Raw genomic sequence first — 108,374 nt, 5'->3', positions numbered from 1 at the left:
TCGAAACCATCGAGGCTACAGAATGCAACAACTACTTTGCTAACGCCGGATACGCTTCCGTCAAAACGTGAAAGATTCTAGTCGACGTCTCAACCAAGCTCCAAGGTCGTTATCGCAAAGACGCCGGACTGCGCGAGCAGCGGCGCTTTTCCCTTGTACATTCGAGCCGTTTCGAAGCCCGGTTGAAGGCCGGCGAACGACAGCAAAGCTGCAAAACTTCCACTGGTCTCGGGAACGTCGAGATGGACATTTCCGGGTCCGGAGGCATTGGCGAGCGCGGCGAAGAGACGGCTTGCCACGTCAAGGCTGTTGGAAAAAAGCGGGCCGATCTTATTGCCGTCCCGGCATTGGCGCGCGACGCCGTACCCCGCAATGGCGCCCTCCTCGAGGATCGCAAGTGCCATGTGCGGCGGGCGCAGCCAGTGGTCCAGGAAGGATCGCCTCGAAGCCGGAAAGAATCGGCTGTCATAGTCCAGGACATCCGCGATGAGTTCCGGGCCTATGACGCAAATGCCGCTGTCGGTGGCTGCCGGGACATTCGGCGCTCCAACGAACCGGATCGTCCGGTGGACCGGCGCAAAACCCATGCTGCGATAGTTGGCCTGCTGTTCGACGACGCCATCGAGGCCGATCGTGCGGTTGCCGAGCCGCGCCATGCCGGCGTCCCAGACCGCCTTGCCATGGCCCTCGCCGCGCCTGTCCGGCCGACAGATGTAGAGGCCGATGAAGCCGAAACCGCCGCCATAGGCTACAGCCGAAATGCCGGCGACCATCTCGCCATCGACGAAAGCGCCGATGAAGCCCTCGGGATCCGCTGCCTGGAACGCCACGGCATCGCCCAGGCCGGGATTCCAGCCCTCCGCTGCCGCCCAGTCGACAAGGATTTCCACTTCTTCAAGTGCGAGCGTTCTGATCGTTCGGCGCATTGCGATCACTCGGCGGCAACAGAACCGGGGGCGAAGGATTTCAATGCGCCACGATAGGGCTTTGCGAGCGGCTTTGCATAGGCGCCGCGCTTGGACGTCGACAGGCCAAGCGCGGCGAGTGCCTCGGCTTGCTTGACCGCCGCGCCGACGCCGTCGATGACCGGAACGCCGAACTCCCGCTGCAGCTCGGCGGCCAGGTCGGCCATGCCGGCACAGCCGAGCACGATGGCCTCGGCGCGATCCTCCTCGAGCGCGCGCGCGATCTCGCCGCGCAGTTTCAGGATCGCGTCCGATGCCGGGTCTTCGAGGGCAAGAACCGGAACGTCGGCGGCGCGCACGCGCGCCCGCCCGGCCATGCCGTAGCGCTGCACCAGCCCTTCGACCGGCACCCGCGAGCGCTCGGTCGTGGTGACGACGGTGAAGCGCTGGGCGATGAACGAGGCCGTGCTGAGCGCTGCCTCGCAAATGCCGATGACCGGCATGTTGGCCATGGCGCGCGCGGCATCGAGGCCGGTGTCGTCGAAACAGGCGATGATCGCGGCCTGCGCGCCCGACCGTTCGCCCGCGGCGATCTCGACCAGCAGGCCCGGCACCGCGAGCGCCTCGTCGTAGTAGCCTTCGATCGAAACTGGCCCCATCGACGAGGTCACGGCGACGATTTCCGTCTCGGCGCCGGCGACCAACCGCGCCGCCGCTGCAATGGTTTCGGTCATGCTGGCGGTGGTGTTCGGATTGACAACGAGGATTTGCACTGCGGTTCTCAAATACGCGCCCGGCGACGGCCGACATAGATGATTGCGCCGAGCGTCAGCAGGATCACCAGGAAGGAAAACACGCTCGTCACGGTGCCCAGCGCATAGAGCACCGGCGTCGTGACATTCGTCGTCATGCCGTAGATTTCGAGCGGCAGCGTGTTGAACGTGCCCGAGGTCATCAGCGTGCGGGCGAACTCGTCATAGGACAGGGTGAAACCGAACAGGCCGACGCCGATCAGGCTAGGCGCGATCATCGGCAGGACGACATGCGCGAAGGTCTGCCAGGACGACGCTCCGAGATCACGCGCGGCTTCCTCATAGGCCGGTGAGAACCGGTTGAAGACGGCGAACATGATCAGCACGCCGAAGGGCAAGGTCCATGTCAGATGCGAACCGAAGGCGGATGTATACCAAGCGGGGCGGAAGCCGATCTGCTGGAAGACGACGCCGATGCCGAGCGAGATGATGATCGACGGCACGACGAGACTGGCGACCGCCAGATAGAACAATGCGGTGGCGCCGCGAAATTTTTGGCGGAAGGCAAGACCGGCAAGCAGCGACACGCCGACGGTCACGATCATCACCATCAGGCCAAGGATGAAGGAGCGTTTGAAACTGCCGCCGAAATCGCCGACCGCCTGGCGCTCGAACAGGTTGGCGAACCAGTGCAGCGAAACGCCGTTAAGCGGAAACGTCAACCCGCCATTCTCGCCCTGGAAGGACAGGATCAGGATCGCTGAAAGCGGACCGTAGAGAAACAGCACGAAAAGGGCGAAGAAGGCCGCCAGCACGTAGAATTCAAAGGTGCGTTTCTCCCGGCTCATCGCCTCACAGCTCCTTGCGAATATCGACGATGCGCAGGATGCCGGCGACCATCAACAGCACCAGCACCAGGAGCACGACCGCGTTGGCGGCCGCTGCCGGATATTGCAGCAGCGACATCTGGTTCTTCATCATCAGTGCGACGGATGCGCTCTGCCCGCCGGACATCACCTGCACTGTCGAAAAGTCGGCCATCACCAGCGTCACGACAAAGATGGTGCCGATCGCCATGCCGGGCTTGGCGAGCGGAATGATGACGTTCCACAGGACCTGCCAGCCGGAAGCGCCGGCGTCACGCGCGGCCTCGATCAGCGACTTGTCGATGCGCATCAGTGTGTTGAAGATCGGCGTCACCATGAACAGCGCGTAGAGATGCACCATGGCCAGCACCACGGCGAATTCTGAATAGAGCAGCCATTCGATCGGCTTCGGGATCAGCCCCATCTGAACCAGGGTTGAGTTGACGAGGCCGTTGCGGCCAAGCACCGGAATCCACGAGATCATGCGAATGATGTTGGAGGTCAGGAACGGCACGGTGCAGACAAGGAACAGCACCATCTGCATGGCGGTGGTCCTGATATGGAAGGCGAGGAAATAGGCGACCCAGAAGCCGACGAACAGCGTCAGCGCCCAGACAATGGCGGCGTATTTCAGCGTATTCAGATAGGTTTTCCAGGTGACCCAGGAGCCGAGCGTGTCGGAATAGTTGGTGGTCAGGAAATCCGGGTACATCGCCGCGAAGTCGTAGTCCCAGAAGGAGACCACGGCGATCATCAGGATCGGCAGCAAAAGGAACACGCCGAGGATCAGCGCCAGCGGTGTCGCCTGGAGATAGGGGGCGACGGCGCCGATCGAGACGCGGCGGCGTCTGGCGGATTTGGCGGCGGCCAGAGGCTGGTCGAGAGCCACAGTCATCTGGAACAGCCCTTGGGTGTCGCGGAGGGCCGATAATCTGGCAAGCTGTGATCTTTCGCGCCCCCCTCTGTCCTGCCGGACATCTCCCCCTCAAGGGGGGAGATCGACAGCTCCACCGATAGGTCTCCCCTAACAGCGTTGGCAATTGGCGAACGCTGGGATGACGGCGTGATCTCCCCCCTTGAGGGGGAGATGTCCGGCAGGACAGAGGGGGGCGCGAAGGAATGCAACATCTCAGTTATTGCCTGCCTTGCATCAAGCCGCGATGAATTCGTTCCAGCGCCTCACCATGTAGCGGTCCTCGTCCATGACCGAGTTCCAGCAGGCGACCTTGCCCATGCGCTCGACGAAGGAGCCGCCGTCGCGCACGGCGCCCGCCTTCTCCATGACCTTGCCGTCCGGCGCCATGATGTCGCCCTTGGCCGGCTTGCCGTCGACCCAGTAGCCCCATTCGTCCTCGGACATGAACTGCTTGGCCGAGTCCATGGCGGCCGAGTAGTAGCCCTGGCGGTTGAGATAGGCGCCGACCCAGCCGGACAGGTACCAGTTGATATATTCGTAGGCGGCGTCGAGCTCGGCGCCCTTGAGATGCGCTGCAAGGCCAAGGCCGCCGCCCCATGAGCGGTAGCCTTCCTTGAGCGGCTGGTATTTGCAGGCGATGCCCTTGGAGCGGACCGCCGCGACGGCCGGTGACCACATCGACTGGATGACCACTTCGCCTGAAGCCATCAGGTTGACGCTCTCGTCGAACGATTTCCAGAACGCCCGGAATTGGCCGTCCTGCTTGGCCTTGATCAGGAAGTCGATCGTCTTGTCGATCTCCTCCTTGGTCATGTTGCCCTTGTCGGCATATTTGATGTTGCCCATGGCTTCCATGATCATCGCCGCATCCATGATGCCGATCGACGAGATGTTGAGAATGGCGGCCTTGCCCTTGAAGGCCGGATCCATGATGTCGGCCCAGGTGGTGATGTCGCGGCCGACAAGGTCGGGGCGGATGCCGAGCGTATCGGCATTGTAGATGGTCGGAACCATCGTCATCCACTGGGTCGGCTGCTTGGCGAAGGTCTTGGCGTCCTGTGCCTCGACGAAGCCGACCGTATGCGGCGCGGTGCCCTGGGCGATGACGCTGTCGGGCGTCAGCTTGCCGGTGATGAAGAGCGGTACGATCTTGTCGTAATATTTCAGCTTCTTGACATCCATCGGCTGCATCACGCCGGACGGATAGACCTTCTTGGCGATCCAGTACTCGATATCGGCGATGTCGTAGCTGTCCGGCTGGGTCACCGCGCGCTGAGCGGCGGCATCGGAATCGGTCGCCGTCATCTCCAGCGTGACGCCGAGGTCCGCCTTGCACTTGTCGGCGATTGCGTTGAGGTTGGACACGCCGGTGCCGAACTGGCGCAGCGTGATCGGGTTCTGCGCCCAGATCGTCGGGAACCCGGTGATGGCACCCGAGCCGGCGGCCAAACCAACGGCGGCGGCACCTGTCTTGAGCAGCGAGCGGCGGGAAATTCCTGTCTTCTTGTCGGTGGTGTTGGTCATGTCAGTTCCCCTGTTTTGATTGGTTGTTCTGGTTCAGGAATCGAGACGGCCAAGGACGATCGCGTCCTCGGTGTCCCAGGCGATCGGCACGGCGTCGCCGACGGCAACCGGCTTGGCGAAGAAGCTGGTGTCGTCGACGATCACGGTAAAATCCTCGATGCCGGGACCATTGACCGAGAGCTTCACGGTCGAGCCGCGGTATTCGATATTGGAGACGATGCCGGCGAAACCCAGCCCCATGGCCGGCGGGTCGCCGATCCGCACGTGGTCGGTTCGAATGGCGATATCGATCGGCTCGCCGATCGCCCTGCCCTGCCCGCTGGCCGCTAGCGAGGCGCCCCCCGGCACATCGAAGACAACCATGCCGTCGCGGCTGCCGCTGACGCGGCCGGAGACGACGTTATGATCGCCCATGAAACGGGCGACGAACGCAGTGGCCGGTCGCTCGAAGACGACGCGCGGATGCGCCGCCTGCTCGATGCGGCCGTCATTCATAACCACGATGAGGTCGGCGAGCGCCATGGCCTCCTCCTGGCTGTGGGTAACATGGACGAAGGTGATGCCGAGCGACGTCTGCAGCTTCTTCAGTTCGGCCCGCATGCGGATCTTCAGGAACGGATCGAGTGCCGAGAGCGGTTCGTCGAGCAGCAGTGCCTCGGGGTCGGTGATCAGCGCGCGGGCCAGGGCGACGCGCTGCTGCTGGCCGCCCGAAAGCTGCGCCGGGCGGCGGCCGGCATAGGCTTCCATCTGCATCAGCTTCAGCATGACGAGCGCCTTGGCGCGGCGCTCCTCTTTGCCGACACCTTTCATCTTGAGGCTGAACGCAACATTGTCGACCAGGTCGAGATGCGGAAACAGCGCGTAGGACTGGAACATCATGGCGGTACCGCGCCTGGCCGGCGGCAGGTCGGTGACTACTGTGTTGCCGAGACGCACGTCGCCGCTCGATATGCTCTCGTGCCCGGCAATCATGCGTAGCGTCGACGTCTTGCCGCAGCCGGACGGGCCGAGCAGGCAACAATAAGTTCCCGCGGGGATTTTCAGGCTGATGTCTTCGACGGCAGTCGTGGCGCCATAGATCTTCGAAACGGACAGATGTCGATTTCGGCGGCTTTGGACATCCGGCTTCCTCTCTGCTCAACTAAGCAAAGCATCATGCATGCCAGTTGCCTGCATCGGCCTCAAACGTTTGATTCTTTGGGTAAATCGGGACTGCATGCGACCGCCCGTCGAAACGGCACTCTTGTGCTATGCACAAAATATAGGCGATAGCTGGCGATTCTCGCAAAAATCGTATGCAATCTTTCCTGACATCGTATTCACTTTAGCCCTCTGCAACCGACCCGATTCAGGGTAGAAAGGTACAGGGACTATCATCATGAATATAGCCGACCAGACTTTCCCTGCTGTCGACAGTGCCAACGAGGATCGCGCCCAGGCGATCCGCGACCAGTTGCGCGACGCGATCGTCGATCGCCGGCTGGCGCCCGGAACCAAGCTGTCGGAAGGCGAGGTCGGCACTCTGTTCGATGTCAGCCGCACCGTGGCGCGCGCAGCACTGCAGATGCTCTCCTTCGAAGGCTTGGTTCGGACCGAGCGCAATCGTGGCGCCTTCGTCGCCAACCCGTCGCCGGAGGAAGCGCGTCAGGTCTTCGCTTCGCGCCGGCTGATCGAGCCCGGCATAGCTATCGCCGCCGCCGGGCGGATGACGCCGGCGCATGTCGTTGCCTTCAAGGCGCAGCTCGATGAAGAGGGCCGCTTCATTGCCGAACGCGGACCAAATGCAAGACGCTCGGAAATCAAAGCTTCGGGCGATTTTCACCTGCTGCTGGCTTCGGTTGCAGGAAACGCGATCCTCCAGCGCTTCATGGAAGAACTGGTGGCGCGGTCATCGCTGGTGATCGCGCTCTACGGCCGCTCGGGCGTGTCGAGCTGCGGTCATAGCGAACACATGAACATCCTCGAGGCGCTGGAAAATGGCAATTCCGAACGCGCCAGCGCGCTGATGCTGCATCACATTGACCATATTGAGGCCGACCTCGATCTGCGCGTCAGGAGCGGTCCGGCGCTCAGGCAGGCGCTCGAGTTCTGACGCTCATTTCGACCGGAGGGACGCGAAAACCGCGCCCCTCAAAGCCGCTCGGCCCGGATTTTCAGGATCTGGTACAGCAAATCGCGGATGCGCCGCAGCCTCATCGACAGTTTCTGGCTCATCTGCATTCCAGTTCTGTTTGCCGACTGCCTGCGTTGATCGCCTCACTCAGAAGGTCTGGGCCGCCATGGCCATTCCAACCAGCGAGGTGGCGAGCCCTGCGGTGCGGACCTTCATCAGCCAACGGGCGAGCTTGAAGACGGACAACACCCCGATCGCAGGCAGCATCGATGTGCCGAGCACGAAACCGGCGGCGTAGGCGATGCCGCCGGCGCTCTCGGGAATCTCGAGGCCGTGGGCGTTGCCGTGAAAGAGGCCGAACAGGGTGGTCAGCGCCGCGGCGGCGGCCAGCGGCAGCGGCTTGGCAAGGCCGACCATGGCGCCGAAGACCACCAGCGACAGCGCGATGCCCGTTTCAAGCGAAGGCAGGCCGATGCCGGCCATGCTGAGCAAGGCTCCGGCGACCATGGCCGAGACAAAGACCAGCGGCACAAGGACAACACTGCGCCCACCGGACCGGGCGCCAATCATGCCGACCGCGACCATGGCCAGCAGATGGTCCATGCCGAGGAGCGGATGTTCAAGCCCGGCGAAAAAGCCGTGGACGTGAGCGCCGCCGCTATGGGCAAACGCCAGCGACGGCGTCAGGGCGGCGAGAGCTGAAAAGATGCCAAGTCTTGAAAATGCTTTCATGGTTGTACCTGTTCGATTGGAGTGACGGGTTCTGGTTTCAGTGCCCCGGAACGGCGAACTGCGAAGCGGCGGAACGGTCTGTAAGGGTGCGCGCCGCCGCGAACCCGAGCGGCTATCGTGATAGATGAAAACGACGCGGCGGCGGTGCGATGTCAGGCGGGCCGGCAACGGGTGATAGGCGACGCCGGTGCCGCCGACGAGCGGCATGACCGCGCGGACATCGACCAGATCCTCGGTTTCGACGCGGAGAAGATGAAGCCGGCTTTGCCGTAAGCGATCCATATGTGCCTGCCTCCCATCCTACGTCTCGTGGGAGGCGGCAGATGCAGAAGGGTGCGGGACCGAAAAAGCCAGGTGGCGTCACATGACAGCCGACGTCCTGTTGTCGCCGGCAGCGGAATCCGGCTTCGTGTTCGGCCTCGGGCTTATCTTTTCCCTCCGCCCCCAGAACCTCATGTTGATCCAGGCGGGGCTGACCCGCAGCCACCCCTTTACGGTCGGTGACCCGCAACAGACATTAGGAACGTCAGACACCCGCCATTACCAGACATTGTACGGCTCGGCGGCGCATGCTTGGGCGCGGACATCGTTCGAGCAAAGTTAAGTCTCGTAGTAGTGAAGCTCGAGCAGCAGGCACCCGGTAAGCGACCGGAACGGACCGTGATAGACGCCAGGCGGCCGGCAAGCGTAGGTGTTCGGGGCAAAACTCAGCGCCGGCTCGTTGGCTGATGATCCGCCGACGATGAGATCTCCCGATACGAGATAGATCTCTTCCCAGTATTCATGCACGAACGGCACCGTCGTATAGGCGCCCGGCGCAAACCTCAACAGCCGCGTGCAGCGCCCGGTCTTGCCCGCGTCGTCAAGCCGGCCGGCAAGGATCTTCTGCTCGATGTCGGGCGGGTAACCAGGCGGCGAATGCCAGCCCTCCCCGGTCATGTCGATCGTGTGAAATTCCTTGTGTTCCTTTCGGATCGGCATGGCAAATTTCAAGCGGCAACCGGAGCGGCACGGTCGACCTCGTCGTCCAGCGAATAGCTGTCAAGCATGTGGTCGACGAGCTGCGTGCAGCGGTCCCAGTCGAAGGTGCGGAAGCTGTGCCCCTTGGTAACGAAGGTGGCGCCGGCATAGAACATCTCGTATTGCGTGTGGCGCGAGGCGAACTCTGAGCCGATCGCATCCCAGGCCAGCTTGAAGAATTTTACCCGGCCCTTCGACGAACTGACCGGCGATTGCTGTGTCTTTTCAATCAGACTGCACAGCTCCGGATCGGCGAAATCCTGGACTGAAGACGGCAGCATGATCAGCCCGCCGCCCGCCAGGTCACGCAAGGCGAGGATTACCCCGGCATAGAGTTGCTGCGTCAGCACCTGAGCCGAATAGAGCGTATGCGCGTCGGGCACGAAATACGCGCCAAGCATGCGGCCCTTCACCTCCATGGCGTGTACCAACGCGTCGACCATGGTGTTCTGCGCTGCAAGCACTCCCAGCATCTCGCGCACCTGCGGAAAGTTAATGACGCCGTTGGTCTCGGCGATGCGCCGGGCGATGCCGACAAGGAAGCGCATCTTCACCATCAGGCGGATCTGCGCCTGGTAGTTCTGGAAGACATGCGCCGGCGTGGCATGGAACTGCCGTTGGCACATGGCGATGTCCCCGTTGATGAAGACGCGCTCCCAGGGAACTTTCACGTTCTCGAAGTAGAGCACGGCATCGTTCTCGTCGAAGCGGCTGGCCAGTGGATTATCGAAGACACTGGCGGCGCTCTCCTCGTAGGATTTGCGCGACAGGATCTTTAGCCCGCCGGCATTCATCGGCACGGCGAAGGACACAGCATAGGGCTCGTCGCCCTCACGCAGCGGCTGGATGCAGGTGACGAACACCTCGTTTGCCATGATGCCGCCGGTCGCCAGCATCTTGGCGCCGCGGATTGTCAGGCCTGCTGCGTCCTGGTCGACGACGCCGGCGGTGAGGAAGCGGTCTTGCTGCTCACCCGCGGACTTCGAGCGGTCGGCCTGTGGATTGATGATGACATAGGTGAGATAGAGTTCGTTGTCTCGGGCGTAGCGGTAATAATCGGCGAATGCCCCGGCTCGCGTCTTGTCATAGGCCTCGAAGACGTCGATCCCCATGAACATGCCGGAAATGCAGGAGGCGACATGGTCTGGGGCGCGGCCAAGAAAGCCATAATGAAGCTCCGTCCAGGCTTCCAGCGCCGTGCGGCGTTCGACGAGCTCGGCATGGCTGCGCGGCAACTGCCAGATGCGATTGGCCCGCTGCCCGCCGCTTTCGGGAACTTCAAAGGTCATCAGCGCCCGGTTATCCGGCCGCGCCTGGAAGTCGTAGAGCATGCCGACCGACCGGATCGTCTGACGGAAGGCTGGATGCGCGGTGACGTCGCCGGCCGTCTGCCCGTTGATATAGACCTGCCTGCCGTCTCTCAGCATCTCGATATGCTGCGCTCCAGTCTTGATCATCTTACCCTCCGCGCTCAGTAGTGGATGTCGAGCGGCCAAAGCGGCGCCGCAAACTCCGTTGGCTGCAGTGATGCGTAGCGTCCCTTGCCGAAAACCAGCGGTTGCCGGTCGGCGAAGGACCGAAAATGCTTAACCCTGGCGATGAACAGCACGTGGTCGCCGGCTTCGTGCCTAGCCCACGGCTCGCAGTCGAACAGCGCCGCCGCGCCGGGCAGCACCGGGGCGCCAGAGCGGCCTTGCTCGAACCGCATCCCCTCCCACTTGTTGGAAAGCGGCTTGGCGAAGCGGTTGGAAATGTCCTTCTGGTTTTCCGAGAGGACGTTGACCGTGTAACTTGCGGCATTCTGCCAGAGCGGTAGGCCGGCTGAACGACGGTCGATGCTGAACAGTACGAGAGGTGGATCGAGAGACAGCGAGTTGAACGAGCTGATCGTCATGCCGAGCTGCTCGCCATCGGCCACACAGGTGACGACGCAGACGCCGGTCGGAAACTGTCCCAGCGCCTGGCGGAACGCGCGCACGTCGAAAGCCGTTTCCCTGTGGATGATCATGCCCGGCCCTTTCGGCACCGATCTGTTAAATCACGATAATCAATTCACCAATTCCGTTGACCAACTGCCATGCGAACGCCGCGGCCTTCCCTTACTGCGCCGCCACCGCCGGACTGCGCTCGGTTGCAACCGAACCCCAGCCTGCCGCGATCGGCAGCCGCAACGCGACGAGCGTCCGCGCCAGATGCTGGGCGACGGCTGCGGCCGCCTGTTCGGGCTGTCCGTGGCGTATGCCCTCGACGATCGCTGCGTGCTCGGCAAGCACGCTGTCGCCGCGTCCGCCGGAGATTGTGATAGCGCGCACGCCCATCCGCAACTGGCGGTCCCGTAGGCTCTCATAGAAATCGGCGAGCACCGGATTGCCGGCGGCGCGCACGATCGTACGATGAAAGTCCCGGTCACATTCGATGAACGCAACGGTGTCGTGCTGCACCTCCACCTGCCGGGCGATCAGCCTGTCGAGTTCCGTCGCAAGCATGTCGCCGAGGCCGGACGCCTGCCGCGCGCACCACTCTTCCACCAAGCCGCGCGCCTGCATCACCGCTTCGATCTCCGTCTCGGTGATCGGCGGAACATAGGCGCCCTTTTTCGGCACGATCTGCAGGAGGCCGTCTGCTTCGAGCCTCAACAGCGCCTCGCGCACCGGCGTCCGCGACGTTCCCGTCTCGCGGCAGACCTCAGCCTCGGTAAGGAACGTGCCCTCGCGGCTAGGCAAGTTCAGCACATGCTGCTTCAGCCAGCGGTAGACGACGTCCTGCGCAGCATCGGCGCGTTGACCTATGGCAGGGCGTTGTGATTGATAAGGGTTGGACATAGACAGATTGTATACATGTTGTCGACCATAAGATCAAGCTAATTTTCGACCCGGCTGCGCCAATCGTAAAAGTCAAGAATGGCGCTGCCTTCACACTCCGATGTCAGCTCAGACCGCAAAATTTCCATCCGGGCCTGTTGCATCTCGGTAACCAAATGTCGGCTTTTCACCACTAGTTTCCGGCAGCTTTCGACGTCGACAGTCTCGATTGCGGTTTCGTGCCCGGCACGGGCTGGCCTGAGCCGGGCGGCTTCCTGCCGCGCGAGGCGCTCAAGCTGCTTGGGCTGGTGACTGCGCCCGGCATCTGCGGGCTGGAAGTGGTCGAGGTTTCGCCGCCCTACGACACCTCAGACATCACGGCGCTGTTCGGTGTGCGTGTCGTCGTCGAAGCGCTCGGCTCGATGGTCGCCCACGGTAATCTCGGCAAGCACAAATCCATCATCGACAAACCGGTGAGTTTTTGACCATGCATGACGATCACCACCACAGTGGCGATCATGGCGATGGCCATCATCATCACGGGCCGAACGGCCATCATGACCATCCGCACGCCCTCGGCCACAACGGGCCGGCGGGCAAGCCGCTGCAATGGCAGACGCCGCATCTGCCGCCCGACCAGGCTCACAAGCCGCCGGTTGATCCAGCGACGGTCGACCTTGATCTTGTTGAAACCGCTTTCCTCGAAAGCTTTGCACGGGCGCCGGACCCGTCCAGCTTTCTGCGTCTGGCCGGCATACCGTTTGTCGGCGACATGGCGGATGGCGTCCGGCAGTCCCGCTCCCAGGTTCACGGTTCGAGGACCGGACCTGGATTGACAGCTAGACTGCGGCACACGGATCGATTGTTCAAACAGCTCGTGCTGCACGCACCCAATCGAGTCTTGCGGCGGGAACAAGGCCGTAATTGTAAAAATTGATACCGTCTACGTCCGGCGCCAGCGCCGGTTTCACCTTGGCGGCGAGGATTTCAGGCCCCGCCATTTCCGGATAGAAGAGCCGATAGCCGGCGCCGAGGAATTTCTCGGCTCCGAGCGCGGTACGGCCGGCCGCCATCAGGCCTGCGACATCGCCGGCCTGCATGTCGTAGGCACACAGGATCGCCCCCTCACAGACCTTGCCGAGCGCTGCCAGATCGCAGCCGCCGAGCCAGCCGTCTTTGAGGTCGATGATGAGGACACGTGTCTCCGGGTCGGCTACCTCGCGCAGCTCGACGACAAGACTGGTCACCGGCTCGAACCGCCACAACAGATAGGCATGGAGTTGCGGCCAGGGCAGAAAGGTGTCGAGGCCACTTGCGGGAAATTCTGGAAAGCACCGTTCAGGAACCGCGCGCTCGCACGCCTCGGCAATCCACTGCTTGACGAGCTCACGCGCCGCCTCGCCTTCGATGCCGGCACCGGCCGCACGCGAGAGGCAGGACGGACAGAAGCACAGCGACAGAAGGAAATCGTCTTCCGGCGTCAGCCCGACACCGTCCTTCTCGTGATGGTATTCATGGGCAAAGCCCATGAAGGACGGGCTTTCAAGTTCGATTCTGTCCGGCTTGTAAGTATGCGTGATATCCGCGACCAGCGCGCGGACGTAGGCGCGAGCATCCGGATGCGATGGGCAGAGATTGTAATAATTGGGGTCGCCAAAGGCGTTGCGGGTGACGGCCTGCGGATAAAGCATGCCGAGGCGGGTATTGTGCAGGCAGACCGTCCAGCACGACACCTGGAGGCCGCCTGCCTCGCGCCGTTGGACAAGTTCGGCCAGAACGTCGCCACCTTCCGTGATCACGTCCGCCACCTTGGGCTGGATCACGAGATCGGCCCATCGCGCGGTGGTTGGTTTGAAGTAGATCGTGCCGTCCTCCGGGAAATAGGCTTTGCGGCGCGGGCTGCGCGGCTGCAGGAACCGGCCGGCATGATAGGAGGTCGCCAAGCTGATCATGTTGAGCCCGGCACGCTCGAACAGATCGCGTTCGACCATCTCCAAGCCCAAATCCTGGACATCCCAGGGATAGGTCCACATCGAAAGCTGCATGAAATATCCTCAGTTTTCTGCAATGGCGCCGTGAAGACGCCGATTGGGCTCCCGTCAGCCTTCCACCGGTTCGGCGACTTGCAAGAGGCAGTCTCCCGCCTCGCACATCGTGTGCAGCCGGCGCGAAAGTACGATACCGCTTTCGGCGAAATGCAGGGCTTCCTCGGCAAGATCGAGCCGTTCGAGGTCGTGATACCAGCCGGCCAATTGTCCGGCGGCCACGCCGTCGCCGAGCCTGACGGCGGGTTCGAACCAGCCGCGGCGGGTGGCGTACAGGCCCTGACTGTGCCGGGAAAGCGAGAGCAGTCGCGTCGGCGCCGAAGGCTTTGACTCAGGCGCAAGGACCGGCGCTTCGACCACGCCGAGGGTAATCATCAGACTGTCGATCGCGCGAGCGGCAATCGCCATCGTGTCGACTGTGGCGGTGCCGCCGCCGCCGAACTCGCCGCTGACGCCAATGGCACCGGCCCGGCGGGCTGCGCCCATGGAGGTCGGCGAGGCCCGGCCATTGTCGGCCACGAACCCATACGGCATGCCGAGCGCCCGCATCAGCTCAACCCCGCGCCCCTGCCGGTCGGGATCGGTATTGCGCTCGACAAGCGCCGTGGGAAGATGCTCCATCGAGGTGCCGCCCGAATGAATATCGAAGATGACGTCGTGGCGGGGAAACAGTTCCGTCTCCAGGAAATTGGCAAGCCGGCTTGTCGGGGTGCCCAACGGGTCGCCGGGAAAGGCGCGGTTGAGATTGCCGCCGTCAAGCGGCGAACAGCGTTTGGCGGCCATGACCGCCGGTGCGTTCGCCATCGGCAGAATGGTAACGCGGCCCTTGATCTGCTTGGGATCGAGCCGGCGGATCAGCTTTGCCAGCGACAGCTCGCCCTCATATTCGTCGCCGTGATTGCCGGCCATCAGAAGCAGCGATGGGCCTTCACCGTTGCGTATGAGGCAGATCGGGACCTTGACCTGGAAATAGGGCGAACGGTCTATCGAGAACGGAATGCCGAAATAACCTGATGTCTTGCCGTTCCGGTCGAGGTCGAGCGTATGGGTGAGGCCGGTATGCATGGGGGCAACTCAGATGGCGGCGATCGCGGTGACCTCGATGCGGAGGTCGGGATCGGCGAGACGCGCCTCGACGCAGGCCCGCGCCGGCAGGCGTTGAGGATCCACCCAGGCATCGTAGATGCCGTTCATGGCGTCGAAGTCGCCGATCTGCGGCAGGAAGATGTTGACCGCCACAAGCTTCGACTTGCTGCTGCCGGCCTCGACCAAAAGCGCCTCGATCTTTGAGAGCACATCGCTGGTCTGGCCTTCGATGCCGGCCTTGCGATTGTCGGCCACTTGGCCTGCGATGTGGACGAGGCCACCATAGACGACCGCCTGCGACATGCGGGAGCCGGACTGGAAATACTTGATCATATTGGATCCTTTCGAGGTTCTCTTGGGGCCGCCGCAAGATCCGGTCAGCCGAAATAGGTGGGAAAGGCGTGGCGGACATGGCCGGCCGCGTCGACGCCGAAGATCACGCGATAGCGATCGAGGCAGGTGCAGGGATGGGAGATGCCGAATTCAATGATGTCGCCAACGGCAATGTCGTCGCTGGGTGCAATCGACAGGAAGGCGTGCTGGTCGTTGAGCTTGAAGACCTCGGCGTCCGGTACCGGCAGCGGCTTGCCGGTCCGGAAGACCGCGAGCACCATCGGAAACCCCTGATCGAACGACACGTCGCGCATGCCCATGCCGCATATCGCGAGGCCGGGCTCCGGCCGCGACAGCACTTCGGCCCATAGGCGCAACGCCGGACGAAAAGAGTTTCGTGCGGAAACACCAACGCCGCCGACTGCAAAGCCCTTGCGAGCATCGAGTGCGCTAAGCGAGCGATCATAGATGCCATGGTCGTGGAAGAAGATGGCGCCGCTGCGCAACACCAGCGTCGCATTGCCGTCCCTGGAAACGGCGGGCGAAAGCGCGGCGACCACTTTGTCGAAGAACACCGAGCCGCCGGCCGTGACGACCAGCGGCGCAGCGCCGCCGACGCGGGCGCGAAGCCGCAGCAACATGTCGGCGGTCATCGCCAACAAGTCGGAGATCACCTCCTCGGTGCGGCCGGAGTCGGGTTGCGCCGCGGCACCTTCGTAGGTTGCGACACCGGCAATCAGCAGCCGTCCGCCGTCTGCATCAACTGCATCGGCGATCGCCTCAGCTTCGCCAGTAGTCCGCGCGCCTGCCCTCCCCGCACCGAGTTCGACGAGCACGCGCAACGGCGGCAGCATCGCATTGGCCCGCCAGGCGTCGGCGAGCGCATTCACGGCGACGGCAGAGTCGGCGAAGACGAAGAGCTCGACGCTTGGCCAGGCGCCAACCAGCGCGGCGAGCCGGTTCGCACCGCCTGATCCACCAACCTCGTTGGCGATGATCAGCCGTGTGAGGCCGGCCCTGAGCATCACCGCGGCTTGTCTGATATCCGCGACGGTCGTGCCCCATGCTCCGGCCTCCACCAACGATCGAGCAAGGTCCGGCGCCATCGGGGTCTTGGCATGCGGCGCGATCATGGCACCATGTTCACCTGCATAGCGCAGAAACAGGTCACGATTGGCGATGAAGGCCTCCTCGTCGAGGGTCAGCACCGGCCGCGACATGCGCCCATCAGCCGGATGCCAGCGCTCAGATGCGACAAGGCTGCTGTCCAGCCCGAAGGTGCCGGGCGGCACGCCGCGGATGCAATCATCGAGCAGGAACTTTTCACGGGTCGCGAGCGACAGTACGGGTGAGTTTTCGGTCATCCGATGCTAGTCCTTTCGCCTTCGCAGGATGAAGTCCGGATCGATTTCCGATGCCGGCCACAGCATGAGAGAGATGCGTGCCAAAGCTTTACTCCGGACCGATCATCGATGCCCACCATCATCTTTGGGATCTCGGCCTCGGCCGGCACCCCTGGCTCGCTACAACGGCTGGCGAACGCGGCGGCCTGGGCGAGGTTGGCCCCTTGCGGCGAAACTATCTTCCAGAGGATTATTTGCGCGACGCCAGCCGGCACAATGTCGTCGCCACCATCCATGTCGAAGCCGGTTGGGCCGGGGATGACTGCGTCGGCGAAACGCGGTGGCTTGAAACGCTCGACAAGTCGCGTGGCGTGGCCGCCCGCTACGTCGTTCACGTCCCGCTGGCGAACCGCCATGCGCCGGCACTGGTCGAGGCGCAGGCGGCATTCGACCGTGTCGTCGGCGTGCGCGACATACTGAGCTGGGATCCTGACCCTGCCCGCCGTTTCGCTGCCCGTGACGGCATCATGGACGATCCGGGCTGGCGGGCCGGCCTGTCCCTGCTTGCCGGCCATCGGCTGGTTTTCGATCTGATGGTGTTTCCGCGCCAGCTCGCCGGTTCGGCGCGCCTTGCAGCGGCCTATCCGGACCAGTTCTTTGTCCTCAACCACTGCGGCAGCCCGATCGATCGCGATTCCGACGGAATGCGGGCGTGGCGCGAAGGAGTTCGGCGTTTGTCCCAGTGTGACAACGTCGCCATCAAGATATCGGATCTCGTCGCCTACGATCATGACTGGACGCTCGATAGCCTGAAGCCGGTTGTCATGCATTGCATAGACTGTTTCGGCACGCGGCGCGCGATGTTCGGCAGTGACTTCCCGGTGGCCGGTCTGCACGCGTCGTTCGATGCGGTATATGACAGCTTCAAGGCCATTGCCTGCGAGCTTTCCGCAGACGAGCAGACGGCGCTGTTCTTCGGCAATGCAAGGCGCATCTACCGGCTGGACGGTATGTCATCGGCGGGCCTGCTCCCTGCCTGAGAGAAGCAGCAGCCCAAGGATCAGCGAACCGAACAGAATGCTGCGCCAGCCGGGCGATGCGTTGACGACGGTGATCAGAGCCGTGATTGTGACCAGCAGGATGGCGCCGGGGATGGTGCCGGCATAGGTGCCGAGCCCGCCGAGGATCGAGGTGCCGCCGAGAACCACGGCGGCAATCGAGGCGAGGAGATAGGGATCGCCGATCCCGACATAGCCCTGTCCGTTCATGCCGAGCACCAGCACGCCCGCAAGCCCTGAAGTGAAGCCGCTGATGCCATAGACCGCCAGGGTGGTCGAGGCGACGGGAACGCCGGAGAGTGCCGCGGCGAGTGGGTTGGCGCCCATGGCGAAGAGCCGTGCTCCAAAGGATGTGGCATGCATTGCGGTCAGAACGATCACGGAGACGGCCAACCACAAGAGCACACCTGCGGGAATACCGGCCGGCCGCGCATTGCCGAGCCATCGAACCAGCGGGTTTTCGGCGGTCACGGCGCTGCCGCCGGCGATGATGATCAGCAGACCCTGCAGGAATGTCGCCATTGCCAGGGTCATGATCATCGGATGAACGCGCAACAGCGCCACGCCTAGCCCGTTCACCAGACCGATTGTCGTCGTCAACGCAAGGACGGCAAGGACGGCGGTGAGCCCGGTCGGATCCGCCTGCCACGACAGCAGCGGCAGGCTGACGGCGCTCACTGTGACGATCGCCGCGACGGAAAGGTCGATGCCGCCGGCGATAACTACAAAGGTCTGGCCCGCCGCAACCAGGCCGATGACCGCGGCCAGTTCGACCAGATAGCGCAAATGGCCATAGGCGCCGAAGCCACGCGAAGCGAAGCTCGCCGCGATCCACACCCCTGCTACGATGGCGACCGTGAGGAAGGGCCGGCTGCGCAGGATTGTCAGGGCGCGTCTGCCGCCAACGGTCTCTTTCCATGCTGTCATTGCTGCACCTTGCGGAATTGCGGGATGGCGACCGCCCCGATGATGATGAGGCCCTGGGCGACATACTGGGCGACCGGCGTGAAGCCGAGGAAGAACATGACACTGATCATCAGGCTGAGCAGCAGGCTGCCGGCAAGAGCGCCGCGCATCGTGCCTTGCCCGCCGAGGAAACCGATGCCGCCGAGCACGGCGGCGGCGATGGAATTCAGCGTGAACGCAGTGCCGATGACCGGATCGCCCGAACCCGTTTGCGCGGCGACGAACAGGCCGGCGCCTGTGCAAAGCAGACCGCTGATCGCGTATGCGGCGATCCGGGCACCGTCGACCGGCACGCCGGAGCGGTAGGCGCCGACCGGATTCTCGCCGGCGGCATAGAGGCTCAAACCAAGCGGCGTGGCGAGATAGAGCTTCCACAGAAGGACGATGAGCACCAGCAGCACGAAGGCCGCGGGCGTGTTGCCGGCAAGCAGGTCCGACAGCCACTCCGGAATGGCGCCGCCGGGTCTCGGCAGGATGAGCAGCGCAGCACCGCCGATGATGAAGGAGCCGGCGAGCGTCACCACGATCGCCGGCAACCGAAGTTTTACGACGATCAACCCGGTCGCGGCACCGATGCCGAGACCGGTCAGCGCCACCGCAGCGGCACCGCCGGCTACGCCCAGCGGCCCAGTCATTATCGTCGCGGCGATCACCGCGCCCAGGCTGACCATTGCGCCGATGGCTAGGCTGATGCCGCCGGTAAGCATGAGGATCGCCTGGGCCATGGCGACCAGCGCCAGCGGAAACCAGCTCTGGGTGAATTTGGCGAAGCCGGAACCGGTCAAGAGGCCGGGAAAGAGGACGCCATAGGCGACGACGAACGCCATGACCACGGCGAACAGGCCCCGCACGCCGACATTGCGGCGCAGCTGAACCGGCCAGTAGAGAGCGCCGGTTTGCCTTGAGGAGCCCACCGTACTCATGACGCCACCCTGCGCTGTTCGGCGCCCATCGCGACGGAAACGATCGCTTCCTCGCTCAGTGCGCCGCACTCGAGCATGGCCACGACGTGGCCCTCCCGGACCACCGCGACGCGGTCGCAAAGGTGCACCAGTTCGGGTGTGTCGGAACTGAGCAGCACGACCGCCTTGCCGGCGGCGGCGAAGTTGCGAAGCATCATATAGATTTCGCGCTTGGTCTCGACATCGACGCCGCGTGTCGGGTCATTGAGGAGAAGCACAAGCGGGTCGTGCGGCATCCATTTCGCCAGCGCGACCTTCTGCTGGTTGCCGCCCGACAGGGCCTGTGCCGGCCGGCCGAGGTCGCCCTTGATGGCAAGCTGGACGGCGAGACCTCTTGCCGTCTCACGCTCGGCACGGCGGCTGCGCAGCTTCAGCGCCGGCAGTCTTGCGAAAGCGGGCAGCATCAAGTTGGTGATGATGGAATGGATCAGGTGCAGGCCTTCGCGCTTGCGGTCGGCCGGGACATAGGCGAGGCCAAGCGCGTTGGCCTTCGGCACACCGGCGGGCAGACCCGAAGCACCGTTGACGGTCGCGGATGCCGTCCTCGCCGGAATGGCACCGTAGAGGCCGAGCAGCAAATCTTCTTGCCCTTGCCCAACCAGGCCTCCGATGCCGAGCACCTCGCCCGTCCTGATGTCGAGATCGACATCGCGCATCAGGCCGGCCGAAAAATTGCGAACCGAGATGGCGCTGGCAGCCGATGCCGAAGGCTGCCAATGCGGAAAGAGGTCGCCGGGGTCGCGGCCGACCATCAGCCGTACCAGTCCGCTGGCGTCGGTTCCTTCCAGCGTGCGGTCCGCCGTGCAGGTGCCATCCTTCAGGACAGTGACATGCTGGCACAGCGCCATGACTTCGTTCAGCCGGTGCGAAATGTAGAGAATAGCGATGCCCTCGCCGCGCAGCCTCTCCAGCAACTTCGTCAGGACTTTCGTTTCGGTTGCCGAAAGCGACGAAGTGGGTTCGTCGAGAATGAGCACGCGCGGCCGGCGGTAAAGCGCCTTGGCTATCTCCACCATCTGCCGGCGGCCAAGCGACAAATGTCCGACCGGTATCGAGAGCGGTTCGTGAAGCCCGACAAGATCGCATGCTGCCCTGGCCCGCACGGCGAGTTCGGGATAGTCGAGCAAACCGAACCGGCGCGGATAGGCGCCAAGGCCGATGTTCTCGGCAATGGAGAGGCTGGCCGTCAGGCTGAGTTCCTGCTGGACAACCGCGATCCCCGCCTGTTGCGCATAGGCGGGAGTCATGCGCGACACCGGGCGCCCACCGACCTCGATCGCCCCCCCGTCCGGGCGCAAGGCACCGGACAAGAGGTTGATCAGCGTCGACTTTCCGGCGCCGTTCTCGCCGAGCAGCGCATGCACGCGGCCCGGCTGGAGAGCGATGGACACGTCGCGCAGGACGGGGTTGCCGAAGAAGGACTTCGACACCCCCCGCGCGGCAAGAAGCGGAGCTGTGGCCACCAATTTCTGCGACCTTTCAGGCTTATTGTTCGGCCAGCAGCTTCTTGAACAGCTCCTCGTCGTAGGGCGAATAGATGTAGCCGTCGGCCGGAAAATCGGCCGCCCGGCCGAGGTACTGATCGATGTTGGAATTGTCGATCACCGGCAGCGGGATCTTGACGAAAGCCGGCACATCCTTGCCCTCCAGCGCCTGGACGGCGGTGTAGGCGGCGAAGGCGCCGAGCCAGTTCGGCTGCATGGTCGCCCAGCTCTTGAGGTCCTTTTCCTTCCAGAGTTCGAGGAACTGACGGGCATTCTCGCCGGTGATCGGCACCTGTTCGCGGCCCTGCTTGTCGAGGGCGAGTACCGCACCCGCCGACAAGGCGCCGCCGAGCGACAGAATTCCGTCGATCTCGGAATTGGCGAACAGCAGGCTGGTGACGGCTTCCTGTGCAGGCGCGACGTTGTAGGGCGTGTTGGTCTCGGCAAGGACCGTCACGTCAGGATGAGCCTTAAGCGCCGCGTCAGCGCCTTTGCGCCGATCGTCGCTAACCGAAACGCCGGCCGGGCCGTTGAGGATCAGAATCTTGCCCTTGCCGCCGATCGCGTCGATCAGGAACTTGGCCGCCTGATCGCCCCACTGGGCGGAATCGGTGTTGACCTTGGCGGTCACCTGGTCGGTGTCGACGAGGCTATCGAAGTTGATGATGGCGATGCCCTTGGCGCAAGCGTCCGCCAGCACACGCGCCGGCGCGGTCGACGAGCCGGCAATCAGGATGATGGCGTCGACGTCGGAATCGATCATCGACTGGATCTGCTGGATCTGAACGTTGGCGTCGCCCTGGGCGTCGGTCACGACAAGCTTGTCGACCAGTCCTTGCTTCTTCAACGCCTCGACTTCGGCTTCGATAGTGCCCTGTGTCTGCTTCATCCAGGTCGGCACTGAATAAATGTTGGCCCAGCCGATCGTGTACGGCGCCTTGCGGTCGCCCTTGATGCATTTGGCGGCCGCATTGGCCTGCGAGCCGGCGCCGAGGTTCAGGAGGAGACCGATGCAAAGGGCGCTGGCGGATGCGAAAAACGATAATTTCGTCATGATTGTTCCCTTCTGAGGTTAGGCCTGGACGGGCGGGGTCCGGACAAAAAAGCTCGCCGGTTGCCGCATCCGGAAACCGCCTGTTTTTTCATCAGAATTTTCTGCGCCTGGCTCGTTATTGTCTGATATTTCAGACAGCATGTCTGTATATCGGACAAATGGGATGCTAGACTGAGCCTTGACATCTTTCAAGCGTCTTGAGACGAGGGCCGAATTGATTTTTAGGCGGATGCGGCCGACATGAGCGATAGCGCCACTGGTCTGATCGAAACGGAAGCCGGCGCCGAGCCGCGTAATGGCGAACGGCGCCGCGGCATCGACCGCGTCATCATGCTGCTGGAAGCGCTTTTACGACACCGCGCGCCGATGCGCGTCGGCGACATCGCCAAGATGATCGGCGCACCGCGTTCGACCACATACGAAATCGTCAACAGCCTGCTCGAAGCCGAAATGCTCGAAAACGTCGGGACGGAAGGCTACGTCTATTTCGGGCGGGCTATGCATCTGTTCGGCTGGGCCTACTCGCATCACAACGCCCACTACCGGCGCATCATCGAGACGCTGGACAAGATGGCCGCTGAGACAGGCGAGACCGTGCAGCTGTGCGGCCTGCGCGGGAACAAATACATCGTTCTCGATTGTCGTGACTCTTCCGGCCCTTTCCGGATTTCAAGCGATGTCGGGGTCGAGGTGCCGATCCCGTGGACGGCATCCGGGCGGCTCTTGCTTGGCCATATGAGTGAGGAAGAGGTGAAGGACTTCATCCCGCCTGGCGACTACAAGCTGCCCGACGGCCGCGTCATTGCGCCAGCCGAATTTTTCAGCGATGTCGCCCTGGCCCGCCAGCAAGGTTTCAGCGAGACCGCTGCTCTGGCCGACCGCTTCACGTGGTGCATGGCCGCGCCTATCCGCGACGGCCACGGCGCCATCAACAAGACACTTTGCTTCGTATTGCCAGTCGACACAGCGGAAACGCGGCGCAGCGAGTTGCTTGCCCTGCTGTGCGAACGCGCCCGTGGATTGTCGTTGGCGGGAAGCTAATCTTTGAAGAATCGGCCCTGACGCATTCGCCAAGAGAGCGCGGAAAAAAAGGCCGGGCTCGAATCGGCCCGGCCAAAATGAAGGTTACAACCTTCAGAGGGGGAACGCCGTTCAGCGGAATGGGAGGAAACCGTCGAACGGTCTTACCTGTTTGAGCTTGTTTGGGCGTGTTGGCGACGAACAAAATTCCAAAAGCCGGCGGGATGACGAAAATTCCTGTTCTATTTGCTCTGACGTTTTCAGACAGATGACGCCCTCGTCTCAAGGAGATCGGCATAATACCGGCGCGCCACGTCGGGGTGCGAGCGCAGGCGACTTTTCAGCACGTTGGTTCCGGCGTCGCGAAACAGCGGGTTGTCCGGATCGCTCGCCGGTCCGCGCGCCTCGGCAGCCAGTTCTTCAGGCAGTGTGAGCAGCGGGATCGTCGCATCGAGCCGGGCGCTGAAGAAGAAAGGAAGGGATATTCGCTCGACACCGGCCGGCGGTGTGACGACACGATGGACGGTCGCCCTGAGATAACCGTTCGATGCCAGTTCGAGGAGCTCGCCGATGTTGACCACCAGCGTTCCGGGAATGGGATCCACATTCACCCAGCTTTCGTCATATTCGACCTGCAGCCCCCTGTTGTCGTCCTGGAGCAGGAGCGTCAGGAAGCCCCCGTCCTTGTGCGCGCCGACGCCCTGGTCACCACCGGTTGCGTCGCGTCCGGGATAGCGCACGATCTTCATGCGGTGGTTGGGCTCACCGCAATAGATCGGATCGAAAGCGTCCTCGGCCTGGTTGAGCGACAGCGCGAAAGCCTTCAGCAGGCGGATCGCCACCGCCGTCGCCTTGGCCTGCCATGCCAGCAGCGCCGGCTCGAGTTCCGGCAGGGCCGAAGGCCATTGGTTCGGCCCTTGCAGCCGCGTCCAGGCAGGAATGCCCGGCCCCTGTGGTATGGGTCGACGCTCGACGCCGATGTCGAGTTGTTCGCGCCAATCGGCCTTGCCCTTGGTCAGTTCGCCACCGCTGCGCGTGTAGCCGCGGAATTGCGGGGATTTGACCATTTCGATGGCCAGCTTGTCGGCTTCCGGCAAGGCAAAGAACCGACGCGAGGCGTCGAGCACCTCGTCGATCTCAACAGCCGAAATTCCATGCCCGCTGAGATAGAAGAAGCCGACATCGCGGGCCGCCGTGCGCAGGTCGAACAGAAAGGTCCGACGCTCCGACGCGCCCTGTTCGAGACGGCTGAGATCGAGCACGGGTACAATCCTGGCCATGGTCAACCTCCTCCTGCCTCAAGGCTTGGATCGGGCCTTACGGTGACACGCAAGTCGTTGCGATCAAAGCAATGGTCGATCCAATCTCGATGCAAATGGAAGAAAGTCAGCGCTGCGTTTGGCGGCCGGCAGGCAAATAACGTCCGAACGGGTGTTCCATGGCAAGAAGGCATCATGGCAATCATATACGCGAATTGCAGTGCGGCCGACGCTCAGAAATTCTCGATCCATGGCCTGAGTTCGAGCTCCCAAGTCCAGGCGCTGCGATGCTGCCGGTGGATTGCGAGATAGGTTTCGGCGATCGCATCCGGAGATAGCCGGCGGTCCTGCCGGTCGGGTTCGCTGGCCTGTCCGGGCCTATTCTGGCCGGGCTCGTTCGGCGCGATCACGCCGTCGACGATGAAATGCGCGACATGGATGTTTTTCGGGGCAAGTTCGCGGGCCATGGATTGGGCCAGTCCGCGCAGGCCGAACTTTGGCATGGCAAAGCCGGCCGAACCCGAAAACCCCTTGACGCTGGCGGTGGCGCCGGTGAACAGGATCGAGCCGGAGCCGCGGGAAAGCAACCGGCGCGCAGCCTGCTGGCCGACCAGGAACCCGCCATAGGCGCCGACTAGCAACGCCTGCTTGACCGATTCGGGATCGAGGTCGGCGATCGGTCCTCGGGCGCGGCCGCTGGCGTTGAAAACCACAAGCGACAGAGGACCGGCTTTGTCGGCGACGTCGAACAGGTTTTCGACCGACGCGACATCGGCAACGTCCGTTTCGACCGCCAGCGCCCCGGTCTCGTCGACCAGCGTGCTCAGCTTGCCGAGGTTTCGGGCAGCCAGGACCACGCGAAAGCCCTCCTTGGTGAGAAGACGTGCAAGCGAGGCGCTCAGCCCCAGCCCTGCTCCTGCGATAACTGCCACGTCTGATGTCATGGAGCTTCTCCCTTACGGATTCTGGTGTGGTACGGATTCTAGTGCGGCGGATTGGCGATTCAGGCCTACCCATTAGTGTTCTGAGGCAGACCCGTCAGATCGTAAAAGTCGGATTGGCCCGCATGCCATGGGACGCATCAGTCATGGAGTTCCCTCGAGATCGCCGGGCCGACCGAAAAATCGCTGAATGTGACTTCGAAACCTTCACGTTGCGGCGAACAGCACATCATGCCGATATCGACTGTTTTCGAGGGCGGGAAATAGGCGAGCCGCACCGGCTTCCAGTGATGGTCGGAGGCATCAAGATACTGAACACGGATTGTCTCGGCATGGCGGGTCAGCCGGATCCTGACGCCGTCCGGACCAGCCGGGATGCTGACCAACGACCAGTCGGAAGCATCATTGGTGACGACGACAGAAAAATACGCCAGCCCGTCGGTGAACTCGATGCCGGCCTTGACCCAGTGCGTCTCGCTCAGCCGGACCATCAAACCGGCCTGATCATAGAGCACCTTGTAGTCCCCCTTGACGGTGACCTCGGCGCTGAAGTCGCCCTCGACCTGCTGGTACAGGAGGTGGCCATTGTCGCGCCAGAAGCCGTAGAACGTCTCCCGCCAGAAATCGGTTTCCTTGCCGGTGCGCACATGCACGGTGCTGTCGGCAAAAGCATGATGCGGTGGCGGGTTGAGCCAGGTCAGTTCTGCATCCTGAGATGTCATCGTTGCTCGCCTCTCCGGTTCGTGTTGCGTTATCCGTCGAGGCTACGCCCTCATCTGGACCATTGTACGCGGGTTCAACCGTTTCATTTCGGCATTTGGTAAAGCTCGGACGCGGCCTCTCTCAGCGCGCGCCGGCTCTCTGGCCTGAAATACATCATGTGGCCGCCTTCCAGCAGGTCAATGCGGATCGGCTTTGCGCCAGGAAGCGAAGGAATCTGGCCGACAAGGTAGCGGGATGCCAAATAGGGTGTCACCAGGTCGGTGTAGCCGTTAACGATCAAAACGCCGAGGCCGGGGTTCAGCGCTCGCGCCTGCTGAAGGTCATCCATCACGCCGGCATAGCCCTGGCGCGTCGGGCTCGTCCCGTAATCCCAATTGCCGCTGACTTCACGGTTGAGAAGCCGGTAGCTTATATCGGTGCGGAATTTCAATTCCTCACGCACATAGCTGACAAAGGCGGAAGTGAGCACCGGCACGCTTCGGTCGAGGACCGGGTCAGGACCGCGAGGCCTTGGACTTTCCGGGGCGATGTCCGCCGTTTCGATCGTGCCGTCATAGGCGCTGAGAACATTGCCCCTTGCCCGCGCAAACTCCTTGGCGAAGAGTTCGGTGGGAATGCGTGCAAAGTTTCGTTTGACGAGTTCGAGCGGCAGGCCGGTGATTTCGGCCACGCGCGGGCTCGCCAGGCGCCCACCCTGTTCCAGCCCGCTGGCAAGCGCGACAAGGTAGTCGCCGAGGGCATAGCGTTCGACATCGGCCAACCGCTCGTGCAGCTCGGAACCGGTGACGCCTTCGCTGCGCAGGCGCACCGCCGCCAGCGACGGGAGCTCAAGCGCCCAGTGGAGCGGCTGGAATTCGTCTGGGCGCACGAGCGTGAATTCGAGCGCCGGCGAGATGAGCACGATGCCGCGAGGACTGACGCCGATATCATCCTGAAGCGTCTTGGCGAGCAGTGCAGCCCGAAACCCGCCATAGCTTTCGCCAGCAAGAAACACCGGTGACGCCGTGCGGCCCGCCTGTGCCAGATAGAAGCGAATAAAGGCGCCCATCGAGGCGGCGTCCTGGTTGACGCCCCAGAAGCTGCGCGCCTCGGTCCCGGGTGCTTCGCGGCTGTAACCCGTTCCGACGGGGTCGACAAAGACCAGGTCGGTCATGTCGAGCCATGTGTTCGGGTTGTCCAAAAGCCTCTGCGGCGATGGGAGAAAACTTCCATTGTCCGCCGTCGCCATCACGCGGGGACCGAGCGCGCCGAGATGCAGATAGGCGGAAGCCGCTCCTGGACCTCCATTGAATACGAAGGTAACGGGACGCCGGGGGTCAGGTTCCCGGCTTGGCTCGGGACGTAGCGTGTAGGCGACATGAAAAATTTCCGCCGTGACGTCGCCCTTACCGGATAGCAACGAGAGAGTGCCGGCCTTTGCCTGATAGTTCAGCGAACGTCCCGCGATCACGATCGAATGATCAGAGATCTGGGGAGGCGGAAGCAGAGACAGAACCCCACCCGAAGGCGACGGCCGCTCGGCCACTTCCGCATGGCCGGCTGGAACGCTGCCGGACAGCAGTAGCATAGCAAGGGTGATTTCTAGCAACTTGGTACGCATGACGACTCCGCAGCGGAAACAACTGGAAGCTATCACGCTGATGGCTCAGCCGAAATCACAGGATCGTGCAGCCCTTCGCTGCTGGAACGAGACCGATGGCTTTCAACGCACGATCTTCACACACATGGGCGTGCCGATATCGATGGATCGCCCGGTGTCGGCCAGCCGGCCCGTGGCGGCGTCGCGGGCAAAAATGGTTGGCGGAGAGGAGGTGGCGGCCTGAGGGCGTCAGCGCCAGATTGCGCGGCGTGGCACCCTCACAGGGCGTGTGATCGACTAGCGCAAGCGTGCCTGTTTCCTGGTCAACCGAAAACACCGCAACGCTGACATGGCCGCGGTTGGAACTGTAGAGGAAGCGGCCGTCGGGCGAGATCTGAATGTCGGCGCAATGATTGCCGTCGCGCGCCGCCGCCGGCACGGCCGGTTTCGTGTCGATGACCGAGAGCCTTCCTGGCAGATTGTCGAGCGCAAGCGACACGATCGTTGAATCCAGTTCGTTCATGACGAACACGAAGCGCCCGCCTGGATGCAGCGCCACATGGCGCGGGCCGCCGGGCGCAAGCGCCTGCTCCGCCAGTCTGGTCAGACTGCCATCAGGCCCGATGCGGTACGAGACAAGCCGATCGATGCCGAGATCGGCGACGATCGCCACGCCACCGGCGATCGTCTCGGTGACGCTGTGAGCATGAGGGCGTTCTTGACGGGCTGTGTCAGGCCCGTTTCCCTTGTGGGCGACGCTCGACAACGGCGCGGTCAGGCGGCCATCCTCGCGCAGCCCATAGACCACGACCGAGCGATCGGGACCGCCTTCGCCCATGCCGTAATTGGCGACCAGGAGCCTCGTCCTGTCGCGCGTGATGGTGTTGTGCGCCGTGATGCTGCCGTGGGTCGGCTGCTTGTTGATGTAGGAAAGCGCGGCGGTTGGCCTGTCGAAGCGGTAGGCCGAGACCACGCCCTCGCGACCAGGCGAACACTTCGGAGTTGGCATAGATATGGGAGCCGTCCGGCGTTACCGACAGCAAGGTCGGATTGTCGACGGCCAGTTTCCGCGTCTCCAGCGTCTCCTCGTGGAAACTGTAGACACCAAGACCGACGCCGCGCGCGCCTTGAAAATAAGGCCGCCTCGCGGTTTAGGCTGCCAACGAAAACCAGACAGGCATTCTGCATCAAAATCCTCCCTGTTCCGCCGGCGTTGGCCGCCGCGGACCCGAACAAAATTTCGCCTGTTCACGCTTGCAACATAACCCCATATGTGAAAATACTATTCACAAAAGAAGATTGACGGGAGGATCGATCATGCAGTTCGCTGGTCCGCGGCGCGCCCGGACGGATGATGCGCCGACCGTCGGCGTGGCGTCGACACACCCCGCCAACATGCCGAAGGACCACGCCGATCTCGCCCGTCTGGAACGCGGAGAACTGGTTCTATGAAGACTGGCCGGTCGGCCAGAAAATCCGCTCGCTGCGCAGGACGATGTGCGAGGGCGATAGCCACCTTTTCAACGCGCTGGTGTAGATATCCACCCTTACGTGCAGGGCCAGATTTTCGCCGAAACGGAAGGCATCTTTGGCAAGCGCCTAGTCGCCGGGGCTTCGTATTCTCGGCCGGACTCGGCCTCGTTGCCACCAACTGTGTCAACGCGTTTTCCAATGGCTACGACAAATTGCGCTTCATCAAGCCGGTCCTCATCGGCGACAGGATCTATTCGATCCCCTCCAACCTCGACAAGAAGCCGAAATATAACGAGATGGGGCTGATCCGCGCCAGCTATGAAGTCTTCAAGGGTGAAGGAGAGCTTGTGCTTTATTGCGAGCACCTGCAGACGGTGAAGTACAGCAATCCGGCCGATTTCGCCGGGAAGACGGAGAAATAGGCGATGGCCGCCACTGCCGAATTGCCGCTGACCGGGCTCGTCGTCGTCGACATGAGCCAGTTCTTGTCCGGACCCTACTGCTCGCTGCGGCTGCTCGACCTCGGCGCCCGCGTCATCAAGATCGAGCGGCCGAATGGCGGTGACCTGTCGCGCCGGCTTTATCTCAGCGACACCGAGATCGGCGGCGATTCCACCATCTTCCATGCCATCAACCGGGCCAAGGAAAGTCTTGCCATCGACCTCAAGGACGTGGCCGACCTTGCGGCGCTGCGCGGCCTGCTGGCCAAGGCCGACGTGCTGATCCAGAATTTTCGGCCCGGCGTCATTGAGCGACTGGGCCTCGATTTTGAGGCGGTGCGCAAGATCAATCCGCGCTTGGTCTATGCCTCGATCAGCGGCTATGGCGAGGAAGGCCCGTGGGTCAAGCGGCCCGGGCAGGATCTGCTGGCGCAAGCCCGTTCCGGCGTGATGTGGCTGAACGGCGACGAGGACAAGGGTCCGGTGCCTTTCGGCCTGGCGATCGCCGACATGCTGGCGGGCTCCGCCGCCGCGCAAGGGATCCTTGCCGCACTGGTGCGGCGCGGCGTGACCGGCACGGGCAGCCATGTCGAAACCAGCCTGCTGGAGGCGTTGGTCGATTTTCAGTTCGAGGTGCTGACCACGCATCTCAATGACGGGCGCCGCCTGCCGCGGCGATCGGCCTTCCGTAGCGCCCACGCCTATCTGTCGGCGCCCTACGGCGTCTATCCGACGAAGGACGGCTATTTGGCGATCGCGATGACGCCGATCTCGAAGCTCGCCGATCTGCTGGGGCTCGAAGAACTTGCGCCGTATCGCGATCAGCCGTCGACCTGGTTCACCGCCCGCGACGAGATCAAGGCGATCATCGCGCAAAAAATCGCGACGAAGACGGTCGAGGATTGGCTTGCCATCCTCGAGCCTGCCGACATCTGGTGTGCCAAGGTGCTGACCTGGCCGGAAATGATGGCCAGCGAGGGCTTCCAGGTCCTCGATATGCTGCAGACCGTGACGCGAGAGGATGATGTCTCGATCCTCACTACGCGCTCGCCTCTCAGGGTCGATGGCGCCCGCGCGAAGGTCGAGCGCGCCGCGCCGCGCATTGGTGAGCACAGCGCAAAGATTCGCAAGGAATTCGGGCTGTGAGCGACGTGACGCTCAAAGGCATGACCTGGAGCCATCCGCGCGGCTACGACCCGATGGTCGCCTGTTCGGCGCTGTGGAAGCAGCGCACCGGCGTCGCAATAGAGTGGGACAAGCGCTCGCTGCAGGATTTCGAATCCTTTCCGGTCGAGGAACTGGCCCGTGCCTATGATCTGATCGTCATCGACCACCCGCATGTCGGCCAGATCACCGCCGAGAATTGTCTGGCGCCGCTCGACGTCGTGGGCCGGGAAGCGGAACGTGCGATGCTGGCGGCGGGGAGCGTCGGCCGCTCCTATCCGAGTTACAACTGGCAAGGCCGGCAGTGGGCGTTTCCGATCGACACGGCGAGCCAGGTGCAGGCGTGGCGGCCGGACATGCTTTCCGCCGTGCCGGCGAACTGGGCCGATATGGTCGAGTTGGCGCGACAGGGCCGTGTGCTGTTGCCGCTCAGGCCGCCGCATTCGCTGATGGTGTTCTACACGCTTGCCGGCAATCTCGGCCGGCCGGCCGCCGAGGAGCCTGGCGACCACGTAAACCCTGACATGGACAGCCGCGTTTTCGAGATGATGCGCGAGATCGCGGCTCTCGTCGATCCGGCCTGCCTTGGCATGGACCCGATCGACGTCCTGGAGGAAATGGCCAGGTCCGGCTCGCGGATCGCCTGTGCGCCGCTGATCTATGGCTATGTCTCCTATGCCATTGCCGGATTCCGGACCAACCGCCTTGCCTTCGCCGACATCCCGGCTGTGGGCGATGCCGGTCCCGCCGGCTCGGCGCTCGGAGGAACCGGCATTGCCGTGTCGGCCTTTTCGAAGGCCAAGCAGGCGGCCACCGACTTTGCTTACTGGATCGCAAGCGGCGACGTGCAGTGCGGCCCCTATGCTGCGGCCGGCGGCCAGCCCGGCCATGCCGCAGCCTGGGACGATGCAGCCGTCAACGCAGCCGCCGGTAATTTCTACATGAACACCCGCGCCACCCTCGAAGGTTCCTGGGTCAGGCCACGGCACGACGGCTACATGGCCTTCCAGCAGGCCGCGTCCGATCGCATCAATCTCGGCCTGGCCGAAAAACACCATGCCGGCCGTGTCGTCGCCGATCTCAATCGCCTGTTTCTGGAGAGTTTCCCGGCACCCGGCGCTGCCGGTTGAGGAGCCTGAAACAGCTTAAATGGAGGAGAACATGAACAGCCTGATCCGCGGCAACTCACGCTGCTGATCGGCCTCGGCTTCCGGCCCTCGACCGTGCAGACGGCACTTGGCCTGGTCATCGTGCTGCTGGTTCGCTCTACGGCCGCGAGCGGCACGAGTCGGCTACGATCTGAGGCGGCTTACAAACGCCAAAGCCGCTTCGCATTGGCGGAAAGCAGCTTTTCTCGCTCGTCGACGCTGGCACCGGCGAGCAGCGCGTGCGTTGCTGCCACCCAGGTCGCTAGCCCGCCGCCAAGCGTGCAGACCGGCCAGTCGCTGCCCCACACGACGCGATCCCAGCCGAAGCATTCGATGGTGTGCTCCACATAGGAACGCAGCGTTTCGACGGTCCACGATCCAGCGTCCGCATAGGCGACCACACCGGAAATTTTGCCGACGACATTCGGGCGCCGCGCAATCTCTGCCATATGCTCGCGCCAGGGATGCTCACTGCTGCCCTTGATGTCGGGCACGCCGCAATGGTCGAGCACGAACTGGACGCCAGGCGCGAGATCGGCGAGTGCGATCGCTTTAGGGATTTGATGCGGCAGGACAACGAGATCGAATGTCAGCCCGGTGCCAGCAAGCCGCTTGATGTTTTCGCGAAACAGCGCGCCTTCCGAAAGCTCGTCCGGCATGACGTGGAGTACGCGCCGAAAACCCTTGACGAAGGGATTGGCTTTCTGACGCTCGAGATAGGCGGCAAAGTCCGGCTCTTCCGGACGGCACGATGCGATCGCCCCTCTCAGCAAATTGTCCTTCTGTTGCGACAGCGCCTTCACATGGCTGGTCTCAGCCTCGATATCGGCCGGACCGACATCGACTTCCATATGCAATGCGCCCTCTATGCCGGCCCGGCGAGCTTGGACTGCATATTCGTCGTGGGAAAAATCGCGGTTTAGTGCCGGCACGCCGGAGAGCCAGGGATATCGCAGCGCCGACTGGTCGATCAGGTGCAGATGGGTGTCGAAGATCATGACAAGGCTCTCCCCCTCCGGCGTTTTCGAATCATCTCACGGAGAAATTTTTCATTCAAATAAGAATTTACTTCGCCTGCTTGACCGTTGATCCCGCCAGTTGCGACAGCTTTTCGGTCGCCGCCAGCAACAACTCTGTCGTCCTGGTGATATCGGGCGCCTGGGGTGCGTTGACCAGGGTTATGTAGGGGATCGATAGTGCTGCGATTGCCTTGCCGTCGGATCCGAGAACGGGGGTCGACAGGTTGAATACGCCGGCGGTCTGCATTGACGCCATCATTTCGTAGCCGCGTTCACGTATCTGGTCGAGGCGGGCAAAGAATTCCGGCGATTGAGGCGGCTTGTCGGTGCTGCGCAGATGCTCGGAGATCATCATCTGCCGCTCTTCCGGCGAGCGGAACGCCAGCAGCACATGTCCGGATCCCGTGTCGAACAGGCTGATATGCGAGCCGACGCGAATCGAAATGCCCCAGTAGTCCGGCGCCTCCTGCTGTGCGATCACCACTGCGGAACCGCGGTCGAAGACGACAAGCTGGTTTGCCTGCTGCGAGGTTTCTGCAAGTTCACGCATCAGCGGCGTCGCATAGGAAACCAGCCGCCGCACCGGCGCGTGCAGCTGCGCTAGGCCAAACAGCTTGAGCGTCAACGAATAACGGTCGCCGTCTGGCCGCGTGACGTAGCCGCGTCGCACCAGCCGGTCGAGCATGCGATAGAATTCGTTGGGGCTGCGATCGAGTTTCTTGGCGATTTCCGCCTGCGTCAGGCCGCCGTCGACGCCGGCCAGAAGCTCGAGGATGTCGAGCCCCTTGTCGAGCGCCGGAGCGCGATAACGGTCGTCATCCTCGTCGCCTGCCATAGTCACTTCCCGGTGAATTTCGCCTTTCATATATGCACAATGACCTGCTTCCGGAAGAACTTTCAACTTGACGCACCCATGAATATTTTGTTTATTTATGAATAAAGCTGAATTGGATCGATACGAGTCCCGGACGCACCCTTGAGAGGAATCAAATGACAGGCTGTTACGGCTTATCAGCCGGTGTGGCGCTGCTCGCACTTGATGCAGGCGATTCTTCTGCTGCCGATCTGTCAGGCAAGTTCGATGACGTCATCAGCCGGAGTTGCCGATGATCGCCACCGAACCGCTCGGCAACGAGACGCTGGTGTTCGCCGAATTCAACGGCGGTGTCTGGGTATCGCGTATGGTCAATCCAAAACAGCTAGAGGCGGGCGACCGCGTGAAAATGAGCCTGGACCTGTCGCAGGCCCATCCGTTTTCTGCCGATACCGGCAGGACATTGCGAGGTTAACGTCATGGCAAAGATCGAAAAAGCCGAACTGCGGATGGTCGACCTGATGCCGAAGGTCAAGCGCACTGATGCGATCCAGAGTTTTGTCAGCCAGGAAACGCCGATCGTCACCATCACCGACGCCGACGGCGCGGTCGGCACCGGCTACAGCTACACGATCGGCACCGGTGGCTCCTCGGTGATGCGGCTCCTGGCCGATCACCTTGCGCCGCGGCTGATCGGCCGCGACGCCGACATGATCGAGGCGATCTGGCACGAGCTCGAATTCGCCACCCACGCGACGACGATCGGTGCCATCACGGCAATCGCGCTGGCGGCCATCGACACGGCGCTGTGGGATCTCAGGGCAAAGAAGCTCGGCCTGCCGCTGTGGAAGCTGGCCGGCGGCGCCAAGGACCGCTGCCCGCTCTACACCACAGAGGGCGGCTGGCTGCATATCGAGACCGAGGCGCTGGTCGAGGACGCGCTCGCCGCCAAGGCAAAGGGTTTTCGCGGTTCTAAGGTCAAGATCGGCAAGCCGCACGGCTCCGAGGATCTCGCCCGGCTGACCGCGGTGCGCCAAGCAGTCGGCTCATCCTACGAGATCATGACCGACTGCAACCAGGGCTTTTCTGTCGACGAGGCGATCCGCCGGGCGGAGCGGCTGCGCGATCTCGACCTCGCCTGGATCGAGGAGCCGCTGCCGGCCGACGACATAGACGGCCATGTGCGGCTGTCGAATGCGACGTCGACGCCGATCGCCATCGGCGAGTCGCTCTATTCGATCCGGCATTTCCGCGAATACATGCAAAAAGGCGGCTGCTCGATCGTGCAGGTCGATGTCGGCCGCATCGGCGGCATCACGCCGTGGCTGAAGGTCGCGCATGCGGCCGAGGCATTCGATATCCCAGTCTGCCCGCATTTCCTGATGGAACTGCATGTCAGCCTGACCTGCGCCATTCAGAACGGCCGATATGTCGAGTATATTCCCCAGCTCGATGAACTAACCGGCAAGAAAATGCGCATCGAGGACGGCCAAGCACTGGCACCGGACGAGCCCGGCATCGGCATCGACTGGGATTGGAATGCCGTCAAGGCGAAGAGCATTGCGGAATTCACCACCGAAATAACAAAATAGGGAGCCGGACATGCAGCGGATGGGAATGGTGCTCGGCCTCAAGCCGGAAAAGGTCAGCGAGTATGTGCGGCTTCACGCTGCCGTATGGCCTGACGTACTTGCCATGATTTCCGCCTGCAACATCAGGAATTATTCGATCTATCTTAAGGAGCCGGAGCACCTTTTGTTCAGCACTTTCGAATACCACGGCACCGATTATGCCGCCGACATGGCGAAGATGGCCGCCGATCCCAAGACGCAGGAATGGTGGGCGCTGTGCATGCCTTGCCAGGAGCCGCTGCCGACCCGCAAGGAGGGCGAGTGGTGGGCATCGATGGACGAAGTCTTCCATCATGACTGACGGCGCTTTTGATCCTGACTCGCTCTCCCAGTCCTGGGCGAAACCATCGAAGCCGAGGCCGATCGTGATTTTCGGCGCCGGCTCGATCGCCGGCGATGCGCATTTCCCGGCCTATGGAAAAGCCGGCTTTCCGGTCGCCGGACTTTTCGATCCCGACCATAGCAAGGCGGAAAGACTGGCGCGGAAATGGGGCGTCGCCACTTACCGGTCGGTCGGGGAAGCCGCAGCGATCAAGGACGCCGTCTTCGACCTGGCGACGCCGCCGGCTCATCATGCCGGCGTGCTCAGGGCGTTGCCAGATGGTGCAGTGGCGCTGATCCAGAAGCCGATGGGCAGCGATCTCAGCGAGGCGACCGAAATCCTCGAAATCTGCCGCTCCAAAAAACTGAAGGCGGCGGTGAACTTCCAGCTCCGCTTCGCGCCGATGATGCTGGCGCTGAAGGATGCGATCGCCAAGGGTTGGCTGGGCGACGTGGTCGATTTCGATGCATGGCTGGCATTGGCGACGCCGTGGCAACTCTGGGAGTTTCTGGTGAAGGCGCCGCGCGTCGAGATCGCCATGCATTCGATCCATTATCTCGACCTGATCCGGCAATTGCTCGGCGATCCCCGGGGCGTTCACGCCAAGACGCTCGGCCATCCCGGCCGCAAGGTCGCGCAAACGCGCACCAGCGCGATCCTCGACTACGGCGACACTGTGCGATGCGCACTGTCGATCAACCACGATCACAAATTCGGCCGAAAACATCAGGCCTGCGAATTCCGCATCTGCGGCACCGAGGGCGCCGCCTATCTCAAACTCGGGCTCAATCTCGACTATCCGCGCGGCGAGCCTGACATCCTTGAAATCTATCCGAAGGGCGGCTCAGACTGGGTTGCTGTGCCACTCATCGGCGAATGGTTTCCGGACGCCTTCGTCGGCCGCATGGCCAATGTGCAGCGCTATGCATCAGGCGAGGACACCGAGTTCGTCAGTTCCGTCGAAGACGGCTGGAACACGATGGCGCTGGTCGAGGCCGCCTACCAATCGAGCGCGGCGCCGGCAACACCAATCGCGGCGAGGCCCTGACATGGAGCAGACTGTCTATTTCGAAGACTATCAGATCGGTTCGTCGCGCATGACCAGCGGGCGCACCATCACCGAGACCGACTTCGTCGTTCATGCCGGCCATACCGGCGATTTTTTTCCACACCATATGGACGCCGAATTCATGAAGACGACGCCGTTCGGCCAGCGCATCGCCCATGGCACGCTGGTCTTTTCGGTCGGCGTCGGACTGACGGCAAGCGTCGTCAATCCAGTCGCCTTCTCCTATGGCTACGACAGGTTGCGCTTCATCAAGCCGGTGTTCATCGGTGACACGATCAGGACCCGCACGACCATCTCGGCCAAGGAAGACGACCCGAAGCGGCCGGAGTCGGGTCGCGTCATCGAGCGCTGCGAGGTGATCAACCAGCATGGCGATGTGGTGCTGGCGGCCGACCACATCTACATCGTAGAGCGCCGCGACAAGCCGAAGCCGGGCTGAGCTAATTGCTGCCGAGAGCAGTCATATTCGGTTGACCGGATATACCGGCTTGCCACCGCGCAGGACCGATGCGACATCGGCAAACACCTTGTTGCGAACCTCAGCGTAAGACTGGGTCGAATAGTGCGCCGCGTGCGGACTGACCAGGACGGCCGTCGCCGTGATGCCGCAAAAGCCGATCTCGTCATGCTCCGACGCGAGGATGGCGGCCGAGCCCGCCACCGCCCCCATCGCCTGCTTGAAGGCGCGCGGATTTATGGCGTGGTGCCCATGCACCCATGTCGTCGGAATGGCGGCCGCCGGCGTCAATTTACGCGAAGCCCGGCCTGGCGCATCAGCGGCAGCACGCGGTCACAGAAGAAGGGCAATTCGTAGGTGTAGTTGACGAATGTGAGGGCGGCGCCGGAATAACCCTGGTCCATGATTTCAGTGAGATCGTCGACGATTTTTTCCGGTGTGCCGATGAGCGGGAACGTTCCAGCACCACCGGCGAACCTTTGCCGATATTCGGTGAAGGCTTTTGCGTCATGCGAGTTGGCGAATTCCTTCTTCTTGCGCATATGCTCGTCGACCGCGCCTTCGTCCGCGCATTCCAGCGCGTAGTGCCGGTAATAATCCTCGGCTTCTTGCTGGGTCTCTCGGCAGACGACGTGGCAGACCGTATAGACGCCGACTTCGCGTCCAACTTCAGCCGCTCGGTTGGTGATGTCGACCACATGCGCGCGGCCATCGGCGATTTCGGAAAAAGTCGAAAACAAATAGTCGCAGTGGCGCGCCGCATAGTTGCGCCCCGGTGCGCCGAAGGCGGCGTTCATGGTCACCGGGCGCGGCGCCTGCAGGCTTGGCGGGCGGCTGACAACCCCCTTCAGATCATAGAACTCGCCGCCGAAGTCGAACGGCTCCCTGGATTGGTAGGCACGCTCGATGATGTTGATCCATTCTTCGGCCTGATCGTAGGTCCGGTCGCCGACCGTCTGCCCGAACATGGCGAACTCGTCCGGGTTCCAGCCGCAGACAATGTTCAACCCGGCACGCCCGTTGGAGATGTGGTCGACGGTCGCCAGCGCCTTTGCAGCCTGCAGCGGATGAACCAGCGGCACATGCACCGTCATGAACAAACTGATGTTCTCCGTCGCGACGGCGAGACCCGCCGCCCATGTGAAAGTCTCGAACGACCATTCCCGCACATGCGTCAAACCGCCGAAGCCGCGCCAGCGCGCGATCGGCAGCAGAAACTCCAGGCCGGCGCGATCGGCGATGCAGGCAGCATTGAGGTTGTCTTCCCAGCGGGCGCGCCAGCGCTCGGGAACGGTGGTCATTGCCAGGCCGCCATCGGCATTCATCGAGAAGACGCCGAGCTTGAACCTGTTCGGTCCTTTCAGGGGATGCTGCTTTCTGATCATGATTTTCCCTGCCGCGGGACGCTCTCAGCTTCATCGTCGAACTGTTGCAACGGTGGGCTCAGCTTCATGAACGCTCCTCGGAGCCTCGCCTGGGCCGGCGGATGGCTCTCACCTTGCCGCTGTTTCCGCCGCCGCAGAAGAACTGATCGCCACCATCGGACTCGAGTCCCGACACGCCTGTTCCAGGGGGCATATCAAGCTTCTCCAGGACCTTTCCGGTTTCAGGATCTATCCGCCTGACGTCGCTCTCGTCACCTTCCCAGGTGCCGTGCCAGAGTTCGCCGTCGATCCAGGTGACCCCTGTGACGATCCGGTTGGAATCGATTGTGCGAAGAACTGCCCCTGTCTGCGGGTCGATCTGATGGATTTTGCGACCGCGATTCTGCCCCACCCAAAGTGAGCCTTCGGCCCAGGCGAGCCCGGAGTCGCCGCCGCCACCTGGCGCCGGAATCGTGGCGAGCACGCGGCCTGTGTTGGGATCGATCTTCTGGATGCGATCTTCGGCGATCTGGAACAGGTGCTGACCGTCGAAGGCCGTTCCTGCGTGCGCGGCGACCTCAATCGCGCGAACCACTTTCCCGCTCGCAGGATCCAAGGCGTTCAGCCTGTCTCCGGACGCAAACCAGACATGCTGACCATCGAACGTAACCCCAGCCACCTGGTCGACACCCGGAAAGGGTCCATATTCGCGGAGGACTTCGGCTGCAGATCGTTTCATGCTTCTCCTCCAGGCTCAGATCTGTTGAATTATCCCGACACTAGTAGCCAGATAGTGAGCCGGGGAGTAACAAGATTGTCGGGAATCCCGGCACGGGCGGGGTCATCCAACGGCGCGCTCGCCCGCGACCGAACGATTGCACCTTGCCTGCTGCCGCAAGCTGCTCGAGCGATCGCTGCACGGTGCGCGAGCTGGCTCCGAGCGCAATTGCGAGCGCCGAGCTCGACCACGACTCGCCATCAGCGAGGAAGGCGAGCACCGCTGCATGCTGCTCGTCGACGGGCGGTGCCAGAACCACCACATCGCGTGGGCGGCGCGGCTTAAGCGCAAAGCCTCGCTTGGTCGCGCTCACATCCGCCAGTGACCGCAGCTCCGCGCGAAGCCGACCGACTTCGACCCGCAACCGGGCGCGATGCGATTCATCGGCGTGCTTGCCGCCGAACGCGCGGGCGACGAGCGTGCTTCGCGGCACGTCCGCGGGCCAGGCTTCGCCCAGCGTGCGGGCAAGCGCGAACAAGACCGGGCGCGTCGCGAGCGGGACGATCATGCCGGCGTCCCGCACGATATTGCGGCAGGCGTCGACGACGAGCGCCCCCGACGCCAGCAGCGCTTCGACCTCCTCAAGCAGGAGCGGGCGCTCCTCACCACGCGCGATCAGGCGCGCCGCGGGCGTGTTCATCACGAGGGATGCGCTTTCGACCTCTGCCGTCAGCGCCGGGATGTCCGCCTCGCGGGCGGCATGCTCGGCCCGAGCGAGCGCAGCGCGCGCCGCCTTGGTCCGGAGGCGTCGAATCGCGAGCCCCGCAATCACCAGCTCGTGGGCGGCCCTCGACGCGGGTGGGAGCGGTGTGGGATCGAACCCGGCCAGCCTGCGCTCGGCCTCGTCGAGGCGTCCGATCAGGAGCAGGCGCCGAGCCTCGAGATTGCGCGCATGCGCGGCATTAAAGCGGTCGCCGTGGTTTTCAAGCGTCGCCCGCGCGGCGTCGAGTGCCTTCGCCGGCCACCCGAGGTCACGCGAGACGAGTGCGATCTCGGCTTCGGCGACGACGCACCTCGCGCGGGCCACGGCCTCTTTCGGACCGAAGGCGCGCGCAGCACTTTTGAGGAGAGCCTTTGCTCGAACGAGATCGCCGAGCTGCGCCATGGCGATGCCGCGCAGCGCAAGCGCAGGCGCATCGTCACGCAGGGCGACCCGCTTCAAAGCGCCTAGGGGATCACCCGTTGCGAGGGCGCGCGCCGCAGCGGTGATCAGCGAGTCCATCGGAATCCCGTCACATTTGTAACTCTCACCATTCGATGTCCGGTCCTAATCTATCTCAGGGCCAACAGCCAGCGCGCTGTATCGAAACGCGCCGTATCGAAAACGGTGCGAACATCGAGGAAGGAGACGAACGATGCCGACACACAGAACCGGAACACGTGAGGAGTGGCTGGCGGCGCGGCTTGATCTGCTCAAGGCGGAGAAGGAGCTCACGCGCCAAAGCGATGAGGTGGCGCGGCGGCGGCAGGAATTATCTTGGGTTCGGATCGACAAGGATTACCGATTCGAGACCGATGAAGGCAGCGCCTCACTGGCAGACCTTTTCAGGGGACGCTCGCAGCTCCTCGTCTACCACTTCATGTTCGGGCCTGATTACACGGCGGGCTGTCCGGCCTGCTCAGCGATCGCGGATGGATTCGACGGCTTCGTCCTCCACCTGGCCAACCACGACGTCACGCTTTCGGCGGTATCGCGGGCACCGCTCGCGAAGCTGCAGGCGTACAAGCGGCGAATGGAATGGACGTTCCCCTGGGCGTCCTCACACGGCAGCGACTTCAATTTCGACTTCGACGTTTCGTTCACCGAGGAGCAGCAGCGCGAGGAAGGCATCGAATACAACTATGTCCGCGAGGCACCTCTCGCCGAGATACCCTCGCGTACGACTGCCGACGGCTCCGAGACGTTCGCTGCAATGAGCGGAACAGACATGGCCACGTACACGCGCGAGAGGCCAGGCATGAGCACGTTCGTGCTCGAGGACGGCGTCGTCTACCACGCCTATTCCACCTATGCGCGCGGATTGGACGGCCTCTGGGGCATGTATCAGTGGCTCGACCGCGCGCCCCGAGGGCGTAACGAGACGGGCGTCTGGTGGCGCCGTCACGACGAGTACGGCCAAGGCTGACGTTCGATGACACTGCACTCCAACGATACGCAGAAGATGCCGCCCGCAGGCAGCGGATCTGCCGATTTCCCAAGCGACAATGTCGCCGCCCGCGGCGCGGCCGACTGGCTATCCCTGGCAGCCGCGCCAACCTTCGCAATGATGGCGCTGCAGACGGCCGTTGCCGGTGGTGCGGACATGATCTGCTCGGCGGCGCAAGATGCGTCGCCGCTGAGCGGAATGGTCATGATGTATTTGCTGATGAGCGCCTTCCATTTGGCGCCTTGGCTGAAGCTGGTTGCCAGCCGACGAAGCGCTGCCCGCCGGTCGTGATCCGGCGTTCGCAAAGCCTCTGTGATTGGATTGCTGACACCGCGTGTAGGAAAGGGCCTGGGCACGAACGCTCCTTTCAGGCGGCGCTCCACGGTCTTGCCCCTTGGATGATCTCTTGAGCACGTACGGCAAAACGGCGGGCGAGCGGCGACGTGCTGGCGGCATCGGCCGACGCCGCGCTGCCTGCCCGCGCCCGGTCGGCGATGCCGACGAAGATCACGGCGAAACGGAACAGCGAAAAAACCAGGTGGAAGCGTTGCAGGGGCGCGGTGGGCACGGCATGGGCGAAATAATGGTCGAGGAATTCGCGCTGGCTGGGGATGCCGAGTGCCTCGTGATCGAGGCCGAGGATACCGCCATATTCGTCCGGGGCCGAATGCCAGGTCATCGAGCAAAAGCCGAGATCGGCGAGCGGATGGCCGATCGTCGACAGCTCCCAATCGAGAATGCCGATCACCTGCGGCTTGTCGGGATGGAACAGCAGATTTCCGAGGCGGAAGTCGCCATGGGCGATCGACAGGCGCCCATCATCCACGAGCATATGCTGCGGTAGCCAGTCGGCGACCGCTTCGAGTGCCGGAATTCTGTCGCTCGGCGATTCCCTGAGCTGCCTGGTCCAGCGGCCAATCTGGCGCTCGAAATAGTTGCCGGGCCGGCCGTAGTCGCCGAGACCGACCTCGTCGGGACGGACGGCATGCAATTTGGCCATCGCTTCTGCCATGCCGAAATAGATGCCGCGTCGCTCGGCGGGCGAAAGGCCAGGCAGCGAACAATCGTGGAAGACGCGACCATCCAGCCGCTCCATCAGGTAGAAGGGCGTGCCGAGCAGCTCGGCACCGTCGTGATAGAGCACCGGCCCGGGCACCGGGACGTTGGTCGGTGCCAGCGCTTCAAGCACGCGGAATTCGCGATCGACGGCATGCGCCCCGCGCAGGATCGGCCCGGCCGGCTTCTTGCGCAGCACCATGCGATGCGCACCATAGTCCACGAAATAGGTAGGATTGGACTGTCCGCCGCCGATCCGCCCGAGCGACATTGAGGCATCGCCGAAGCGGCTCGCCAGAAAACCCTTCAATGCCGCAGGATCGAAGTCCGCATTCAACGGCTGCGCCATCTTTCCTCCTGAGCGCGCGTCCCTATGCCTCGCCTTCGACAGTCCAGCGCCAGAAGCCCCTCTCTTCCTCATTGAGGAAACGGTTCAGCACCATCTTGTGGACCTCATCGGCACCGTCGACCAGCCGCGCCTGGCGAGCATAGCGGTAAATCCATTCGAGCACCGTGTCCTTCGAATAGCCCCGCGCGCCATTGATCTGGATCGCCACATCGGCCGCGTCATGCAGCACATTGGCGACCTGGACCTTGGCCATCGCCACTTCCTTGCGGGCAAAGCCGCCGCGGTCCAGTTCCCACGCAGCCTTCATCACCAGGATGCGGCCAATCTCGATGCGCATGGCGAGGTCGCCAAGCTTCAGCTGGACGCTTTCGCGATCGGCGAGACGCTGGCCGAAACCATGGCGCTCGGCAGCGTAGGCGCGCGCGATCTCGACGCAGCGCCTGGACAGTCCGAGCCAGCGCATGCAGTGGGTAAGTCGTGCCGGGCCGAGCCGCACCTGCGTCACCTTCATGCCCCTGCCTTCGCCGACCAGCATGTCTTCGACAGGGATTTCGAGCCCATCGAATTCCAGCTCGCAATGCCCGCCATGCTCCTCCGGGCCCATGATCTCGATGCGGCGCATGATGCGCCAGCCCGGCTGGTCCTTGTGGAACATCAGGGCCGACAGACCATGGCGCGGGTCGTCCGAGGTTCGCGCGATCAGAATGAAATGGCTGGCCCCCTCCGCGCCGGTGATGAACCATTTGCGGCCGGTCACCACATATTTGTCGCCGCGCCGCTTCGCACGCGTCATAATCATCGAAGGATCAGAGCCGCCGCCGGGGTGCGGTTCGGTCATGGCAAAGGCAGAGCGCACCTTGCCCTCGACGATCGGCTTCAGCCATTTTTGCTTTTGCGCCGGTGTGCCGAGCGCCTCCAGAACCATCATGTTGCCATCGTCGGGCGCAGCCGAATTGAACACCACGGGCCCGAAGATCGACCGGTTCATCTCCTCGTAGCAGACCGCCATGTCCATCTTGCCAAGACCGGCGCCGCCGGTTTCGGGCTTGAGCTGCAGGCACCACAGGCCCGCCATCCGCGCCTTGGCGCGGAGTGCCTCCAGCAGCGGCAAGGCGATATTTTCGTGCGCGTCATAGGATGCCTTGTCGGCCTCGAGCGGCAGGATCTCCTGCTCGACGAAGTCGGCAATGCGGACACGGTAATCTTCGGTGCGGGCGGGAATGTCGAAATTCATGGAAACCTCACAGCGATGAAACGAGGTGGCCGCCATCGACCCATGGACGAGATCGCCGAAACGCATTGCGTCAACATGTAGAAATCGAGCAAGCGCTCGTTTCTTCGTTCGCCTCTATCCTCTTTTGCCGCCGCCGTCATCCGGCGAAGCGCGGTTCCGCGGCGCCTTTGATGCCAAGGCCGGTTATGGCGAACAGGCTGCCGCCTAGAACGCCATCGCCCGGGGAAGCGCGGCAGCGGCGGTTTTGCCATCGAGGTCACGTATAGGGTGTCGAGCTTCGGTCCGCCTAACATCACGCTGGTGATCTTCTTGACGGGCATGTCGATGATGCGATCGACGCTGCCGTCGGGTGCGTAACGCACCAGCCGCCCGTCGTAGACGAGGGCAGCAGGGAAAGCCTTCTGCATCGACGGTTGACCCCAGCGGCGCCACCATGCGGCGACAGGCGAGCCGCCTCAGAACGCGACCTTGTCGCCGCCCTTCAGTGACAGGATCTCGCGCGCCTCGTCGGGCGTCGCCACTTCCATGCCGAGCCCCTCGATGATCTTGCGGGCAAGCACCACCTGCTCGGCGTTCGATTTGGCAAGCTTGCCCTTGCCGGCCCACAGACTGTCTTCGAGCCCGACGCGGATGTTGCCGCCAAGCGCAGCCGATTGCGCCGCGATGCGCAATTGGCTGGCGCCGGCGCCGAGCACCGACCAGCGGAACTGGTCGCCGAACAGCCGGTCGGCGGTGCGCTTCATATGGGCGACATCTTCGGGGTGCGTGCCGATGCCGCCAAGCAGACCGAACACCGACTGCACGAAGAACGGCGGCTTCACCAGCCCGCGATCGGCGAAGTGCGAGAGATTGTAGAGATGGGCAATGTCATAGCACTCGAACTCGAAGCGCGTGCCGTTATCGTAGCAGATCGCAAGAATGTATTCGATGTCTTTGAACGAGTTGCGGAAGACAAGGTCGCGCGTCGCTTCCAGATGCGGCTTTTCCCAGTCGAACTTGAAAGTCTCGTATTTGTCGACGAGGTGATAGAGCCCGAAATTGATTGAGCCCATGTTGAGCGAGGCGACCTCAGGCTTGAATTCGGCGGCCGGGCGCACGCGTTCCTCGACCTTCATGTAGGGACTGCCGCCGGTGGTGATGTTGATGGCGGCATTGGTGGCCTGCTTGATGCGCGGCAGGAAGCGGGCGAAGGCCGCCGGCGTCTGGTCGGGCTTGCCGGTCTCGGGGTCGCGGGCATGCAGGTGCAGGATCGCCGCGCCTGCCTCCGCCGCCGCGATCGCCTCAGCGGCGATCTGGTCTGGGGTGATCGGCAGATAGGGCGACATGGTCGGTGTATGGATCGCCCCGGTCACCGCGCAGGTGATGATAACTTTGCCTTTGGGCAGCTGGGCGCCGGGCTTGCGGCTTGTTTCCGTCATCTTCCAAACTCCTGATCCGATTTTTTCTTGTGCGCCGCCAGCGCCATCAGCCGGCGGTCGCGCCAAACCTGCCGTTCGCCGAGTTCTTCCCGCGGCAGGCGCTTGCGGCGGTCGGCCTCTACCGTTTCGATGACCTCGCCGGCCCAGTCGACACGGCGCAGCATCTGCGGAAAAATGTTGGAATAGATCGACTGATAGCGCTCGACATAGTCGCGTACGCCGCCCGGCGCATTGAGGTCGATCGTTTCGAACGGCCCCATGAACGACCAGCGCAGCGCCAGCCCGTCGCGAATGCCGATATCGACATCCTCGACGCTGGCATAGCCGTCGGCGACAAGTCGAAAAACCTCCTCCAGCAGGGCGCCCTGCAGGCGGTTCATGATGAAGCCGTCGAGCTCGTGCTTCATCACCAGCGGCGCGTGGCCTGCGGCGACGAGAAGGGCGCGGGTCCTTTCGACCGTTTCCGAAGACGTCCATGGCGCCGGCACGACTTCCGCAGCCGGGATGAGGTAGGGCGGATTGATCGGATGCACGACCAGGCAGCGGTGCCGCCCTTGCAGATGGTCGGTGAATTTCGACGGCAGCAACGCCGAGGTGGAACTGGCGATCACCGCTTGCGGAGCGGCCATTGCATCGATCTGCGAGAACACCTCGCGCTTCACCTCGAGGTTTTCCGGCGTGTTCTCCTCCTGGATATGGACCGCATCGGCCAGCGCCTCGCCCAGTTCTGCCACGACGGCGATGCGACCAAGCACGGCGTCGATTGCCTGTCCCCGCAGCAGATCATTCGCGGCGAGGTCGCCGAGAACGCCGGCGATATAATCATGCGCGCCGGCCGTCGCGGCCGGCGACTGGTCCCACATCCGCACGTCGTGGCCGGCGCGGGCGAAACTGATCGCCCAGGCCCGCCCGATGAACCCGCTGCCGACAATTGCTACTTTCACCATGGTCAGCCTCCTCAAAGGGTTTCGACGTTGCCGTCGACGCCGAGCGACTGGCCGGAGATGTTGATCGCCGCATCGGACAGCAGGAAGGCGACCATCGCAGCGACGTCATAGGGACTGGTCATGCGGCGCAGCGAGATGTTGTGGAGATAGCGCTCCGTCATCTCTTCGTTCGAAACACCGAGCTGCCTGGCCCGGTCGGCGATGACCTTGTCGATGCGTGGTCCCTCGATGATGCCGGGCAGGATGGCGTTGACCCTTATGCCGTGCGGTCCGAGTTCCTTGGAAAGGCTTTGCGTGAAACCGATGACGCCGAACTTGGCCGCCGAATAGGGGGTGCGGAAAGCGTAGCCATGGCGGCCGGCGGCGGACGACATCGAGACGATCGAGCCGCCGCCCGCCGCCTTGATCAGCGGCACGGCACGCCGGGCGCAGAGGAACTGGCCGGTCAGGCAGATGTCGATGCAGCGCCGCCACTCCGCCGGATCGATTTCGTCGACGCCGCCGGTCGGCCCGGCGATGCCGGCATTGTTGATCAGCGCGTCGAGCCCGCCGAGCTTTTGCTTCACGGTCTCGAACAGCCTATCGACGTCGTCTTCGCGCGAGACATCGGCCTTGACCGCGGCGACGAGGGCGATCTTGTCCGGAGCAGCAGCCAGCGCCTCGTCGGAGACGTCGCAAACGACGATGCGCGCGCCGAGCCGCGACAGCGTGTCGGCAATGGCCAAGCCGATACCGCCGGCACCTGCCGTCACCAGCACGCGCTGCCCCTTCAGCCCGGTCAGAAAATCGTCCGCGGATGTCGGCGCCCCTTTACTTATCGCCGTCGCACTCATCGTCCCGTCCTTTCTCATTGCAGCCGCCGTTCGCGCAGCGCCATGACAGCGCCCAGAACGACCAGGCCGTACAGAATTGCCCTTGTGGCATAGGGCAGCTGAAGTAGTGACGAAAGCGCTGCCTCGCTGGTGGCGTGGCAAGCAGAAGCAGTTCTAACCTGCTCGGGCACACCAATACTCTCAAGTTTCCAGATAAGCCGCCTTGGATTTGCATTGATCTCCACGACCACGCCATAATGCGCGGCTAGCTCGCACAGCCCCTAAGGGCGCCCTGGAGGCTGCTCCTGCGGAAAATTGGTTTCGTCTATGATTGCCACGGCCTGTTTGATGCTGTCTCTCACCTCGAAACCGATCCAGTGTCCGTCCATCAGATGCGTTTGTCTGGCACAGGCGAGGAAATAGTTCCCGGCCTGCTGCGCAACAAAGTTGAGTTGCCTCCGCTCATTGATTTTAATTCCCTCCGGCGGATCGGTGTACACCCCCCAGATAGCATCCTCGGCCGTCAACTTCACTGGCATCTCTGACTGAGCGTAGACCCTGGTCACCATCAGGCTGTGCCGGAAAGACGAGGAGCCATTGATGAACTCGATCTCTACCGACCATTCTGCTGGCACGACGATGGTGAGATTGCCGCCCCAGTAACCGTTGAAGTCGATAATGTCGGTCCGGATGTTGTCCCTGCGATACCGCTCGACTTGGTTCCAATCGGCAACGATTTCTATGGCCACTGTCTTGGCTGCAGGATCGTTCTTGATCCAGCTCGGGACGAAAGGCTCCCCAGCCAGCGCAATTCCAGGCAATAATGCCAAGGCGACGGCGAGAAGGGCAAGGTGAGCAAAGCGCGCCATCGCAATCAGAGGCTCCTCCCAGCGGGGGCGGCCGAGCGCAAGCGACCGCCAATCGAGGTCGACCTGGCTCGTTCCCTAAGGAAGAGAATACGCTCGAAACAGCATCCACACCAGCAAACACAAAGTGCGCTGTCGTCAGCCGCCAGACACAACGCCATTGCTGCTATATCATCGGGTTGGATGCGCGTTGGAATTGCCTGCAGTGCGTCAGTGCGAGGGCGACGGGCGATTCCCTAATGTGAAGTTTCTGCTTCAGCTGTTGCGAAGGGTCTGTTGCGCAATTCGCCACGCCTGCTCCACATGCCGCCGGGCCGCGGCTTCGGCATCATCGCCGTTGCGCGACTTGATCGCGTTCATGATGTCGGTCATTTCGGCGATTGCGGCATCGCGACGATTCACCGAAGCGATGGTCATGGAACGCAGTTGATTGATGCGGACGTTCAAACCCTGGACGATCTCCCAGGCGATGCGCTTGTCGGCTGCATCGAAAAGCACTTCATAGAATTTTGTAGTCGCCCGCATCACCTCGATCGGATTGGCTGAGGCCCACGCCGTGAGCAGCACATCCAATGCGCCCTCAAGCGCGGCGATCTGGTCCTGCGTCGCCGTGAGTGCACAGGCGCGCGCTGCGATGCCCTCCATCAGAGCGCGCAGTTCGTAAATCTCGTCGGTGCGGCTGAGATCTGGGCGGGCCACGGCAGGTCCGTGGCCAGGTATCATCTGGACAAGCCCCTCGGTCTCCAACTGCCGCAGAACTTCGCGCACGACCGAGCGACTGACGCCGAGCTGGTCGCAAAGCGGCCGCTCGACCAATCTTTCGCCGGGCTGGAAGTGAAACCCCATGATCGCGTCTCGCATGCGCTCCAGCGCCAGTGTTCTGAGCGTCTTGGTGGATCGTTCGATCCTGAGCGTGTCGTCGGCCAATTCTTCTACTCCCAGTATCCGCAAAGAAACAGATTCGACGATCCGTTGACAAGGGATTTGGTTTTCAGTAGTATGGTATACCATAAGATTGTCGCGGCAAAAGGAACTTTCCGGATGTCTCGCCCGATCCACCACCGAGGATTCGATGAAGCCGGCCATCCGAAAAATCGTCACCTATGTGGAGAACACGCTGATCGAAGGCGGCAAGGCGGCGCCCCGGCCGCTGCGCCTGATCGGCGTAGCGGCGGTGCTCGACAACCCCTGGGCCGAGCGCGGTTTCACCGAGGACCTTTCGCCCGAGATCCGCGCCTATGCGCCGGTCCTGGGGGAAATGCTGACCCATGAAATCCTCGCAGTCGCCGGATCTGGCGAAGCGATCGAAGGCTACGGCAAGGCCGCAATCTGCGGCACGTCGGGCGAGATCGAGCATGCCTCGGCGCTCATCCACACGCTGCATTTCGGCAACCACTATCGGCGTGCCGTCGGCGCCAAGACCTATCTTGCCTTCACCAACCTGCGCGGCGGGCCGAACACGCCGATCATGATCCCGCTCATGGACAAGAATGATGAAGGCCGACGTTCGCACTACCTGACGGTGCATTTCCAGATCGGCGACGCGCCGGCGCCAGACGAGCTGGTGGTGGCGCTTGGCGCCTCGATCGGCGGACGACCGCATCATCGCATCGGCGACCGCTACCAGGATCTCAAGGAGGTCGGCGACCTGCATGGCTGAGCTGACGGACCGTGGCTGGCATCGCGGAACGGCGCCTGACGGCACCGGCTTCATCCGTGCCGGATCCGGCCCGCCGGTCCTCCTCATCCACGGCGTCGGCATGAACGCGGCGATATGGGCACCCCAGATCGAGCTGATGAAAAACAGATGGGATGTGATCGCCATCGACATCCTGGGACATGGCCAGTCGCCGTTGCCGCCCGAGGACGCCAGCCTTGCCGACTATGCCGGACAGACAATCCGGCTTCTCGATCACCTTGGCCTGGATGCAGTCTCGATCGTTGGCCATTCAATGGGGGCGCTGGTCGGGCAGGAAATCGCTCTCAATGCACCCGAACGGGTCCGCAGCCTGGTCTCGCTCAACGCGGTCTTTCGCCGCCCGGCGGCCCTTGCGCAGGCGGTGCGCGAACGCGCCGCCGAATTGAACGGCGCGAAAAACCCGTCAGGAACGGACGCAACGATCGCGCGCTGGTTCGGCAATCCGGTCCCCGACAGCTTGGCAGAGGCCGCAACGACGACGCGCGCGGCACTGCAAAGCGTCAACTCCGAAGGCTATGCGCGCACCTATCGACTTTTCGCCCATGCCGATGCGGCGCATGGCGATCGTCTCTCCGGTCTCGCGGTGCCGGCCCTGTTCATGACCGGCTCGCAGGACAAAAATTCCTCGCCTGCGATGTCGGCGGCGATGGCCCGCCTCGCGCCGCGCGGGCGCTGCACCGTTCTGGAGGGCGAACGACACATGATGGCCATAGCCTCGCCCGACGTGGTCACACGGCGCATCGCCGACTTTCTCGACAGCAACGACGGCGCAAGCACATCGGCGCGACCGGCGATGGACACAGCCTTCGACGCGGGGGAATTCAGGCGGGCGCTCGGTTCCTTCCTGACCGGCGTTACCATCGTCACTGCGATCGGGCCGGAAGGAGAGCCTCGAGGCTTCACCGCCAATTCGTTTACATCCGTTTCGCTCGATCCGCCGCTTGTCCTGGTCTGCATCGCCAAGAAAGCGCTGGGTCATCCGGTGTTTTCGACCTCGAAGTGCTTTGCCGTCAACGTGCTCTCGGAGGAACAGCGAGCCGCATCCGGCGTCTTCGCTTCGAAATCGCAGGACAAGTTCTCGGCTGTCGAATGGCGCTGCGGCCCGACCGGCAGCCCGCTGCTCGCTGGATCGGTGGCGACATTCGACTGTGACATGGAGCAATTGGTCGACGCCGGCGATCATTCGATCCTTATCGGCCGCGTTCGCGAATTTTCCCACAATTCATCGCAGCCCCTCGGCTATTGCCGTGGCGCCTATGTCTCGCCCGGTCTCAGCCAGGAAGCGCTGGCGGCCGCGCCACCCGACATGGAGGTCGGCGCTATCCTCGAAGATGAAGGCCGCGTGCTGTTCTTCGAAACCGCCGCTGGCTTTTTCGAACTGCCGGCAGGCCGAGGGCTCGGGGCACCCGGCGACACGCGAAGCCTTAGGGGACGCCTCGCTGCGAAAGCCATCGAGGCTCATCTCGGATTCCTGTTTGCGGTCTGGGACGACGCAGCAAGCCCATCGCGAACGCATGTCTACTACCGCGGCACGATAGACACGCCCCACTCCAGCGATCGCCAGGTCCGGCTCGTCGACATCGACAGGATTGCCGGACTGAACATCGCCGACGCTGCTGTGCGCTCGATGCTCGCCCGCTATGTTCGCGAATGTCGCGAGGATGCGTTTGGCGTCTATGTCGGCAACGCGGTCGAAGGTGAAGTCCGTCCGCTCGCCAAGCCGGCAGCCATGAACACTTCGGGTTGAACAGATATGAAGTTCTCGCTCTTCGTCCACATGGAACGCTCGGACCCGGCAAAGCCGCATGCCGAGCTCATCGACGAGCTTGAGGAACTGGTCCTGATGGCCGAGGCGGCAGGCTTCGAGACGGCCTGGATCGGCGAACACCACGGCATGGAGTTCACCATCTCGCCAAACCCGTTCATCAACATCGCCTATCTCGGCGCCAGGACGAAGCGCATACGGCTCGGCACAGGAACGGTGATCGCGCCGTTCTGGCATCCGATCAAGCTAGCCGGCGAGGCGGCCATGACCGATGTCGTCACCGGCGGCCGGCTCGACATCGGCATCGCGCGCGGCGCCTACAGCTATGAATACCAGCGCCTGTTCCCGGGGCTCGACGCCTGGGGCGCGGGCCAGCGCATGCGCGAAATCATCCCGGCCATCAAGGGCCTCTGGCAAGGCGATTTCGAGATGTCCGGCGAATTCTGGTCGTTTCCCTCGACCACCTCGTCGCCCAAGCCGGTGCAAAAGCCGCACCCGCCGATCTGGGTGGCGGCGCGCGATCCCAACTCGCACGACTTCGCCGTCTCCAACGGCTGCAACGTCCAGGTGACGCCGCTCGCCTCCGGCGATGATGAGGTAATCAGCCTGATGGAGCGCTTCAACGCGGCGTGCGCGGCGCATCCCGACATGGCGCGCCCCGAGATCATGCTGCTGATGCACACATTCGTTGCCGAAGACGCCGCCGATGCGGAGCAGCTGACGAACGACCTGTCGCTGTTCTACTGCCAGTTCGGCGCGTGGTTCCAGAACAAGAAGCCGGTTCGCCAAGGCATATTGGAAACGCTTACCGACGACGAGATTGCGGCGATGCCGCAATATGCGCCGGGAAAAATCCGACAGAACCTGGTCATCGGCGAGGCCGAAGAGGTGATCACCCGGCTGAAGGCATATGAGGCGCTCGGCTACGACCAATATTCGATCTGGATCGACAGCGGTCTACCGCACGAGCGCAAGAAGAAGTCGCTGCAGCTGTTCGTCGACAAGGTGATGCCGGCTTTCGGGCATGGGAGGCGGCAATGACCCTTGTGGCGTTCAGCAACTTCATAGATGGGGCGTTCGATACGCCGAAAACCACCTTCGAAAGCACCGATCCGTCCACCGGAGCGCCCTGGGCGACGATGCCAGCCGCAACCGAGGCCGATGTCGACCGCGCCGTCGAGGCGGCGCACCGGACGCTGCACTCGGCCGCCTGGGCCTCGCTGACGGCGACCGCCCGCGGCAAGCTGCTGGTGCGCCTCGGCGACCTGGTCGTCGCCAATGCCGACCGCCTGGCCGAACTGGAAACGCGCGACACCGGCAAGATCATCCGCGAGACCCGCGCCCAGATCGCCTATGTCGGCGATTATTATCGCTACTATGGCGGGCTTGCCGACAAGCATGAAGGATCGCATCTGCCGATCGACAAGGCCGATATGGACGTCACCATCCGGCGCGAGCCGATCGGCGTCGTCGCTGCCGTCGTGCCGTGGAATTCGCAGCTCTTCCTTTCGGCCGTCAAGCTCGGCCCGGCGCTGGCCGCCGGCTGCACGGTCGTCCTGAAAGCCTCGGAGGACGGTCCAGCGCCGCTTCTGGTCTTCGCCGAACTCGTCCACGAGGCCGGATTTCCCGCCGGAAGCGTCAACATATTGACCGGGTTCGGGCACGATTGCGGCCGGCGCCTGACAAGTCACCCGCTGGTTTCACGCGTCGCCTTCACCGGCGGGCCTTCGACCGCTCGCGCTATCGTCCACAACACGGCGGAAAATCTCGCCTACACGACGCTGGAGCTGGGCGGGAAAAGCCCGGTTGTGGTTTTCGCCGACGCCGACCTGGACAGTGCTGCCAACGCGGTGGTGGCCGGGATTTTCGCAGCGTCTGGACAAAGCTGCGTAGCCGGCTCGCGGCTGCTTGTCGAGCGTCCGATAAAAGCCGAGTTCCTGGACAGGCTGAAGCACAAGGCCGAGACCATCAAAATCGGCGATCCGCAGGATCCGGCCACCGAAATGGGGCCATTGGCAACGCCACGCCAGCGGGAATGGATCGAGAAGATCGTTGCCGAGAGCCTCGCCAAGGGCGGGACGCTGGTCACCGGCGGAAAAAGGCCGGACGAGCATTCGCGCGGCTTCTACTACGCACCGACTATCATCGACGCCGAGGATACAGCGCTGCCTTGCGTGCGGGAGGAATTGTTCGGTCCGGTGCTCAGCGTTCTCGCATTCGACACGGAGGCCGAAGCATTAGCGCTTGCCAACGACACGCCGTTCGGCCTGGCCTCGGGCGTGTTCACCACCAATCTCGCCAGGGCGCACCGCATGGCGCGCGACATCCATGCCGGCGTCGTCTGGGTCAACACGTACCGCGCCGTTTCGCCGCTGGTGCCGTTCGGCGGCTATGGCCAGTCCGGGCTCGGCCGTGAGGGCGGGCTCGACGCCATCCGCGATTACACGCGCTCGAAATCCGTCTGGATACGGATATCCGACGAGCCGATCCCGGACCCGTTCGTCATGAGATGAGGCAGCGCCAACGCGCAATTTCATAAAAAACAAGAAACAAAAACAACCAACAGAGGAGAATGACATGAAACTGATTTTGACCGGCATTTTGGCCGGACTCTTGGCAGCCACTGCCGCGCACGCCGATGAAATGGTATTCACCAGTTGGGGCGGGACCACCCAGGAGGCGCAGACCAAATCCTGGGCTGCTCCGTTCGAAGCGAGTTCCGGCATCAAGGTCCTGCAGGACGGCCCGACCGATTACGGCAAGCTGAAGGCCATGGTGGAGGGCGGCAGCGTCGCCTGGGACGTCGTCGATGTCGAAATGGATTTCGCCATCAAGGCGGCCAAGGACGGCCTGCTCGAGCCGATCGATTTCAACGTCGTGCCGAAGGCCGATCTCGATCCTCGCTTCACCACCGAGCATGCGGTCGGCAGCTTCTACTACTCCTTCGTTCTTGCCTGGAACAAAGGCGCGGTGTCGGGCGAACCGGCGGGCTGGGCCGACATGTTCGACCTGACGAAATTTCCCGGCAAGCGCACTTTTTACAAATGGTCGGCGCCGGGCGTCATCGAAATCGCGCTGCTGGCCGACGGCGTGCCTGCAGACAAGCTCTATCCGCTCGACCTCGACCGGGCGTTCAAGAAACTCGACACGATCAAATCGGAAATCGTCTGGTGGGACAGCGGCGCGCAGTCGCAGCAGCTGATCGCTTCCGGTGAAGCAGCCTTCGGGCAGCTCTGGAACGGGCGTGTCTTCGCCCTCGAGCAGGACGGCGCCGATGTCGGCGCTTCCTGGAATCAGAACATGACCGCAGCCGACGTGCTCGTCATCCCCAAGGGTTCAAAGAACAAGGCGAGCGCGATGAAATTCCTGGCCACTGCGACAAGCCCGAAAAGCCAGGCCATGTTTGCTGAAGCCAGCGGCTACGCCCCCATCAACACGGCAGCCAAGGCCGAAATGCCGGCCGATGTCGTCAAGTCGCTGCCGGACGCCTATGTCGACGGGCAGATCAACCTCGACATGAACTACTGGGCTGAAAACCGCGATAAGATCGCGGAACGCTGGTACGCCTGGCAGGCCAAATAGAAGCCGACCTCACCCATGAACCGGCGGGGCGTCGCCAGGCGTCCCGCCTGAGCTGCCGGGATCATCGCCATGTCGTGCAATTTGCTTCATCGACAACCAATCCTCCGAAGGCCAGATGGCAGCGGCGGCGCCCTGCCAGCGCTGACCCTCATCACCCTGTTCTTCGTGGTGCCGGTTGTTGCGCTGCTGTTGCGCAGCGTAACCGAGCCCGTGCCGGGCCTGCACAACTACGCCACCCTGTTTGGCGACGGCACCTATGCGCGGGTCTTCTTCAACACCTTTCTGGTCGCCACCGTCGTCACCACCGTCACCGTCATCGTGGCGTTTCCGGTCGCCTGGATGCTGGCGATCATGCCGCCCGCCCTCGGCTCGATCGTCTTCGGCATCATCATCCTGTCGATGTGGACCAATCTGCTCACCCGCACCTATGCCTGGATGGTGCTGCTTCAACGCACCGGCGTCATCAACCGGACGCTGATGGACATCGGCCTGATCAGCCAGCCGCTGCCGCTGATCAACAACCTGACCGGTGTCACCATCGGCATGGTCTACATCATGCTGCCCTTCATGATACTGCCACTGGTCGGAACCCTGCGCGCCATCGATCCGATGACGCTGCGCGCCGCCGCCCTGTGCGGTGCGAGCCCCTTCGAGGCCTTCCGCCGCATCCTGCTGCCCTTGTCGCTTCCTGGAATCGCTGCAGGCGGCCTGATGGTTTTCGTCATGTCGCTCGGCTATTTCGTGACGCCGACGCTGCTCGGCGGCACCTCCAACATGATGCTCGCCGCAATGATCGCTCAGATGATCCAGTCCTTGCTCAACTGGGGGCTCGGAAGCGCGGCGGCTTTCATCCTGCTTGTGGTCACCATGGCGCTCTACGCGCTGCAGCTGCGCCTCGTCGGCGCCAAGCGCATGACAGGAGGCATCTGAGATGCTGCTCGACTACGACCGGCTGGGCTGGCTGCGTGCAGCACTGCTGGGTTTCACCGGCCTGGTTGCGGCGTTTCTGCTGCTGCCGGTGGTTTTGATCGTGCTTTTGTCGTTCGGCTCGTCGCGGTGGCTGGCTTTTCCGCCGCCAAGCTGGACGCTGAAATGGTATGGGGAGCTCTTCGCCGATCCGGCGTGGCTCGAAGCGGCGCTGACCAGCGCGCGCATTGCTGCCATGGCTGCGCTTCTTGCCGTCGTCATCGGGCTGCTGGCTTCCTTCGCCCTGGTCAGGGGACAATTTCGCGGGCGCAACGTGCTTCGCGGCCTTCTGCTGACGCCGATGGTGCTGCCGGTCGTGGTCTTCGCCATCGCCATCTACGCATTCTTCCTGCGGATCGGGCTTGGCGGCACCACGGCAGGCTTCGTCATCGCACACACAGTCCTGGCACTCCCCTTCGCCATCATTCCCATCACCGCGGCACTCGAAGGTTTCGACAAATCCATCGAGGATGCGGCGATCGTCTGCGGCGCAAGCCCATTCGAAGCAAAGCTCCGGGTCACTTTGCCGGCGATCAAGATCGGGATTTTCTCGGCGGCGATCTTCGCCTTCCTCGCCTCATGGGACGAGGTGGTGGTCGCGATCTTCATGGCCAGCCCCAACTTGCAGACCTTGCCGGTCAAGATCTGGGGCAGCCTGCGCCAGGATCTAAGCCCGGTCATCGCCGCGGCCTCCAGCCTCCTCGTTTTCCTGACGCTGAGCCTGATGATCGTAACCGCACTCATTCGGCGGAAATTGTCGAAATGACCGAACCGTTCCTCTCCATTCGCGACCTGCGCAAGGCGTTCGGCAGCTTCGTCGCAGTGCACGATGTCACGATCGATATACCCAGGGGCCAATTCCTGACCTTTCTCGGCCCTTCCGGCTCTGGCAAGTCGACGACGCTCTACGCAATCGCCGGCTTTCAGCATCCGACATCCGGCGACGTTCTTTTCAAGGGCAGGTCGCTGCTGTCGGTGCCGTCGCACAAGCGCAATATCGGCATGGTGTTCCAGCGCTACACGCTGTTCCAGCATCTCACCGTCGCCGAGAACGTTGCCTTTCCGTTACGCGTGCGCCGCCGGCCGGACGCCGAGGTTAAACGAAAAGTCGCCGAGATGCTGTCGCTGGTGCGACTGGAGAGTTTCGGCGACCGACATCCCGGCGCGCTTTCCGGTGGACAGCAGCAGCGCGTGGCGCTTGCCCGGGCGCTGGCCTACGATCCGCCGATCCTTCTGATGGACGAGCCGCTTTCGGCGCTCGACAAGAAGCTGCGCGAGGAAATCCAGGCCGAGATACGACGCATCCATCGCGAAACCGGCGTAACGATCCTTTACGTCACCCACGATCAGGACGAGGCCCTGCATCTTTCGGATCGCATCGCGCTGTTTCGGGACGGCCGCATCGAGCAGATCGGCACCGGTGAGGACCTCTATGTGAGACCTCAGAGCGAATTCGTGGCCAGCTTCATCGGAAATTCCAATTTCCTGCCGGCCGAGCATCTTGAAACCGTCAACGGCGCCGCCACGATCCGCCTCGCCGATGGCTCGGTCGTCTCCGGCGTCAGGCACGATCGGGAGTTCAGCCAAGGCCAGAAGACCCGGCTGATGGTGCGGCCGGAAGCATTTCGACTGCGACCCGGCCCGGCCACTGCCGGGCTTGCGGTCGAGTTCGTCGACACCGCCTTCTTCGGCGAGCGGCGACGCGTCATCGCGCGAACGGCCGCCGGTCAGGAGATCGACGTCAGGCCGACATCCGACATGGCGGAAGCACAGGAAGGCATCGCCTCGAGCAGACAGCAGATTTTTTTCGATCCCGCCGCCGCATTTCTGTTTCCGGCCTGACAGACGACAGTTGACTTCAGCACGGCGTACCTCGCGCTAGGGCCTCGCCAGGTCCGAGATGTTCATCGCCACATGCTGCAGCGACACCACTGACGCACCGAGACCTGTCTTCCAGGGTAAGAATTTGCGGTTTTGACTTCAAAAGGGAATTGGGCGGGTTGAATTGTCCTCGGCTTTGTCCACTTTCGGTATGAATTGCCGCGTGGTGCGACTTCCGGCGAAAACAACGCGATCGAATTGACGAGAAAAATACCGTCAGCGGTGCCGGAGACAACGTCGAAGAGCGTGGCGGCCTGAAGCGTACCGAGAGGTGGTTGCGTACCGAGGCTACGTCGGCTGCGAGGTGAGTTTTGGCCGCAAAAGCATCGCTTATGTGGCCGTGAGGCGGGCAGCCTCGGCCCGCAGCGCTCAGTAGCAGAGACCGCCGGCCTAGCGCCGGTTCTTATTCGCCATATCTGGAGCATCTGATGCCGACCCGACCCTATGCCATCCTTGAAGCGCCTTCTTCGCTGGGTCTCGCGACCGACGGCGTCGAGGCCTTGCCCGGTCGGCTGCTGGAACTGGGCCTCGCCGACCGCATCCATGCGCGCCATGCCGGGCGACTGGCCGTCCCGCCAAAAGACCCGAAGCCCGACCCTGCCACTCTGACGCTGAATGCCAACGCGATCGCGGCGTGGTCGCCCAAGCTCGCCGACGCCGTGGAGGAAGTGCTGGATGCGCGCGAATTCCCGGTGGTGCTGGGCGGCGACTGTACGATCGTGCTGGGCCCGATGCTCGCGCTGCGCCGGCGCGGCCGCTACGGCCTGTTCTTCATCGACGGCCACGCCGACTTCTTCCAGCCCGAGGCCGAGCCGAATGGCGAAGGCGCGTCCATGGACCTGGCCTTCGTCACCGGCTACGGGCCGGCGCTGCTGACCGACCTGGAGGGTCGCGGCCCGTTGGTGCGTCCCGAGGACGCTGTCGCCCTCGCATTTCGCGACCACGAAGACCAGGCCGAATTCGGCAGCCAGCCTTTGCCAGCGGAGCTCATGGCCTACGATCTGCACGCCATCCGCCGCCTGGGCGTCGAAGCCGCCGCCCGGGCGGCCGTTGGCCACCTGACGCGGGCGGAACTCGACGGCTTCTTCATCCATCTCGACGCCGATTGTCTCGACGATGCGATTATGCCGGCGGTCGATTTCCGCGTACCGGGCGGGCTGTCGTGGGACGAACTGTCGGCGGCGCTCCGGATCACCCTGGCGAGCGGAAAGGCCGTCGGGATCGAGGTCACCATCTACAATCCGCGCCTCGACGTCGACGGCAGCGCCGGCCGTGGCCTTGCTGATGTCCTGGCCGTAGCTCTTGGCACTGCCGCGCCCGCTTGAGCCCAGCACCTATCGGCTATCGGGTGGCGTTGAAGCGCCACATGCCAATCCCCCAACGAGATTCCCGCGCCTTTTCCGCCGCCTGGATGATGGCAAGCAACCAGGCGACGGTTTCGAGCCGGAGCATTGAGGCTCTCCACCTGAGGCCACCGATCCTGACAGGGCAAACCTATTAATAGTGCTAGCTGTAAATGCGCCGGGCGGCTTAGTACCGTCGGCCGCAAACAAGGCTTGGGAGGGTCCGTCACTCGGTTCCTGCCGCGCCATCATGCGGAGCTTGGAACTGTGACGGCACATGCGACCACCGAAGGATTTAGCGACTACAAGGGCTACCGCACCTGGTACCGCGTAATCGGAGATCTCGACTCGGGCAAGTTGCCATTGGTCGTCGCTCACGGCGGGCCGGGTTGCACCCATGACTATGTCGATTCGTTCAAGGAGCTTGCCGATACCGGGCGGGCCGTCATCCACTACGATCAGATCGGTAACGGCAAATCGACCCATCTGCCCGACAAGGGCGGCGACTTCTGGACCGTCGATTTCTTTTTGGGCGAACTCGATGCGCTGCTCGCTCACATTGGCATTGCCGACCGTTACGCCCTGCTCGGCCAATCCTGGGGCGGCATACTCTCGGCCGAACATGCCGTGCGACGCCCCGCCGGGCTCAAGGCGTTGATCCTGGCCAATTCGCTGGCCTCAATGGCGCTATGGGTGGATGGCGCGCTGCAATTGCGCGCCGGGCTGCCGGCCGATGTGCAAAGTGCGCTTGACCGGCACGAGGCAGCCGGAACCACCGATCACCCGGATTATGTTGCGGCAACCAAAGCCTTCTATGATCGCCACGTCTGCCGTGTCCTTCCGACGCCGCCGGAGGTCGCCCGGACATTTGCGGCAATCGACGCGGATCCGACGGTTTATCACACCATGAACGGACCCAATGAATTTCACGTCATCGGTACCATGCGGAACTGGACCATCGTCGACCGCCTGCATCTGATCGAGGCGCCGACCTTGGCGTTCCGCGGATTTTACGACGAAGCGACCGAAGCCTGCGTCCAGCCCTTTCTCGATCATATTCCCGACGTCGAAGGTATGGTCTTCCCGAATTCCAGCCACATGCCGCATGTCGAGGAGAAGGACGATTGCCTCGCCGCCGTCGGACGCTTTCTGGCCAGATACGACTGAGGTCCATACCCCCACAGCAGCCTATCTTTGCGCAAGCTTATTGTGCAGGGCTTAGAGTCGCCCGATTTGCTCATAATCTCTCCACGATCAGCCGCGATGGCCGCGTCCCATCGAGAAAAACCGTGTTGCGCGCCACTTGCCGGCTACGGCCGAGGCCAGCCGGCGCACCGGTATTCGGATTGACGTCGAACTTCGGAAAATTGCTCGAAGAGATATCCAGCCGCAGACGATGGCCGGCACAGAACAGATTGGCGGTCGCAAACAACTCGATGCGAAGCCGCATGATCTCGCCAGTTTTCACGAGCTCGGCTCTTTCGAACGAATGCCGGAAACGACAGCGGAAAATCCCGTCTGACAGGTTCAGGGCAAAGCCCGTCGGATAGTCGGCGCTCGGTGGATAGACGTCGATCAGCTTCGCGGTGAAGTCGGTGTCGGTTGCATCGGTCGTCGCCCAGAGATCCACCGCCACCCTTCCGACCACAGTCAGATCGTTGGCAAGCGGCTCGGTCTCAAAGGAGAGGACATCGAGACGGGCGGAAAGCGGCAGTCCAAAATTGCGGCAGCCGAAGAATCTCTCGTCCTCTCTCTGGTCGAAGCCGCCCCCAGTGAAGATCGGATGACCGCTGGTCAGCGCGCCGCCAATGGTCGGGACCGGGTCGGCTGGATCGAAATTATAGCTTAGCGGGGCGACGTCGGGCGCGGGAAAGGCCTCCGAAAGCCTGCCGTTGGGGTGCAGGTAGTAGGTCTGCTCCGTCACGTCCGGCAGCGGCCAATTCTTGGCTTTGATCCAGCGCCCGCCGTGATCGATACGGCCCGTTTCGTTTTTCGTGCCCTTTCCCCCGCCCATGACAAAAAGGCGGATCGGCTCCTCGTCGAGATCGCCCTCCGGCCCGCTCTTCAGCCAGCGATCGAACCAGCGGCGACGAAACTCCAGCCAGCTCGCCGCCACATTGCCGCCGAGCGGAGCGTTCGGTCCGAAATCGACGTCGCCGGCAAAGGTCAGATTACGATCGCCGTGCAAGCCCGGACCCATGATCAAGGCGAGCGGCCGTTTGCCATTGCTGGCAAGGCCAGCCAGATTCTCGAACGTCGTCGGGACATAGACGTCGAACCAGCTCGACATCAGAGCAATCGGAATGTTGGGAATGGCATCGTAGAAGCCCGCCGCATGAATGCCGACCTGCTTCCAGAAATCGTCGAAGGTCTCGTGCCGCCACTGCGCCAGCAGATAGGCCTCGTATTGCGGAGCCCAGCGGAGCGGCGAACGTCCCTCCGACCACGGCATTTTGCCGAACCAGCGATGCAGGTTTTCCGCTTCGAGCGCCTTTTGGCCCAACTCGTCGCCGGCGGCAACGGCGCTCTCGCGGGCTTCCCGGTAGGCCCAGGTCGCCTGCTTCAGCTCGAACGCGCCACCTTGGCGGATGCCGCAAGTGAAGGCGTTAGAGAACCCGCCGGAATCAAGGATCATGGTAGCAAGAGCCGGTGGCGCAAGGCACGCCGCCGCCATTTGGGTATGTGCGGCATAGGATAGGCCCATGGTGCCGATCCGGCCGTTGCACCAGGGCTGGGCTGCGATCCATGCAAGCGTGTCGTAGCCGTCCGGACCTTCGGAGCGATATTTGACGAACTCGCCTTCTGAGCCGTAGCGGCCGCGGCAGTCCTGATAAACGACGATGTAACCATGGCGCACGAAATGCTCGGCGACCGTCGCGCGATCCATCGGTTCGGTCATACCGACCTCGAGCTCGGCGCGCGACGCCATCGCCTTGCCATAAGGCGTCCGCTCAATGATTACGGGAGCTGGCCGGTCCAGCGCGCGGCCTCCCCTTGCCGGTCCGTAGATGTCGGTCGCCAGTCTTACCCCATCGCGCATCGTCACCATGACGTCGCGGCAGAGGACCATGTCATCGGTCACGGACTGGAACGCCTGGAGGTCGGTCATCTCTAAAAATTCCAAGGCGTTCAGACGGCAGCGTCATTGAGGTGGCATGCGCTCTTGTGTCCGGCAGCAACCACCTTCAGTCGCGGCGCTTCGGTCCGGCAACGAGGCATCGCGTGCGGGCAGCGCGGGTGGAAATGACAGCCGCTCGGCGGCGAGAGTGGGCTCGGCAATTCACCCTTGATCGCGGCAAAGCCGCGTTTGGTGGTTTCGATCCGCGGCACCTCGGCGAGAAGCGCCCGCGTGTAGGGATGGTTGGCCCGGGCAAATATCTCCTCGGACGGGGCCTCTTCGACGATGCGGCCGAGATACATGATCGCCACCCGATCGGAGATGTGCTCGACCACCCCGAGATCGTGGCTGATGAACAGGTAGGTGAGGTTCAGCCTCTCGCGCAGGTCCATGAAGAGATTGAGGATTTGCGCTTGGATCGAGACGTCCAGAGCGGCAACGGCCTCATCGCAGACGAGAAATTCCGGCTGCACGGCGAGCGCGCGCGCAATGCCGATCCGCTGGCGCTGACCGCCGGAAAACTGATGCGGAAAGCGGTGCTTCAACGCCGGATCGAGGCCGGCACGTCGGAACTGTTCATCGACAAAGGTGCCGAGATCGCCGCCGACCAGCCCGTGAACGCGCGGGGCCTCGCCGACGATATCGGCCGCTTTGCGGCGCGGATTGAGCGAGGCATAGGGGTTCTGGAATATCATCTGCACGCGCAGCTTGGCTTCACGCCGCTCGGACGGCGGGAGCGCCTTCATATCCTTGCCGCGCCACGATACCGATCCCCTGGTAGGCGACACAATGCCGGCGACGATCCGCCCCAGCGTGGACTTGCCGCATCCCGACTCGCCAACGAGGCCCAGAACCTCACCCCTGCGAACGGCGAGACTGACACCGTCGATCGCCTGCACCCTTGCCGCCGGTTTGGCAAATTTGAGCGAGATCGCCAAACGAGCAGCGAGATCGGGCCGCGTGCCGAAGCTGTGAGAAATCTCGTTCAGTTCGATCAGCGGCGCCATCCCGCCAGAACCCGGTGAGGAGCTTTGAATGTTTGCCGCAACCTTAGTCGAGGAGATCATACGCGGAGCTCCGGCAAGGGATGGACGCAACGGTGCTCGCGCGGGCCAGCAGCGAACAGCGGCACCGCCTGGGCACACACCGCATCGGCACGTGGGCAGCGCGGGGCGAAAGCGCATCCGGTCGGCAGCCGCGCAACACTGGGCGCCATTCCGGGGATCTGCCGAAGCCGCTCGCCGCGCTGGTTGCGGCTGGGAACGGAGTCGATCAGACCTGCGGTATAAGGGTGCAGCGGACGGGCGAGAACGTCCGACACCGGACCGGATTCGACGATGCGGCCCGCATACATCACGGCGATCCGGTCGGCGAGCCGCGAGACGACGGCGAGATCATGCGTGATCCAGATCAGCGACGTGTTGTTCTGCGCCACGAGCTTTTGCATCTCGGCGAGAATCTGCGCCTGGATCGTCACATCGAGCGCGGTGGTCGGCTCGTCGGCAATGATGAAGTCCGGCTGGTGCAGCAGCGCGATAGCGATAACCACGCGCTGGCGCATGCCGCCGGAAAACTGATGCGGATAGGCCTGCAGCCGCTCGTCCGGGCTCGGAATCCCGACCATACCGAGCGCGTCGCGCGCCCGCGCCCTGGCATCGGTGCGCGAGACGTTTTCATGCGCCTGCACCGCCTCGATCATCTGCGTATCGATGCGCAGGACCGGGTTCAACGTCATCATCGGATCCTGGAAGATCATGGCCATTCGGCGGCCGCGCAGCGCTCGCATCTCCTCGCGGCTGGAGCGGGTGATGTCGCGGCCGTCGAAGACGATCTGGCCGCCGACGATCGTCCCGGGCGGATCGACCAGGCCGATGATGGAAAAGCCAGTGACCGACTTGCCGGACCCGCTTTCGCCGACGAGACCCAGTACCTCGCCGCGCGCGACGCTGAACGAGACGCCGTCGACGGCTTTTGCTTGTCCGAAATGGGTCCTGAGATCGCGGACTTCGAGTACGGTCGCATTCATTCGCGCCCCCGCGGGTTGAGCACGTCGCGCAGCCGATCACCGACGAGATTGATCGCAACCACGGTAATCAGCAGCGCTACGCCCGGATAGAAGCTGATCCAGGTCATGCCGGAGAGCATGTACTGGTAGCCGTTGGCGACCAGCAGGCCGAGACTGGGCTCGGTGATCGGCACACCCAGGCCAAGGAAGGACAAGGTCGCCTCAAGCGAGATGGCGCGCGCCACCTGCACCGTCGCGATCACGATCAGCGGCGGCAGGCAGTTGGGCAGCAGATGGACGAACAGAATGCGCCATCGTGGAATAGCGAGCGACTCCGCTGCTTCCATGTATTCCTTGCGCCGCTCCACCAGCGCCGTGCCGCGCGCGGCACGCGCGTAGGTCGCCCATTCGACGATCACCAGAGCGAGCACAACGTTGAGGATTCCTTTGCCGAGAAAGGCGAGGATCATCAGCGCAACGAGAATGGAGGGGAAGGAGAGTTGCAGATCGACGATGCGCATGATCGCCGTCTCGGTCCGACCGCCCACATAGGCGGCGAGCAGGCCCAACGAGGCGCCGAACAGCGCTGCGAAAAGCGCCGAGCTGACGCCGACGCCGAGCGATATGCGCAGGCCATAGATGATGCCGGAAAGCATGTCACGACCCTGGTCGTCGGTGCCGAGCCAGAACGTCATGCCCGTCATCGATTGCGAGCCGGGCGGCAGGCGACTGTCCATGATGTCCAGCTGGTTCAGGTCATAGGGATTTTGCGGCGTTATAAGCGGCGCCAGCAACGCCAGCCCGATGATCGCGGTCAGCAGCACGAAACCGGTAACGGCGGCGGGCGAGCGGAAGAATGCCCGCACGAGCACTCGAAACGGCGCCTCCTCACCTTTCTCGACTTCGACCGGCATCGGCGGCGGCAAGGTGTCGACGCTCATCTCACGGTCCCTCGCCCTGGAGCCGCACCCGCGGGTCGAGTGCCGTATAGGTCAGGTCGACGACGAGATTGATGATGACGAAGAAGGCGACGGTCGCCATCAGGTATGCGGTGATGATCGGACGGTCGAGCACGTTGATGCTGTCGATGATCAACTTGCCCATGCCAGGCCAGCTGAACACGCTTTCGGTGACAACCGAGAAGGCGACGATCGAGCCGAATTCCAGGCCGATGATGGTCACCACCGGGATCATGATGTTCTTCGAGACGTGGACGCCGATCACGCGCGTTTCTTTGAGGCCCTTGGCCCGTGCGAACTTGACGAAATCGAGCGGCAGGACTTCGGCGACGCCGGCGCGCGTCAGGCGTAGAATGAGGCAGGCGTCGAACAAGGCGAGGTTCACCGCCGGTAGGATCAGGTGGGCAAGGCCGTCTTTGGTCAGGAACGCCCATTGGACGCCGAACAGTTCGGCGGTCTGGCCGCGCCCACCGCTCGGCAACCAGCCGAGTTGCACGCCGAAAAACATGATCAGCACCAGCCCGACCCAGAAGGTCGGCAGCGAGAAGCCGAGGATGCTGACGGTCATGATGACGCGGGTCAAGATGCCGTCCGGCCGCAGCCCGGCATAAAGCCCGAGCGGCACGCCGACGACGATGGCGATGAGGATGGCAGCGACGGCCAGCTCGAGCGTCGCCGGCAGTCGCTCCAGGATCACCCTGATCGCCGGCTCGTTGTAGACGTAGCTCTCGCCAAGGTCGCCATGCAGCGCCGCCCAGAGGAAGCGGAGATACTGCTGCCAAAGCGGCAGGTCGAGCCCGAGTGCCTGAACGACGCGCGCGCGTTCGATCTGATCGGCGTCGGGCGAGATCAGGATGTCGACCGGGTCGCCGATGACGTTGATCGCGATGAAGACGATGACCGTCATGGCTAACATGACCATCACGGCCTGGAGCAGCCGGCGCACGACGGCTGCGGTCATGGCATCGCTCCGCAGCCTGATTGCCGGAAAGGGTCGTCGGTCGTCTGTGCGCGGCACATCACGCCGGCACCGCAATAGCCATGCCGTCGCGCTGCGGATCGGCGCCGCCGCGGCAAACTCCGTCTTCGATCTGGATGCCGTGAAGGGCGGCAAAGGCATAACTTTGCCAGGAGCGCTTCACCTCGTAGCCCCTGCCCTCGACTTCTTCAGTGACATAGCGCGGAATGCGGTTGGAGACGTCGATTGTGTTCGACACCGCCACGATCCGCGGGGCGGCCACCGCTTCCGGCATGTTCATATCGAAATCAATGAGGTTCATCAGGCCCTGCGCCATGGACGGCGCTATATAGCTGCCGCCGGGCGCTCCCATGACGATCACGGGCCGGTCGTCCTTGAAAACGATGGTGGGCGCCGCAGAGCTGGCCCGCCGCTTGCCGGGAGCCAGCGATCCGGCCCTGCCCGGCCTTGGGTCGAAGCGGCTCATTGTTCCGTTGTACATGAAACCCAAGCCATCGGTGATCGCCCCCGACGGACTTCCCAGCGTGTGGGTCAAGGCGACGGCATTACCCTCACGGTCGACCACCGAAATATGGGTCGTCTCGCGCGGCGACCGGTCGTCGACGCGCTCGATCCTGGCGCGCAGCCCAGCCTTGATCTCGGCGGCAAGCCCGCCGCAATAATCGCGGGACAGCAGCTGCCCGACCGGCACGTCAACATAGGCAGGATCGCCGAGGTGGCGGTCCTTGTCGATGGTCATGCGCTTCATCGCCTCTGCCAGCAGGACGATGTGCTCGGCACCGCCATGCTCCATGGCTCCAACATCAAAATGCGCGAGGATGTGGAGCAATTGCAGCATGGATATGCCGCTGGCGGGCGGCGGGCTGGTCGCGATATCGTAGCCGCGATACTCGCCCCAGAGCGGTTGCGCGGTAGAGAGCTCGTAGCACGCCAGATCATCCGTCCCGATGAGACCTCGGTTGGCGGCCATGTCGGCGGCAATTTCTTCGGCGATCTCGCCCTTGTAGAAAATGTCCGGACCGGCCGCCGCGATGCGCTCGAGCGTTTGAGCGAGATCAGTGTTGACGACGACGTCACCTGGCAGCTTCACCGTGCCGTCAGAGCGAAAATAGATTGCGCGCCCCGTGTTGCTGAAGCGCAGCTTGTCAAGTGTCCGCACTTCGCCGGTATCGACGCCGTCCTGCGACCAATACCAGTGGACATGCGGGCGGACCATGAAGCCTCGCCTGGCCTGCGTGGCGGCCGGTGCGACGACGTCGGCCCATTCAAAAGTGCCATATCTCGCCAGCGCCTCGGCATAACCCTTGATACTGCCCGGCGTGCAGACGGCGAGGTAGCCGATCTCGCTGATGCCGCCTTCCAGCAGAAAGGCGAAGCCATCGCGAGACTGGCCGACCAGGAGGTCGGTCCACATTTCGGGCGATGCTTTGAGCGGCGCCCTGGCGTAAAATTCAAGCACCTCATGCACGCCGCGTCGCGGCATGTAGACCTGCATCGAGCCAAACCCCCCGATGCCGGCCATTTGAGGGTCGACGACGCCTTGCATGAAAGCGCAGGCGATCGCCGCATCGACGGCGTTGCCGCCGCGTTTGAGCACCAGCGCGCCCGCCTCGACCGCCTCCGGCTGCGGCGCAACGATCATTGCGTTCATCTTGAGGCGTTCCGTCGTTCCTTGAGCGCCTGGGCCAGGAAATCCTTGACCGGATCGAGAACCGCGTCGCGTTCGTGGGATACCCCGGGCAACAAATCAAAGCGTACGCGCACACCGGCTTCCTCGAACGATCGACACAACGTCCTGAGGCGTTCCGGCCTCGTTTGTCCTGCATCGTTGGCGCCCGGCATCCAATGGGTGCTGCCTTGGACATGCGTGATTTCCCAGGTCTCCAGGTCGGCATCGCCGACGATCATCTGGACCGGCACTTTTGCCAGCGCTGTGGCGTCGAAGGTGATGCCGAACTTCTCCGCCAGGTCGCGAATGCCCACCCACCAGTCCCGCGTGGGATCGAGCAAGGTCACCGAGCCTGGCGCACCGATCGACGCCGCCCAGAGCCTGTCGGGATGGAGGATGGCGAAGCGATGGGTGAAGTGCCCGCCGCCGGAAAATCCGAACATGGCGAAACGGGTCCAGTCCTGACGGTATTTCGCGACGACTTCCTCGACTATGGCGAGCAGCACCTGATCGTAGCGGATGTCGCCCTCGATCATGTATTTGTATCCGCTGCGAGCGTCGTCGCCGAGAACGCCCATTGGAAACACCGGGCACAAGATGGCGCAGTCGTTCCAGCGTCCGAACTCGGCGAACGCGTCGCGGAAACCCAGGAACGAGGTGCGGCCAGTGCCATGGACGGCCACCAGCAGGTCGACTTGGGCGCCTTCCCCAACCGCGGGCGGTACATACAGGCAATAGTGGAAGCGTGGGTCTGATTTGGAAGCAAAGATGGCGGTCGCGCCAAGATCGTATGTAGCGCGACCGCGATCCGCGACGGATCCCGTGGCGATGCTCGTCAAGTCTACAACTCCTTAGACAGTCTTGGCATTCATCGCCAGCGTATACTGGTCGGCCCGCGTCGTGAACTGAAGGTCCTTCCGGGCAGCCACGACGAGGACCTCGTGGTGCATCGGAATCACAGCGACGTCGTTGAAGACGATCTCGCTGAGCTCCGAGAGCATCTTTTCGCGTTTGGCATCGTCCAGCGTCCGCTTCGCCACAGCCAATTTGGCATCGAGATCGGGGTTGGAGTAGCGGCCCGAATTGGCAATACCCATACCGGCATCCGGGTTCTGCGTCGCGACCAGCGCTGTCATCGGGTTCGAGGTTTCGCCCGTGTTGACGCCCCAGGAGTCCAGATTGATGCTGAACTCATGGGCATCCGCCTTGTCGGCATAAACCGACCAGGGCATGACCTCGACGCTGACTTCCAGGCCGATGCGGGAGAACATCTGGGCCACGGCCTGCACGATCTTCGAATCGTTGACGATACGATCATTGGGCCCGTGGATCGTCAGTCGGAAGCCCTCGGGGTAGCCAGCCTCGGCGAGCAGGGCCTTGGCTGTTGCAGCGTCGAATGGAACGGGTTTGATAGCAGCCGAGGTGCCCGGGGCGCCGGCAGGCAGAAACTGCGAAGCGACAATGGCATTGCCCTGCATCAAGCGCTCCACAATGGCGCTGCGGTCGATCGCCATGGACAGCGCCTGCCGCACGCGCAGATCCTTCAGCGGGTTGCGGTCGAGCGGCTTGCCGTCCTTGCCAGTGATGAAGGGCGTGACGTCCCGGAAAGTGTCCAACGAGAAGAAGACGACCCGGCTCGAGACGCCGCGAATGATGTGAAAGCGCTCGTCTTTTTGGACGCGAGCAACACCCTCGTAGGGCACCTGTTCAACGAGATCGAGATCGCCGGCGAGCAGGTTGGCAAGCCGCGCGCCGGCATCGGTGACGATGCGGAGCTCGACGTCCGCCAAAGCAGGCTTCGGTCCCCAGTAGTTTGGATTGGCGGAAAGCGCGACACGGTTGCCGGAAACATATTCCTTCAGCACATACGGGCCCGTGCCGATCGCCGCGGTGCCGTTGTTGAACTGATCGCTAGGGGTATCCTTGAACTTGGCGCGGATGATGCGAATGCGACTGAGGGAGTTGGGCAGAAGCGGCTCCGGCTGTTTGGTTTCGATGAGAAGCTTGCCGGGTTGGGGCGAGGTGATCGAGTTGATGTTGCGCGTGTAGGTCCGGAACGACGCCGTGCTTTCGATGGTGTTGGCCCGGTCGAATGAGACGACGATGTCGTCTACGGTGAGCGGCTCGCCGTCGCTGAAGCGCACGTCGGGCCGCAGGTCGAACTCCCAACGGGTGTCGTCGACCACGCGCCAGGCCGTCGCGAGCCCCGGTCTGGAGATCGATTTTTCGTCGTTGATGACAAGCGTGTCGTAGATGTGGGTGGCAAGCGCGTTGTTCGGCGCATTGCTCTTCAGATGCGGGTCTAGCGTCGTCGGCGGAGCAGCCATGCCGATCCGCAGCTGGCCATTTGCCGCGGCCTGGGCAAGCCCCGTCCAGCTAATGCCTTGCAAGACAGCGGCACCCCCGAGCGCCCATTGCATCAGCGCACGGCGCGATATTGTCCGGTTCATCATTGGTTCTCTCCGTGTCCACTCTGGATAGGTCCGTCGGAGGAGTTCTTTTCTGCTGCCGCTTGCCATCATCGAGCCCAGCCTAGGATCCGCTGACGGTGCCGGCCTCCTTCCTGACGGCGAGTTGAAACTAAAGCTCCTCCGCTTGTCAACACAGATAAACCGTTGTTTCACTAGACGAGACAAATTTTCTCATTTAGGCTTCAGCATGAGAGTTTTGGCGAGGAAACGAGAAATGACCGATCAGGCAGACACCCGGTACACAGTCGATTCCGTCGATCGCGCGATCAGCTTGCTGCAGACTGTGGCCGGAGAGGCCGATCTTGGCGTTTCCGAAATCGCGCGGCGTTCCGGCGACAGCAAGGCACGTGCTTTCCGGCTTTTGCAGACGCTGGTGCGACGCGGTCTGCTGGCGCGGTCATCGGATGGAAAAGGCTATCGCCTCGGCCTCGCCGCGCTGATGCTCGGCCACGCCGCCAGCGAACAGATGGACCTGATCCGCATCGCACACCCTGTTCTGGAAGAACTCGGTCAGGAGATCGGCGAAACCACCCAGCTGCGAATCCGCGATGACCAGGAAAGCCTTTGCGTCGCCAAATGGGAGCCGAAGCGGGACCTTCGTGTCAATGCGATTGTCGGCCGCCGGCGTCCGCTACATGCCGGTTCGAGCAAGGCGTTCCTGGCCCATATGGATGATAAGGAGCGCGAGGCCATTCTTTCCGGCCCGTTGAAGCGCTTCACCAAAAAAACTGTGACCGATCCTCGGCTTCTAAGGGGCGGGCTCGAGCAAATCCGCAAGGCGAAGTTTTTCGTCAGTCGCGGCGAGATCAACGACGATCTGATTTCGATCACCGCACCGGTGTTCGTGGCACCGGGCAAGATAATCGCGGCGCTGAACATCGCTGCCCCGGAAAACCGGGTGCCGGAAGAGCGCATAAGCGAACTGGGCGATATGGTAGCCCGGGCCGCCCATCGTATTTCCGCCGCCCTTGGCTTTCGCTCGCCGGCCAATGAGATGGCGAGTTGAACCGGTGCCAAACATCACACGACTTCCTTGGCGGATTGTGACGAGGGGTGTATCTCCGGAACGGTGAAAATCGACACCTCGCCCTTGAAGCCTTGGAGTTCAAAGGCGCCTGCCTGCACAACCGGCATCGATGCTCCTTGCGCAAATCCGGGACCAAGCACCAGGGGGATCCTCAGCTTTTTGGTGGTTGACTCGAGCCGTGCCGCGCGGTTCACCGGCGAGCCGATCGCGGTGTAATCGAAGCGCCGTTCGGAGCCGAAATTCCCTACGGAGCAGATGCCAGTCTCGATAGCGACGCCGATTTGGATAGAGGGGTGCCCGCGCGCCGTGAACGCCGCGTTTTCGCGCTTCACCCGTTCGATCAGGGCAAGCCCCGCTTCGAGCGCACGCTCGCGATGATCTGGCTGGTCAAGCGGCGCGTTCCAGAAGGCTAGCACGGCATCGCCCATGAACTTATCGATGGTCCCGTCGCGCTTGAGTATCTCATCGGTCGCGAGGCCGAGGAAGTGATTGACCACCTTTGCGATTTCTTGTGCATCGAGTTGTTCGCTCATCGCCGTGAAGCCTCGTATGTCACTCAGCAGGATTGTGATCTCGCGCTTCTCTCCGGACAGGATCGCTTCGGTATCCGAATTTGCGAGGCGCTGCACCACGGAGGGCGACAGATACTGGGAAAACTGCCGTGCCAGGGTGGACCGGCGCTGCTCGCTGCGCCTGTAGAGGACATAGCCTTCGAAGCCTGCTAAGAGGATCGTCGCAAGCGCCGGCTGTAGTGGGTCGTAGAGCTTACCCTGCAGGCTGTATTCGAGAGCGCCGAACGCGAAGGGCGTGGCAACAAGGAGCGCCAGAGCGAGGGCGCCAAGCATGACACGCTGGGCGAGAACTCCCGAAAGTCCGATGAAAACGATGCCACTGAGGACCAACCACAGCCGCTCCAGCGTACGCGCTTGCGTTGGCTCTGCAAGATAGCGCGCGGCAAGCATCTGGCCGATTGCATCAGCGTGGATGTCCACGCCTGGTCGCGCCGGACGCGTCGGGGTTGGCAGGTGCTGCGTCAATCCCACGGCCGACAGGTCGACAATGGCGATGGCGTTCCGCAGCAGCGGATCGCCGCGGCCCGAAAGAATACTACTGGCAGATATGCGCGGCGTATTGGTGTCGGTTTCCCAGAGGCGGATGCTGCCCTGCGGCTCGAGTGGCACGATGGTCCCGGCCATCCTGAGCGCGTCAAACCCGGCGGCATTCATCCGGGCTACGTAGCCGTTCTCTCCGGCGTAGAGGCGCAGGAGTTCGAGCGCGAAGGACGGCCAGAGCTGAACGCCTTGAGCCGTATTTCGGAGCCAGAGCAGCGGCACATGGCGTAGTACGCCGTCGGGATCCGGCAAAGTGCGAATTGCGCCGAGGCCTGCAGCGGCGCTCGAGAAATCCGGAAGCGAGCCTGTCAGGCCGGTGAAGCCAGGAAGCGTCTCGGGTACTTGCCCGACGATCGACCAGCCGGCTTTGGGCTCTGCTTCTGAAACCGTCGCCTCGTTACCCAGGCTGACGGCGAGCGCCGTTCGATTTTTCGCCAGTGCGCTGGCGAGACGCTTGTCTCCGGCGATGCCATCAGGAGAGATGTCAGCCTCGGGCAGCATCAGCGCAAGCCCGATCACCGCCGCACCGGACTCGGCGACTCCATCGACTAGATCGGCCAAAAGGCCACGGTTCCAAGGCCATCGCCCATATGCCTTAAGGCTCGCGTCGTCTATCGAGACTATGACAACAGGATTGCTGGTCGCCTCGCGCGGGGCGAGAAACTGGTAGAAGTCGTACGTACGCTCGCGCAGGCGCGATAGCGGCCCGTCGAAAGCAAAATGGCAAGCGAGCAGCAAGAGTACGACCGCAAGACCAGGTATTTTCCGCCTGGCAGCCCGCCGGCAATCAAGCGAGGGGCTCATGCCGATCGGCCGGGCTTACCGGCAGTCGGGAAAGCAGTCATCATCCTCATCATCCACCCCGCTGCCTACAGGGGGCGTTGAGCTGTCAGGGAATTCCATGGCCACGCCGGGCAACGCGCCGTCGGTGGACTTGCAGGCTTTGAGCGAGTTGCCGAGTGCTGACGCACAAATCGCGCTTACGTTCAGCCCCGGACCCGGTTCGCCTGGCATGCCGGTGCCGGCTATCCGATCGATGCTGTCCAATATCGGGAAGGCGTCGATACCGCCGTAGCCGGTCAGCAGGTTGCCATTGTCCGACGTGCAGGCGTGGCCCGGGTTTGTGATCACGAGCTTGCGACCATTCAACATGCAGGTCATGCGGCCGGCGCGCAGTATGCCGACGGTCTGACCAGCTATCACAAGCACTTCAATGATGCCGCCTCTGGCTCCGAGCACCATGTGTGGCGTCGCAACTTGCATGTCGCCGCCCTTCGAAACCTGACCGCCGTAGAAACGGGCCAGGCCGCTGTTCATCCTGATGTCGATCTTTCCTGATCGGGACCCCGGATCGTAGACGAATTCATCGATCGTCAGGCTGGTGTTCGGACCAATCTTGGCGCTCGACTCGTCCCGGAACACGAGCATTCCCAGACCGGTGATATTGCTGCGCAGTTGGTCGCCGAGTTCGACGGCAGCGCCGACGTTCATCGCCTCGCGGTCATTGCGGATGATGTCGGTCTGGTAGGCCGTCATGGACCCGACCGTTTCAGCGACAGACGGTGCCGCAAAGCCAAGGCAGGCGATACAGGTGGCTATCTGACGATACAGGGTCCTCATCGCGGTCTCTTTCAGTTGAGCGTCAACGTGTAGCTCACGAGCAATTCGAATGAATTTCGGTCGCGGCTAGCGATATCGAAGTCGGTTTCGCGATAGGCGAGGTCGACACTGACCTTCTGCCACTCAGTGAGCTGAAAATCGCTTTCCGAGGCAATGCGCCAGAAGTCGCTTTCTATGTTCGTGCCGATGCCGACGGACAAGTCGGGAGTGTCGCTGTGGCCGGCCGAGACGGCGACCTGGTGAGACCATACGAACAGGTCCGGTACTTCCATCAGCACTCCGCCGTACCGGATCTCGCCCATGTAGCTGTGGCCGATTTCGCCAGATCCGGAGGCGAAGTCATTCGAGCCGACCAGGCGCAATCCGAGCGCCTGGCCATTGCGGAAGCGGTAGCTGCCGCCTGCCTCATAAAAGACCCTGCTATCGGCGAAAATGCCTTGCGAGGCGCTTAGATCGATGTAGCCGCCGCCTGCAAAAAGCGTCGTCTCGACGGTCGGGCGCACAAGAAAGCGTCCACTGAGGCCGATGCCGGTTTCGTGGATATCGCTGTCGAAACGATCTGTAACGGTAAACGCCGAAAGCAGCAGGCGCAGCGAATCGATCCCACTGTTGGGCAGCCCCTTGTCCCAGGTGATCGCGGCGTTGCCGTGGATGAAAGTCTCCTTGCTACCCGGAACCGACAGGTCTGGCGTGAAAAAACGCTGTGTCGCCGTCAACGACCCTGAAAGAACGAGAGCGTCGGCACTTGGCGTGCCGAGGTCCCATCGCACAAAGCCTTCCGCCCGCCCATAGGGCGAGACGAAGCTGTCGTCGTCCTGGGCCCCACCGGGCTCAAAATCGGTGAATGCGCTGAACACGCCGCCGGTCAGGGCGAGTTCCCAGGTGACGCCACGCAACGCGCGCTCGATGCGGGCAAGCAGGCGAACAGCTTCCTGCTGCTCAGCCGCGGACAGGCCCCCGACCTCGATGCCGTACTGCACCTGCCGCCGGGCCAATTCATAGGAGCCGACATGATAGTACAACCGGCTGGCCGCAAGCCGGGCGCGGGCATCGCGGGGATATTTGATGAGATACTGCTCGACCGACGAGATCGCCTGATCGTACTGCCCGGCGTTGACGGCAACCGTGACGAACTGGGCGAGCGTTCCGTTGTCGGCCGGACTGGCGATGCGGGCTGAAAAAGCATCGTCATAGGCCGGATAGAGACCTTGTGCGCCGGCCGGCGATATGCCGGTGCAAAGCAGCGCCGCGGCGAAGCCGAAGATCATTGAAAACGAGGAATGCATGCCGAGAAACCCACCCCAACCCGACTAGTGCAGCGATCTAGCACGCCTGCACGAAAAAAAGCGACAGAACTGGCACAAAACCTTCCGAGTCTTCAGCAGCTGTTGCAGCTGCGCAACAAACTATCGGGTTCATTCGCATTTCGGCTACCCTGATTGGCCAAGCATCTTCTCAGCGTTGCTGGACTTCGAGCAAGTATTCGGTACAAACGGCAACTAAGCCAAATCATAATCAGCCGTGGATCGCGCAGCCGACAAGATCAATATTGTTTGTGCGATTCTGCGCATATCTGGTCGCCGCCTGACGCATCAAGTGTCACATGTAGCTCATCCGAAGGTCTTCCGTCGCGTTGCGCAAGCGGTCGGAGAGCTGGCGGGCGATGCTTCTCAGGACGGCCTGCGCAATGTGCGGCCTAGCCTTTGTTATCTTGTTGAACGCCGACGAGGTCAGCTTATAGGCAACAACATCCTCGTCGGCGATCACGTCCGTCGAGCGTGGTCGCTCGGTCAGGAAACCCATTTCGCCCACTGTGCATCCAGCCCCGATGCTCGCCAGCCGGCGCCGCCCGCCAGGCGTAATTACCCAGACGCTGATACAGCCGCGCGTCAGCATCCACAGTCGGTCCGCCGGATCGCCAGCGCGGCACAGCACTGCGCCCTTCGGGAATTCGACGTGGTCGAGATAGCTCATCAGCACCTTCAAATCTTCCGGCTGCGTGGTCATGCCGAAATCGGTGCGTTCGAGTGGCACCTCTATCACGGAGCGGGCTGCACTGTCGGTCCGCTGCACGATTTCCTCTTCGAAGCGCTCCAGCGCTGTTTCGAGGTCGGGGTAGATATTCGGTCCATTAGGTTGCGACGTGCACTCCTCCAGAACCTGGGCATCCTTGAGGTCACTGAAGAACAACCGCTGACCACGCCTGGCGCACCGAGCGGCGATCTGCTGCAATGTCAATGCGCCGGAGGCGTCGATGTCGCTGAGGGCGCGGAAATCGAGAATGATCACCCGCACGGCGATGGGCAGCCGCTCGATCTCCTCCGCGAGCTCATCGGCATTGCCAAAGAATAGCACCCCCTGCAGCTCGAAGACTGCAAGCTCCCGCTCGTGGGCCGCCAGCAACTCGTTCTGAGCTGTGGAACGGATGCGCCTGGAGCGCGTCTTGCCGACTATCTCCTTTCGCCGCACCACGGGCCGGTTCATTTCGATCATGAAGACGATGCAGGCCAGCGCCACGCCGACCACGGCGCCGACAACGGGTTGGCCAAGCACTGTGGCGAGCGCCACCGTAGCGACTACGCCGATATTGCGCTGTGCCTGGATGCGGCCCGTCGCATCCTTGCCGAAGAGTGCCTGGCGCGCGGTCCGCAGCGCCCAACGGTCTATGGTATTGATGCCGACGAAAACCAGAATGGCGGCCAGCACAACCAGCGGCATCGAGAAGATCAGACCCGGGAACGCAAGGATGGCCGCAAGCAGCACCGCCCGGCTCGCAAATGTCGAGGCGCGCGTGCGCCCACCGGCACGATGGTTGGCGGCAGTCAGCGAGGCTGACGTGGAGACGAACAGCCCGCCCATAATAGGGGAGACAAGGTTGGCGATGCCCAGCCCGACAAGGGCGCGGTCCGGACCGATCTGAATGTCAGCCAGATTGCGCGCCGTGCGCAGGGTGAAGACCGTGTCAAGCGTTCCCACGATCGCCAGGGTCAACGAGCCGGCGATCAGGGTCCACCAGATATCTCCGAACCCGAGCCGGAGTGCGATGGCAGCGTCGTGTAGGCCTATCGGCGCCCAACCGCCCAGATCGATCGTGCCGACAACGGGGCCGAGCTCAATGCCGGGCGCCCACAGACGGGCAGCATGGTAGATCAGATAGCCGATCAGCAGGCCGGCAAGCAGCGCCGGAATCCTGGGTGCATGTCGCGTGATCACCACCATGGTCGCGATCAGCGCAAGACCGAAGGGAAGTCTTGTCAGAGTGGCGAGGCTGAAATCTGCCGCCGCGACCCCACTCCAGGACGAGACCGCGAGAAGCACCGGGGTCTGACTCTTGATGATCAGGATGCCAACGCCCGAGATGAACCCGGCGACAACCGGGTGGGGGGCAAGCTTGACGATTCGGGCGAGTCCGGTCGCCCCGATGAAGATCATCCATAAGCCGGCCAGCATCACGCATCCGACGAAAGCAAGCAGCGCCTGGGTCGTGTTGCCGTCGAGAGCGACGAGCAGGGATCCCAGCAGGCTGGCCTGGATCAGTGAGTTGCTGGGCATGGTCGTCACGAAGGACGACCGTTGAAACACGGAAGCGACGATGCCGCCGACAATGGCCGCGATGACGCCGGCAAGCGCGCCTTCCGCCACCCGATCCTCGCCGAGCGGCGAAAGGGCAAGGACGCCGGAGGAGATGCACATTGGCAGCGCTACGCCAGCCGTCGTCAAACCTGCGGTCAGTTCCTGGGCCAGAACGCCCAGCCCGGCGCTCAAGCGGCGCGCAAAATCCGTCTGTGTCCCAACCTGCTCAACCACCATTCAGAGCCCCTACAACCTCACGGCGGTGATCCCGCCAACGCCATCCTTAATGTCGGCACTCGTCCGCGGCCGCGACCCACTACAGCACGAGCGTAGTGGCCAGCCCCAGCATCAGGCCCATGCCTACAATATCGGTCACCGTGGTAAGGAAGATCGCGGAAGCCACGGCCGGATCGGCGCCGACCCGCCGCAGGCCCAACGGGATCAGCACGCCGGAGATCCCGGACATGAGGCACGATCCGGACATGGCGAGCAGGATCACAAGTGCCAGCATGGGCGCCTGGGATGCCGACTCCGGTTGCTGCGAGGCGTAGAACCACATGGCCGCGGCCGCCACGAGACCGACGAGCAGGCCGTTGGCGATCCCGAGCGCTCCCTCCCTCAGCACCAGGTGCAGCTTCGGTCGTTTGTCCACATCCCCTAAGGCGAGGCCACGCAGCGTAATAGCCAGCGCCTGGCAGCCGGTGTTTCCGCTCTGTCCGGCCAACACCGGGAGGAACGCCGCCAAGGCGACGATCTTCTCGATCGTGCCTGTGAACGAGCCGACCACGAAAGCGGCTATGAAGGCCGTCAGCAGGTTGAGCTGCAGCCACGGATGGCGTTTCAAGAAGGCTGAAAACAGCGGCGTGAAAGAACGCTCCTCCTTCTGGACACCCACCATCTGGCCAGGCTGGGCAGAAATCTCGATGATTTGCTGCTCGAACAGCCGCCAGCCGCGAACCTGCCCGAGCAGCCGGTTCTCCGCGTCCACCACGGGATAGACAGGGTAGTGACGGCGTACCGCCGCCTTGCAGGCTTCGCTCAAAGGCATATCGACGTGAAGGGCGAACGGACTTGCCAGCATGATCTGATCCACCGTCGCGTCGGCCTCGCTCAGCATCAGATCGCGCAAGACCACCAGGCCAACCAGTTTATCGCCATCGTCCGTGATGTAGAGGTAAGTCAACTCGGTCGGCACCTGCGCGCGCCTGACGGCCTCGACCGCGGCGGCTACCGTCGTCCCGACAGCAACGCTGGCGGGGATCGGGTCCATCAGCTCGACGATGGCCTCGGGGATCGCGAGATCCTTTCCGTCGGTATGAGTTTTGATGGGCCTCCTTTGCGGTGGCAAATACTCCGCCACCTTCCGGGCGTGCCTATCCGGTAACAACTCTAGTGCGTCGCGGATGAACTCGGGAGACTCTCGGGCTAGCAATTCAGCCGCGTCGTCAGGTGCTCGAGCACGCAGCGTGCGCACCAACTTCTGAATGTCGTTCTCTTGCCTCATCTGTTCCCCTCTAATGTTGCGCCTCTTGAGCTTAAAGACCGCACCGGTTCGCTCTGCCCAGGCGCACGGTGGCCCAAGCGCCTCGATCCGGAAATCTTCGCCTTCTCAGGGCGCCGAGTAGACCGAACCCAGACAAATCTGAGCCATTGCGTGGGTGCATACAGGCGGGCTGTAACGTCAGCGTGTCGCCAAGAGAATTGTCGTGTTGCCGAAATTCACCGTCGATCCCTGGGCTCCGCGAGCACGTCGCAACCCAGCGGCGAAGTAAGGTCGGCAATGGGCCGTCGTGGCCCTGTTCATTGGGGTGCGCTCAGCCCGACAGTTCGCGGTGTGAACGGCCGCGCTTTAACCTGGGAAGACGGTGAAACCGCCATCGACGCGAATGACCTGCCCATTGATGAAGCGCGCGCGCGGACCGGCGAGGAAGGCGACCGCTTCGGCGATCTCTTCGGGCTCGGCATATCGGTTCAGCGATTTCTTGCTTGAGTCCATACGCTCCGGATCGACGACGCGGCTCGCCTGGAAGCGTGCCGTCTTGGTGGCGCCGGGGCTCACCGCATTGATGCGCACGCCATCGTCGATCAATTCCTTGGCCAGGCAGCGCGTATAATGGACGACGGCAGCCTTAAGCGTGGAGTAGACCACCTCCGGCGAGCATCCAATATGCGCTGCCGCCGAGGCAATGTTGATCACCGAGCCTGAGCCGCGCTTGACCATAGGCGGAATGAACGCCTGGCAGACCAGCATCGTACCGATAAGATTGTTCTCGGTCAGAACCTTGATGTCATCATAGTCGATGTCGAGCGCGTTGTTGGGACTGGGCTTTACCCCCTTGGCGCCGATGTCGCCGCCGGCGCAGTTGACCAGAACATGCACATCGCCGAGGTCCGCCTCGATCTTCCTCTTCATTTCGGCGACGGCTTGCTTGTCGCCGATGTTGCCCGTGACCGCGGTCACTCGTGTCCCATGCTTTTCCAAACCCCTGGCGGATTCGCCGAGGTCTGCGAATTCGCCATATTGGGATGGCCGGGTCCAATCGAGATCGTGAATCGCGACGTTTGCACCAAGTTCGGCCAAGCGTTCGGCCATCACACGGCCGAGGCCGCGTCCCGAGCCAGTCACGAAGGCAGTCAGGCCACTGAGTTCTCGGGCAGTCATGCTGATTTCTCCATTGCAATGAAATCGAACTTCTTCATGTTGGCGGCGCTGCGCCGGATCATGTCGAGCTCATACGAAACGAGCGCGCCGTCATCGTCGCGCTCCCACGGCGTCCGGTAGTCGGCGTCGTCCGCAAGACGGTTCACGCGCGCAGCACTCAGGCAGGCCGCGAACTCGCGCGCGGTCTTCGGCGCATATCCGTTCCACCAGTCGTCGGTGAGACAGCGAACGTGACGGGCCTCCAGCGCGCCTGGCTCGAGCACGGCCGTCAGCGTATCATGGTGCTCGGCGAGGATGGCTGCCAGTTCGGCGAATGGCACGGCGCCATCGCCGATCGCGCAGCGGACCAGACGGTAGCCCTCATCCGTGAACTGCACGCGATAGTCCTTGAGGTGAACGTGGCGGACATGCGGCGCGATCCGCCGGGTGAAGGAAAGCGGTGCCTCGCCGACAGGGAACGCGTTGCCTGTATCGTAGGTGATGCCCACACCGGGCCCGCCGAGTTCGCAGAACGCGACCAGTTCGTCGCTGCCGAAATCCTGATGGTTCTCGATGCCGAGCACGCGGCCCTCAGCCGCCGCACGCGGTCCCCATTCCGTCAAGGCAGCGCGGATCGTCGCGTTGAACCCGCTCCATTTCGCGCCCCAGACGTTGCGGTCGCCGCACAGGACTGGGGTCAGTGCGATACGGATCGTTGTCGCCTCGAGCAGGCGCGCAGCCCGAAATGCGTTGTGCAACGGACCTGCCACGAGAAGTCCGCCACTTACCACCGGGACGATGTCTAGCGCGGTCAGACGCCTGCGCAGGTCGACGACCTCGGCGTCCGGCAAATCGGTCAACCACGGTTCGTAGATCTCGAGCGTGCGTGCGCCGAGTTCCTGCGCGAGCGCTATGAAGCCTTCCAGCCCCGCCCCATCCGGATTGTGCCGCGGCGTACCGCGGCCCTGCAAGCCGAGATGGTAGGTCAGTCCGTAAGGATTGAGGCCGAGACGAAGCATCAATTTGGTAGTCCCTTTGAAAGATGTGGAAGCGATCGCATCAGCGCAGACCCGCATCCACGGCGATGGACTGCTTCGTGATCATGCGGCTGTCATCGGCGGCAAGGAAGAGCACGGTCCGTGCAATCTCTTCGCCCAGCAGGACGCGGCGGATCAATTGCCGCTGCACCGTCTGGTCGATCGCGTCCTGCGTCTTGAACCACAACTCGCGCTGCCGCTCGGTGATGACAGCGCCGGGCTCGACTGCATTGACGCGGATGTTGTCGGATCCGAACGACCGCGCCAGCGCGCGCGTCAGCGCCACCACAGCGCCTTTGGCGGTGGCATAAGCCACCATCTGGTCCGCCCCGAAACGCCAGGCGATGGAAGAGAAGTTTATGATCGAGCCGAAGCCGAGTTCCTTCATATGCGGATGCACCGCCTGCGCGGCGAAGAAGTGATGCCGGAGATTGACGTCGAAGCTGCGATCCCAATATTCGGCTGTCACCGCGTCAACCGCATGGCGCTGATCATCAGCAGCGTTGTTCACCAGGACGGCGACCGGACCAAGCTGCGTGCGTACGCCTTCGACCGACGCCTGCAGCGCAGCGACGTCGGTCACGTCGCAGTGGAGGTACAACGGGGCCTGCCTGGCGGTACCACGGAGCTCGCGCACCAATGCCACCGCGGGTTCATCCTGCACATCGAGAAAGCTCACGCGGGCGCCATTCGCCACGAAAGCACGGACCATATCGGCCCCGATCCCGGAGGCACCGCCGGAGATCAGCACGACGCGATCGGTCAAGCTCGGATAAGTCGCGAATTGTTTGGACATCAGATCACAGAAGCGCCTTGGTTGTTGGATCGAACAGACAGGCGCGCGACATGTCGATGCCGAGCGTTATCGTCTCGCCCATGATGGGAGCGTCATCCGGCTCGAAACGGCCAGTGATTTCCAGGTCGCCTAGCCTGAGGACGGCAAGTGTCTCGGCCCCGGTCGGTTCGACCAGTTCGACGGGCGCCTGCATCGACTGCACAGCCGGTTTGCGCGACTTCAAGTCGGTCGTGAAGCGGTAGATGTGTTCGGGCCGAACACCCAGCACCACGTCCTTTGGCGCACCGACAGGCAGCGGAGCGGCAAGGGCAAGAGTGGCGTCGCTGCCGTCAGCAGCGCGCACCGCGATGCTGGTTGTGCCGGTAAGCCGGGCGGGGATGAAGTTCATCGCCGGCGATCCCATGAAACCGGCTACGAACATGTTGGTCGGCCGGTCATAGATCCGCTTCGGCGTGTCGAACTGCTGCACCGAGCCCTGGTTCATCACCGCAATGCGGGACGCGAGCGTCATCGCCTCGACCTGATCGTGGGTGACGTACACAGTCGTCTTGCCGACGCGGTGGTGAAGCTTCTTGATTTCGGTGCGCATGTCCACGCGCAGCTTGGCGTCGAGGTTGGACAAGGGCTCATCAAACAAAAACAGCTTCGGGTCGCGTACCAGGGCGCGCCCCATCGCAACGCGCTGCCGCTGGCCACCCGACAATTGCCCGGGCTTGCGGTTGAGCAACTGCTCGATCTGCAGGAGTGCGGCAACCCGCTTTACCGCTTCTGCCTGCTCCGCTTTGGGCACGCCTCGGCTTTCCATGCCGAAGGTGATGTTCTGGCGCACCGTCATGGTGGGATAGAGGGCGTATGACTGGAACACCATCGCTATGTCGCGGTCCTTGGGCTGCACGGAGTTCACCAGCCGGTCGCCAATCCAGATCTCACCCGACGTGACGGTTTCCAGGCCGGCGATCATGGCGAGCAAGGTTGACTTGCCGCAGCCGGAGGGACCGACAAGGGCGATGAATTCCCCGGTCCGCGCCTCGAGATTGATGCCGGCCAGAATCTCGAGGCCGCCATAGCTCTTGTGAAGGTCGCGGATCATCAGCGCGGACATGGGCGATGCCTCATTTGATGGCGCCCTGCGTCAGGCCGCGCACGAAGTATTTTCCACCGAACAGGTAGATCAGCAACGGCGGTAGCGCGCCGATCAGCACGGCTGCGCTCATCACATCGTAAGCACGGGCGGTCGTGCCGCCGGCAGTGAGCGCGACCAATGCCGCCGTAATCGGCTGCTGCTGGCCGGAGGTGAAGACGACCCCGAACAGATACTCGTTCCAGATGCCCGTGAATTGCCAGATGACGGTGACGATCAAAATCGGCGGCGACAGGGGCAGGATGATCTTGCGGAAAATCCGCCAGAAGCCGGCGCCGTCGATGCGTGCCGCCTTGATGAGGTCGTCCGGTATGCTGACGTAGAAATTGCGGCAGAACAGGGTCGTGAACGAAATGCCCTGGACGACGTGAATCAAGACCAGCCCGTATGTCGAATTGGTTAGGCCGAGTTTGCCGAGCAGGAACGCCCACGGCATCAGCGAGATCTGGCCGGGCATGAAGACGCCGAGCAGCATCAGATTGAACAGAACTTCCGAGCCCTTGAAGCGCCATTTCGACAGCACATAGCCGTTCATGGCGCCGAGAAGCGTGGAGATGACCGTCGCGGGAATCGTCATCCAGAGCGAGTTGAAGAAATTGCGCTTCATGCCTTCGCAGGTGCCGCTGACGCAGTAGGTACCCCATGCCTCCGCCCACGCGTCGAGGCGGAAGCTGCGCGGCAGCGAGATGAGGCCGTTGCGGGCAATCTCCGACTGCTCCCGCAACGAGTTGAAGACCACGACCAGCAGCGGTGCCAGGTAGATGACAGCGAAAAGCGTCAGCACCGCATAGGTAAGAAAGCGGTTCCAGAAATATCGCCGCGTAGCCGCGGCCGCTTCGGGATCATGCCGGGGGTTGGGGGCAATTTCAGCCATTGCGGCCCTCCGCCCGCCTGCGCCAAACGATCCACAAGGAATAGGGCACCAGCACAACCGCAAGGGCGGCGAGCATCATCATCGCCGCAGCGGCACCCTCGCCGATCTGCCCGCGCTGGAACATCAGATCGTAGACGTAGATCGCCGGGAATGTAGTGGACACACCTGGCCCGCCCCGCGTCAACGCCGCCACCAGGTCGAACGTTTTGATGGCGAACTGGATTTGAATGACCGCCACCGCCAAAAAAATCGGGGCGATCGTCGGCAGGATGACCTTCCGATAGGTTCGGGAAACCGACGCACCGTCGATCTGGGCTGCTTTGACGAGATCCGGATCGACCGACCGCAGGCCAGCCAGGAAAAGCGCCATTGCGAAGCCGGACGACTGCCAGATACCGGTTATGATCACCGCATAGATCGCGGTATTGCGGTTGGCTGTCAGGGCGAAGCTGAAGTCGGCCCAGCCGAGCCCCCGCACGAAGGCCTGGATGCCGTCGACGGGATTGTAGAGCCAGCTCCACACCGTACCGGTGACGATGAAGGACACCGCCAGCGGGTAGAGGAAGATGGTACGCCAAACCGCCTCGCCGCGAACGCGCTGGTCGATCAGGATCGCCAGAAGCAGTCCGATGGCCATCGAGCCGACAATATAGAAGCCGCTGAACAGGAAGAGGTTGGTATAGGCGATGTTCCAGCGCCGGTTCGCCCAGAGCGAAGCATAATTGTCCAGACCGACGAACAAATAGGTCGGCATCAGCGACGAGTTGGAGAGCGAGAGATACAGCGTCCAAATCGTGAAGACGAAGACGTAGATGAAACTCGCCGCAAGCGACGGCGCCAGCACCAGAATGGGCACCATCGTGCCCAGGCGCTCCCGCCACGGGGTTGCGGGAGGCGCAACCGGTACAGTCAGGTCATGTGTGGACATCGGCTGCTCCGGCGAAGTCAGGCCGGGCGCGCCGGCGCCCGGCCATCATCGGCAGCTTCTTCACATCTGCGCTTCGGCGGCATCAGCCATGGCACTAGCTGCGTCCTGCGCGGTCATATCCGGCGTCGCGACGAATTCAGTGACGGTATCCATGATCGCACCGCGCACCTTCTGCGGGATCGTCATGTTATGCGCCATCGAACGGACAAGCGTGCCGCCATCGATCGACGCCTGCAGGTCCTTCTGGGAGAGCTGCTGGCAGGGGTTGAAGCCGTTCGAAAGATCGACGTCGAGACGGGCCGGGATCGAGCCCTTGGTCTGATTGAAAATCGTCTGGAACTCGGGCGACAGGATGGTGCTGGCGAGCAGTTTCTGCCCCTCGACATAGTCCGGATCCTTCTGCTGGAAGAACACGACCGAGTCGGAATTCAGGATGAAGCCCGGCTTGCCCCAATCAGTCGGCGCCTGGGCGCAGACATAGTCGGTGCCCTCCTTGAAGCCGCCGGCCGTGAGCAGGCCGAGCGTCCAGTCGCCCATGATGTGAAAAGCGGCCTCGCCGCGGCCGACCAGATGCGACATGGTATCCCAGTCGCGCCCGTTCATGCCGGGGTCCATATATTTCGTCGTCATCGTGCGGAACTGCTCGAAGGCCTTGACCATGCCGTCGCTGCGCATTGCCTCGACGTCACCCTCGACGAAGGCCTTCTTGAAGAGATCGAGATCCATTCCGTAGACCACGACCTCGAAGACCGTCGAATCGGTCCAGTCGGCGGTCGAGTGCGAGATGCAGATTTTGCCTGACGCCACGATCTTGTCGCAGGCGGCGTTGAAGTCTGTCCAGGTCTTCGGCACTTCGGCGACGCCTGCTTCCTGCATGACCTTCGGCGATGCCCACAGCCAGTTGATGCGATGGATGTTCATTGGCGCCGCTACCCAGCTGCCGGTCGGCTTCATCACCGGCAGCAATTCGGGAGCGACGACCTTCTCCCAATTTTCCGCTGTCGCCAGTTCGTCGAGATTGGCTGTCATGCCGGTCTCGTTCCATTCGGCGATCTCGGGTCCCTTGAGCTGCACCGCGGGGGGTGCATTGCCGGCGATCACGTCGGCGCGCAATTTCGCCAGCGTGTTGGCCGTGTGGCCCGCGATGGAGGTCTGCTGCCAGGTGCCACCCTTGGCGGTAAACATCTCGCCGAGCTTGGCGATAGCCTGGGCGTCCGATCCGGTCGCCCATTGATGCAACAGGTTGGTCTTGGGCTCTGCGAACGCGGCTCCCGCAACAAAGGTGTACGCCGTAGCGGCCGCAAGGGCCGTCCTCAGGTATTCCATCGTTTCACTCCCATGTGATGTTACGGTTCGTATCGACCGCCTGTGGACGCAATTTGAGCTCGTCGCAGACGGAGATGCAGTAATCTCCGTTCTTTCCAAGATGACATATTTGAGCTATCAGTCAACGTCCTTTGTGCTCATCATGAACAAACCTTCGCTTAGAAATTGGCTGATCGACAGACCCTCCGCATCACCGGAGAGCCTGATCGTTCTATGTCTACGTGAGCGCGGCGTGCTTTCTGCGTCGCAAATTACCCGCATCACCGGTTTAGCGCGATCGACGGTTTCAACCGCGCTCAATGGCTTGAGAAAGTCCGGGATGGTGATCGAATCCTCGACCCACCATGACGGGATCAGGGGTATCGGCAGGCCTGCGACGACATTGACACTCAATCCCGCTGCGGGCACCTGTATCGGGATCCACCTAGGCCTCGATGAGATGCGGTGCGTCGTCGCCGACGTCTCGCATTCTGTCATTACCGAACAAACTATCCCCATGGGTCTGGACTACCAACCGCAACAGGCGGCCCAGCTCGCCAAGTCAGCAATTGCCCAATGCTACGAAGAGAACGGTCTGCCGATGGCGGGGCTCCTGGGGGTTGGGGTTTCCGTCTCGGGCCCTGTCAGCCGCGAAGGAGTGGTGCAGCGTGCGAGTATTGTTCCGACCTGGGCCGGGGTCAACATCCGCGATGTGTTCGGGCCGGTTCTCGAACAGCCGATTTTCGCCGATAACGAGAGCAACTGCTCGGCCATTGCGGAGCTGATGTGGGGGGCGGCTGTCGGCCAAGATGATTTCGTGCTGTTCAAGATCGATCTGGGCATCGGCGGGGCCATTGTCCAGCATGGCCGGCTGGTGACTGGCATCGCCGGCGGCGCCGGTGAATTCGGGCACATCAGCGTTGATCCCAGCGGCGATCTTTGCCGGTGCGGCAATCGCGGATGCCTCGAGCTTTATGCGAGCTTTGCCCGGCCGCTCGAGCAGATTTCGCGCATCGTGCGGCGGCCGGTCACGATGGACGAGGTGATCATGATGGCTGAACAGGGCGACGTCGGGGCGCTGCGCATGATCGAGGACACCGCCGAGTTCGCCGGCCGTGGTCTTGGCTTGATCGGCTCGGTGATCAATCCGCCACTCATCATTATCGGTGGCCGCATGGCGTTGGCAGGCGACATTCTCCTGGCACCGCTGATCGCGTCATATGAACGCCACACGCTCATCAAGTCCCGCGATATCGCGCCCGCCCTGCGCACGCGGATAATCGTTGGCAAGCACACAGAGAACGATGCATTGCTCGGCGCAGTCGGCCTCGTGCTGCGCCACAACAGCCGCCTGCAATGATCTGGCTTTGCGCCGGGTGGCGCCCCGGGTCAGGACGTGACGCATGAAAACCTCTCACTGGGAGTGTTAAGCGCAATACACTATATGACCATCTACATGGTCAGGAGCGTGACATGAGTGTGATCAACCTGGCAGATGCCAAAGCCCATCTGAGCGAGCTAGTGGATCGGGTCGAGGCAGGAGATTCCATCGATATAACCCGGCGGGGTAAACCGGTCGCACGGCTCACCGCCGTGGCGAGACCGCGGCAGCGGATCGACGCGACACTCCTGCAATCCTTGCCCGCGACCATGCCGCCTCAGGCCGAGAGTTCTGCCGATCTGGTACGGTCGATGCGGGATGGCGACCGCTACTGATGCACTATCTCGACCCGTCGCTGATCATTGCCGCTCTTTCAAATGAAGCGACGACGCTGCGCGTTCAGAGCCGGCTGGCGGAGCAGCATCCGGCGCAGTTTCTGATCAGCGACTGGACCATCACCGAGATATCGTCTGCCATGGCGATCAAGCTGCTGCGAACCGGAGCAGCGCTCGCGATGTTCCACAAGCTGGTCGCCGAGAGCTTCACCGTGCTGCCGGTCACGGGCGGGCATTTCCGCACGGCGGCAAAGTTCGCCGATCAGCATGGTCTCGGGCTTCGCGCTGGCGACGCGCTGCATCTCGCCACGGCATCGGAGCATGGCGCCACGGTGCATACGCTCGACCAAAAGCTCGCCGAGGCTGGACCGCGCCGACGCAATTTCTGCGAGCCGCGCAAGAGCTCGACGTCCGTCGAAGCCCTCACCGAACCTGTTCTCGGCTGTTCTTCACCAGATCCAGCGCATTTTCGCGCGGCTGGGCAGGCTCGCGATCAGCCTTGATCTTGCTTCCTGCTTCGCCGGAAACGTCACCGGCAATCACGTGGTCGATCGGATCGCATCGAGCCGGCGATCTTTGATCCGCCTAGCTGCCTTACCCAGCCAACCACGTAACTTACATTCCCCCACTGTGCTCCACGCGATAACCTTACGCTAGCCGCCCGGTCGTCACCGAAAGCCGCAAGAAATGAGAATTGCTCAGGTCGCGCCCCTAGACGAATCGGTCCCGCCGCGCCTCTACGGGGGCACGGAACGGATCGTGTCGTTCCTCACCGAGGAGCTTGTCAGAAAAGGTCATGAGGTCTCGCTGTTCGCCAGCGGGAACTCCGTCACCACTGCCAATCTGGTGCCGCAGAGCAGCACGGCGTTGCGCCTTGACCCAAACGCGCGACGGTCTTCCATCGCCGCCCATCTCGCAATGCTGGAGGAAGTGCTCGTTCCGATGCGGCCGAGCTTGTCTGAGGTGATGAAATGACTCCGCGGCAAATCGCTAAAGACGCCGCCCCGTAGGGCACCGACACGGATCTGGCACGGAGTGGAGCCGCGCTGTAGGGATCGGGAGCAGATGTGCGCACGCAAATGAACGAAGCCCTGCACGCAAACGAAGCACTGTTTGAGAATGGTCCGCCTGTCGGGCTGCAGCGGCGTCTCGGCTTCGTTAGGGGTAGTCAACTCAACGTTGGCCGCCGCGCGATGATCGTCGGTGCGGTAGGCTGGGCGCCCCTTCTCGTTTTAGCCGGCATGCAAAATGTGACTATGCACACCGACGCAATTGCGCCGCTCCTTTGGGATGCGGGCGCGGTACCTGATCGCCGCACCACTACTCGTCTTGGCCGAAGCGCAGTGCGCATCAAGGCTCAATGCCATCGTACGGCATTTTGCCGATGCCGGCTTGTAACCGAGAAGGACCGTGGCACATATGACGCTGCCGTGGCATCGACCCGTGCGCTCCTCAATTGGAGCGCAGCGGAAATTGTCGTAATCGGTCTGGCCTACCTCCTCATGTGCGCGGCGGTGTTTTCGCTGCCGTTCGATCAGGTTCCAGTTTGGCACAAGACCGGCGGCCTTGCTCCTGCCTTCTCGCCAGCCGGCTGGTGGCACGTGCTGGTGAGCCTCCCTTTGCTCCTGACCTTGCTGCTTGGCTGGGGGTGGAGGTTTGCGCTGTGGGCGCACCTTCTGTGGCGGATCGCCCGGATCGACCTCCGCCTCTTGGCGTCCCATCCGGATGGGGTAGCGGGCCTTGCGGTGCTGGGATATTCGCTGCGAGCATTTTCTCTCATAGCGATGGCGCTTGCCACGATCGTTGCCGGGCGTTCGGCGCATATTGTCTTGGTCGATGGAGCGCTGCCGAGAGAGCACACGATCTTCCCGTCTGCCGACAGCTTGGTGTAAATTACGTCGCCGAAAAATGCCGTAGCGGCCGTAGCGCGTGTCGACGATCGCCTTGGCAGCGAAATCGAGATTGTCGAGGATGTCGCTGAAATCGGCGTCGATATCGACAACGGGAAGCCCAAGCGAGTTCGTCTCCCTCGATAGACCGCGGGGCCCAGAAATAGGGTGTGAAAAGGTCCAGCCGTCGTTCTACCGTCGGCTCAACGGCCGGCGCTGTTGCAGATATGACATCGGCGGCGCGGACCGGGAACGTGAGCATGGCGCTGCAAGCGAAATAAAGAACAAGGCGCGCTCTTCTGCGCAGCGCAGCGCAGGTTGCTGATCGATTCAAAGCAACCCGATTTTCAATCCATCGATATTGTCCGCAGACAACTAGAACACTCTTCTCTCAGTCGGCCACGACCTGCCAGGTATCGTCCGGGTTGAAGCGGTCGATGTATTTGACGATCTGCTCGGTGGTTGGCCCGAGATCGGTCTCGTAGACGACGCCGTGCTGGTTGAGGGCGAAGGTTTTTACGCCTGTCTCGCCATATTTGGCCGGCCAGGCGATGAGGCCGAAGCCGGCGATCATGTTGCCGTTGATGACGTAGTCGTAGGCGCCGCCGGCGATCCGGTCGCCCTGGCCGGTCAGGATCTTGTACCTGTAGCCGAAATAGCCTTCGCCCTTGGCCGCGTCCTCAAGCTCGGCCTGATCGATATTGGCGCCAGCCGGGCTTTCCCCGTTGATGTCGTCGGTCGGCCAGTAGAGCCCGTCGGTCGCGCCCTCCGAGCTGATCAGTTTCTGCGCGAACTCCTCCACGCCATCCTCGTCGCGGTCCTGTGACGCATAGTCCTCCTGCGCATCGACATAGGCGCGCATCGTCTCGATCGCGGTGAGCTCGTTCTCGCCGACATACCGGTTCACGATCTCTTCGAGCCCGGCATAGGTGTCGAAAGCCCACTTGCCGTCCTCGCCCTTGACGATCGGAAACGGCAGCGGCCACAGCTTGTCGCCGATCTGCAGCGTGCGGCGATCGCCCTCGCCATCGAGGACAAGCTGCTTGGCCACACCCTCCTTGATCGCCGCCAGCGTCTCGTCCGCGTTCTCGTCGGCCTTCAGCTTTTCCGCATCGAGGCCGAGAAGGGCCGCAACCGAACCGTTGCCGGCGTCGTCCAGCGCCTTCTTGAACGCCTCGACAGCCGCTTCCGGCGTGTCGAAGACGGGCGGCTCGGCGGCGGCCGCAAACGCAGTGATCTCCGGCGCTTGCGGCGCGTCCTGCGCGGATGCCGGCTGCGAGACAGCTACGCTGGCTGCAAGCACCAAGGCACAGACAGAGCGGAGAAGGATCGTTTGCAAAAGTCCCGTGTGACGGGTGGTGCTGAACATCTGTATCACGACCTTGTCCTCCCGTTCCGTTAACGCCGGCGTCCGCCGCTGGGGCGCTTGATCTGCTTGTGGCCGCCGCCACGGCTGCCGCCACCCATCGATTGGTGGCCGCGGTTGGAGCTGACCTTGGTCGCCTTGCCGCGATCGACCTTGCCGAGCCCCGAGGGTTTCTTCGGCCGGTTGTCGACCCTTGCCGCAGGTTTCGGCTTGCCGGCCGGGCGGTTCACCTTGGCCGGCTTCGCCGCTGGGCGATTGGCGGTAGGCTTGGCCGCAGGTTTCTGGATGTTGGCGGGCTTGGCGGGGCGGGTCACGTTGGCGGGCTTGGCCTTCAGCCCGTCCAGCGTGCTCTTGCGGATGTCTCTCGTTACGGCCGTCTTGCCCGGCACCCTGTTGGCGAGTTTGTCGTTCTTCTTGATGTCGCGCGCGCGGTCCCGGATGGCGTTGTCGCCATTCTTCTCGATCCGGTTCTTGATGTTGTTCTGGTCGAACTTATTGAACTGGTTGCGATCAATATTGATCTTGTCGCGGTCGATGTTCTTCCAGTCGACGTCGTTGAAGTTGATCTTGCCGTTGAAGTCGCGATTGTTGAAGCAATTGTTGCAGTCGATGTCGATGTCGTTGCCGTCCCAGCGACCGCCCCAGACGCCCCAGTCGTTCCAGTCGACGGCGGCGCCCCAGACCGCGCCCGTCACCATGCCGGCGAAGAAGGTCGCTGTCGGATACCAGTAATAGGGGTACGGGTCGGGATAATAGCGGATCGGCTCCCAGACGTAATCCGGCTCATAAAACATCTGCGGCGGATATTGCGGGACGTAGATCACTTCGGGGCTCGCCGACTTGATGACGAAATTGTCGTTCTCCTTGACCACCTGGATCTTGTCGTCGGTCTTGATGACGCCCTTGGCGACCGCCTCGTCGCGCAACTGCTGGATGGCGACCAGCACGTCCTTCTGCTGGTAGGCGATGGCGTCGCCGAGCGCCTGCGTCCACTCGAGGTCGTCGCTCATCATCTTTACAATGTCCGGATAGTTGAGCAGCGACACAACCGAACCGTCCCAGCTCTCCTTCGGCTTCAGGCCCTTGTCCTTCTCGTATCGCTCGAGGAAGCGCGCCGCCTCGACGATCTGCAGCGGATAGAGCGCAGCCGCGGTGATCACCGCAATCAGCTCATCCGGATAGAGCGCGATCCGCGCGACCAGCACCTCCATCTCGTCCGCACTCAACGGCTCCGGCGCCGTCACGCCGGCGGACGCGTCAGCCGCCGCGACCTGTTCTTGTGCAAGGGCAGTATGCGCCGAACCAAAGCCGGCAAACAGCAGCGTCAGCGCCGCCGCGCCGACCTTCAACAAGTCATTGCCCGTCATGCTTCGATCCTCCCTGTCTGTCTCTGTCCGGGCAGGCTTTGCGCCGGCCTTTTTGGCAGTATTTGTCACGTTCTGCGTGCAATGCAGCGGAAACCTAAATGGCACGTCGACGTATCGATCGGCTGCGCCATCCGCGCGGCCGGGCGGTAGCGCCGGCAATAGTTGGGCGCGCAAAGATGCGATCCGCCTTTCATCACCTTGCGCGGGATTCTGATCTGCGGCTGCCGTGGATCGAGGCTGTCGTCCCGTTTGGCACCGCGGGGATTGTCAACCGTGCAGCACGGGCTGTCGATCTTGCCGTGTTCCTGGTACCAGTCCGTGGTCCACTGCCAGACATTGCCAGCCATGTCGTAGAGGCCGTAGCCGTTGGCGGCAAAGGAGGCGACGGGTGACGTCCCCTCGTAGCCGTCCTCGCAGAGATTCTGCCATGGGAACTCGCCTTGCCAGATATTGGCCAGGTGTCGGCCATCGGGCGCCATTTCATCGCCCCAGACAAATTCGGCCGCGTCGAGCCCGCCACGCGCCGCGAATTCCCACTCGGCCTCGGTGGGCAATTCCTTGCCCGCCCACGATGCGTAGGCTTCAGCATCCTCAAAGTTCACATGCACGACCGGATGATCGGCCAGCCGCTTGATCGAACTCGCCGGCCCTCGCGGATGGCGCCAATTGGCGCCGCGCACGTAGACCCACCAATTGTAGTGATCGCGAAGATCGACACGCTGTTTGGCCTTGCTGAACACCACCGACGATGGCGCCAGCATGTCCGGCTTCGCTCCGGGATAATCGTGGGGATTTACGGGACGTTCGGCCGAGGTGACGTAACCAGTTGCGTCGACGAAGCGAGCGAACTCGCGGTTGGTGACGGTACAGACGTCCATCCAGAAGCCGCCCACCGTCACCCTATGCGCCGGCGCCTCTTCGGGATAGTGCTTGTCCGATCCCATGAGGAATGCACCGCCGGGAATCCACACCATATTCGGCAATGGCTCTTCGACCTGTGTAGATTGAGCCTGGCGTTCCACAACTCGACTCATCGTCTTGCTCCGAATCCTTACTTCTCGGACGCGAACACCCGGTTCCAATCCTTCTTCATATCGACGACCGTCCAACCAGAATCGGCTGCGGCGTCGAGACCCTTGTCCAGACGGCCGATGCTCGACTGCCGGTCGTAGGCCCATTCCCGCTCCGCGTCTGTATGATGGACGTAGAGGCAGAAGCGCCGGCCGGGTCCGGCGCAGGTCCATTGCAGCATCTGCAGATCGCCGTCGGAATTGCCGAACGCCGCGATGGGCCGCCGCCCAATATGCTTTTGGATGGCCACCGGCTTGCCCGCCTTGTCGTCAATGAAATCAACTTCCGGCAGCTTGTTGAGAACCATCTGGTCCCCTTTCAACTCGAATTTCATTTTGCCGCTGCTGCCGATCACCTGCTCGGGGGGAATGCCGTAAACCTGCTCGCTGAATACTCGCACGAACTCGATGCCGCCGCCCGAGGCTATGAATGTCTTGAAACCGTTGGCGCGCAAATAGTCCAGCAGCTCCAGCATCGGCTGGTAGATCATCTCCGTGTAGGGTTTGCCTGTCTTCGGATGCTTGGCGCTCGCAAACCAGTCGCGGACGATCTGTTCGAACTCGTCGGTGGTCATGCCCGAATGCGCGGCCATCACGATCTCCAGGATCGCGTGTTCTCCGCCAGTTAGCGCCGCTTTCACATCGCCCTTCAGCAGCGAGGCAAAGGGCTCCTGCGTGTTCCATTCGGGATGTTGGGGAGCGAGCGCCTTGACCCGGTCGAGCGCGAACAGAAGCTGAAAATACATAGGCTGTTCGCCCCACAGCGTCCCGTCATTGTCGAACACCGCGATGCGTTCGGGGACAGGCACGAAGTCCGCCGACCCTTCCTTGGTCACGCTTTCGACGAACCGCACGATGGATTGCTTCGCCTCGCCTTCGTTCCATGACGCGAGTACTTCCGTGCCTTGCGCGGAAGGCGCAATCGCCATCAACAGAAAAAGCGGCAGCAAATAGCGCCTGGCGACGCGAGCGAGAATGGTCATGGCTTGACACCTTTGCTTTCTGAAATTTGAGCGGGACGGTGTTCGAACAGCAGCGTCCAAAGCCTGCCTTCCCCAAGCGCGACGTTGACTTCCCTGGACGCCAGGTACGGGATCAATATCAGCAGCATGATGAGGCTCGTCGCCAGCGTCTGCGGCAGCTTGTCGCCGCCGAATTCAGCGAGCGAATCGGCGATCGTTCGCCCGTGAACCAGCCCGACGACGAATTCCTCAACGACCGAGAGGACGAGAAGCAGGATCAGGTATAACAGTGCCTTGAAAGCTATGACGTAGACCATCCTGCTTCGACGCCGGTCGCCCAATCGGATCATCTGCCCGAGCATTATGAACTTCGCCAGGATCAGTGCCTTGATGGCCGCCAGCCCTGATGGCAGATAGCTGATGCCCTCCTCGCCAAGGATCGCTGCCTTGTAGAGAATGAGCGCACCAAAGCAGACGAATAGATACAAGGACAGGAGCGCATACTCGCGCAGCTCGTGCTTTGCCCTCTGAGCAATGGTCTCGGTCGAAGGAATGTTGTTGGCGACTGCCATTGATCTGCTTCCGAGTTGGTTTGGAGGCCGCGCCTGCCGATAGTGCGAGCGCGGCCTATTCAGAGCGAAGGATCAGTTTCTGCCACCCTCCTGCAGTTTCGCCAGGACCTGGTCGAGCGCGAAGCTGCCCGGCCTCTGCCGCGGCGGGAACTCGACATAGGTCTGCAAGTGTTTGGCGACATAAGCCTGCGCCGGCACCAGCGCGAAGGCGTGCTCGACACGCCATCTGTCGTATTCCCCGGCGTCCGTCTGCGCCCGTTCGAACGGGTCACCCTTGATGTCGAAGAGCTTCGGGAACCGCAGCGGAATCAGCGGGTTCTCCCACACGGCAAGCCCCTCCTCGCGCTGCTCGAGGAACACCATCTTCCAACGTTCGTAACGCAGGCCGGCGAGGTTGCCGTCATCGGTCCAGTAGAAGTATTCGTGGCGCTTGCCTTCGCCTTCGCCGGCCAACACGTCGCGTTGGTCGTAGCCATCCAGATGCACTTTGAAGCTCTTGCCGGCGGCATCGTATCCCTTCAACAGCTTAGCCGTCACGTCTGGTTCGCCTGCGGCGGCGACGAGCGTCGGAACGAAATCTTCGTGTGACGTTATATGGTTGATCTCCGTTCCCGGCTTGATGACGCCCGGCCAGCGCATCATGCACGGCACGCGGTAGCCGCCCTCCCAGTTCGTGTTCTTCTCGCCTTTGAAGGGCGTGGTGCCGCCGTCCGGCCACGAGAAAACCTCCGCGCCATTGTCGGTCGTCCAAAGGACGATGGTGTTGTCGGCGATGCCGAGGTCATCGAGCTTCCCCAGAAGCTGGCCGACCATGCCGTCCATCTCCACCATCGCGTCCGCATAGATGCCCAAGCCGGTTTTGCCCTTCGAGGCCTCCTTGAGAAACGTGTAGATGTGGGTCCGGGTCGAATTGAACCAGCAGAAGAACGGCTTCCCGTCGGCGTTCGAGCGGTCGATGAAGTTGAGCGCGCTGCCGAGGAACTCTTCGTCTACGGTTTCCATGCGCTTCTTTGTCAGCGGGCCGGTGTCCTCGATCTCTTGTTTGCCCACCCGCCCGAAGCGCGGATCCTCCGTCGGATCGTCCGTTTCGCTGGCCTTGCACTTCATCACGCCGCGTGGACCGAACCTGGCCTTGAACTCGGGGTTCTTCGGGTAGTCGGGATGCTCCGGCTCATCCTCGGCATTGAGGTGATAGAGATTGCCGAAGAATTCATCGAAGCCGTGAACGGTGGGCAGATGCTCGTTGCGGTCGCCGAGATGGTTCTTGCCGAATTGCCCGGTAACATAGCCCTGCGGCTTGAGCAGTTCGGCGAGCGTCGGGTCCTTCTCCGACAGCCCTTCCTTGGCACCCGGCAGACCTACTTTCAGCAGGCCGGTGCGGAAGCAGGATTGGCCGGTAATGAATGCGGCGCGCCCGGCTGTGCAGGACTGTTGTGCGTAGTGGTCGGTGAAGATCGCCCCCTCTTTGGCGATCCGATCGATGTTCGGCGTGCGATAGCCCATCATGCCCCGGTTGTAGGCGCTGAGGTTCCAATAACCGACGTCATCGCCGAAAATGACGAGGATGTTGGGTTTTGTACCGGCTGCTTGAGCTTTCGCGCTCGTGGCTATTCCGGATGCGACAGCCGAAATGGCGAGCACAGATCCTCCGGTCAGCAAAATGTCGCGCCGGTTCGGTTGTCGGTCTGGATTCGCTTGCTTGTCACTCATCTGACGTCCTCCTTTGATTGTACCGCTTTGTCCAAGATGAGCCGAGTTTTCGGTTCCCTGGCGAGAAAAACATGCTCCGCGTTCTATCGACGAGACGAAACTCGTGGCAGGACGCTTCAGCCATGCCTACTTCAAAATCGTCCTTCGTGAGGTTTGCCTATTGCCGCTCGGGGCGGAAGGTAATTAACGGTAACCTACGGGCAGAATCGGCTCGGCCAGCGCAAAAGTCGGTCCTTGAGGTGAGCCCGGCTTTTTTCGATCAGCCAAGGAAGAACTCCACGTTCTGCGAACGGGCAAACCGCAAACGGGGCCTCTTGCTGCGTGTTCTTAACCAAATCCGGTACGTTTTTTCGAGCCAGGCGCGTTCACACTGAGCGTCCGTGTCATATCCGCCGTTGCCGAAAATCGCAGCCGCGATCGCACGATGCGATGGCTGCAGAGGCTTCGGTTTCAGTCAGATCATCAAACGTTTCGACGGGCAGTCGTGGAATTTTCGGGCGCGCTTTGACTAACGTCGACCTTGCAGGCCAGAGGGATGGAACCACCAAGGCTGCGTGTATCGACGCACGAATGCGGTGGCGCGANGGGCAGTCGTGGAATTTTCGGGCGCGCTTTGACTAACGTCGACCTTGCAGGCCAGAGGGATGGAACCACCAAGGCTGCGTGTATCGACGCACGAATGCGGTGGCGCGATACAACTGGCGATGCCGCATCATCATCGCCGCGCCCTTGCCCATTGCAGGCAGCGGAGCATCAGAATCGACGGCCATCAGGTGCACATCGATGACGTCCTTCACATCAGGATTCCCAGCGACCTCGCGGCGGAGCGTTTCCAGGCAATCGCTTCCGGTGAAAGGTCGTCGCGCGGGTCGCTCGCCAACGGTCGCACAGATAGTTTCAACGCTGACCAAATTCAGACGCCTATCTGCCCGTCAAACGTTCGGGGGCGGCTTGAAACAATTTGCAGCGCCTGGAACAATTTTGGATCGATAGCGTTCCGCGTAGATGAAATGACGACTTTTCGCATACGGCAAATTGCCACCAGCGAGGACTCGATCATGAGGTTCCTGTCAGGCATAGCGACCTCCTTGGTCGCGACTTTTGCACTAACGAGCACTGTTCCAGTTGATGCCGCACCGATCTTCGTGCCCAGGGCACAAGGCGCGCAGTCCGATGTCATCCAAGTTCGGGATGGCTGGTACAGGGGTTATCGCGGCTACCGCCACTATCGTCCGGGATACCACCGGCACAACGACTTTTGGTTCCCCGCCGGCGCATTTGTCGCCGGAGCGCTGCTCGGCAGCGTGATCGCCAACAACAACGGTTACCACGGCGGGTATTATCGAAGCGGCTTCTACGGCGATCCGTATTACGGCGGGCCGTACTATGGCGGACCCTACTACGGCGATCGGTATTACGCTGACCGGTATTACGCCGAGCCGTATTACGGCGATACGTATCACTCAAACAGGTCCTATCGCCCATGCTCGCCCAGGGAAGCCGATTCCGGTAATTGCTACTAGCGATCGGCGTCGTGGGCAGGGCGCCGGACCGATTTTCTATGTGGTCGACACAATATTAAGCGGCCCATGCGAGGCGAGCCTTTGCTGGCTAGGCTATCCGGAGGATAAATTCAGCCACCTTCGAACGGCCTTGCAGTTATAGAAATTACCCTGCCCTCCATGTAACTTACGTTCCGCTGCCGGTTCGGTCCGGCAGTCTCGGGGACAACAGGGGCCGATCAGCGGGACGGAACGCCGTCGGCTGGCAAACAAAAGCGGTCTTGGCGGCGGTGCGCCGGTTCCGCCGTTTGCCGGCTAGAGGATGATTGGTCTCACAAGCTGGTGCTTGCCGTGGCAGATCGAGGGTCCTCTCGCCGCCGCGGTTCATTTCAGTGCCGACGCAAGGGGGAGAAAATGGACAGTCGATTTCGGCAGCATGAAAGTGTGATGGTCGGGGTTACCACGGCGCTGTTGATCGCCGCTGTCCAGTATGCCACGGCCAAGTGGTCCGCGGCGCATCCGGCCCGCGCGCAGGATGCAGGTTGAAATTCTTCATGCCTAGCCGCGCTTAAGCGGCCGAGGCAGTAGGACGTGTCCTCACAAATCGAAAACACCTCTGATGCTGCTTAGTTGCGAGGCATCGCCACGAGGAAGCCACTGGCCAGCAGATATTCATAAAGATGCCGTAGAGGCGGTGCGGGACGCAACTGATCGGCAGTTGTCCATTGCCGGCTACCGTCAACATCCCAACCGCGTCCCGGATCGGTCTTGAGCAGGTGAAGCAACTTCTCGCGAGGGCATGGATAGGCCAGCACACGCACGTTGGAGCCGAAAAGCCGCGCGATACCCTCGAGCAGGCGGCCTTCCAGGTGCTGATATCTCACATCGTCGAAAATCCGTATTAACGCAGGCAGCGGTATGGCAAAACGCAACGGCGCCTGCGTGTATCGACGCGCGAATGCGGTGGCGGGGTACAACTGGCGATGCCGCATCATCATCGCCGCGCCCTTGCCCATTGCAGGCAGCGGAGCATCAGAATCGACGGCCATCAGGCGCACATCAATGACGTCCTTCACCTCAGGATTCCCAGCGACTTCGCGGCGGAGCGTTTCCAGGCACGCCGCAATCGCTTCCGGTGAAAGGTCATCGCGCGGGTCGCGCGCCAACGGTACGATGGCCAGAGACTTCTTATAGAGAAATTCGTTGGCAGCGAAGGCCAGACCGTCACTGTCCAGCGTCACCGCCTGAGCCCGGCCGTCGCGTACCAACGCCGTGTGCAGTTCGTCCATCTGGCAACCAGCGAACGCGCTGCCTCGCATCACGATCTGATCAATTTCGAGGCGATCATTTGCAAGGTCGTCGAACATTCTCGCCGGCAGATCGTCGGGGGCTGCCCGCTCATTCAGCAGCGCATGCAGCAGGTTCACACCCAGAATGCCCACCGCCTCTTGCTGAAGCAGGTTGGTGTTATCGCGAAGGTTTACGTGCAGCAGAATGTCGCTCGCCTCAGCCCGCGGGTGATCCTGAAAGCGGACGCCGATCCAGCCGTGGCAATCGTTGGTGCCCGCAAAGTTGCGGGCGGCGATGGTATCGGCGAAAGCGAACAAGCGCGTATCTTTGCCGCGCGCATCGCCGACCTGTTTCACGAGGGATTTCCATTCACAATCGAGCATCGTCTCAAGCCGTTGCCTGGACACGTAGCGCGTCCCGGAGCCGTAAAGGTCGTCACTCACTTCCTTGTCGTAGGCTGAGACGGTCTTGGCCACTGTGCCCGACGCGGCGCCAACGCGCAGAAACCATCGCGCCACTTCCTGACCCGCGCCGATCTCGGCGAACGAGCCGAAACTCGTCGCATCGAGATTGACCTCCAGCGCCTTCTGATGCGTGTCAGCGCCGGTAGTGGCGGTATCATTCATGGCGGGATGGCGAGCACGAAATCAATGTGCGACGCTCGCGGTGATGATTCCAAGATTGACCAATCCGCTAACGACCAGTTGGACGGCAACCGCGGTCAGGAGAATGCCGAAGACAACCTCTGAGACGACAAGGCTCGCTGGCTTCATTCGCTTTGCCAGCGCGTCGATATTGGTGAACACCAGGTAATCAAATGCGGCAACGAGCAGGATGAGCCCCGCAACCAGCGCTGCACTTGCAACCGAGACGACTTCGCCGGAGGCAATGATAATGACCGTGATCCCAACGGGGTTGAGCAAGTAGGGAATAGCAAGGGGAAAAATCGCGATCTTTTCCGGGTCCACCGGCAGGCCCAAATCCTCCTCGTGCTTTTCGGTCGGTCCAGACGCCATCTTGATCGCGAGGAGCGCCAGGATAATACCGCCAGCAATCGCAACCGCACCGCCAGTGATATGCAACAGTCGCATCAGCAGTGCGCCAGTGGCAAAAAGGATCAGAGCCGTGACAAGAGCCGTCAAAACCATCTGGCGGCCTATTTTGACCTTGGTTTCGGCGTCGAACTTTTGGGTCTTTTCCAGAAATGGCACCAGCGCGATCTTCGGTCCCATGCCAATCAGCAGGAGGAGGAGAAGTTTTGCCACCAGATTGATATCAATGACTGCGAAATCCATCGCGAAGTTCCCCCTCGACGGCGCTGTTCGTGAAGAACTGTCGACTATCCGAAACGGAATGTCCAGCAAATCGGGAGAATTCTGCCGCCGCTAAGGAACAAGCGCCGCACCATCCAACAACGCGCTAGGATGCTGCCTATCAAACTGCTCTGCATTCCACGGCGCCTGCGCTCGCTCAGCTCTGCGCGACTGTCTCTGATCCAGAAAAACGCTTGTCCGCTTGTCGTGAAAATTTGGCCGGCGTTACCATGTAAAATAACACCCAGTTGGCTGGAACCGTCAAAAGAGGTGTATAGTGTAGTGACGGTGAGGGTCGCTTACGCCAATGAAAACCAAAGCCTCGTGGTAAGGGTCATGATTGCTCGTGCCTGTGCGCCGGGTTCCCCCTGCCGGCTTGCCCGGGCCGAAGACTGATAAGAAGCAAGCATCCGTCCGCGGCGCGATGCCTGCGTAGTCTGACAGGGAGAAGATGCTATGGCGTCCGATGCAACCGGGACCTCTCAAGACAACGCCGCTGACGGCGCGGATACGCAAGCGACGAAGGGCAACCCGCTGCGCCGGGTCGCGCTTACCGTGCTGCTGCTGGCGTGCCTGCTGTTTGTGGTAGCGATCTTCATGGAGCGGCGAACGCCTTCTTCTTCGCAGGCGACGGTCAGCGCCTATGTCGTCGGCATCGCGCCCGAGGTTACCGGGCGGGTCATCGAAGTGGGTGTCGCCGACAACAGCGGCGTGACGCCCGGCCAGATGCTATTTCGCATCGATCCGCAGCAGTACCAGCTCGCCGTGGCGGAGGCGGAAGCCCGGCTTGCACGGGTAGGTCAGTCGATCGGCGCTTCGACAGCGTCCGTCGATGCCGTCCAGGCGCGGCTGGTAGAGGCAAAGGCGAGCCGTGACAACGTCCAGGAGCAGGCCAACCGGGCGATTGAGCTCGTCAAGCGCGGCGTCTATTCTAAGGCCAAAGCCGACGAGGCGAAGGCGGCGCTGGATCAGTCCAATGCCTCGGTGGTTGCGGCGGAAGCCGATCTCAAGCGAGCGCAGGAGGAGCTTGGACCGGCGGGCGCCGACAATCCGCAACTGAGAGAGTCCCTGGCGGCGCTCGAACGTGCGCAACTCGATCTGCTGCGCACGACGGTTTCGGCGCCGGCGGAAGGCTTTGTCACCAACCTCCAGCTTTCCGTCGGAGGCATGGTCGGCGCGGGGCAAAGCGCAATGACCTTCATCGATGTCGGCACGGTGTGGATCACCGCGGCGTTCAAGGAAAACAGCCTTGAGAACGTCGCTGCCGGCAACCGCGCAGAAGTGGTTTTCGACGTCCTGCCAGGCCGGATTTTCTCGGCCAGGGTGGAGAGCGTCGGGCTGGGGGTGGCTCAGGGAAATGTCGATCCCAAGACCGGGCTGCCGAAGATTTCCACCGACAGCGGATGGATAAGGACGCCGCAGAGCTTCCCGGTCCGCCTGATCCTCGACGATGGCAGGCCCAAGGGCGTGGGCTACGGGTCGCAGGCGAATGTCGTGATCTATACTGGCGACAATCCGCTTACCAATGCGCTCGGCAGCATCTGGATGCGCGCGTTGTCGGTCCTGACCTATGCCAGCTGACGGCAACCTTGCGTACGCCAATGCCAAGCGCAAGGGTCTGCGCATCGCGCTGGCCGTAGCCGTCGGCTTCACGTGGTCGGTTCTGTCGGGGGCGATCATCCCCTTTCTGGGACCATTGTTCGCGGCGCAGTTCCTGATCTCCAGTTCCCGCCCGCTGCAGCTGAAACAGGCCCTGGGAATGGCGATCCTCATTGTTGTCGCCGGCGCGCTTCTGCAGGCCGTCGCGGTGCTGACAGGCGACCGGCCGCCGGTCCTGTTGCTGCTGCTCGGGCTGGTCTATTTCGTCAGTTTCTACCTGCAGGCGAACGGCAAGGGCGGAGGGGCGATCTTTCTCGTCCTGGTGGTCGCCGTGATGGTGCCGCTGCTGACCGTGCTCAACCGCGATCTTGGCGATTCCGTCCTGTCGATCCTGGTGCAGGGCGTGGTCAGCGGAGCGATCCTGATGTGGATAGCCCATGCGGTCATACCCGACCGAGGCAGCGCCGATATTGAAGCCCCGGCTCTTGCTGCAAACCCTCGGGCCACGCGCTATGCCGCCGCCAATGCCGCCATTCTGCTGATCGCCGTGCTCGCTTGCCTGACGCAGGACGGCCTCGCCACGGCGATCGTCATTCCGATCACCGTCGCATCGCTGTTGTCGCAACTCGACGTCAGCGCGAGCGCAAGGGCAGCATTCGGCCTCGTTCTGGTCAATCTCATCGGAGGCGTGGTCGCATCCTTTGCGTTCGCATTGCTGCAGGTTCGTCCCACCACTCTGTCGCTGTTTGTCCTGGTGCTGTTTGCGGGCCTGGTGTTTGGCGGCCGCGCGGCGCTGAGCAACCCTGCCGCCAAGCTCTACGCGGGCGCGCTCACAATCTTCCTCATCGTATTCGGAACGGGCGTCTCGCCGTTGCCGGGATCGGCAGCGGAATCCTTTTCCACGCGGGTCACGTACATACTGGTGGCCATCGCCTACACGATCTTCATGGTGGCGTTGCTTTGGCCAAGACCGAGGCGCAGCGCTGAAGACAGGGTGCTGTCATGAAGTGCTTGTGACCACTCGGGCAGTATGTCTTTTGTTCCTCTGCAAGTCGTGAAATTGATGAGTATCTGCGCACGGGACATTCGATCCGAAAGATGGCCTCGACGTCGACTGATCTGCTGGCAGGGGCTCCCAGTTGCGCACGTAGTATACAGTTACTTACCTTCCGCATCGGCAGGCAATGCGCCAACGTAGCGCCAAGGCAGGAACATTCGCCCTGGGCTTGGCGACACGACGTCGCTACCGAGTAGTGTGATCGCTTGCGCTGGGGGCCACTGACGGGCGCGCCGCAATATTCGTTGCGGTTCAGCAACTGGAAAGCCGGTGAGGTCGACGCCAAGCTGTTCTCGTTCAAGCCTCCGGCCAATGCGAAAAAGCTGGAACGGATAGACTCCGACGAGGTCGGCGAACTTGTGCTGGAGGGCAGCAAATGAACGCGCGTCGCATGTTCCGCAATCATCTCTCGGTCGCCGCTGTGATGACGGCGTTTCTTGTAACCGATGGCCTGATGGGCGGTTACTTCATTCCGGCAGGTTCGATCGTCTCCAGCGCGGAAGCGCGCGTCGGCAGGCCGCTTACGCCCGGCAGCGTCGCCGGCGTTGCGCGGCGTACAACGCGCCGGGTCGTCCGCCGCTCGACCATATACGTGGCGGCACTACCGCCCGCCTGCGTCAGGACTAGCATCAATGGCGCTACGGTTTGGCAGTGCGGCGGGACATACTACCATCCCTATGGCGGCCGTTACGTCGTCGTCTACGTGAACTGATCGTAGCCGCCCAAAGCGAGAGGGCCTCCAATGACACTACAACGACTTGGGCTGAAACGACCGGTCGGCGGCGTTTGCAGGAATGTTGATGGCGGCCCGCCTTTCGCAAGGGCTGTGATGCCAACCGATAATCTCTGCTTGTGACCGTAAGCAACGAACACCATAATTGACTGCGCCCTTAGCTTGCAGCCACTCTCCCCGGAGACGTAGCATGCAGCCAGAACAGTTGCCCATAAATGGGCGAGGAGCCAATTTGTGCAGCTGCGGCATTCAAAACTCGAGGCGCTCATGACGAACAAGCTACGGCTCGGGTTCTTGCCAGTTGTCGTCGTGCTCTTGCTAGCGCTCTTGCAGGGAACTTCGCTAGCTCAACAGCCTTCCCCCGACCTTCCGCCCGAAAAGGCAAAGCAGTTCCTCGAGCTTTTGTCCGATCCGGAACTAAAGGCATGGCTCGAGGGAAAGATTCCAGCGGCCACGGACGAGCCCGGCCTGTCCATTTCCGAGGACATCTTGAGGCTGGAGGCGGGTATTCGTGCCCGTATCGGTGCGCTCGGCAGCGCGATCCCGCGCCTGCCGGAAGAACTGTCGCGCGCCGCCGACGTTGTCTCGCGTGACGTGAACTCCGGCAGGCCAGGCCTGGTTATGGGCATCCTGGCGGTCTTGATCGCGGTCGGTTTCGGAGCCGAGTGGGCGGTCCGACGAGCGCTCGCCAGGACGAGGAGCGCGGTTGCTCAGGAAGACGCCGGACAAGCGATCCTCTTCGAGACTGTCGCCCTGCTGACTTTTGCGCTCGCCAGCACCGGTTCGTTCTTGGCGTTCGGATGGCCACCCTTACTCCGCAGGATCATTCTGACCCTGCTTCTTGCGTTCATCGCGTTCCGTATCGTTCGCGCGGCAGCCCGATTGCTGTTTGCGTTCGGCGGTGCGACGAGCGACCCCTCGGACAGGCCGACTCCGCTTTTCGAAAGCGAGGCTTCGACCCGTTTCTGGCGTTGGCGAGTCAGCCTTGTGGCCGGGTTCCTGTTGTTCGGCTGGGCGATCGCCAGCCTCATGCCTGGCCTGGGCTTCTCTCGAGAGGTTGCAGGGCTCGCCGCCTTCCTGTTCGGGCTTGGCATTCTGGCGACCGCAATCGACGTCGTCTGGCAACGGCCCGACGGGCGAGGCTCTCTGGTCAAGCAATCGTTTCTCACCTTGTTCCTGATCGTGCTCTGGGTGGCTTGGGTCGCCGGCCTGCTCGGCGTCCTGTGGCTTGGGATTTTCGCCCTGGTGCTGCCGACAGCCTTGCGCGGCGTCGGCGCCGCGGCACAGGCCTTCGCCGGCAGGTCGAAGCGCAGCGGCGCGATTGGCGTCGTACTCAACGTGCTCATTGTCAGGGGCGCCAGGGCGGCGGTCATTGCCGCGGCGGTGGCATGGCTCGCCTATATCTGGCGGATCAGGGCCGCGAGCCTCGCCGGCAGCGAAACCGGCGGCTTCCTGATAACCGGGCTGCTCAACGGCATCATCATTTTGCTCATCGCCGACCTGCTCTGGCAACTGTCGAAGGCCTTGATCGAATATCACATGAACCTCGCGCCGGCGGATGGGAGCAGCGCCGACCAGCTGGCCCGCAGCGGCCGGCTGCGCACGCTGTTGCCGATATTCCGCAACGCCCTTGCCGTGTTCATAGCCGCGGTCACCGTGCTAACGATCCTCGCTGGGCTCGGCGTGCAGATACTCCCGCTGATTGCCGGCGCCGGCATCTTCGGCATCGCCATCGGCTTCGGCTCGCAGACCCTGGTCAAGGACGTGCTGAGCGGCGTGTTCTACATGATGGACGACGCCTTCCGGGCCGGTGAATACATCCAGAGCGGCAGCTACAAAGGCACGGTCGAATCCTTCAGCCTGCGTTCGGTGCGTCTGCGTCATCATCGCGGCCCCGTCTATACCGTCCCGTTCGGTGAGCTCGGGGCGGTCCAGAACATGAGCAGGGATTGGGTGATCGACAAGATGATGATCAACATTACCTATGATTCCGACGTGGATCTGGCGCGCAAGCTCATCAAGAAGATCGGCCAGGAGCTGGCGGCAGACCCGGAATTTGCGGCCGACACGATTGAGCCGCTCAAGATGCAGGGCATCGACAGTTTTGGGGAATACGCGATCGTTCTGAGGATAAAGTTGACGACGAAGCCCGGGACCCAATTCGGCATCAAGCGGCGCGCATACATGATGATCAAGGCGGCATTCGCGGAAAACGGTATCAAGATGGCGGTTCCCACCGTTCACGTCGAGAGTGGCGGTGAGACTGCGGCCGCTGCTCATCAGGCAAACCAAACCCTGAAAAAGAGCAAGGCCCCCTTGGAGGCGGTGAGGGACACGCCATAGAGCTGTGCGGTCCTGTCCACGTCATCCGAACTCGGCCTGACCTCTCTGAGAAAGGCATCGATGTTGACCGTGTACGTGGCTCAGATTTCAGGACGTGGAATTGTGGCCTTCGACGCGGCGAACGAAGACGAGGCTAGAGCGCGACTGGCAGACAGGACAATTGGGCGGGACCTGATTGTGTTCCAAAACAAAGGTCGTCCCCTTTGGACGGCGTCTCGGTGGTCCAATTGCGGAAGCAAAACCGAAGGAAGCCGAAATTTAGGGCCAATCGATCAGGGCTGGTGATGACAAGGGCAGGCATGTCTCGAGGACGGCACCCTGGTCTTTCGGGCAAAGTTTACGGCGAAACCAGGCAAGCAATCTGCGATCCGCCGGGCGGCACTGAAGGGGGTCCACAACGCATCCGAGAGAACGGGATTCGTGCCGTCCCAAAACCGACGTCCGACCATAGGGCAATGGCTATCGCTTGAGAGTTGTTCGCAGGGTGTCGGCTAACTGCGCCAACGTTGCGGTTCGTAGCACACGTTTGCCGAGCCTGCAGGAGAGATCAATGCCCACTTTGGGGCCGGAGACGATACGTCAGCATCGAATTAATCCGCGCTGGGTGACCAAGGGCTACTTCTTGCAATCTTTTGTGGCGGTGCCAACGCATTCCTTGCCAGCACTCGGTTTCTGGCTGGTCTGGGAACCCGTCAAGGCGCCAATGTGATTGCCTAAATTTTCTCTGCTGTTTTGATCGACCGCTGCAACAGGTGCCGCAATCACCAGCCCTGCCGCGCTGCCCGCCGCTGCCGCCGCACCGGTCGTTGCCTGAATGATCGTGTCGCCCAGGCCTACCCTGTTGTCGGTCAACGTCTGGCCGCCGGCCATTCGCGCCCCGATCAGTTGCACGATCTGCGGTGACGACGCGAACTTGCCGTGATGCAAACGATCTCCGGATTTGACTTTCGTCAGATCGATTACGGTTATATTGTTGCTCGCGAATTCTTCCTTGTATGGAGCTTGTTCCGGATCGATCGATCCGAGCCGGGGGATATTACCCCAGACCCGTCGCGAAACTTTGAGCGCGCGATCGTCCTGCGAGACGAAGAGGGTGAACTGCGGGTGCTGCTTGCCCATGTCGGCAATCTGCGTGCGAAACACGTCGACGTCGACGTCAGGCGCCGCCAGCATGACGTTTTTGAACTTCGCCGGCAGGCCGCCATTGCGGATGGCCATCTGGCGCAAGCCTTCCAATGCCAGCCAGTTGCCCATCGAATGGGCGAGGATCGACACTTCCTTTATCTGGGGATCGCGTGCGAGATATTGGAACAGCAGTTCGACGGCATTTCGCGTGTAGTTGGTGCTTTCGCGATCATAGCCATAGGCCAGCGCACTGCCTCGGGAGGGCCATGTGACCAGGAT

At 62.5% G+C, this 108,374-nt stretch carries 103 protein-coding genes and 6 pseudogenes; 40 read left to right on the top strand and 69 right to left on the bottom strand.

Annotation, left to right across the window (positions count from 1 at the left end):
* Positions 1-89: 89 nt before the first annotated feature.
* From CIT31_RS10265 to CIT31_RS10235, 6 genes and pseudogenes are all read right to left on the bottom strand, one after another.
* Positions 90-926: a GNAT family N-acetyltransferase gene (locus CIT31_RS10265; protein WP_095518528.1), complete on the bottom strand. Its 837-nt coding sequence runs from the start codon at positions 924-926 to the stop codon at positions 90-92.
* A gap of 5 nt (positions 927-931) precedes the next feature.
* Positions 932-1,678, bottom strand: a complete 747-nt coding sequence (locus CIT31_RS10260; RefSeq protein WP_095518518.1) for an aspartate/glutamate racemase family protein — start codon at positions 1,676-1,678, stop codon at positions 932-934.
* An 8-nt stretch (positions 1,679-1,686) separates the two neighbouring features.
* Positions 1,687-2,505: an ABC transporter permease gene (locus CIT31_RS10255; protein WP_095518517.1), complete on the bottom strand. Its 819-nt coding sequence runs from the start codon at positions 2,503-2,505 to the stop codon at positions 1,687-1,689.
* 4 nt (positions 2,506-2,509) lie between these two features.
* A complete protein-coding gene (locus CIT31_RS10250) occupies positions 2,510-3,418 on the bottom strand; it encodes an ABC transporter permease (RefSeq protein WP_095518516.1) in 909 nt (302 codons plus the stop codon).
* 255 nt (positions 3,419-3,673) lie between these two features.
* A complete protein-coding gene (locus CIT31_RS10240; RefSeq protein WP_095518514.1) occupies positions 3,674-4,963 on the bottom strand; it encodes an ABC transporter substrate-binding protein in 1,290 nt (429 codons plus the stop codon).
* Between the two features lie 33 nt (positions 4,964-4,996).
* Positions 4,997-6,084: pseudogene (locus CIT31_RS10235) on the bottom strand (ABC transporter ATP-binding protein).
* Between the two features lie 257 nt (positions 6,085-6,341).
* Here CIT31_RS10235 and CIT31_RS10230 point away from each other — a divergent pair.
* Entirely contained in the window at positions 6,342-7,055 is a 714-nt protein-coding gene (locus CIT31_RS10230; RefSeq protein WP_095518513.1) for a GntR family transcriptional regulator, read from the top strand.
* Positions 7,056-7,223: 168 nt separating this feature from the next.
* Here the strand turns inward: CIT31_RS10230 and CIT31_RS10225 are convergent, their stop codons facing one another.
* On the bottom strand, positions 7,224-7,808 hold the full coding sequence (locus CIT31_RS10225; RefSeq protein ID WP_095518527.1) for a HupE/UreJ family protein: 585 nt from the start codon (positions 7,806-7,808) through the stop codon (positions 7,224-7,226).
* Positions 7,809-7,925: 117 nt separating this feature from the next.
* Between CIT31_RS10225 and CIT31_RS34145 the strand changes: the two genes are divergently transcribed.
* Together CIT31_RS34145 and CIT31_RS35025 are read left to right on the top strand one after the other, a co-directional pair.
* The gene (locus CIT31_RS34145; RefSeq protein WP_165778399.1) at positions 7,926-8,081 is read left to right on the top strand and encodes a hypothetical protein; all 156 of its coding nucleotides are present in this window, start codon (positions 7,926-7,928) and stop codon (positions 8,079-8,081) included.
* Positions 8,082-8,172: 91 nt separating this feature from the next.
* Complete coding sequence (locus tag CIT31_RS35025) at positions 8,173-8,412, top strand: hypothetical protein (RefSeq protein ID WP_245316166.1); 240 nt, start codon at positions 8,173-8,175, stop codon at positions 8,410-8,412.
* Here the strand turns inward: CIT31_RS35025 and CIT31_RS10215 are convergent.
* From CIT31_RS10215 to CIT31_RS10200, 4 genes are all read right to left on the bottom strand, one after another.
* Entirely contained in the window at positions 8,409-8,789 is a 381-nt protein-coding gene (locus tag CIT31_RS10215; RefSeq protein WP_095518512.1) for a cupin domain-containing protein, read from the bottom strand. The genes CIT31_RS35025 and CIT31_RS10215 overlap by 4 nt on opposite strands.
* Before the next feature lie 8 nt (positions 8,790-8,797).
* Positions 8,798-10,285 (bottom strand): 4-hydroxyphenylacetate 3-hydroxylase family protein, encoded by a 1,488-nt coding sequence (locus CIT31_RS10210; RefSeq protein WP_095518511.1) that lies wholly within the window; start codon positions 10,283-10,285, stop codon positions 8,798-8,800.
* Between the two features lie 14 nt (positions 10,286-10,299).
* The gene (locus CIT31_RS10205; RefSeq protein WP_029355151.1) at positions 10,300-10,836 is read right to left on the bottom strand and encodes a flavin reductase family protein; all 537 of its coding nucleotides are present in this window, start codon (positions 10,834-10,836) and stop codon (positions 10,300-10,302) included.
* Between the two features lie 91 nt (positions 10,837-10,927).
* A complete protein-coding gene (locus CIT31_RS10200) occupies positions 10,928-11,650 on the bottom strand; it encodes a GntR family transcriptional regulator (RefSeq protein WP_095518510.1) in 723 nt (240 codons plus the stop codon).
* Between the two features lie 185 nt (positions 11,651-11,835).
* On the opposite strand from CIT31_RS10200, the pseudogene CIT31_RS10195 reads away from it, so the two are divergent.
* Together CIT31_RS10195 and CIT31_RS10190 are read left to right on the top strand one after the other, a co-directional pair.
* Positions 11,836-12,114 (top strand): annotated as a pseudogene (locus tag CIT31_RS10195) (arginase family protein); the annotation flags it as partial.
* 2 nt (positions 12,115-12,116) lie between these two features.
* Positions 12,117-12,566 carry a hypothetical protein gene (locus CIT31_RS10190; protein ID WP_245316167.1) on the top strand — a complete coding sequence of 150 codons (450 nt, stop codon included), beginning with the start codon at positions 12,117-12,119 and terminating at the stop codon, positions 12,564-12,566.
* On the opposite strand, the gene CIT31_RS10185 is transcribed toward CIT31_RS10190, so the two are convergent.
* Genes CIT31_RS10185 through CIT31_RS10170 form a run of 4 tightly spaced genes read right to left on the bottom strand, consistent with a single transcriptional unit; the run spans position 12,496 to position 16,457 of the window.
* On the bottom strand, positions 12,496-13,674 hold the full coding sequence (locus CIT31_RS10185) for a hypothetical protein (RefSeq protein WP_095518509.1): 1,179 nt from the start codon (positions 13,672-13,674) through the stop codon (positions 12,496-12,498). The two genes, CIT31_RS10190 and CIT31_RS10185, sit on opposite strands and share 71 nt — an antisense overlap.
* 54 nt (positions 13,675-13,728) lie before the next feature.
* On the bottom strand, positions 13,729-14,739 hold the full coding sequence (locus CIT31_RS10180) for a succinylglutamate desuccinylase/aspartoacylase family protein (RefSeq protein ID WP_095518508.1): 1,011 nt from the start codon (positions 14,737-14,739) through the stop codon (positions 13,729-13,731).
* Between the two features lie 9 nt (positions 14,740-14,748).
* Positions 14,749-15,093: a RidA family protein gene (locus CIT31_RS10175; RefSeq protein ID WP_095518507.1), complete on the bottom strand. Its 345-nt coding sequence runs from the start codon at positions 15,091-15,093 to the stop codon at positions 14,749-14,751.
* Positions 15,094-15,137: 44 nt separating this feature from the next.
* Positions 15,138-16,457, bottom strand: a complete 1,320-nt coding sequence (locus CIT31_RS10170; protein ID WP_095518506.1) for an alanine racemase — start codon at positions 16,455-16,457, stop codon at positions 15,138-15,140.
* 77 nt (positions 16,458-16,534) lie between these two features.
* Between CIT31_RS10170 and CIT31_RS10165 the strand changes: the two genes are divergently transcribed.
* Positions 16,535-17,476 carry an amidohydrolase family protein gene (locus CIT31_RS10165; protein ID WP_095518505.1) on the top strand — a complete coding sequence of 314 codons (942 nt, stop codon included), beginning with the start codon at positions 16,535-16,537 and terminating at the stop codon, positions 17,474-17,476.
* Here CIT31_RS10165 and CIT31_RS10160 read toward each other — a convergent pair.
* From CIT31_RS10160 to CIT31_RS10145, 4 genes are read right to left on the bottom strand one after another with little or no spacing between them, the layout of a single operon-like run.
* On the bottom strand, positions 17,450-18,421 hold the full coding sequence (locus CIT31_RS10160; protein WP_095518504.1) for an ABC transporter permease: 972 nt from the start codon (positions 18,419-18,421) through the stop codon (positions 17,450-17,452). The genes CIT31_RS10165 and CIT31_RS10160 overlap by 27 nt on opposite strands.
* Positions 18,418-19,383 (bottom strand): ABC transporter permease, encoded by a 966-nt coding sequence (locus tag CIT31_RS10155; protein ID WP_095518503.1) that lies wholly within the window; start codon positions 19,381-19,383, stop codon positions 18,418-18,420. The genes CIT31_RS10160 and CIT31_RS10155 overlap by 4 nt, the downstream gene beginning before the upstream one ends.
* Positions 19,380-20,888 carry a sugar ABC transporter ATP-binding protein gene (locus CIT31_RS10150; protein WP_095518502.1) on the bottom strand — a complete coding sequence of 503 codons (1,509 nt, stop codon included), beginning with the start codon at positions 20,886-20,888 and terminating at the stop codon, positions 19,380-19,382. Before CIT31_RS10150 ends, CIT31_RS10155 begins: the two co-directional genes overlap by 4 nt.
* A gap of 19 nt (positions 20,889-20,907) precedes the next feature.
* On the bottom strand, positions 20,908-21,960 hold the full coding sequence (locus tag CIT31_RS10145) for a substrate-binding domain-containing protein (RefSeq protein WP_095518501.1): 1,053 nt from the start codon (positions 21,958-21,960) through the stop codon (positions 20,908-20,910).
* Positions 21,961-22,200: 240 nt separating this feature from the next.
* Here CIT31_RS10145 and CIT31_RS10140 point away from each other — a divergent pair, with 240 nt between their 5' ends.
* On the top strand, positions 22,201-23,001 hold the full coding sequence (locus CIT31_RS10140; RefSeq protein WP_029355121.1) for an IclR family transcriptional regulator: 801 nt from the start codon (positions 22,201-22,203) through the stop codon (positions 22,999-23,001).
* A 239-nt stretch (positions 23,002-23,240) separates the two neighbouring features.
* Here CIT31_RS10140 and CIT31_RS10135 read toward each other — a convergent pair whose 3' ends face one another.
* The 5 genes from CIT31_RS10135 to CIT31_RS10115 all read right to left on the bottom strand — a co-directional run bounded on the left by CIT31_RS10135 (position 23,241) and on the right by CIT31_RS10115 (position 28,491).
* On the bottom strand, positions 23,241-24,260 hold the full coding sequence (locus CIT31_RS10135) for an isopenicillin N synthase family dioxygenase (RefSeq protein ID WP_095518500.1): 1,020 nt from the start codon (positions 24,258-24,260) through the stop codon (positions 23,241-23,243).
* 212 nt (positions 24,261-24,472) lie between these two features.
* Positions 24,473-25,183 carry an SDR family NAD(P)-dependent oxidoreductase gene (locus CIT31_RS10130; protein ID WP_029355117.1) on the bottom strand — a complete coding sequence of 237 codons (711 nt, stop codon included), beginning with the start codon at positions 25,181-25,183 and terminating at the stop codon, positions 24,473-24,475.
* 137 nt (positions 25,184-25,320) lie between these two features.
* Positions 25,321-25,902, bottom strand: a complete 582-nt coding sequence (locus tag CIT31_RS10125) for a DUF1349 domain-containing protein (RefSeq protein ID WP_029355116.1) — start codon at positions 25,900-25,902, stop codon at positions 25,321-25,323.
* 83 nt (positions 25,903-25,985) lie between these two features.
* Positions 25,986-27,503: a S10 family peptidase gene (locus CIT31_RS10120; RefSeq protein ID WP_095518499.1), complete on the bottom strand. Its 1,518-nt coding sequence runs from the start codon at positions 27,501-27,503 to the stop codon at positions 25,986-25,988.
* A 55-nt stretch (positions 27,504-27,558) separates the two neighbouring features.
* Positions 27,559-28,491 carry a lactonase family protein gene (locus CIT31_RS10115; RefSeq protein ID WP_245316165.1) on the bottom strand — a complete coding sequence of 311 codons (933 nt, stop codon included), beginning with the start codon at positions 28,489-28,491 and terminating at the stop codon, positions 27,559-27,561.
* 308 nt (positions 28,492-28,799) lie between these two features.
* Here CIT31_RS10115 and CIT31_RS10110 point away from each other — a divergent pair.
* The 3 genes and pseudogenes from CIT31_RS10110 to CIT31_RS10100 all read left to right on the top strand — a co-directional run bounded on the left by CIT31_RS10110 (position 28,800) and on the right by CIT31_RS10100 (position 31,689).
* Positions 28,800-29,377: pseudogene (locus tag CIT31_RS10110) on the top strand (MaoC family dehydratase).
* A gap of 3 nt (positions 29,378-29,380) precedes the next feature.
* On the top strand, positions 29,381-30,541 hold the full coding sequence (locus CIT31_RS10105; RefSeq protein WP_095518498.1) for a CaiB/BaiF CoA transferase family protein: 1,161 nt from the start codon (positions 29,381-29,383) through the stop codon (positions 30,539-30,541).
* Positions 30,542-30,561: 20 nt separating this feature from the next.
* Entirely contained in the window at positions 30,562-31,689 is a 1,128-nt protein-coding gene (locus tag CIT31_RS10100; RefSeq protein WP_206073351.1) for an extracellular solute-binding protein, read from the top strand.
* Positions 31,690-31,868: 179 nt separating this feature from the next.
* On the opposite strand, the gene CIT31_RS10095 is transcribed toward CIT31_RS10100, so the two are convergent.
* Together CIT31_RS10095 and CIT31_RS10090 are read right to left on the bottom strand one after the other, a co-directional pair.
* On the bottom strand, positions 31,869-32,705 hold the full coding sequence (locus CIT31_RS10095) for an amidohydrolase family protein (RefSeq protein WP_095518496.1): 837 nt from the start codon (positions 32,703-32,705) through the stop codon (positions 31,869-31,871).
* A gap of 67 nt (positions 32,706-32,772) precedes the next feature.
* The gene (locus CIT31_RS10090) at positions 32,773-33,561 is read right to left on the bottom strand and encodes an IclR family transcriptional regulator (protein WP_095518495.1); all 789 of its coding nucleotides are present in this window, start codon (positions 33,559-33,561) and stop codon (positions 32,773-32,775) included.
* A gap of 253 nt (positions 33,562-33,814) precedes the next feature.
* On the opposite strand from CIT31_RS10090, the pseudogene CIT31_RS10085 reads away from it, so the two are divergent.
* The 5 genes and pseudogenes from CIT31_RS10085 to CIT31_RS10065 all read left to right on the top strand — a co-directional run.
* Positions 33,815-34,015 (top strand): annotated as a pseudogene (locus CIT31_RS10085) (sugar ABC transporter ATP-binding protein); the annotation flags it as partial.
* A 4-nt stretch (positions 34,016-34,019) separates the two neighbouring features.
* Positions 34,020-35,132, top strand: coding sequence for a mandelate racemase/muconate lactonizing enzyme family protein (locus CIT31_RS10080; protein ID WP_095518494.1), 1,113 nt, complete (start codon positions 34,020-34,022; stop codon positions 35,130-35,132).
* 10 nt (positions 35,133-35,142) lie between these two features.
* Positions 35,143-35,472, top strand: coding sequence for an L-rhamnose mutarotase (locus CIT31_RS10075; RefSeq protein ID WP_065007095.1), 330 nt, complete (start codon positions 35,143-35,145; stop codon positions 35,470-35,472).
* Positions 35,465-36,541: a Gfo/Idh/MocA family protein gene (locus CIT31_RS10070; protein ID WP_095518493.1), complete on the top strand. Its 1,077-nt coding sequence runs from the start codon at positions 35,465-35,467 to the stop codon at positions 36,539-36,541. Before CIT31_RS10075 ends, CIT31_RS10070 begins: the two co-directional genes overlap by 8 nt.
* Before the next feature lies 1 nt (position 36,542).
* A complete protein-coding gene (locus CIT31_RS10065; RefSeq protein ID WP_095518492.1) occupies positions 36,543-37,001 on the top strand; it encodes a MaoC/PaaZ C-terminal domain-containing protein in 459 nt (152 codons plus the stop codon).
* A 21-nt stretch (positions 37,002-37,022) separates the two neighbouring features.
* On the opposite strand, the gene CIT31_RS10060 is transcribed toward CIT31_RS10065, so the two are convergent.
* The 4 genes from CIT31_RS10060 to CIT31_RS10045 all read right to left on the bottom strand — a co-directional run bounded on the left by CIT31_RS10060 (position 37,023) and on the right by CIT31_RS10045 (position 40,383).
* Positions 37,023-37,310, bottom strand: coding sequence for a hypothetical protein (locus CIT31_RS10060; protein WP_095518491.1), 288 nt, complete (start codon positions 37,308-37,310; stop codon positions 37,023-37,025).
* Complete coding sequence (locus CIT31_RS10055; protein ID WP_095518526.1) at positions 37,307-38,401, bottom strand: LLM class flavin-dependent oxidoreductase; 1,095 nt, start codon at positions 38,399-38,401, stop codon at positions 37,307-37,309. Before CIT31_RS10055 ends, CIT31_RS10060 begins: the two co-directional genes overlap by 4 nt.
* A gap of 67 nt (positions 38,402-38,468) precedes the next feature.
* Complete coding sequence (locus CIT31_RS10050; protein WP_095518490.1) at positions 38,469-39,122, bottom strand: Vgb family protein; 654 nt, start codon at positions 39,120-39,122, stop codon at positions 38,469-38,471.
* Between the two features lie 40 nt (positions 39,123-39,162).
* Positions 39,163-40,383 (bottom strand): helix-turn-helix domain-containing protein, encoded by a 1,221-nt coding sequence (locus tag CIT31_RS10045; RefSeq protein WP_095518489.1) that lies wholly within the window; start codon positions 40,381-40,383, stop codon positions 39,163-39,165.
* A gap of 133 nt (positions 40,384-40,516) precedes the next feature.
* On the opposite strand from CIT31_RS10045, the gene CIT31_RS10040 reads away from it, so the two are divergent.
* Complete coding sequence (locus tag CIT31_RS10040) at positions 40,517-41,287, top strand: DUF899 domain-containing protein (RefSeq protein WP_095518488.1); 771 nt, start codon at positions 40,517-40,519, stop codon at positions 41,285-41,287.
* Positions 41,288-41,293: 6 nt separating this feature from the next.
* Positions 41,294-41,599, top strand: a complete 306-nt coding sequence (locus CIT31_RS10035) for a hypothetical protein (RefSeq protein ID WP_095518487.1) — start codon at positions 41,294-41,296, stop codon at positions 41,597-41,599.
* A gap of 76 nt (positions 41,600-41,675) precedes the next feature.
* Here the strand turns inward: CIT31_RS10035 and CIT31_RS10030 are convergent, their stop codons facing one another.
* From CIT31_RS10030 to CIT31_RS09995, 9 genes are all read right to left on the bottom strand, one after another.
* Positions 41,676-42,713, bottom strand: a complete 1,038-nt coding sequence (locus CIT31_RS10030) for a phosphotransferase family protein (protein ID WP_165778398.1) — start codon at positions 42,711-42,713, stop codon at positions 41,676-41,678.
* A gap of 22 nt (positions 42,714-42,735) precedes the next feature.
* Positions 42,736-43,947 (bottom strand): acyl-CoA dehydrogenase family protein, encoded by a 1,212-nt coding sequence (locus tag CIT31_RS10025; protein ID WP_095518524.1) that lies wholly within the window; start codon positions 43,945-43,947, stop codon positions 42,736-42,738.
* On the bottom strand, positions 43,944-44,354 hold the full coding sequence (locus CIT31_RS10020) for an SMP-30/gluconolactonase/LRE family protein (RefSeq protein WP_245316163.1): 411 nt from the start codon (positions 44,352-44,354) through the stop codon (positions 43,944-43,946). Before CIT31_RS10020 ends, CIT31_RS10025 begins: the two co-directional genes overlap by 4 nt.
* A 48-nt stretch (positions 44,355-44,402) precedes the next feature.
* Positions 44,403-45,365, bottom strand: coding sequence for a 3,5-dioxohexanoate:acetyl-CoA acetone transferase (gene kce / locus CIT31_RS10015; protein WP_095518486.1), 963 nt, complete (start codon positions 45,363-45,365; stop codon positions 44,403-44,405).
* Positions 45,362-46,312, bottom strand: a complete 951-nt coding sequence (locus tag CIT31_RS10010) for a 3-hydroxyacyl-CoA dehydrogenase (RefSeq protein WP_095518485.1) — start codon at positions 46,310-46,312, stop codon at positions 45,362-45,364. The genes kce and CIT31_RS10010 overlap by 4 nt, the downstream gene beginning before the upstream one ends.
* Before the next feature lie 11 nt (positions 46,313-46,323).
* A complete protein-coding gene (locus CIT31_RS10005; protein ID WP_095518523.1) occupies positions 46,324-47,130 on the bottom strand; it encodes an SDR family oxidoreductase in 807 nt (268 codons plus the stop codon).
* A gap of 29 nt (positions 47,131-47,159) precedes the next feature.
* Positions 47,160-47,369 (bottom strand): hypothetical protein, encoded by a 210-nt coding sequence (locus tag CIT31_RS33805; protein WP_133116135.1) that lies wholly within the window; start codon positions 47,367-47,369, stop codon positions 47,160-47,162.
* Between the two features lie 36 nt (positions 47,370-47,405).
* The gene (locus tag CIT31_RS10000) at positions 47,406-47,993 is read right to left on the bottom strand and encodes a sulfocyanin-like copper-binding protein (RefSeq protein WP_245316162.1); all 588 of its coding nucleotides are present in this window, start codon (positions 47,991-47,993) and stop codon (positions 47,406-47,408) included.
* 252 nt (positions 47,994-48,245) lie between these two features.
* Entirely contained in the window at positions 48,246-48,917 is a 672-nt protein-coding gene (locus CIT31_RS09995; protein ID WP_095518483.1) for a GntR family transcriptional regulator, read from the bottom strand.
* Between the two features lie 145 nt (positions 48,918-49,062).
* Here CIT31_RS09995 and CIT31_RS09990 point away from each other — a divergent pair, with 145 nt between their 5' ends.
* From CIT31_RS09990 to CIT31_RS09945, 10 genes are all read left to right on the top strand, one after another.
* Positions 49,063-49,650, top strand: coding sequence for an amino acid synthesis family protein (locus CIT31_RS09990; protein ID WP_095518482.1), 588 nt, complete (start codon positions 49,063-49,065; stop codon positions 49,648-49,650).
* Positions 49,643-51,436, top strand: a complete 1,794-nt coding sequence (locus CIT31_RS09985; protein ID WP_095518481.1) for an alpha/beta fold hydrolase — start codon at positions 49,643-49,645, stop codon at positions 51,434-51,436. Before CIT31_RS09990 ends, CIT31_RS09985 begins: the two co-directional genes overlap by 8 nt.
* 6 nt (positions 51,437-51,442) lie before the next feature.
* The gene (locus tag CIT31_RS09980; RefSeq protein WP_095518480.1) at positions 51,443-52,495 is read left to right on the top strand and encodes an LLM class flavin-dependent oxidoreductase; all 1,053 of its coding nucleotides are present in this window, start codon (positions 51,443-51,445) and stop codon (positions 52,493-52,495) included.
* The gene (locus CIT31_RS09975) at positions 52,492-53,967 is read left to right on the top strand and encodes an aldehyde dehydrogenase (RefSeq protein WP_095518479.1); all 1,476 of its coding nucleotides are present in this window, start codon (positions 52,492-52,494) and stop codon (positions 53,965-53,967) included. The genes CIT31_RS09980 and CIT31_RS09975 overlap by 4 nt, the downstream gene beginning before the upstream one ends.
* A gap of 64 nt (positions 53,968-54,031) precedes the next feature.
* A complete protein-coding gene (locus tag CIT31_RS09970) occupies positions 54,032-55,036 on the top strand; it encodes an ABC transporter substrate-binding protein (protein WP_095518478.1) in 1,005 nt (334 codons plus the stop codon).
* 69 nt (positions 55,037-55,105) lie between these two features.
* A complete protein-coding gene (locus CIT31_RS09965; RefSeq protein WP_095518477.1) occupies positions 55,106-55,966 on the top strand; it encodes an ABC transporter permease in 861 nt (286 codons plus the stop codon).
* A gap of 1 nt (position 55,967) precedes the next feature.
* Positions 55,968-56,768 (top strand): ABC transporter permease, encoded by an 801-nt coding sequence (locus CIT31_RS09960; RefSeq protein ID WP_095518476.1) that lies wholly within the window; start codon positions 55,968-55,970, stop codon positions 56,766-56,768.
* Positions 56,765-57,844, top strand: a complete 1,080-nt coding sequence (locus CIT31_RS09955) for an ABC transporter ATP-binding protein (RefSeq protein ID WP_095518475.1) — start codon at positions 56,765-56,767, stop codon at positions 57,842-57,844. The genes CIT31_RS09960 and CIT31_RS09955 overlap by 4 nt, the downstream gene beginning before the upstream one ends.
* Before the next feature lie 467 nt (positions 57,845-58,311).
* Positions 58,312-59,208 (top strand): arginase family protein, encoded by an 897-nt coding sequence (locus CIT31_RS09950; RefSeq protein WP_095518474.1) that lies wholly within the window; start codon positions 58,312-58,314, stop codon positions 59,206-59,208.
* Positions 59,209-59,493: 285 nt separating this feature from the next.
* Positions 59,494-60,393, top strand: a complete 900-nt coding sequence (locus CIT31_RS09945; RefSeq protein ID WP_095518473.1) for a proline iminopeptidase-family hydrolase — start codon at positions 59,494-59,496, stop codon at positions 60,391-60,393.
* A 70-nt stretch (positions 60,394-60,463) separates the two neighbouring features.
* Here CIT31_RS09945 and CIT31_RS09940 read toward each other — a convergent pair whose 3' ends face one another.
* The 8 genes from CIT31_RS09940 to CIT31_RS09905 are packed head-to-tail and all read right to left on the bottom strand — an operon-like array spanning position 60,464 to position 70,409.
* Positions 60,464-62,335, bottom strand: a complete 1,872-nt coding sequence (locus CIT31_RS09940) for a CocE/NonD family hydrolase (protein ID WP_245316161.1) — start codon at positions 62,333-62,335, stop codon at positions 60,464-60,466.
* Between the two features lie 20 nt (positions 62,336-62,355).
* Positions 62,356-63,351, bottom strand: a complete 996-nt coding sequence (locus tag CIT31_RS09935; protein WP_095518472.1) for an ABC transporter ATP-binding protein — start codon at positions 63,349-63,351, stop codon at positions 62,356-62,358.
* Positions 63,352-63,407: 56 nt separating this feature from the next.
* Positions 63,408-64,370, bottom strand: coding sequence for an ABC transporter ATP-binding protein (locus CIT31_RS09930; RefSeq protein ID WP_095518471.1), 963 nt, complete (start codon positions 64,368-64,370; stop codon positions 63,408-63,410).
* On the bottom strand, positions 64,367-65,290 hold the full coding sequence (locus CIT31_RS09925; RefSeq protein ID WP_425350580.1) for an ABC transporter permease: 924 nt from the start codon (positions 65,288-65,290) through the stop codon (positions 64,367-64,369). The genes CIT31_RS09930 and CIT31_RS09925 overlap by 4 nt, the downstream gene beginning before the upstream one ends.
* Before the next feature lies 1 nt (position 65,291).
* Entirely contained in the window at positions 65,292-66,269 is a 978-nt protein-coding gene (locus tag CIT31_RS09920) for an ABC transporter permease (protein WP_095518470.1), read from the bottom strand.
* A gap of 58 nt (positions 66,270-66,327) precedes the next feature.
* Positions 66,328-67,938, bottom strand: coding sequence for a gamma-glutamyltransferase (gene ggt, locus CIT31_RS09915; protein WP_095518469.1), 1,611 nt, complete (start codon positions 67,936-67,938; stop codon positions 66,328-66,330).
* Entirely contained in the window at positions 67,935-68,795 is an 861-nt protein-coding gene (locus CIT31_RS09910) for a hydrolase (RefSeq protein ID WP_095518468.1), read from the bottom strand. Before CIT31_RS09910 ends, ggt begins: the two co-directional genes overlap by 4 nt.
* Before the next feature lie 12 nt (positions 68,796-68,807).
* Positions 68,808-70,409, bottom strand: a complete 1,602-nt coding sequence (locus CIT31_RS09905; RefSeq protein ID WP_095518467.1) for an ABC transporter substrate-binding protein — start codon at positions 70,407-70,409, stop codon at positions 68,808-68,810.
* Positions 70,410-70,530: 121 nt separating this feature from the next.
* Here CIT31_RS09905 and CIT31_RS09900 point away from each other — a divergent pair, with 121 nt between their 5' ends.
* Positions 70,531-71,433 (top strand): IclR family transcriptional regulator, encoded by a 903-nt coding sequence (locus CIT31_RS09900; RefSeq protein ID WP_133116134.1) that lies wholly within the window; start codon positions 70,531-70,533, stop codon positions 71,431-71,433.
* 14 nt (positions 71,434-71,447) lie between these two features.
* Here CIT31_RS09900 and CIT31_RS09895 read toward each other — a convergent pair whose 3' ends face one another.
* From CIT31_RS09895 to CIT31_RS09840, 12 genes are all read right to left on the bottom strand, one after another.
* Positions 71,448-73,304: a CHASE2 domain-containing protein gene (locus tag CIT31_RS09895; protein ID WP_165778397.1), complete on the bottom strand. Its 1,857-nt coding sequence runs from the start codon at positions 73,302-73,304 to the stop codon at positions 71,448-71,450.
* 81 nt (positions 73,305-73,385) lie between these two features.
* Positions 73,386-74,186, bottom strand: coding sequence for a FecR family protein (locus CIT31_RS09890; protein ID WP_095518464.1), 801 nt, complete (start codon positions 74,184-74,186; stop codon positions 73,386-73,388).
* An 11-nt stretch (positions 74,187-74,197) separates the two neighbouring features.
* Positions 74,198-75,472: a tetratricopeptide repeat protein gene (locus CIT31_RS09885; RefSeq protein WP_095518463.1), complete on the bottom strand. Its 1,275-nt coding sequence runs from the start codon at positions 75,470-75,472 to the stop codon at positions 74,198-74,200.
* Positions 75,473-75,785: 313 nt separating this feature from the next.
* The gene (locus tag CIT31_RS09880; RefSeq protein ID WP_165778396.1) at positions 75,786-77,951 is read right to left on the bottom strand and encodes a SulP family inorganic anion transporter; all 2,166 of its coding nucleotides are present in this window, start codon (positions 77,949-77,951) and stop codon (positions 75,786-75,788) included.
* A 124-nt stretch (positions 77,952-78,075) separates the two neighbouring features.
* Positions 78,076-79,263: a magnesium transporter gene (locus tag CIT31_RS09875; RefSeq protein ID WP_095518461.1), complete on the bottom strand. Its 1,188-nt coding sequence runs from the start codon at positions 79,261-79,263 to the stop codon at positions 78,076-78,078.
* 345 nt (positions 79,264-79,608) lie between these two features.
* Entirely contained in the window at positions 79,609-80,421 is an 813-nt protein-coding gene (locus CIT31_RS09870) for an SDR family NAD(P)-dependent oxidoreductase (RefSeq protein ID WP_095518460.1), read from the bottom strand.
* Positions 80,418-81,419 (bottom strand): sugar phosphate isomerase/epimerase family protein, encoded by a 1,002-nt coding sequence (locus CIT31_RS09865; RefSeq protein WP_095518459.1) that lies wholly within the window; start codon positions 81,417-81,419, stop codon positions 80,418-80,420. Before CIT31_RS09865 ends, CIT31_RS09870 begins: the two co-directional genes overlap by 4 nt.
* Positions 81,420-81,459: 40 nt before the next feature.
* A complete protein-coding gene (locus CIT31_RS09860) occupies positions 81,460-82,233 on the bottom strand; it encodes an SDR family NAD(P)-dependent oxidoreductase (protein WP_095518458.1) in 774 nt (257 codons plus the stop codon).
* Between the two features lie 4 nt (positions 82,234-82,237).
* Positions 82,238-83,335: an ABC transporter ATP-binding protein gene (locus CIT31_RS09855; RefSeq protein ID WP_065007049.1), complete on the bottom strand. Its 1,098-nt coding sequence runs from the start codon at positions 83,333-83,335 to the stop codon at positions 82,238-82,240.
* Between the two features lie 10 nt (positions 83,336-83,345).
* Entirely contained in the window at positions 83,346-84,248 is a 903-nt protein-coding gene (locus tag CIT31_RS09850) for a carbohydrate ABC transporter permease (RefSeq protein WP_095518457.1), read from the bottom strand.
* The gene (locus CIT31_RS09845; RefSeq protein ID WP_095518456.1) at positions 84,241-85,176 is read right to left on the bottom strand and encodes a carbohydrate ABC transporter permease; all 936 of its coding nucleotides are present in this window, start codon (positions 85,174-85,176) and stop codon (positions 84,241-84,243) included. Before CIT31_RS09845 ends, CIT31_RS09850 begins: the two co-directional genes overlap by 8 nt.
* Before the next feature lie 60 nt (positions 85,177-85,236).
* Positions 85,237-86,502 carry an ABC transporter substrate-binding protein gene (locus tag CIT31_RS09840; RefSeq protein WP_095518455.1) on the bottom strand — a complete coding sequence of 422 codons (1,266 nt, stop codon included), beginning with the start codon at positions 86,500-86,502 and terminating at the stop codon, positions 85,237-85,239.
* 142 nt (positions 86,503-86,644) lie between these two features.
* Between CIT31_RS09840 and CIT31_RS09835 the strand changes: the two genes are divergently transcribed.
* The 5 genes and pseudogenes from CIT31_RS09835 (at position 86,645) to CIT31_RS09815 (ending at position 90,089) form a co-directional block, all read left to right on the top strand.
* Entirely contained in the window at positions 86,645-87,841 is a 1,197-nt protein-coding gene (locus CIT31_RS09835; RefSeq protein WP_165778395.1) for an ROK family transcriptional regulator, read from the top strand.
* Positions 87,842-87,954: 113 nt separating this feature from the next.
* The gene (locus CIT31_RS09830) at positions 87,955-88,197 is read left to right on the top strand and encodes a type II toxin-antitoxin system Phd/YefM family antitoxin (protein ID WP_095518453.1); all 243 of its coding nucleotides are present in this window, start codon (positions 87,955-87,957) and stop codon (positions 88,195-88,197) included.
* A pseudogene (locus CIT31_RS09825) lies at positions 88,197-88,568 on the top strand (type II toxin-antitoxin system VapC family toxin); the annotation flags it as partial. The gene CIT31_RS09830 and the pseudogene CIT31_RS09825, both read left to right, overlap by 1 nt.
* 316 nt (positions 88,569-88,884) lie before the next feature.
* Positions 88,885-89,130: pseudogene (locus CIT31_RS09820) on the top strand (glycosyltransferase family 4 protein); the annotation flags it as partial.
* Positions 89,131-89,276: 146 nt separating this feature from the next.
* Positions 89,277-90,089 carry a hypothetical protein gene (locus CIT31_RS09815; RefSeq protein WP_095518451.1) on the top strand — a complete coding sequence of 271 codons (813 nt, stop codon included), beginning with the start codon at positions 89,277-89,279 and terminating at the stop codon, positions 90,087-90,089.
* Between the two features lie 388 nt (positions 90,090-90,477).
* Here CIT31_RS09815 and CIT31_RS09805 read toward each other — a convergent pair whose 3' ends face one another.
* The 7 genes from CIT31_RS09805 to CIT31_RS33800 all read right to left on the bottom strand — a co-directional run bounded on the left by CIT31_RS09805 (position 90,478) and on the right by CIT31_RS33800 (position 97,930).
* The gene (locus CIT31_RS09805; protein WP_095518450.1) at positions 90,478-91,455 is read right to left on the bottom strand and encodes a DUF2950 domain-containing protein; all 978 of its coding nucleotides are present in this window, start codon (positions 91,453-91,455) and stop codon (positions 90,478-90,480) included.
* 29 nt (positions 91,456-91,484) lie between these two features.
* Positions 91,485-92,819 carry a DUF3300 domain-containing protein gene (locus tag CIT31_RS09800; protein ID WP_095518520.1) on the bottom strand — a complete coding sequence of 445 codons (1,335 nt, stop codon included), beginning with the start codon at positions 92,817-92,819 and terminating at the stop codon, positions 91,485-91,487.
* 65 nt (positions 92,820-92,884) lie between these two features.
* Positions 92,885-93,853 (bottom strand): formylglycine-generating enzyme family protein, encoded by a 969-nt coding sequence (locus tag CIT31_RS09795; RefSeq protein ID WP_095518449.1) that lies wholly within the window; start codon positions 93,851-93,853, stop codon positions 92,885-92,887.
* A gap of 17 nt (positions 93,854-93,870) precedes the next feature.
* Entirely contained in the window at positions 93,871-94,872 is a 1,002-nt protein-coding gene (locus tag CIT31_RS09790; RefSeq protein WP_095518448.1) for an HAD family hydrolase, read from the bottom strand.
* The gene (locus CIT31_RS09785) at positions 94,869-95,423 is read right to left on the bottom strand and encodes a hypothetical protein (RefSeq protein WP_095518447.1); all 555 of its coding nucleotides are present in this window, start codon (positions 95,421-95,423) and stop codon (positions 94,869-94,871) included. Before CIT31_RS09785 ends, CIT31_RS09790 begins: the two co-directional genes overlap by 4 nt.
* A gap of 72 nt (positions 95,424-95,495) precedes the next feature.
* A complete protein-coding gene (locus CIT31_RS09780; protein WP_095518446.1) occupies positions 95,496-97,133 on the bottom strand; it encodes an arylsulfatase in 1,638 nt (545 codons plus the stop codon).
* A 617-nt stretch (positions 97,134-97,750) separates the two neighbouring features.
* A complete protein-coding gene (locus CIT31_RS33800; protein WP_133116133.1) occupies positions 97,751-97,930 on the bottom strand; it encodes a hypothetical protein in 180 nt (59 codons plus the stop codon).
* A gap of 261 nt (positions 97,931-98,191) precedes the next feature.
* Between CIT31_RS33800 and CIT31_RS33795 the strand changes: the two genes are divergently transcribed.
* Both CIT31_RS33795 and CIT31_RS35705 read left to right on the top strand, forming a co-directional pair.
* A complete protein-coding gene (locus CIT31_RS33795) occupies positions 98,192-98,656 on the top strand; it encodes a BA14K family protein (RefSeq protein WP_133116132.1) in 465 nt (154 codons plus the stop codon).
* 393 nt (positions 98,657-99,049) lie between these two features.
* Positions 99,050-99,181, top strand: coding sequence for a hypothetical protein (locus CIT31_RS35705; protein WP_280950323.1), 132 nt, complete (start codon positions 99,050-99,052; stop codon positions 99,179-99,181).
* Between the two features lie 80 nt (positions 99,182-99,261).
* Here the strand turns inward: CIT31_RS35705 and CIT31_RS09770 are convergent, their stop codons facing one another.
* Both CIT31_RS09770 and CIT31_RS09765 read right to left on the bottom strand, forming a co-directional pair.
* Positions 99,262-100,551: a hypothetical protein gene (locus tag CIT31_RS09770; protein WP_095518444.1), complete on the bottom strand. Its 1,290-nt coding sequence runs from the start codon at positions 100,549-100,551 to the stop codon at positions 99,262-99,264.
* Between the two features lie 21 nt (positions 100,552-100,572).
* Positions 100,573-101,220, bottom strand: coding sequence for a MarC family protein (locus CIT31_RS09765; protein ID WP_095518443.1), 648 nt, complete (start codon positions 101,218-101,220; stop codon positions 100,573-100,575).
* A gap of 474 nt (positions 101,221-101,694) precedes the next feature.
* On the opposite strand from CIT31_RS09765, the gene CIT31_RS09760 reads away from it, so the two are divergent.
* From CIT31_RS09760 to CIT31_RS09740, 5 genes are all read left to right on the top strand, one after another.
* The gene (locus tag CIT31_RS09760) at positions 101,695-102,819 is read left to right on the top strand and encodes an HlyD family secretion protein (protein WP_095518442.1); all 1,125 of its coding nucleotides are present in this window, start codon (positions 101,695-101,697) and stop codon (positions 102,817-102,819) included.
* A complete protein-coding gene (locus CIT31_RS09755) occupies positions 102,809-103,843 on the top strand; it encodes a DUF2955 domain-containing protein (RefSeq protein WP_095518441.1) in 1,035 nt (344 codons plus the stop codon). Before CIT31_RS09760 ends, CIT31_RS09755 begins: the two co-directional genes overlap by 11 nt.
* Before the next feature lie 257 nt (positions 103,844-104,100).
* Positions 104,101-104,274 carry a DUF2092 domain-containing protein gene (locus CIT31_RS09750; RefSeq protein WP_095518440.1) on the top strand — a complete coding sequence of 58 codons (174 nt, stop codon included), beginning with the start codon at positions 104,101-104,103 and terminating at the stop codon, positions 104,272-104,274.
* On the top strand, positions 104,271-104,606 hold the full coding sequence (locus CIT31_RS09745; RefSeq protein WP_095518439.1) for a hypothetical protein: 336 nt from the start codon (positions 104,271-104,273) through the stop codon (positions 104,604-104,606). The genes CIT31_RS09750 and CIT31_RS09745 overlap by 4 nt, the downstream gene beginning before the upstream one ends.
* Before the next feature lie 288 nt (positions 104,607-104,894).
* Positions 104,895-106,970, top strand: coding sequence for a mechanosensitive ion channel family protein (locus CIT31_RS09740; protein WP_095518519.1), 2,076 nt, complete (start codon positions 104,895-104,897; stop codon positions 106,968-106,970).
* 615 nt (positions 106,971-107,585) lie between these two features.
* Here CIT31_RS09740 and CIT31_RS09730 read toward each other — a convergent pair.
* Positions 107,586-108,374 (bottom strand): alpha/beta hydrolase (locus CIT31_RS09730; RefSeq protein ID WP_133116131.1); only part of this gene is annotated, 789 nt, incomplete at its 5' end.

Source organism: Mesorhizobium wenxiniae (genome assembly GCF_002284535.1).
GTDB lineage: Bacteria > Pseudomonadota > Alphaproteobacteria > Rhizobiales > Rhizobiaceae > Mesorhizobium > Mesorhizobium wenxiniae.
Note: the sequence above shows the minus strand (reverse complement) of the source record. Positions and strands in the feature narration are given on the sequence as shown.

Excerpts from the sequence above, each read along its gene's own strand:
- CIT31_RS10265 (WP_095518528.1), bottom strand. The coding sequence starts at position 926 with ATGCGCCGAACGATCAGAACGCTCGCACTTGAAGAAGTGGAAATCCTT.
- CIT31_RS10255 (WP_095518517.1), bottom strand. The coding sequence starts at position 2,505 with ATGAGCCGGGAGAAACGCACCTTTGAATTCTACGTGCTGGCGGCCTTC.
- CIT31_RS10250 (WP_095518516.1), bottom strand. The coding sequence starts at position 3,418 with ATGACTGTGGCTCTCGACCAGCCTCTGGCCGCCGCCAAATCCGCCAGA.
- CIT31_RS10240 (WP_095518514.1), bottom strand. The coding sequence starts at position 4,963 with ATGACCAACACCACCGACAAGAAGACAGGAATTTCCCGCCGCTCGCTG.
- CIT31_RS10230 (WP_095518513.1), top strand. The coding sequence starts at position 6,342 with ATGAATATAGCCGACCAGACTTTCCCTGCTGTCGACAGTGCCAACGAG.
- CIT31_RS10225 (WP_095518527.1), bottom strand. The coding sequence starts at position 7,808 with ATGAAAGCATTTTCAAGACTTGGCATCTTTTCAGCTCTCGCCGCCCTG.
- CIT31_RS35025 (WP_245316166.1), top strand. The coding sequence starts at position 8,173 with ATGACAGCCGACGTCCTGTTGTCGCCGGCAGCGGAATCCGGCTTCGTG.
- CIT31_RS10215 (WP_095518512.1), bottom strand. The coding sequence starts at position 8,789 with ATGCCGATCCGAAAGGAACACAAGGAATTTCACACGATCGACATGACC.
- CIT31_RS10210 (WP_095518511.1), bottom strand. The coding sequence starts at position 10,285 with ATGATCAAGACTGGAGCGCAGCATATCGAGATGCTGAGAGACGGCAGG.
- CIT31_RS10205 (WP_029355151.1), bottom strand. The coding sequence starts at position 10,836 with ATGATCATCCACAGGGAAACGGCTTTCGACGTGCGCGCGTTCCGCCAG.
- CIT31_RS10200 (WP_095518510.1), bottom strand. The coding sequence starts at position 11,650 with ATGTCCAACCCTTATCAATCACAACGCCCTGCCATAGGTCAACGCGCC.
- CIT31_RS10190 (WP_245316167.1), top strand. The coding sequence starts at position 12,117 with ATGCATGACGATCACCACCACAGTGGCGATCATGGCGATGGCCATCAT.
- CIT31_RS10185 (WP_095518509.1), bottom strand. The coding sequence starts at position 13,674 with ATGCAGCTTTCGATGTGGACCTATCCCTGGGATGTCCAGGATTTGGGC.
- CIT31_RS10180 (WP_095518508.1), bottom strand. The coding sequence starts at position 14,739 with ATGCATACCGGCCTCACCCATACGCTCGACCTCGACCGGAACGGCAAG.
- CIT31_RS10175 (WP_095518507.1), bottom strand. The coding sequence starts at position 15,093 with ATGATCAAGTATTTCCAGTCCGGCTCCCGCATGTCGCAGGCGGTCGTC.
- CIT31_RS10170 (WP_095518506.1), bottom strand. The coding sequence starts at position 16,457 with ATGACCGAAAACTCACCCGTACTGTCGCTCGCGACCCGTGAAAAGTTC.
- CIT31_RS10160 (WP_095518504.1), bottom strand. The coding sequence starts at position 18,421 with ATGACAGCATGGAAAGAGACCGTTGGCGGCAGACGCGCCCTGACAATC.
- CIT31_RS10155 (WP_095518503.1), bottom strand. The coding sequence starts at position 19,383 with ATGAGTACGGTGGGCTCCTCAAGGCAAACCGGCGCTCTCTACTGGCCG.
- CIT31_RS10145 (WP_095518501.1), bottom strand. The coding sequence starts at position 21,960 with ATGACGAAATTATCGTTTTTCGCATCCGCCAGCGCCCTTTGCATCGGT.
- CIT31_RS10140 (WP_029355121.1), top strand. The coding sequence starts at position 22,201 with ATGAGCGATAGCGCCACTGGTCTGATCGAAACGGAAGCCGGCGCCGAG.
- CIT31_RS10135 (WP_095518500.1), bottom strand. The coding sequence starts at position 24,260 with ATGGCCAGGATTGTACCCGTGCTCGATCTCAGCCGTCTCGAACAGGGC.
- CIT31_RS10130 (WP_029355117.1), bottom strand. The coding sequence starts at position 25,183 with ATGACATCAGACGTGGCAGTTATCGCAGGAGCAGGGCTGGGGCTGAGC.
- CIT31_RS10125 (WP_029355116.1), bottom strand. The coding sequence starts at position 25,902 with ATGACATCTCAGGATGCAGAACTGACCTGGCTCAACCCGCCACCGCAT.
- CIT31_RS10120 (WP_095518499.1), bottom strand. The coding sequence starts at position 27,503 with ATGCGTACCAAGTTGCTAGAAATCACCCTTGCTATGCTACTGCTGTCC.
- CIT31_RS10115 (WP_245316165.1), bottom strand. The coding sequence starts at position 28,491 with ATGCCAACTCCGAAGTGTTCGCCTGGTCGCGAGGGCGTGGTCTCGGCC.
- CIT31_RS10105 (WP_095518498.1), top strand. The coding sequence starts at position 29,381 with ATGGCCGCCACTGCCGAATTGCCGCTGACCGGGCTCGTCGTCGTCGAC.
- CIT31_RS10100 (WP_206073351.1), top strand. The coding sequence starts at position 30,562 with ATGACCTGGAGCCATCCGCGCGGCTACGACCCGATGGTCGCCTGTTCG.
- CIT31_RS10095 (WP_095518496.1), bottom strand. The coding sequence starts at position 32,705 with ATGATCTTCGACACCCATCTGCACCTGATCGACCAGTCGGCGCTGCGA.
- CIT31_RS10090 (WP_095518495.1), bottom strand. The coding sequence starts at position 33,561 with ATGGCAGGCGACGAGGATGACGACCGTTATCGCGCTCCGGCGCTCGAC.
- CIT31_RS10080 (WP_095518494.1), top strand. The coding sequence starts at position 34,020 with ATGGCAAAGATCGAAAAAGCCGAACTGCGGATGGTCGACCTGATGCCG.
- CIT31_RS10075 (WP_065007095.1), top strand. The coding sequence starts at position 35,143 with ATGCAGCGGATGGGAATGGTGCTCGGCCTCAAGCCGGAAAAGGTCAGC.
- CIT31_RS10070 (WP_095518493.1), top strand. The coding sequence starts at position 35,465 with ATGACTGACGGCGCTTTTGATCCTGACTCGCTCTCCCAGTCCTGGGCG.
- CIT31_RS10065 (WP_095518492.1), top strand. The coding sequence starts at position 36,543 with ATGGAGCAGACTGTCTATTTCGAAGACTATCAGATCGGTTCGTCGCGC.
- CIT31_RS10050 (WP_095518490.1), bottom strand. The coding sequence starts at position 39,122 with ATGAAACGATCTGCAGCCGAAGTCCTCCGCGAATATGGACCCTTTCCG.
- CIT31_RS10045 (WP_095518489.1), bottom strand. The coding sequence starts at position 40,383 with ATGGACTCGCTGATCACCGCTGCGGCGCGCGCCCTCGCAACGGGTGAT.
- CIT31_RS10040 (WP_095518488.1), top strand. The coding sequence starts at position 40,517 with ATGCCGACACACAGAACCGGAACACGTGAGGAGTGGCTGGCGGCGCGG.
- CIT31_RS10035 (WP_095518487.1), top strand. The coding sequence starts at position 41,294 with ATGACACTGCACTCCAACGATACGCAGAAGATGCCGCCCGCAGGCAGC.
- CIT31_RS10030 (WP_165778398.1), bottom strand. The coding sequence starts at position 42,713 with ATGGCGCAGCCGTTGAATGCGGACTTCGATCCTGCGGCATTGAAGGGT.
- CIT31_RS10025 (WP_095518524.1), bottom strand. The coding sequence starts at position 43,947 with ATGAATTTCGACATTCCCGCCCGCACCGAAGATTACCGTGTCCGCATT.
- CIT31_RS10020 (WP_245316163.1), bottom strand. The coding sequence starts at position 44,354 with ATGCAGAAGGCTTTCCCTGCTGCCCTCGTCTACGACGGGCGGCTGGTG.
- kce (WP_095518486.1), bottom strand. The coding sequence starts at position 45,365 with ATGACGGAAACAAGCCGCAAGCCCGGCGCCCAGCTGCCCAAAGGCAAA.
- CIT31_RS10010 (WP_095518485.1), bottom strand. The coding sequence starts at position 46,312 with ATGGTGAAAGTAGCAATTGTCGGCAGCGGGTTCATCGGGCGGGCCTGG.
- CIT31_RS10000 (WP_245316162.1), bottom strand. The coding sequence starts at position 47,993 with ATGGCGCGCTTTGCTCACCTTGCCCTTCTCGCCGTCGCCTTGGCATTA.
- CIT31_RS09990 (WP_095518482.1), top strand. The coding sequence starts at position 49,063 with ATGAAGCCGGCCATCCGAAAAATCGTCACCTATGTGGAGAACACGCTG.
- CIT31_RS09985 (WP_095518481.1), top strand. The coding sequence starts at position 49,643 with ATGGCTGAGCTGACGGACCGTGGCTGGCATCGCGGAACGGCGCCTGAC.
- CIT31_RS09980 (WP_095518480.1), top strand. The coding sequence starts at position 51,443 with ATGAAGTTCTCGCTCTTCGTCCACATGGAACGCTCGGACCCGGCAAAG.
- CIT31_RS09975 (WP_095518479.1), top strand. The coding sequence starts at position 52,492 with ATGACCCTTGTGGCGTTCAGCAACTTCATAGATGGGGCGTTCGATACG.
- CIT31_RS09970 (WP_095518478.1), top strand. The coding sequence starts at position 54,032 with ATGAAACTGATTTTGACCGGCATTTTGGCCGGACTCTTGGCAGCCACT.
- CIT31_RS09965 (WP_095518477.1), top strand. The coding sequence starts at position 55,106 with ATGTCGTGCAATTTGCTTCATCGACAACCAATCCTCCGAAGGCCAGAT.
- CIT31_RS09960 (WP_095518476.1), top strand. The coding sequence starts at position 55,968 with ATGCTGCTCGACTACGACCGGCTGGGCTGGCTGCGTGCAGCACTGCTG.
- CIT31_RS09955 (WP_095518475.1), top strand. The coding sequence starts at position 56,765 with ATGACCGAACCGTTCCTCTCCATTCGCGACCTGCGCAAGGCGTTCGGC.
- CIT31_RS09950 (WP_095518474.1), top strand. The coding sequence starts at position 58,312 with ATGCCGACCCGACCCTATGCCATCCTTGAAGCGCCTTCTTCGCTGGGT.
- CIT31_RS09940 (WP_245316161.1), bottom strand. The coding sequence starts at position 62,335 with ATGACCGACCTCCAGGCGTTCCAGTCCGTGACCGATGACATGGTCCTC.
- CIT31_RS09935 (WP_095518472.1), bottom strand. The coding sequence starts at position 63,351 with ATGGCGCCGCTGATCGAACTGAACGAGATTTCTCACAGCTTCGGCACG.
- CIT31_RS09930 (WP_095518471.1), bottom strand. The coding sequence starts at position 64,370 with ATGAATGCGACCGTACTCGAAGTCCGCGATCTCAGGACCCATTTCGGA.
- CIT31_RS09925 (WP_425350580.1), bottom strand. The coding sequence starts at position 65,290 with ATGAGCGTCGACACCTTGCCGCCGCCGATGCCGGTCGAAGTCGAGAAA.
- CIT31_RS09920 (WP_095518470.1), bottom strand. The coding sequence starts at position 66,269 with ATGACCGCAGCCGTCGTGCGCCGGCTGCTCCAGGCCGTGATGGTCATG.
- ggt (WP_095518469.1), bottom strand. The coding sequence starts at position 67,938 with ATGAACGCAATGATCGTTGCGCCGCAGCCGGAGGCGGTCGAGGCGGGC.
- CIT31_RS09905 (WP_095518467.1), bottom strand. The coding sequence starts at position 70,409 with ATGATGAACCGGACAATATCGCGCCGTGCGCTGATGCAATGGGCGCTC.
- CIT31_RS09890 (WP_095518464.1), bottom strand. The coding sequence starts at position 74,186 with ATGAGGACCCTGTATCGTCAGATAGCCACCTGTATCGCCTGCCTTGGC.
- CIT31_RS09885 (WP_095518463.1), bottom strand. The coding sequence starts at position 75,472 with ATGCATTCCTCGTTTTCAATGATCTTCGGCTTCGCCGCGGCGCTGCTT.
- CIT31_RS09875 (WP_095518461.1), bottom strand. The coding sequence starts at position 79,263 with ATGAGGCAAGAGAACGACATTCAGAAGTTGGTGCGCACGCTGCGTGCT.
- CIT31_RS09870 (WP_095518460.1), bottom strand. The coding sequence starts at position 80,421 with ATGACTGCCCGAGAACTCAGTGGCCTGACTGCCTTCGTGACTGGCTCG.
- CIT31_RS09865 (WP_095518459.1), bottom strand. The coding sequence starts at position 81,419 with ATGCTTCGTCTCGGCCTCAATCCTTACGGACTGACCTACCATCTCGGC.
- CIT31_RS09860 (WP_095518458.1), bottom strand. The coding sequence starts at position 82,233 with ATGTCCAAACAATTCGCGACTTATCCGAGCTTGACCGATCGCGTCGTG.
- CIT31_RS09855 (WP_065007049.1), bottom strand. The coding sequence starts at position 83,335 with ATGTCCGCGCTGATGATCCGCGACCTTCACAAGAGCTATGGCGGCCTC.
- CIT31_RS09850 (WP_095518457.1), bottom strand. The coding sequence starts at position 84,248 with ATGGCTGAAATTGCCCCCAACCCCCGGCATGATCCCGAAGCGGCCGCG.
- CIT31_RS09845 (WP_095518456.1), bottom strand. The coding sequence starts at position 85,176 with ATGTCCACACATGACCTGACTGTACCGGTTGCGCCTCCCGCAACCCCG.
- CIT31_RS09840 (WP_095518455.1), bottom strand. The coding sequence starts at position 86,502 with ATGGAATACCTGAGGACGGCCCTTGCGGCCGCTACGGCGTACACCTTT.
- CIT31_RS09835 (WP_165778395.1), top strand. The coding sequence starts at position 86,645 with ATGAACAAACCTTCGCTTAGAAATTGGCTGATCGACAGACCCTCCGCA.
- CIT31_RS09830 (WP_095518453.1), top strand. The coding sequence starts at position 87,955 with ATGAGTGTGATCAACCTGGCAGATGCCAAAGCCCATCTGAGCGAGCTA.
- CIT31_RS09815 (WP_095518451.1), top strand. The coding sequence starts at position 89,277 with ATGAACGAAGCCCTGCACGCAAACGAAGCACTGTTTGAGAATGGTCCG.
- CIT31_RS09805 (WP_095518450.1), bottom strand. The coding sequence starts at position 91,455 with ATGTTCAGCACCACCCGTCACACGGGACTTTTGCAAACGATCCTTCTC.
- CIT31_RS09800 (WP_095518520.1), bottom strand. The coding sequence starts at position 92,819 with ATGACGGGCAATGACTTGTTGAAGGTCGGCGCGGCGGCGCTGACGCTG.
- CIT31_RS09795 (WP_095518449.1), bottom strand. The coding sequence starts at position 93,853 with ATGAGTCGAGTTGTGGAACGCCAGGCTCAATCTACACAGGTCGAAGAG.
- CIT31_RS09790 (WP_095518448.1), bottom strand. The coding sequence starts at position 94,872 with ATGACCATTCTCGCTCGCGTCGCCAGGCGCTATTTGCTGCCGCTTTTT.
- CIT31_RS09785 (WP_095518447.1), bottom strand. The coding sequence starts at position 95,423 with ATGGCAGTCGCCAACAACATTCCTTCGACCGAGACCATTGCTCAGAGG.
- CIT31_RS09780 (WP_095518446.1), bottom strand. The coding sequence starts at position 97,133 with ATGAGTGACAAGCAAGCGAATCCAGACCGACAACCGAACCGGCGCGAC.
- CIT31_RS33795 (WP_133116132.1), top strand. The coding sequence starts at position 98,192 with ATGAGGTTCCTGTCAGGCATAGCGACCTCCTTGGTCGCGACTTTTGCA.
- CIT31_RS35705 (WP_280950323.1), top strand. The coding sequence starts at position 99,050 with ATGGACAGTCGATTTCGGCAGCATGAAAGTGTGATGGTCGGGGTTACC.
- CIT31_RS09770 (WP_095518444.1), bottom strand. The coding sequence starts at position 100,551 with ATGAATGATACCGCCACTACCGGCGCTGACACGCATCAGAAGGCGCTG.
- CIT31_RS09765 (WP_095518443.1), bottom strand. The coding sequence starts at position 101,220 with ATGGATTTCGCAGTCATTGATATCAATCTGGTGGCAAAACTTCTCCTC.
- CIT31_RS09760 (WP_095518442.1), top strand. The coding sequence starts at position 101,695 with ATGGCGTCCGATGCAACCGGGACCTCTCAAGACAACGCCGCTGACGGC.
- CIT31_RS09755 (WP_095518441.1), top strand. The coding sequence starts at position 102,809 with ATGCCAGCTGACGGCAACCTTGCGTACGCCAATGCCAAGCGCAAGGGT.
- CIT31_RS09745 (WP_095518439.1), top strand. The coding sequence starts at position 104,271 with ATGAACGCGCGTCGCATGTTCCGCAATCATCTCTCGGTCGCCGCTGTG.
- CIT31_RS09740 (WP_095518519.1), top strand. The coding sequence starts at position 104,895 with ATGACGAACAAGCTACGGCTCGGGTTCTTGCCAGTTGTCGTCGTGCTC.